This is a genomic window from Bradyrhizobium sp. 63_E2_N1_3 (assembly GCF_052076005.1).
Taxonomy (GTDB): Bacteria; Pseudomonadota; Alphaproteobacteria; order Rhizobiales; family Xanthobacteraceae; genus Bradyrhizobium; species Bradyrhizobium barranii.
Genome location: NZ_CP197235.1, coordinates 4078108 through 4188309, shown reverse-complemented (window position 1 = coordinate 4188309; position 110202 = coordinate 4078108). Strand labels below are relative to the sequence as shown.

At 61.6% G+C, this 110202-nt stretch carries 114 protein-coding genes, 1 tRNA gene and 10 pseudogenes (2 of these 125 cut by a window edge); 61 read left to right on the top strand and 64 right to left on the bottom strand.

The annotated features are described in order from the left end of the window. A protein-coding gene (locus AB7531_RS19900) for a COX15/CtaA family protein (RefSeq protein WP_063982940.1) crosses the window boundary here: on the bottom strand, window positions 1–727 show its 5' portion. Its footprint begins 350 nt before the window's first position; 727 of the gene's 1077 nt are visible here — the first part of the coding sequence; it begins with the start codon at window positions 725–727; its stop codon lies off the left edge, out of view. Window positions 728–837: 110 nt separating this feature from the next. Here AB7531_RS19900 and AB7531_RS19895 point away from each other — a divergent pair, with 110 nt between their 5' ends. Beyond that, the gene (locus AB7531_RS19895; protein WP_063982939.1) at window positions 838–1053 is read left to right on the top strand and encodes a DUF2842 domain-containing protein; all 216 of its coding nucleotides are present in this window, start codon (window positions 838–840) and stop codon (window positions 1051–1053) included. On the opposite strand, the gene AB7531_RS19890 is transcribed toward AB7531_RS19895, so the two are convergent. Further along, the gene (locus tag AB7531_RS19890) at window positions 1050–2093 is read right to left on the bottom strand and encodes a polysaccharide deacetylase family protein (RefSeq protein ID WP_063982938.1); all 1044 of its coding nucleotides are present in this window, start codon (window positions 2091–2093) and stop codon (window positions 1050–1052) included. The two genes, AB7531_RS19895 and AB7531_RS19890, sit on opposite strands and share 4 nt — an antisense overlap. A 112-nt stretch (window positions 2094–2205) precedes the next feature. On the opposite strand from AB7531_RS19890, the gene AB7531_RS19885 reads away from it, so the two are divergent. Continuing rightward, a complete protein-coding gene (locus AB7531_RS19885) occupies window positions 2206–3387 on the top strand; it encodes a GNAT family N-acetyltransferase (RefSeq protein WP_063982937.1) in 1182 nt (393 codons plus the stop codon). A 252-nt stretch (window positions 3388–3639) separates the two neighbouring features. Here AB7531_RS19885 and AB7531_RS19880 read toward each other — a convergent pair whose 3' ends face one another. After that, window positions 3640–5937: a GumC family protein gene (locus tag AB7531_RS19880; protein ID WP_231142096.1), complete on the bottom strand. Its 2298-nt coding sequence runs from the start codon at window positions 5935–5937 to the stop codon at window positions 3640–3642. Between the two features lie 201 nt (window positions 5938–6138). Between AB7531_RS19880 and AB7531_RS19875 the strand changes: the two genes are divergently transcribed. From AB7531_RS19875 to AB7531_RS19865, 3 genes are all read left to right on the top strand, one after another. Further along, window positions 6139–7272, top strand: coding sequence for a glycosyltransferase family 4 protein (locus AB7531_RS19875; RefSeq protein WP_063982935.1), 1134 nt, complete (start codon window positions 6139–6141; stop codon window positions 7270–7272). 120 nt (window positions 7273–7392) lie between these two features. Then, window positions 7393–8943, top strand: a complete 1551-nt coding sequence (locus AB7531_RS19870) for an undecaprenyl-phosphate glucose phosphotransferase (RefSeq protein ID WP_063982934.1) — start codon at window positions 7393–7395, stop codon at window positions 8941–8943. A gap of 168 nt (window positions 8944–9111) precedes the next feature. After that, window positions 9112–10374 carry an O-antigen ligase family protein gene (locus AB7531_RS19865; RefSeq protein ID WP_063982933.1) on the top strand — a complete coding sequence of 421 codons (1263 nt, stop codon included), beginning with the start codon at window positions 9112–9114 and terminating at the stop codon, window positions 10372–10374. Between the two features lie 66 nt (window positions 10375–10440). On the opposite strand, the gene AB7531_RS19860 is transcribed toward AB7531_RS19865, so the two are convergent. Beyond that, entirely contained in the window at window positions 10441–10911 is a 471-nt protein-coding gene (locus AB7531_RS19860) for a MarR family transcriptional regulator (RefSeq protein WP_063986329.1), read from the bottom strand. 147 nt (window positions 10912–11058) lie between these two features. Here AB7531_RS19860 and AB7531_RS19855 point away from each other — a divergent pair, with 147 nt between their 5' ends. Then, on the top strand, window positions 11059–12255 hold the full coding sequence (locus tag AB7531_RS19855) for an FAD-dependent monooxygenase (protein ID WP_063982932.1): 1197 nt from the start codon (window positions 11059–11061) through the stop codon (window positions 12253–12255). A gap of 140 nt (window positions 12256–12395) precedes the next feature. Here AB7531_RS19855 and AB7531_RS19850 read toward each other — a convergent pair whose 3' ends face one another. Genes AB7531_RS19850 through AB7531_RS19835 form a run of 4 tightly spaced genes read right to left on the bottom strand, consistent with a single transcriptional unit; the run spans window position 12396 to window position 16347 of the window. After that, window positions 12396–13571, bottom strand: a complete 1176-nt coding sequence (locus AB7531_RS19850; protein WP_063982931.1) for a saccharopine dehydrogenase family protein — start codon at window positions 13569–13571, stop codon at window positions 12396–12398. A gap of 28 nt (window positions 13572–13599) precedes the next feature. Beyond that, window positions 13600–14778, bottom strand: a complete 1179-nt coding sequence (locus tag AB7531_RS19845; protein ID WP_063982930.1) for a saccharopine dehydrogenase family protein — start codon at window positions 14776–14778, stop codon at window positions 13600–13602. Window positions 14779–14787: 9 nt separating this feature from the next. Beyond that, window positions 14788–15570, bottom strand: coding sequence for a DUF169 domain-containing protein (locus AB7531_RS19840; RefSeq protein WP_063982929.1), 783 nt, complete (start codon window positions 15568–15570; stop codon window positions 14788–14790). Window positions 15571–15630: 60 nt separating this feature from the next. Next, window positions 15631–16347 (bottom strand): YdcF family protein, encoded by a 717-nt coding sequence (locus AB7531_RS19835; RefSeq protein WP_231142099.1) that lies wholly within the window; start codon window positions 16345–16347, stop codon window positions 15631–15633. Window positions 16348–16579: 232 nt separating this feature from the next. Between AB7531_RS19835 and AB7531_RS19830 the strand changes: the two genes are divergently transcribed. The 3 genes from AB7531_RS19830 to AB7531_RS19820 all read left to right on the top strand — a co-directional run bounded on the left by AB7531_RS19830 (window position 16580) and on the right by AB7531_RS19820 (window position 18495). Beyond that, complete coding sequence (locus tag AB7531_RS19830; protein ID WP_063982927.1) at window positions 16580–17521, top strand: acetamidase/formamidase family protein; 942 nt, start codon at window positions 16580–16582, stop codon at window positions 17519–17521. A 200-nt stretch (window positions 17522–17721) separates the two neighbouring features. Next, complete coding sequence (locus tag AB7531_RS19825; RefSeq protein ID WP_007603456.1) at window positions 17722–17919, top strand: hypothetical protein; 198 nt, start codon at window positions 17722–17724, stop codon at window positions 17917–17919. Between the two features lie 72 nt (window positions 17920–17991). Beyond that, window positions 17992–18495, top strand: a complete 504-nt coding sequence (locus AB7531_RS19820; protein WP_063982926.1) for a GcrA family cell cycle regulator — start codon at window positions 17992–17994, stop codon at window positions 18493–18495. Window positions 18496–18763: 268 nt separating this feature from the next. Here AB7531_RS19820 and AB7531_RS19815 read toward each other — a convergent pair whose 3' ends face one another. Further along, window positions 18764–20293, bottom strand: coding sequence for a porin (locus tag AB7531_RS19815; protein ID WP_063982925.1), 1530 nt, complete (start codon window positions 20291–20293; stop codon window positions 18764–18766). A 407-nt stretch (window positions 20294–20700) separates the two neighbouring features. Here AB7531_RS19815 and AB7531_RS19810 point away from each other — a divergent pair, with 407 nt between their 5' ends. Further along, window positions 20701–21207 (top strand): MarR family winged helix-turn-helix transcriptional regulator, encoded by a 507-nt coding sequence (locus AB7531_RS19810; protein WP_028152624.1) that lies wholly within the window; start codon window positions 20701–20703, stop codon window positions 21205–21207. 116 nt (window positions 21208–21323) lie between these two features. On the opposite strand, the gene AB7531_RS19805 is transcribed toward AB7531_RS19810, so the two are convergent. The 3 genes from AB7531_RS19805 to AB7531_RS19795 all read right to left on the bottom strand — a co-directional run bounded on the left by AB7531_RS19805 (window position 21324) and on the right by AB7531_RS19795 (window position 24776). Then, entirely contained in the window at window positions 21324–22442 is a 1119-nt protein-coding gene (locus tag AB7531_RS19805; RefSeq protein WP_063982924.1) for an alpha/beta hydrolase family protein, read from the bottom strand. Between the two features lie 309 nt (window positions 22443–22751). Further along, the gene (locus AB7531_RS19800) at window positions 22752–23723 is read right to left on the bottom strand and encodes an SDR family NAD(P)-dependent oxidoreductase (protein WP_063982923.1); all 972 of its coding nucleotides are present in this window, start codon (window positions 23721–23723) and stop codon (window positions 22752–22754) included. A gap of 144 nt (window positions 23724–23867) precedes the next feature. Then, window positions 23868–24776, bottom strand: a complete 909-nt coding sequence (locus AB7531_RS19795) for a dihydrodipicolinate synthase family protein (protein ID WP_028152627.1) — start codon at window positions 24774–24776, stop codon at window positions 23868–23870. Window positions 24777–25118: 342 nt separating this feature from the next. Between AB7531_RS19795 and AB7531_RS19790 the strand changes: the two genes are divergently transcribed. Further along, on the top strand, window positions 25119–25358 hold the full coding sequence (locus AB7531_RS19790) for a hypothetical protein (RefSeq protein WP_028152628.1): 240 nt from the start codon (window positions 25119–25121) through the stop codon (window positions 25356–25358). Between the two features lie 122 nt (window positions 25359–25480). Here the strand turns inward: AB7531_RS19790 and AB7531_RS19785 are convergent, their stop codons facing one another. Continuing rightward, window positions 25481–26455, bottom strand: a complete 975-nt coding sequence (locus AB7531_RS19785) for an alpha/beta fold hydrolase (protein WP_084795115.1) — start codon at window positions 26453–26455, stop codon at window positions 25481–25483. A 163-nt stretch (window positions 26456–26618) separates the two neighbouring features. On the opposite strand from AB7531_RS19785, the gene AB7531_RS19780 reads away from it, so the two are divergent. The 5 genes from AB7531_RS19780 (at window position 26619) to AB7531_RS19760 (ending at window position 29639) form a co-directional block, all read left to right on the top strand. Next, the gene (locus AB7531_RS19780; protein ID WP_231142100.1) at window positions 26619–27203 is read left to right on the top strand and encodes a TetR/AcrR family transcriptional regulator; all 585 of its coding nucleotides are present in this window, start codon (window positions 26619–26621) and stop codon (window positions 27201–27203) included. A 94-nt stretch (window positions 27204–27297) separates the two neighbouring features. After that, window positions 27298–27573 (top strand): hypothetical protein, encoded by a 276-nt coding sequence (locus AB7531_RS19775; RefSeq protein ID WP_223154006.1) that lies wholly within the window; start codon window positions 27298–27300, stop codon window positions 27571–27573. Between the two features lie 977 nt (window positions 27574–28550). After that, on the top strand, window positions 28551–28838 hold the full coding sequence (locus AB7531_RS19770) for a hypothetical protein (protein WP_231142101.1): 288 nt from the start codon (window positions 28551–28553) through the stop codon (window positions 28836–28838). A 148-nt stretch (window positions 28839–28986) separates the two neighbouring features. After that, window positions 28987–29310: a hypothetical protein gene (locus tag AB7531_RS19765; protein ID WP_187387685.1), complete on the top strand. Its 324-nt coding sequence runs from the start codon at window positions 28987–28989 to the stop codon at window positions 29308–29310. Between the two features lie 104 nt (window positions 29311–29414). Next, the gene (locus AB7531_RS19760) at window positions 29415–29639 is read left to right on the top strand and encodes a hypothetical protein (RefSeq protein WP_063982918.1); all 225 of its coding nucleotides are present in this window, start codon (window positions 29415–29417) and stop codon (window positions 29637–29639) included. Here AB7531_RS19760 and AB7531_RS19755 read toward each other — a convergent pair. Continuing rightward, window positions 29609–29935 carry a hypothetical protein gene (locus AB7531_RS19755; protein WP_063982917.1) on the bottom strand — a complete coding sequence of 109 codons (327 nt, stop codon included), beginning with the start codon at window positions 29933–29935 and terminating at the stop codon, window positions 29609–29611. The genes AB7531_RS19760 and AB7531_RS19755 overlap by 31 nt on opposite strands. 572 nt (window positions 29936–30507) lie before the next feature. Here AB7531_RS19755 and AB7531_RS19750 point away from each other — a divergent pair. Both AB7531_RS19750 and AB7531_RS19745 read left to right on the top strand, forming a co-directional pair. Then, window positions 30508–31770: a tyrosine-type recombinase/integrase gene (locus tag AB7531_RS19750; protein ID WP_441280042.1), complete on the top strand. Its 1263-nt coding sequence runs from the start codon at window positions 30508–30510 to the stop codon at window positions 31768–31770. A gap of 511 nt (window positions 31771–32281) precedes the next feature. Continuing rightward, on the top strand, window positions 32282–32527 hold the full coding sequence (locus tag AB7531_RS19745) for a hypothetical protein (RefSeq protein WP_063982916.1): 246 nt from the start codon (window positions 32282–32284) through the stop codon (window positions 32525–32527). Here the strand turns inward: AB7531_RS19745 and AB7531_RS19740 are convergent. Together AB7531_RS19740 and AB7531_RS19735 are read right to left on the bottom strand one after the other, a co-directional pair. Then, on the bottom strand, window positions 32515–32763 hold the full coding sequence (locus AB7531_RS19740; protein ID WP_063982915.1) for a DUF768 domain-containing protein: 249 nt from the start codon (window positions 32761–32763) through the stop codon (window positions 32515–32517). The genes AB7531_RS19745 and AB7531_RS19740 overlap by 13 nt on opposite strands. Window positions 32764–32911: 148 nt before the next feature. Beyond that, window positions 32912–33121, bottom strand: coding sequence for a hypothetical protein (locus tag AB7531_RS19735; RefSeq protein ID WP_038958498.1), 210 nt, complete (start codon window positions 33119–33121; stop codon window positions 32912–32914). Window positions 33122–33333: 212 nt separating this feature from the next. On the opposite strand from AB7531_RS19735, the gene AB7531_RS19730 reads away from it, so the two are divergent. From AB7531_RS19730 to tcmP, 5 genes are all read left to right on the top strand, one after another. Then, window positions 33334–33636 carry a hypothetical protein gene (locus AB7531_RS19730; RefSeq protein WP_187387684.1) on the top strand — a complete coding sequence of 101 codons (303 nt, stop codon included), beginning with the start codon at window positions 33334–33336 and terminating at the stop codon, window positions 33634–33636. Between the two features lie 1093 nt (window positions 33637–34729). Continuing rightward, window positions 34730–34948 (top strand): hypothetical protein, encoded by a 219-nt coding sequence (locus AB7531_RS19725; protein ID WP_187387683.1) that lies wholly within the window; start codon window positions 34730–34732, stop codon window positions 34946–34948. Between the two features lie 32 nt (window positions 34949–34980). Further along, on the top strand, window positions 34981–35772 hold the full coding sequence (locus AB7531_RS19720) for a hypothetical protein (protein WP_063982912.1): 792 nt from the start codon (window positions 34981–34983) through the stop codon (window positions 35770–35772). Window positions 35773–35854: 82 nt separating this feature from the next. Further along, window positions 35855–36163: a hypothetical protein gene (locus AB7531_RS19715; protein WP_187387682.1), complete on the top strand. Its 309-nt coding sequence runs from the start codon at window positions 35855–35857 to the stop codon at window positions 36161–36163. A 31-nt stretch (window positions 36164–36194) separates the two neighbouring features. Further along, a complete protein-coding gene (gene tcmP / locus AB7531_RS19710) occupies window positions 36195–37079 on the top strand; it encodes a three-Cys-motif partner protein TcmP (RefSeq protein ID WP_063982910.1) in 885 nt (294 codons plus the stop codon). On the opposite strand, the gene AB7531_RS19705 is transcribed toward tcmP, so the two are convergent. After that, complete coding sequence (locus tag AB7531_RS19705; RefSeq protein WP_441280295.1) at window positions 37049–37795, bottom strand: DUF5131 family protein; 747 nt, start codon at window positions 37793–37795, stop codon at window positions 37049–37051. The two genes, tcmP and AB7531_RS19705, sit on opposite strands and share 31 nt — an antisense overlap. 111 nt (window positions 37796–37906) lie before the next feature. Then, window positions 37907–38089, bottom strand: a pseudogene (locus tag AB7531_RS19700) (DUF6894 family protein); the annotation flags it as partial. Between the two features lie 467 nt (window positions 38090–38556). Between AB7531_RS19700 and AB7531_RS19695 the strand changes: the two are divergent. The 3 genes from AB7531_RS19695 (at window position 38557) to AB7531_RS19685 (ending at window position 40130) form a co-directional block, all read left to right on the top strand. Beyond that, window positions 38557–38802: a hypothetical protein gene (locus tag AB7531_RS19695; RefSeq protein WP_135217284.1), complete on the top strand. Its 246-nt coding sequence runs from the start codon at window positions 38557–38559 to the stop codon at window positions 38800–38802. A 260-nt stretch (window positions 38803–39062) separates the two neighbouring features. Next, on the top strand, window positions 39063–39242 hold the full coding sequence (locus AB7531_RS19690; protein WP_038960078.1) for a hypothetical protein: 180 nt from the start codon (window positions 39063–39065) through the stop codon (window positions 39240–39242). Between the two features lie 462 nt (window positions 39243–39704). Next, entirely contained in the window at window positions 39705–40130 is a 426-nt protein-coding gene (locus tag AB7531_RS19685; protein ID WP_063982908.1) for a hypothetical protein, read from the top strand. A 611-nt stretch (window positions 40131–40741) separates the two neighbouring features. Here AB7531_RS19685 and AB7531_RS19680 read toward each other — a convergent pair. Next, window positions 40742–41851: pseudogene (locus AB7531_RS19680) on the bottom strand (TAXI family TRAP transporter solute-binding subunit); the annotation flags it as partial. Between the two features lie 443 nt (window positions 41852–42294). On the opposite strand from AB7531_RS19680, the gene AB7531_RS19675 reads away from it, so the two are divergent. From AB7531_RS19675 to AB7531_RS19660, 4 genes and pseudogenes are all read left to right on the top strand, one after another. After that, the gene (locus tag AB7531_RS19675) at window positions 42295–44280 is read left to right on the top strand and encodes an AI-2E family transporter (RefSeq protein WP_441280041.1); all 1986 of its coding nucleotides are present in this window, start codon (window positions 42295–42297) and stop codon (window positions 44278–44280) included. A gap of 117 nt (window positions 44281–44397) precedes the next feature. Further along, entirely contained in the window at window positions 44398–44679 is a 282-nt protein-coding gene (locus AB7531_RS19670; protein WP_063982906.1) for a c-type cytochrome, read from the top strand. A 487-nt stretch (window positions 44680–45166) separates the two neighbouring features. Then, window positions 45167–45447 (top strand): annotated as a pseudogene (locus AB7531_RS19665) (tyrosine-type recombinase/integrase); the annotation flags it as partial. Window positions 45448–46004: 557 nt separating this feature from the next. Further along, complete coding sequence (locus AB7531_RS19660) at window positions 46005–46235, top strand: hypothetical protein (RefSeq protein WP_135217208.1); 231 nt, start codon at window positions 46005–46007, stop codon at window positions 46233–46235. A 139-nt stretch (window positions 46236–46374) separates the two neighbouring features. Here AB7531_RS19660 and AB7531_RS19655 read toward each other — a convergent pair whose 3' ends face one another. Next, entirely contained in the window at window positions 46375–47709 is a 1335-nt protein-coding gene (locus tag AB7531_RS19655) for an IS5 family transposase (RefSeq protein WP_063982113.1), read from the bottom strand. 934 nt (window positions 47710–48643) lie between these two features. Between AB7531_RS19655 and AB7531_RS19650 the strand changes: the two genes are divergently transcribed. Further along, window positions 48644–48931, top strand: coding sequence for a hypothetical protein (locus tag AB7531_RS19650; RefSeq protein WP_135217207.1), 288 nt, complete (start codon window positions 48644–48646; stop codon window positions 48929–48931). A 514-nt stretch (window positions 48932–49445) separates the two neighbouring features. On the opposite strand, the gene AB7531_RS19645 is transcribed toward AB7531_RS19650, so the two are convergent. The 3 genes from AB7531_RS19645 to AB7531_RS19635 form a co-directional block, all read right to left on the bottom strand. Beyond that, the gene (locus AB7531_RS19645) at window positions 49446–49640 is read right to left on the bottom strand and encodes a hypothetical protein (RefSeq protein WP_084795114.1); all 195 of its coding nucleotides are present in this window, start codon (window positions 49638–49640) and stop codon (window positions 49446–49448) included. Between the two features lie 658 nt (window positions 49641–50298). Continuing rightward, on the bottom strand, window positions 50299–51462 hold the full coding sequence (locus AB7531_RS19640) for a sensor histidine kinase (RefSeq protein WP_063982901.1): 1164 nt from the start codon (window positions 51460–51462) through the stop codon (window positions 50299–50301). A gap of 449 nt (window positions 51463–51911) precedes the next feature. Beyond that, window positions 51912–52154 carry a DUF6894 family protein gene (locus AB7531_RS19635; RefSeq protein ID WP_135217204.1) on the bottom strand — a complete coding sequence of 81 codons (243 nt, stop codon included), beginning with the start codon at window positions 52152–52154 and terminating at the stop codon, window positions 51912–51914. A 575-nt stretch (window positions 52155–52729) separates the two neighbouring features. Here AB7531_RS19635 and AB7531_RS19630 point away from each other — a divergent pair. The 5 genes and pseudogenes from AB7531_RS19630 to AB7531_RS19610 all read left to right on the top strand — a co-directional run bounded on the left by AB7531_RS19630 (window position 52730) and on the right by AB7531_RS19610 (window position 57042). After that, window positions 52730–53082, top strand: a pseudogene (locus AB7531_RS19630) (hypothetical protein). Window positions 53083–54255: 1173 nt separating this feature from the next. Continuing rightward, the gene (locus tag AB7531_RS19625) at window positions 54256–55218 is read left to right on the top strand and encodes a DUF3618 domain-containing protein (protein ID WP_441280040.1); all 963 of its coding nucleotides are present in this window, start codon (window positions 54256–54258) and stop codon (window positions 55216–55218) included. A gap of 11 nt (window positions 55219–55229) precedes the next feature. Further along, complete coding sequence (locus AB7531_RS19620) at window positions 55230–55889, top strand: hypothetical protein (RefSeq protein ID WP_441280039.1); 660 nt, start codon at window positions 55230–55232, stop codon at window positions 55887–55889. Beyond that, window positions 55886–56302: a phage holin family protein gene (locus AB7531_RS19615; RefSeq protein WP_441280038.1), complete on the top strand. Its 417-nt coding sequence runs from the start codon at window positions 55886–55888 to the stop codon at window positions 56300–56302. Before AB7531_RS19620 ends, AB7531_RS19615 begins: the two co-directional genes overlap by 4 nt. Continuing rightward, window positions 56299–57042 (top strand): hypothetical protein, encoded by a 744-nt coding sequence (locus tag AB7531_RS19610; RefSeq protein ID WP_354102939.1) that lies wholly within the window; start codon window positions 56299–56301, stop codon window positions 57040–57042. The genes AB7531_RS19615 and AB7531_RS19610 overlap by 4 nt, the downstream gene beginning before the upstream one ends. 52 nt (window positions 57043–57094) lie before the next feature. On the opposite strand, the gene AB7531_RS19605 is transcribed toward AB7531_RS19610, so the two are convergent. The 3 genes from AB7531_RS19605 to AB7531_RS19595 form a co-directional block, all read right to left on the bottom strand. Continuing rightward, on the bottom strand, window positions 57095–57358 hold the full coding sequence (locus AB7531_RS19605) for a GlsB/YeaQ/YmgE family stress response membrane protein (RefSeq protein WP_063982895.1): 264 nt from the start codon (window positions 57356–57358) through the stop codon (window positions 57095–57097). Between the two features lie 40 nt (window positions 57359–57398). After that, window positions 57399–57854 carry a YidB family protein gene (locus AB7531_RS19600; protein ID WP_063982894.1) on the bottom strand — a complete coding sequence of 152 codons (456 nt, stop codon included), beginning with the start codon at window positions 57852–57854 and terminating at the stop codon, window positions 57399–57401. 232 nt (window positions 57855–58086) lie between these two features. Then, the gene (locus AB7531_RS19595; protein ID WP_063982893.1) at window positions 58087–58401 is read right to left on the bottom strand and encodes a low affinity iron permease family protein; all 315 of its coding nucleotides are present in this window, start codon (window positions 58399–58401) and stop codon (window positions 58087–58089) included. Between the two features lie 53 nt (window positions 58402–58454). Between AB7531_RS19595 and AB7531_RS19590 the strand changes: the two genes are divergently transcribed. Next, window positions 58455–58679 (top strand): DUF2934 domain-containing protein, encoded by a 225-nt coding sequence (locus AB7531_RS19590; protein WP_354122454.1) that lies wholly within the window; start codon window positions 58455–58457, stop codon window positions 58677–58679. A gap of 48 nt (window positions 58680–58727) precedes the next feature. Continuing rightward, window positions 58728–59174 carry a formate dehydrogenase accessory sulfurtransferase FdhD gene (locus AB7531_RS19585; RefSeq protein ID WP_256376403.1) on the top strand — a complete coding sequence of 149 codons (447 nt, stop codon included), beginning with the start codon at window positions 58728–58730 and terminating at the stop codon, window positions 59172–59174. A 181-nt stretch (window positions 59175–59355) separates the two neighbouring features. On the opposite strand, the gene AB7531_RS19580 is transcribed toward AB7531_RS19585, so the two are convergent. Continuing rightward, window positions 59356–59658: a hypothetical protein gene (locus AB7531_RS19580; protein WP_063982891.1), complete on the bottom strand. Its 303-nt coding sequence runs from the start codon at window positions 59656–59658 to the stop codon at window positions 59356–59358. 23 nt (window positions 59659–59681) lie between these two features. After that, the gene (locus tag AB7531_RS19575) at window positions 59682–60455 is read right to left on the bottom strand and encodes an SDR family NAD(P)-dependent oxidoreductase (RefSeq protein WP_441280037.1); all 774 of its coding nucleotides are present in this window, start codon (window positions 60453–60455) and stop codon (window positions 59682–59684) included. Between the two features lie 136 nt (window positions 60456–60591). Between AB7531_RS19575 and AB7531_RS19570 the strand changes: the two are divergent. The 6 genes and pseudogenes from AB7531_RS19570 to AB7531_RS19545 all read left to right on the top strand — a co-directional run bounded on the left by AB7531_RS19570 (window position 60592) and on the right by AB7531_RS19545 (window position 65577). After that, window positions 60592–61769 (top strand): annotated as a pseudogene (locus AB7531_RS19570) (zinc-dependent alcohol dehydrogenase). 26 nt (window positions 61770–61795) lie between these two features. Then, entirely contained in the window at window positions 61796–63070 is a 1275-nt protein-coding gene (locus AB7531_RS19565; RefSeq protein WP_354102943.1) for a hypothetical protein, read from the top strand. A 520-nt stretch (window positions 63071–63590) separates the two neighbouring features. Beyond that, on the top strand, window positions 63591–64079 hold the full coding sequence (locus AB7531_RS19560; protein ID WP_038935021.1) for a YciE/YciF ferroxidase family protein: 489 nt from the start codon (window positions 63591–63593) through the stop codon (window positions 64077–64079). A 93-nt stretch (window positions 64080–64172) separates the two neighbouring features. Further along, entirely contained in the window at window positions 64173–64346 is a 174-nt protein-coding gene (locus tag AB7531_RS19555) for a hypothetical protein (protein WP_187387680.1), read from the top strand. Window positions 64347–64380: 34 nt separating this feature from the next. Next, window positions 64381–64617 carry a PQ-loop domain-containing transporter gene (locus AB7531_RS19550; protein ID WP_371494812.1) on the top strand — a complete coding sequence of 79 codons (237 nt, stop codon included), beginning with the start codon at window positions 64381–64383 and terminating at the stop codon, window positions 64615–64617. Window positions 64618–64713: 96 nt separating this feature from the next. Next, window positions 64714–65577, top strand: coding sequence for a transglutaminase family protein (locus AB7531_RS19545; protein WP_063982887.1), 864 nt, complete (start codon window positions 64714–64716; stop codon window positions 65575–65577). Between the two features lie 677 nt (window positions 65578–66254). On the opposite strand, the pseudogene AB7531_RS19540 reads toward AB7531_RS19545, so the two are convergent. From AB7531_RS19540 to AB7531_RS19520, 5 genes and pseudogenes are all read right to left on the bottom strand, one after another. Next, window positions 66255–67285 (bottom strand): annotated as a pseudogene (locus tag AB7531_RS19540) (ATP-dependent DNA ligase). Window positions 67286–67320: 35 nt separating this feature from the next. Next, window positions 67321–68826, bottom strand: a complete 1506-nt coding sequence (locus AB7531_RS19535) for an FAD-dependent oxidoreductase (protein ID WP_231142108.1) — start codon at window positions 68824–68826, stop codon at window positions 67321–67323. Window positions 68827–68883: 57 nt separating this feature from the next. Next, window positions 68884–69777: a DUF72 domain-containing protein gene (locus AB7531_RS19530; RefSeq protein WP_063982885.1), complete on the bottom strand. Its 894-nt coding sequence runs from the start codon at window positions 69775–69777 to the stop codon at window positions 68884–68886. Window positions 69778–70197: 420 nt separating this feature from the next. Next, a complete protein-coding gene (locus AB7531_RS19525; RefSeq protein WP_441280294.1) occupies window positions 70198–70449 on the bottom strand; it encodes a pyridoxamine 5'-phosphate oxidase family protein in 252 nt (83 codons plus the stop codon). A gap of 1 nt (window position 70450) precedes the next feature. Continuing rightward, window positions 70451–70630: a hypothetical protein gene (locus AB7531_RS19520; protein WP_441280036.1), complete on the bottom strand. Its 180-nt coding sequence runs from the start codon at window positions 70628–70630 to the stop codon at window positions 70451–70453. Window positions 70631–70844: 214 nt separating this feature from the next. Between AB7531_RS19520 and AB7531_RS19515 the strand changes: the two genes are divergently transcribed. Continuing rightward, on the top strand, window positions 70845–71063 hold the full coding sequence (locus AB7531_RS19515; protein WP_063982883.1) for a hypothetical protein: 219 nt from the start codon (window positions 70845–70847) through the stop codon (window positions 71061–71063). 1704 nt (window positions 71064–72767) lie between these two features. Further along, window positions 72768–73934: an AI-2E family transporter gene (locus AB7531_RS19510; protein WP_231142110.1), complete on the top strand. Its 1167-nt coding sequence runs from the start codon at window positions 72768–72770 to the stop codon at window positions 73932–73934. Between the two features lie 321 nt (window positions 73935–74255). On the opposite strand, the pseudogene AB7531_RS19505 reads toward AB7531_RS19510, so the two are convergent. Then, window positions 74256–74439, bottom strand: a pseudogene (locus AB7531_RS19505) (hypothetical protein). A gap of 100 nt (window positions 74440–74539) precedes the next feature. Here AB7531_RS19505 and AB7531_RS19500 point away from each other — a divergent pair. Beyond that, window positions 74540–75055, top strand: coding sequence for a YciE/YciF ferroxidase family protein (locus AB7531_RS19500; RefSeq protein ID WP_063982878.1), 516 nt, complete (start codon window positions 74540–74542; stop codon window positions 75053–75055). Between the two features lie 20 nt (window positions 75056–75075). Here the strand turns inward: AB7531_RS19500 and AB7531_RS19495 are convergent, their stop codons facing one another. The 3 genes and pseudogenes from AB7531_RS19495 to AB7531_RS19485 form a co-directional block, all read right to left on the bottom strand. Beyond that, window positions 75076–75546 (bottom strand): hypothetical protein, encoded by a 471-nt coding sequence (locus AB7531_RS19495; RefSeq protein WP_038937345.1) that lies wholly within the window; start codon window positions 75544–75546, stop codon window positions 75076–75078. A gap of 2 nt (window positions 75547–75548) precedes the next feature. Next, window positions 75549–75897 (bottom strand): annotated as a pseudogene (locus AB7531_RS19490) (DUF3147 family protein). Then, complete coding sequence (locus AB7531_RS19485; RefSeq protein WP_063982877.1) at window positions 75894–76457, bottom strand: phosphatase PAP2 family protein; 564 nt, start codon at window positions 76455–76457, stop codon at window positions 75894–75896. The pseudogene AB7531_RS19490 and the gene AB7531_RS19485 overlap by 4 nt, the downstream one beginning before the upstream one ends. A 156-nt stretch (window positions 76458–76613) precedes the next feature. Here AB7531_RS19485 and AB7531_RS19480 point away from each other — a divergent pair. The 8 genes and pseudogenes from AB7531_RS19480 to AB7531_RS19445 all read left to right on the top strand — a co-directional run. Then, a pseudogene (locus AB7531_RS19480) lies at window positions 76614–77180 on the top strand (histidine kinase dimerization/phospho-acceptor domain-containing protein); the annotation flags it as partial. Beyond that, window positions 77169–77672: a sensor histidine kinase gene (locus tag AB7531_RS19475; protein WP_354133443.1), complete on the top strand. Its 504-nt coding sequence runs from the start codon at window positions 77169–77171 to the stop codon at window positions 77670–77672. The pseudogene AB7531_RS19480 and the gene AB7531_RS19475, both read left to right, overlap by 12 nt. Window positions 77673–77749: 77 nt before the next feature. Continuing rightward, window positions 77750–78154: a VOC family protein gene (locus AB7531_RS19470; protein WP_063982876.1), complete on the top strand. Its 405-nt coding sequence runs from the start codon at window positions 77750–77752 to the stop codon at window positions 78152–78154. Between the two features lie 78 nt (window positions 78155–78232). Next, on the top strand, window positions 78233–79381 hold the full coding sequence (locus AB7531_RS19465) for a YihY/virulence factor BrkB family protein (protein ID WP_063982875.1): 1149 nt from the start codon (window positions 78233–78235) through the stop codon (window positions 79379–79381). Beyond that, window positions 79378–79944 (top strand): MOSC domain-containing protein, encoded by a 567-nt coding sequence (locus tag AB7531_RS19460; RefSeq protein ID WP_063982874.1) that lies wholly within the window; start codon window positions 79378–79380, stop codon window positions 79942–79944. Before AB7531_RS19465 ends, AB7531_RS19460 begins: the two co-directional genes overlap by 4 nt. Before the next feature lie 69 nt (window positions 79945–80013). Then, on the top strand, window positions 80014–80652 hold the full coding sequence (locus AB7531_RS19455; RefSeq protein WP_354102915.1) for an isochorismatase family cysteine hydrolase: 639 nt from the start codon (window positions 80014–80016) through the stop codon (window positions 80650–80652). A gap of 363 nt (window positions 80653–81015) precedes the next feature. Continuing rightward, window positions 81016–81519: a YciE/YciF ferroxidase family protein gene (locus AB7531_RS19450; RefSeq protein ID WP_038936050.1), complete on the top strand. Its 504-nt coding sequence runs from the start codon at window positions 81016–81018 to the stop codon at window positions 81517–81519. A gap of 12 nt (window positions 81520–81531) precedes the next feature. Continuing rightward, entirely contained in the window at window positions 81532–81867 is a 336-nt protein-coding gene (locus AB7531_RS19445) for a hypothetical protein (RefSeq protein ID WP_063982872.1), read from the top strand. A 6-nt stretch (window positions 81868–81873) separates the two neighbouring features. Here the strand turns inward: AB7531_RS19445 and AB7531_RS19440 are convergent, their stop codons facing one another. After that, window positions 81874–82098 carry a hypothetical protein gene (locus AB7531_RS19440; RefSeq protein WP_063982871.1) on the bottom strand — a complete coding sequence of 75 codons (225 nt, stop codon included), beginning with the start codon at window positions 82096–82098 and terminating at the stop codon, window positions 81874–81876. 176 nt (window positions 82099–82274) lie between these two features. Between AB7531_RS19440 and AB7531_RS19435 the strand changes: the two genes are divergently transcribed. Continuing rightward, window positions 82275–82517, top strand: coding sequence for a septal ring lytic transglycosylase RlpA family protein (locus AB7531_RS19435; protein ID WP_084795104.1), 243 nt, complete (start codon window positions 82275–82277; stop codon window positions 82515–82517). A gap of 312 nt (window positions 82518–82829) precedes the next feature. Here the strand turns inward: AB7531_RS19435 and AB7531_RS19430 are convergent, their stop codons facing one another. Beyond that, complete coding sequence (locus AB7531_RS19430; RefSeq protein ID WP_245328413.1) at window positions 82830–83963, bottom strand: sensor histidine kinase; 1134 nt, start codon at window positions 83961–83963, stop codon at window positions 82830–82832. A gap of 95 nt (window positions 83964–84058) precedes the next feature. Between AB7531_RS19430 and AB7531_RS19425 the strand changes: the two genes are divergently transcribed. The 3 genes and pseudogenes from AB7531_RS19425 to AB7531_RS19415 all read left to right on the top strand — a co-directional run bounded on the left by AB7531_RS19425 (window position 84059) and on the right by AB7531_RS19415 (window position 85001). Next, a complete protein-coding gene (locus AB7531_RS19425; RefSeq protein ID WP_231142114.1) occupies window positions 84059–84460 on the top strand; it encodes a hypothetical protein in 402 nt (133 codons plus the stop codon). 159 nt (window positions 84461–84619) lie between these two features. Continuing rightward, a pseudogene (locus tag AB7531_RS19420) lies at window positions 84620–84745 on the top strand (transporter substrate-binding protein); the annotation flags it as partial. Further along, the gene (locus tag AB7531_RS19415) at window positions 84687–85001 is read left to right on the top strand and encodes a transporter substrate-binding protein (RefSeq protein WP_084795103.1); all 315 of its coding nucleotides are present in this window, start codon (window positions 84687–84689) and stop codon (window positions 84999–85001) included. The pseudogene AB7531_RS19420 and the gene AB7531_RS19415, both read left to right, overlap by 59 nt. A gap of 497 nt (window positions 85002–85498) precedes the next feature. Here AB7531_RS19415 and AB7531_RS19410 read toward each other — a convergent pair whose 3' ends face one another. The 12 genes from AB7531_RS19410 to AB7531_RS19355 all read right to left on the bottom strand — a co-directional run bounded on the left by AB7531_RS19410 (window position 85499) and on the right by AB7531_RS19355 (window position 96951). Further along, window positions 85499–87862 carry a PAS domain S-box protein gene (locus AB7531_RS19410; protein WP_441280035.1) on the bottom strand — a complete coding sequence of 788 codons (2364 nt, stop codon included), beginning with the start codon at window positions 87860–87862 and terminating at the stop codon, window positions 85499–85501. Window positions 87863–88976: 1114 nt separating this feature from the next. Further along, on the bottom strand, window positions 88977–89207 hold the full coding sequence (locus AB7531_RS19405) for a hypothetical protein (protein ID WP_187387678.1): 231 nt from the start codon (window positions 89205–89207) through the stop codon (window positions 88977–88979). A 677-nt stretch (window positions 89208–89884) separates the two neighbouring features. After that, window positions 89885–91456 carry a hypothetical protein gene (locus AB7531_RS19400; RefSeq protein ID WP_063982868.1) on the bottom strand — a complete coding sequence of 524 codons (1572 nt, stop codon included), beginning with the start codon at window positions 91454–91456 and terminating at the stop codon, window positions 89885–89887. Next, window positions 91437–91691 carry a hypothetical protein gene (locus AB7531_RS19395; protein WP_063982867.1) on the bottom strand — a complete coding sequence of 85 codons (255 nt, stop codon included), beginning with the start codon at window positions 91689–91691 and terminating at the stop codon, window positions 91437–91439. The genes AB7531_RS19400 and AB7531_RS19395 overlap by 20 nt, the downstream gene beginning before the upstream one ends. A 68-nt stretch (window positions 91692–91759) precedes the next feature. Continuing rightward, on the bottom strand, window positions 91760–91957 hold the full coding sequence (locus AB7531_RS19390) for a helix-turn-helix transcriptional regulator (protein ID WP_063982866.1): 198 nt from the start codon (window positions 91955–91957) through the stop codon (window positions 91760–91762). Between the two features lie 240 nt (window positions 91958–92197). Next, a tRNA-Pro gene (locus AB7531_RS19385) sits at window positions 92198–92275 on the bottom strand. A gap of 109 nt (window positions 92276–92384) precedes the next feature. Continuing rightward, window positions 92385–92966 (bottom strand): MerR family transcriptional regulator, encoded by a 582-nt coding sequence (locus AB7531_RS19380; RefSeq protein ID WP_063982865.1) that lies wholly within the window; start codon window positions 92964–92966, stop codon window positions 92385–92387. A 24-nt stretch (window positions 92967–92990) separates the two neighbouring features. Next, window positions 92991–93332: an integration host factor subunit alpha gene (locus tag AB7531_RS19375; RefSeq protein ID WP_028152484.1), complete on the bottom strand. Its 342-nt coding sequence runs from the start codon at window positions 93330–93332 to the stop codon at window positions 92991–92993. A gap of 134 nt (window positions 93333–93466) precedes the next feature. Next, window positions 93467–94447: a beta-ketoacyl-ACP synthase III gene (locus AB7531_RS19370; RefSeq protein WP_063982864.1), complete on the bottom strand. Its 981-nt coding sequence runs from the start codon at window positions 94445–94447 to the stop codon at window positions 93467–93469. Then, on the bottom strand, window positions 94444–95505 hold the full coding sequence (gene plsX / locus AB7531_RS19365) for a phosphate acyltransferase PlsX (RefSeq protein ID WP_063982863.1): 1062 nt from the start codon (window positions 95503–95505) through the stop codon (window positions 94444–94446). The genes AB7531_RS19370 and plsX overlap by 4 nt, the downstream gene beginning before the upstream one ends. A 298-nt stretch (window positions 95506–95803) precedes the next feature. Beyond that, window positions 95804–96373 carry a YceD family protein gene (locus AB7531_RS19360; RefSeq protein ID WP_063982862.1) on the bottom strand — a complete coding sequence of 190 codons (570 nt, stop codon included), beginning with the start codon at window positions 96371–96373 and terminating at the stop codon, window positions 95804–95806. Beyond that, entirely contained in the window at window positions 96370–96951 is a 582-nt protein-coding gene (locus AB7531_RS19355; RefSeq protein ID WP_063982861.1) for a ubiquinol-cytochrome C chaperone family protein, read from the bottom strand. Before AB7531_RS19355 ends, AB7531_RS19360 begins: the two co-directional genes overlap by 4 nt. Before the next feature lie 98 nt (window positions 96952–97049). On the opposite strand from AB7531_RS19355, the gene AB7531_RS19350 reads away from it, so the two are divergent. Next, the gene (locus AB7531_RS19350; protein WP_063982860.1) at window positions 97050–97535 is read left to right on the top strand and encodes an outer membrane protein assembly factor BamE; all 486 of its coding nucleotides are present in this window, start codon (window positions 97050–97052) and stop codon (window positions 97533–97535) included. Window positions 97536–97652: 117 nt separating this feature from the next. Further along, window positions 97653–98654 (top strand): Bug family tripartite tricarboxylate transporter substrate binding protein, encoded by a 1002-nt coding sequence (locus tag AB7531_RS19345; protein ID WP_063982859.1) that lies wholly within the window; start codon window positions 97653–97655, stop codon window positions 98652–98654. Between the two features lie 258 nt (window positions 98655–98912). Here AB7531_RS19345 and AB7531_RS19340 read toward each other — a convergent pair whose 3' ends face one another. The 13 genes from AB7531_RS19340 to AB7531_RS19280 form a co-directional block, all read right to left on the bottom strand. Next, on the bottom strand, window positions 98913–101033 hold the full coding sequence (locus AB7531_RS19340; RefSeq protein ID WP_063982858.1) for a sodium-translocating pyrophosphatase: 2121 nt from the start codon (window positions 101031–101033) through the stop codon (window positions 98913–98915). Window positions 101034–101314: 281 nt separating this feature from the next. Continuing rightward, entirely contained in the window at window positions 101315–101923 is a 609-nt protein-coding gene (locus AB7531_RS19335; protein WP_231142118.1) for a hypothetical protein, read from the bottom strand. Window positions 101924–102044: 121 nt separating this feature from the next. Continuing rightward, window positions 102045–103043, bottom strand: coding sequence for a thiamine-phosphate kinase (thiL, locus tag AB7531_RS19330; RefSeq protein WP_063982856.1), 999 nt, complete (start codon window positions 103041–103043; stop codon window positions 102045–102047). Between the two features lie 138 nt (window positions 103044–103181). Beyond that, the gene (nusB, locus tag AB7531_RS19325; protein ID WP_063982855.1) at window positions 103182–103679 is read right to left on the bottom strand and encodes a transcription antitermination factor NusB; all 498 of its coding nucleotides are present in this window, start codon (window positions 103677–103679) and stop codon (window positions 103182–103184) included. A gap of 2 nt (window positions 103680–103681) precedes the next feature. Further along, a complete protein-coding gene (gene ribH / locus AB7531_RS19320) occupies window positions 103682–104173 on the bottom strand; it encodes a 6,7-dimethyl-8-ribityllumazine synthase (RefSeq protein ID WP_063982854.1) in 492 nt (163 codons plus the stop codon). Window positions 104174–104357: 184 nt separating this feature from the next. Further along, window positions 104358–104966, bottom strand: a complete 609-nt coding sequence (locus AB7531_RS19315; RefSeq protein ID WP_063982853.1) for a riboflavin synthase — start codon at window positions 104964–104966, stop codon at window positions 104358–104360. After that, window positions 104966–106114, bottom strand: a complete 1149-nt coding sequence (gene ribD / locus AB7531_RS19310) for a bifunctional diaminohydroxyphosphoribosylaminopyrimidine deaminase/5-amino-6-(5-phosphoribosylamino)uracil reductase RibD (protein ID WP_063982852.1) — start codon at window positions 106112–106114, stop codon at window positions 104966–104968. The genes AB7531_RS19315 and ribD overlap by 1 nt, the downstream gene beginning before the upstream one ends. After that, window positions 106111–106593 (bottom strand): transcriptional regulator NrdR, encoded by a 483-nt coding sequence (gene nrdR / locus AB7531_RS19305; RefSeq protein ID WP_007603426.1) that lies wholly within the window; start codon window positions 106591–106593, stop codon window positions 106111–106113. The genes ribD and nrdR overlap by 4 nt, the downstream gene beginning before the upstream one ends. A gap of 16 nt (window positions 106594–106609) precedes the next feature. After that, window positions 106610–107908 (bottom strand): serine hydroxymethyltransferase, encoded by a 1299-nt coding sequence (gene glyA / locus AB7531_RS19300; protein WP_028152497.1) that lies wholly within the window; start codon window positions 107906–107908, stop codon window positions 106610–106612. Window positions 107909–108161: 253 nt separating this feature from the next. Next, a complete protein-coding gene (locus AB7531_RS19295; RefSeq protein ID WP_008131709.1) occupies window positions 108162–108383 on the bottom strand; it encodes a hypothetical protein in 222 nt (73 codons plus the stop codon). Window positions 108384–108420: 37 nt separating this feature from the next. Next, entirely contained in the window at window positions 108421–108657 is a 237-nt protein-coding gene (locus tag AB7531_RS19290; protein WP_028152498.1) for a hypothetical protein, read from the bottom strand. 199 nt (window positions 108658–108856) lie between these two features. Further along, window positions 108857–109375 (bottom strand): transcriptional regulator LdtR, encoded by a 519-nt coding sequence (gene ldtR, locus AB7531_RS19285; RefSeq protein WP_011087797.1) that lies wholly within the window; start codon window positions 109373–109375, stop codon window positions 108857–108859. A gap of 528 nt (window positions 109376–109903) precedes the next feature. Further along, a protein-coding gene (locus AB7531_RS19280) for a DUF6163 family protein (RefSeq protein ID WP_028155097.1) crosses the window boundary here: on the bottom strand, window positions 109904–110202 show its 3' portion. Its footprint extends 205 nt past the window's final position; the window shows 299 of its 504 coding nt (coding positions 206–504); its start codon lies beyond the right edge, outside the window — the gene reads right to left on this strand; it ends in the stop codon at window positions 109904–109906.

Below are 110202 nucleotides of genomic sequence, written 5' to 3'. Positions count from 1 at the left end.
AGAGCCGGTCGCCTGCGGGAATGAACGCGCCGTCGATCTGCGGCCAGGTGTTGTAGGCACGCCCGGCGCGCAGACCCGCGACCAGCGCGCCGAAATAGATCTGGACGAAGGTCACGATGAGCAGCAGCACGCTCGTGAATCTCAGCCGCGCGGGCGCAATGATCTGCGGCCGCTCGGCGAGCCGCCGCACCGTCCAGACGATGCCGGCAAAGATCAGGAGCGCGAGCACCAGATGCGTCGCCAGTCGATATTGCGAGACCTCGACACGTTCCGTGAGGCCCGAGGCCACCATCCACCAGCCGACGGCGCCCTGGAGTCCGCCAAGCGCGAACAGCAGCCACAGCCGCCGTTTCAACTCACCCGACAGGCCGCCGCGCCACAGGAAGAACAGGAACGGCAGCAGATAGGCCACGCCGATGAAACGGCCGAGCAGCCGGTGGCTCCATTCCCACCAGAAAATCTCCTTGAACTCGGACAGGCTCATGCCCGCATTGAGCTCGCGATATTGCGGAATTTTCTTGTAGGCCTCGAAGGCCTCGGTCCACTGCGCCTCCGACAGCGGCGGCACGCTGCCCGTAACCGGCTTCCATTCGACGATCGAGAGGCCGGATTCCGTCAGCCGCGTCGCGCCGCCGACCAGCACCATCAGCGCGATGAGGGCGGCCACGGAAATCAGCCACCAGCGCACGGCGCGATGCGGATTGGTCGGAGCGAAAATCGTCGTCATTTCAGGGGCAAAACCAAGCCTTGTTGCAAAGAGACTTGAACCGGACTGCGTGCCCCTTATAGTCCCCCGCTCCCGCAGCGCAAGTTACGCGAAGGCCGCAGCATTCCGCCATGACGATCCGCACCCGCAAGTTCCTCGGCGCCATCCTGCTCCTGGTGCTGGCCACCGTCTGGGCCCTGCTCGGCATGGCGCTGGCGCAGATGCCGTGGATCGCCGAGTCCGGCTGGTGGCAGGCGATCTACTACGTGGTGGTCGGCATGGGCTGGGTGCTGCCGGCGATGCCGATCGTGAGTTGGATGCAGCGGCCGGATCGCGTCAAATCTTAATTCGTAACGCTGCGGGTCGGTTTCACCGGCGCGAAGGCAGCACCGGACACCAGCACACGCAGCATGCGCAGTGATTGTATCCGGCCGTCCCAGGAAATCCGCGGCAATGCGCGCAGATTGGTGCGCCCCTCCGCGTCCACGATGCCGGGGATGGTCGAGACGGCGCTGGCAAAGCCGGCCTCCTCCGCCATGACGACATGGCTGCGCCGGAAAGACGAGCGATCGCCGAACGGAAAGGCCAAGTGCCTGATCTCGCGGTCGAAGGCCGCTTCCGCCACCGCCTTGCCCATCGTCATCTCGCGCAACGCGGCGGCGTCCTTCATGTTGGCGAGAACGGGATAGTTCACCGTCGCGCTGCCGACCGTGACCAGCGGATCCGCCGCAAGCTTTGCCAGATCCTCCCAATCCATCGACGCTTCGCGCGAGAGCGCGGCGAGGTCGACCCGGTAGCGCGTGCAGAGATCGGCGATCGCAGCCGACAAATCCGCCGGCGGCAACGAGCGCAGCCAGCTCTCGACGAACGAAAACAGCGCCTGCTTCTCGGCGTTGCCTGTGACGGTGAAGCGCTGCTCTTTCTCGCCCATCATCAGGTTGATGCGGCTCTCGCGCGCGATCATCCGCTCGAGCCCGAGCCACCAGGCCTCTCCGACTCCATCGGGAAACGCGGTGGGCACATAGATCGTGAACGGCACGGCGTGGCGCGCCAGCACTGGATAGGCGAAGCTGATGAGGTCCTTGTTGGCGCCGTCGAAGGTTAGCGCCACGAAGCGCCGCTTCTCCGGCAGCGTCACCGCGCGGCGGCAGACATCGTCCATGCCGAGGAAGTCATATCCCCACTGCTTCAGCGCACCAATGGCGCGATCGAGAAATTGCGGACTGATCTCGCTTTCACGCAGCGGCTGAAACGCGCCGCGCCGCCGCGGCCGCACGTGCTGAAACCGCAGGATCGCGCCGGCGCCGCGGCTGCGCAGCACAGCCTGACCGGTGAACCAGGCCAGCTCGAGCCGCAACCGCTCCAGCCATCTGTCGTCGGATGCCAATGTCCCACCTTCGCGTTCGCCTGATTGTCATTACCCTTTGTTGACATTTCTTTGCAAAGGTCGGCCACAGGCCGAAATACGCAAATTTTTCGTTTCTCGACAGGTTTCGTGAATGACCATGGCTGCGGCGATGCAAAGCCGGACGGCAGAATCGCCAGCGCGGTCGAAAGCGAGCCGTATCGCGCATGTCGATATCGTCACCGATCTGGCCGAGGCCGAGACGGTCTGGCGCGCGTTCGAGGAGAGCGGTCACCTCTTCACGCCCTACCAGCGCTTCGACCTGCTCAGCCCATGGCAACGGCTGGTCGGCAGCCACGACGGCGCCAGTCCCTTCATCGTCATTGCCCGCGACACCGAGCGCCAGCCGCTCCTGCTGCTGCCGCTCTCGCTGCGGCAAGGCCACGGCGTGCGCACGGCCTGCTTCATGGGCGGCAAGCACACCACCTTCAACATGGGCCTGTGGAACGCCGCGTTCGCCGCCGAGGTCGCCAGCGCCGATCTCGACGCGCTGCTTGCGCCGCTGCGCGAGCATGCCGACGTGCTCGCGCTGACGCAGCAGCCGCTGCGCTGGCACGACCAGCACAACCCGTTCGCGCAGCTGCCGCGGCAGAGTGCGATCAACGGCTGCCCTCTCCTGGCGATGGAGCCGGGCGGGCCGCCCACATCGCGGATCAGCAACTCCTTTCGCCGCCGCCTCAAGAGCAAGGAAAAGAAGCTCCAGGCGCTTGCCGGCTATCGTTATCACCTCGCCACCACGGATGCGGACGTCACCCGCCTGCTCGACTGGTTCTTCCGGGTCAAGCCGGCGCGGATGGCCGAACAGAAACTGCCCAACGTCTTTGCCGAGCCCGGCGTCGAAGCGTTCATCCGCAGCGCATGCCTGTCGCCGCGCGGCGAAGGCCGCGTCATCGACATCCATGCGCTCGAATGCGACGACGAGGTGATCGCGATCTTCGCCGGCGTCGCCGACGGCCAGCGCTTCTCGATGATGTTCAACACCTACACGATGTCCGAGCACGCCCGCTACAGCCCCGGGCTGATCCTGATGCGCTACATCATCGACCGCTACGCCGAACGCGGCTACCGCTCGCTCGATCTCGGCATCGGCTCGGACGATTACAAACGCATGTTCTGCAAGGACGACGACGACATTTTCGACAGCTTCGTGCCCCTGACCGCGCGCGGAAAACTCGCGGCGATGGCGATGTCCTCGCTGAGCCACGGCAAACGGCTGGTGAAGCAGAACCAGATGTTGTTCGATCTGGCGCGGCGGCTGCGGCAGACGTTCGGGTAGGCGTCACAGCCTCTCAATCTCTAGCCACTTGCGAGCTGCCCTTCCCTTCTCCCCTTGCGGGAGAAGGTTGCATAGGCGGCCTTCGGCCGCCGTTCTTAGGAACGCCGAAGCGAAGCTTCGGCTATGGCGCCGGATGAGGGGTATGTCTCCGCAAATTTAAACGGCCATGAGACTCGCGGAGAGATACCCCTCACCCGTCCCGCCGCTACGCGGCGAGCCACCCTCTCCCGCAAGGGGAGAGGGTAAGAGAGATCACGCCGCCACGCCGCGCGGTGCTTCGGCCGCGTCCGACGGCTGCACCGGCCTGCTCAGCATCGTTACCTCGCTGAAGCCGACGGCCCGCAGCTGCTCGCACATCAGCGTGCGGGCATCCGGCGCCATCGAGGCATCGGGCACCACGACGGCGCGGGCATGCGCCGTCAGCAGTTCGGCCGGGAGGTCCGAGGCGCTGCCGGCGTCCACCAGCACGTGGTCGTAGGCGCGGAGCAGCGCATCGATCGCGAGCGTCACCCGCGGCGATTGCAGCAGGCTGCGGTCGAAGCCGGGACGGCCGGCCATGACCAGATGCAGCCGCGAGAGCTTGTCCCGGGTGATGATTTGCGCGAACGAGGCCTCGCCCTGCATCAGCTCGGCGAGGCCGGGAGCCGAAGCATCGACGGACACCGCGGCGATGGTCGGCGAGGATGCGGCGAGATCGACCACAACGACGCGCGCATCGCGCGCCAGGTGCCGGGCCAGTGTCAGCGTCGACAGCGTGATAGCTTCGCCGGCCGCGGTGCCGAGCACCGTGACCTTCTTCGCCGCCGGCCCCGCAGCGCGCAGGCTGTCGGCCAGATGCTCGATCTCGGTGAATTCAGTGACGTCGGCATCGGCCGTCATCTCGGGCTGAAGCGGCGTAAGGTCCTCCACAACCGGATCGAGCATCGGTTCAGCCGCCGGCTGGACGACCGGCTGGACCAGCGGCTGGTGGACTACCGGCTCTTGGCGCACCGGTGCCTGCGTCTGCGCCGGCGTGAACACGGCCGCCGCGCGCGGCGCGGTCTGGCGCAACAGCTCGCCGGTGACGACGACGCCGGACGAGAGCAGCAGCGTCGCGATCGTCGCGATCAGCACGATCGGCAGCTTCTTCGGATAGGCCGGCGTATTCGAGACGATGGCGCGCGAGATGATGCGGCCTTCCGCCGGCGCGGTATCGATGCTTTCGCGGGTGCTGGCCTCGCGATACTTCCCAAGATACGTCTCGAGCAGGTCGCGCTGCGCCTTGGCTTCGCGCTCGAGCGCGCGGAGCTGGACGTCCTGACCGTTGGTCGAGGTCGCCTGCTTCTTGAGCTGATCGAGGCTCGCCGTCAGGCCGTCGACCCGGCCACTGGCGATCCGCGCATCGCTTTCGAACGAGCGCGAGATCTTGGCCGCTTCGTCGCGAATCTGGTTGTCGAGGTCGCCAAGCTGCGCCTTCAGCTCCTTGATCCGCGGGTGATTGCCGAGCAGCGTCGATGACTGTTCGGCAAGCTGCGCCCGCAACGTCACCCGCTGCTCCGACAGCCGCCGCATCAGTTCGGAGTTCACCACCTCGGACGCCTCGATCGGCTTGCCGCTCTGGAGCATCTCTTTGATCAGCCGCGCCCTGGATTCAGCATCCGCCTTCATCGAGCGTGCGTTGTTGAGCTGGGTATTGACCTCGCCCATCTGCTGGTTCGAGAGCGTGGTGTTGTTGGTGCCGACGAACAGCGACGACTTGGAACGGAAGTCCTCGACCTTGGCTTCGGCGTCGGAGACTTTCTTGCGCAGATTTTCGATTTCGCCCGAAAGCCACTGGCTGGCGCTGCGGGCCTGATCCTGGCGCGCATTCTGCTGGAGCACGAGATAGCCGTCGGCGATCGAATTGGCGACGCGCGCGGCAAGGTCGGGATCGGCGGACTGGAATTCGACCACGATCACGCGCGACTTGTCGACGGCGTAGGCCTGGAGCCGCTCGTAATAGGCATCCAGCACCCGCTCTTCCGGCGTCATCGAAAACGGATCGCGGCCGATGCCGATCAGCGCCGCGAGCGACTTCAGCGGCGAAATGCCTTGCAGCACTGGATCGAATTCGGGGCGCTCCGCGAGCTTGTTCTTCCTGATGATCTCACGCGCGAGATCGCGCGACAGCACGAGTTGCACCTGGCTGGTCACCGCCTCGGGATCGAGCGACTGCCGCTCTTCGGTGCTGCGGTCGCTGCTCGGCCGCAAGAACACGTTCTCGCGGCCGTCGATCAGGATGCGGGATTCCGACTTGTAACGCGGAGTGATGAGATTGACGGCGGCGATCGACGCGACGAGCGCGAGCACCGTCGGCACGATGATCCAGCCGCGCTTGCGGGCGAGCACCGCGCCGAGCGCGTGCAAATCGATGTCGCCGGATTCGGCTTGTGCCTGCTTCGCAGCAACGGGCGCAAGCTCTGCTTCAATCTTGGGCGCGGCTTCGGTCGATTTGGCTTCGGCCTTGGGCTTCGAAATAGCCCGCTCGACCACCGCCTTGTCCTTGCCGGCACGCCAGAACGCTAAACGCATCGAACACTCCCGCAGGGCAACGCTGCGACTCTACCTCAACCGGGGCGATTACACTCCATTAAGGTTGCTGCTGGGTTAATCGCGCCCTGCCGCGACCGGCGCGCACCGCGCCGACACCGTTTGTTAACCACGAGGGCTCTTAATCCATCTCGATATTTCGAGAATTGTTCGAGCATTCGCCGTCGAGCGCTGGTTCTGATCATGCCCCCCTCTCCCGACCGGCCGCTCCGCATCCTGCACGCCGTGCGCGCTCCCGTGGGCGGCATCTTCCGCCACATCCTCGATCTCGCCAACGGTCAGGTCGATCGCGGTCATCACGTCGGGATTCTCGCCGACAGCCTCACCGGTGGTGAGCGCGCGGACAAGGCGCTGGCCGAGCTCGCGCCGCGGCTGAAGCTCGGCGTGCACCGGCTGGCGATCCGTCGCGAACCGTCGCCTGACGATTTTCTGGTGTGGCTGCGGATGCGGCGCCTGATCGCCGCGCTCAAACCCGACGTCACGCACGGCCACGGAGCCAAGGCCGGCGCCTTCGTCCGCATGCGGCGGCGATCCAACGACACCATCCGCATCTACACCCCGCATGGCGGCTCGCTGCACTATCCCCTCAACACCTTCAAGGGCGAGTTTTACGCGCGGCTCGAACGCACGCTGATGGACGCGACGGACTTGTTTCTGTTCGAGAGCGCGTTTGCGCGCGACACCTATCAGCGCATCGTCGGCACACCCAAGGGCGTGGTGCATTGCGTCTTCAATGGCGTGACGCCGGAAGAATTCGAGCCTGTTAGCATCGCCGACGATGCCACCGACCTCTCCTATGTCGGCGAGTTCAGGCACATCAAGGGCGCGGATTTGCTGGTCGATGCGGTGGCGCGCCTGCACGAGGGCGGCAAGAAGGTCACGCTCACGCTAGGCGGCGACGGCGAGGAGACGGCGGCGCTGAAGGCGCAGGTCGACAGGCTCGGCCTCTCGAGCGCCATCCGCTTCATCGGTCACGTCAAGGCGCGCTACGGCTTCTCCAAGGGGCGGCTGCTGGTCGTGCCCTCGCGCGGCGATTCCATGCCGTACGTCGTGATCGAGGCTGGAGCTGCCGGCATTCCCATGATCGCGGCCCGCGTCGGCGGCATCCCCGAGATTTTTGGGCCCGAGAGCCCGGCCCTGTTCGCGGCGAGCAATGCCGAAGCGATGGCGGAGGCGATCGCGGCCGCGCTCGACGATCCGCAGGCGACCGCGCAGCGCGCATCCGCCCTGCGCGAGCGCATCTCCGCGCATTTCTCCCAGCAGGCGATGGTTGACGGCGTGCTCGCGGGTTATCGCGACGCATTTGCCAATCATTAACCATCCTTAAGACCGCTTTAGAGAATCTTCCGATTTGTCCGATAATCGACGTGCCAGGGGATGCTCGCCCGGGGCGCAACGCTGCGACCCGCGGGTTTTTTGGAATGGACGTGGACGCCCGTGGAACCGCTCAACGCACGCTCGATGCTCGACGCCGCGACAGGCGCCGCGGCGAAGCCAGCTGACCAACCGTTTGTGGAGCGCCGCCGCCGGCTCTCGCCCGCCGCGCTCGACGTCGTCAACCAGAAGGTCGCCCGCGCCTATTCTCCGATCGTGATCACCGGCTTCGTCCGTTTGGCCGATTTCGCCCTGCTGAGCCTCGTCGGCATCGCGCTCTATGTCGGCTATGTCATGCCGCTCGCCGGCTCCTTCAGCTGGGTTTATCCCGCGCAGATCATCGCCGTCGCGGTCGCCGCCGTGGTCTGCTTCCAGGCCGCCGACATCTATCAGGTGCAGCTGTTCCGCGGTCAGCTCCGGCAGATGACGCGGATGATCTCCTCCTGGTCGTTCGTCTTCCTGCTGTTCATCGGCGTATCCTTCTTCGCCAAGTTCGGCAGCGAAATGTCGCGGCTGTGGCTTGCCGCCTTCTACTTCCTCGGGCTCGCCGCGCTCATCTCCCAACGTCTGGTGCTGCGCTCGCTGGTGCGCGCCTGGGCACGCCAGGGCCGGCTCGACCGCCGCACCATCGTCGTTGGCTCCGACAGCAACGGCGAGCAACTGGTCGAGGCGCTGAATGCCCAGGAGGATTCCGACATCCACGTGCTCGGCGTGTTCGACGACCGCAACGACAGTCGCGCGCTCGACACCTGCGCCGGCGCGCGCAAGCTCGGCAAGGTCGACGACATCGTCGAATTCGCCCGCCGCACCCGCGTCGATCTCGTGCTGTTCGCGCTGCCGATCTCGGCGGAGACCCGCATCCTGGAGATGCTGAAGAAGCTCTGGGTGCTGCCGGTCGACATCCGGCTCTCCGCGCACACCAACAAGCTGCGTTTCCGTCCCCGCTCCTATTCCTATCTCGGCGAGGTGCCGACGCTCGACGTGTTCGAGGCGCCGATCACCGACTGGGACCTGGTGATGAAGTGGCTGTTCGACCGCATCGTCGGCGGCCTCGCGCTGCTCGCAGCCCTGCCGGTGATGGGACTGGTGGCGCTGGCGGTGAAGCTCGACAGCCCCGGCCCGGCGCTGTTCCGCCAGAAGCGCTTCGGCTTCAACAACGAGCGCATCGACGTCTACAAATTCCGCTCGATGTACCACCATCAGGCCGACCCGACCGCCTCCAAGGTCGTGACCAAGAACGATCCGCGCGTCACCCGCGTCGGCCGCTTCATCCGCAAGACCAGCCTCGACGAGCTGCCGCAGCTCTTCAACGTGGTGTTCTCAGGCAATTTGTCCCTGGTCGGCCCGCGTCCGCATGCGGTGCAGGGCAAGCTCCAGAGCCGCCTTTTCGACGAAGCCGTCGACGGCTATTTCGCTCGTCACCGCGTCAAGCCCGGCATCACCGGCTGGGCCCAGATCAACGGCTGGCGCGGCGAGATCGACAATGAAGAGAAGATCCAGAAGCGCGTCGAATTCGACCTCTACTACATCGAGAACTGGTCGGTGCTGTTCGACCTCGTCATTCTCCTGAAGACGCCGGTCTCGCTGCTGACCAAGAACGAGAACGCGTATTGAGTTTGCTACCCCCGAGCCACACTGTCATCGCCCGGCTTGACCGGGCGATCCAGTAATCGCCGGCAGTGGAAACTGCCACGAACGGCTCGGCGTACTGGATACCCCGCCTGCGCGGGGCATGACGGCGGAAGTTGTGGCGTACAAGTTGCGTAAGCGTATGAGCATGTGATGGCGTATGCGGCGACAGCCGGTGGAGTGAAATTAGCCGCACCGGCTGCGCCCGGCGTGCTGGCTATCCAGCGCGCGCTGGTGTGGCTGGCCGGCGCCTCCGGCGCCATCGTCTTCATCGAGCCGAGCCCCTACGAGATCGTGACGCTGCTGGCCGCCGTCACCTTCTTCGCGACCGGTCTGCGCCTGCGGCTCGTGCTGATGCCGCTGATCCTGATGCTGGTCCTGCTCAATGTCGGCTACACGATCAGCGCGGTCCCGCTGTACGAACAGTCCGAGGTGGCGAGCTGGATTGCGACCTCGTGGTACATGGCAGTCACCGTCGTGTTCTTCGCGATGGTCACCTCGGAAGACACCGCGGCCCGGCTGGACATGCTCCGCCGCGGCCTCGTGGTCGGCGCGATGGTCGCCTCGCTGTCTGCGGTCGCCGGCTACTTCCATCTGGTTCCCGGCGGAGACGATCTCCTCACACTCTACGGGCGCGCGCGCGGCACGTTCAAGGACCCGAACGTGCTCGGCGCCTTCCTGATCCTACCGGCGCTGTTCGCGCTCCAGAGCGTGGTCTCCGACAAGTTTGCCAAGGCGTTCCGCAACGTCATCGCCTTCGGCATCATGTCGCTGGCGATCCTGCTCGCGTTCTCCCGCGCCGCCTGGGGCGGACTGGTGCTGACCTCCGCCTTCATGCTGGTGCTGATGGTGCTGACCAGCCGCACCAACGCGCAACGCTCGCGCATCGTCGTCATGGCGATCGTCGCCGCGGTGCTGGGCCTCGCGCTGATCGCGGTGCTGCTGTCATTCGATTCCACCGCCGAGATGTTCAAGCAACGCGCGAGCTTCGACCAGAGCTATGACGAAGGCCGCTTCGGCCGGTTCGGCCGGCACATCCTCGGCGCGGAGATGGCGCTCGACCTGCCGTTCGGCATCGGCCCCCTGCAATTCCACCGCTACTTCCCCGAGGACACCCACAACTCCTACCTCAACGCCTTCATGTCCGGCGGCTGGCTCTCCGGCGTGTGCTACCCCGCGCTGGTCTTCACCACCGTGATCATGGGTATCAGGCACATCTTCGTCCGTGTGCCCTGGCAGCGCGCTTATCTGGCGATCTTCTCCGCCTTCGTCGGCACCGTCGGCGAGAGCTTCGTGATCGACACCGACCACTGGCGGCACTTCTGGATGATGCTGGGCGCGATGTGGGGCATGATCGCGGCTGCGCAGGCTTACAAGATCAAGGACAATACCGTTCCGATGGAATCGGAACGGTAATGTCTGGCTTTCTGTTTTGACGCGTTTTCTTGACGCGAACCGGTATCCACTTCGCTCGAAAACGCTCTAGCGACGAAGCTTCTTCAGCTTGAGATCGGGCCGCTTTTCCGGCGGCGTATCGAGCAGGCCCTTCAGCGCCTCGGTTGCAGCGAGCACGCCCTTGTAGCCCTCGGTCGCGAAGCGCAGCAGCAGGCGCAGCTCCTCGTCGGAATAGGCGCCAAACACCTTCTCCATCGCCTGCTGCATCGGCACGTAGAGCTGGCCGATCTTCATCGCCGTCTCGGGCACGACGGAAATGAAGACCTTGCGGCGGTCTTGCTCGTCCCGCTCGCGGCGCACCAGCCCGGCCTTCTCGAGTCGGTCCACCACGCCGGTGATGGCGCCCGTCGTCAGCCCCGTGACCTCGGCAAGCCGGCCCGCGGTGACGCGTCCTTCGAGATAGAGGATGTCCATGCATTCGAGGTCGGAATTGGCAATTCCGGCAACGTTTGCAACCGTTTGGCCATAGAGCACGCCCTGCGCGGACGACCGCCGCATCGCCTCCTCGAGCTCCTGCAACAGCGCCGCGCGCGCCTTCGTCCTTGACAAGGCCGACCTCATATCTTAGTCGATATATATCTTAGCTACTAAGAGATTTAGCAACCGTAATTTCTCCTAGCACCACGGAAACGTCGGGAGCAAGCCATGTCCAACCGTCCCCGCAAGGCCCTGATCATCGGCGCCGGTATCGCCGGGCCCGTCACCGCGATCCTGCTGCGCCGCGCTGGCATCGAATCCGCGATCTACGAGGCCTGGCCTTATTCGAAAGGTATCGGCGGCGGCCTCCAGATCGCACCGAACGGCATGCATGTGCTGGACGAGATCGGGCTCGCGAACGAGCTGATCAGCCGCGGCTCGATCGCTGAATCCTTCGACTTCTATTCGCAGAGCGGCGAACGGCTCGGCTCGATCAACCGCGACATGGCGCGGCGCTTCGGCCAGCCGGCCGTCAATGTCTGCCGCGCAACGTTGAACGAAATCCTGATCGACAAGGCCTGGTGCGCCTGCGTCTCGCTCTATTTCGAGAAGCGCCTGATCAAGATCGAGGACCGCGGCGACCAGCCGATCATCGCCTACTTCTCCGACGGCACCACGGCCGAAGGCGACTTTCTGATCGGCGCCGATGGCGTGCACTCGGTCGTGCGCCGCCAGGTCGTGCCGGACGGTCCGCAACCGTTCGACACCGGGCTGATCGGGTTCGGCGGCTTCGTACCGCACGCCGTCCTCGATGGCAGGCCGATCGGCCGGCACGTCGAGACCACGTTCGGCAAGAGCGGCTTCTTCGGTTACGGCTATTGCAGCCCGGATCCGAACGACGGCGTGATGTGGTGGAGCACGCAGCCCGCGCACGGCATGGACGCGGCGATGTTCCGCGCGCTCGACCACGCGACGCTGAAGCAGCATCTGCGCGGCTTCCATCACGGCTGGCACGATCCGATCCCCGATATCATCGACGCGGCCGAGAATATCGTGGTCACCGACACGCTCGACGTCGCGACCTTGCCGACCTGGTCGCGCAAGCGCTCCCTGCTGATCGGCGATGCCGCGCATGCGACCAGCCCCCACGCGGGCCAGGGCGCTTCGCTCGCACTCGAGGATGCGATGCGGCTCGCGCGGCTGATGCAGGAGGGCCAGGAGCTCGGCGCCACCTTCCAGGCTTTCGAGGCCGAGCGGCGCCCGCGCACGGAAAAGATCGTCGCGATGGCGCGCCGCAACGGCAACAGCAAGCGCGAGTTCAGCGCCACCGGCGCATGGGTCCGCAATCAGATGATGAAATGGCTGTTGCCGCTGGGCTCGAAGAGCATGGAGTTCATGTACGCGTATGATGCGCGGGCGGCGTAGCGGCAATCTCACTGTCATCGCCCGCGAAGGCGGGCGATCCAGTACGCCGCGGCCTCTCGATTCAACAACACTGTCTCTGGAATACTGGGTCGCCCGGTCAAGCCGGGCGACGACACCGTCATTTAGGCACGCAAAAGCGCCTATCTCTCCACCTCAACCCTCAGCCCGGCGTGATCGACCAGCCGCTTGATCAGCTTGTGCTGCATCGCTGCGCCCGGCGTCCAGAGACCGGCCGGGACATCAGGCGTGTCGCGCAGCAGGCAGATCGCGCATTCGGAAACCATCTTCGCCGTTGAGGCATAGCCGGGATCGAGATCGCCCTTCACCGCCGCGCGCACCTGACGGCCGTCGGGCGCGATCGCGACATAGAGCACGTCGTAATGACCGTTGTCGCGCTCTTCCTTCGATGGCCCGTCGCCGGGCTTGAGCGCTTTGGGGCCGGTCTTTTCGCTATTGGCGGCCATGACGAGCTTCGCGTTGGCCTGCCCTTCGTCCCCCGTCCCCGTCAGCACCATCTCGTCGTAGACGAAATCGCCGCCATACGGGAATCCCATCAGCATGTTGGAGCGATGGACGTTGCGCGTGTTCAGCGTCGCCATAGCAAACGGGGCGGACCAGGATTGCAGGTCTTCCTCGAAAACGGGCTTGTTGCCGCGCGGCTGTTTCGGCCCCTCGAAGCCGGGCGTGAATGCGAAGGGGTCCTTGAGGATCGACACCAGGCTGAGATCCTGCGCGACTGCTTCGAAGGTGACCCTCGCGCTCGCCGAGGTGCCGCCGGAGAACTTCCAGCTGAGGTCGCGGACGCGCCCCTTGACGCGCGGCGCCGGCGCTCCGAACACGCGACGGGCTTCCTCCTGCACGAAGAACGCACCGAGCTCGAACGGGATGGAATCGAAGCCGCAGGAGAACATGATGCGCGCGCCGCTCGCCTTCGCCGCCGCGTCATACCTGTCGATCATCTGCTTCAGCCAGATCGGCTCGCCGCAGAGATCCATATAGTCGGTGCCCGACGCGACGCAGGCGGCAAGCAGATCGGAGCCGTAGAGCTGGTAGGGACCGACAGTGGTTATGACCAGCTTCGCCTGATCGACCATCGCGCGCAACGACGCAGGATCGGCTGCGTCCGCCACGATCAGCGGCGTGTCAGCGGGTGCGCCGATCGCATCGCGAACGGAGGCGAGCTTGTCCCTGCTGCGCCCGGCCATCGCCCATGTCGGCGCGCCGTCACCGGCGTAGCTTGCAGCGAGATATTCGGCGACGAGCTGGCCGGTGTATCCGGTCGCGCCGTAGACGACGATGTCGAACTTCGCGGACACGGATCACGCTTCCCTGAGGCCGTGGGCCTTACGCTTCCACCTCGAACGTCAGCCCGGCATTGTCCCGCAGCCGCTTGATCAGCGTGTGCTGCATCGCCGCGCCCGGCGTCCAGAATCCGGCCGGGACGTCTGTCACATCGCGCAACAGGCACATTGCGCATTCGGAGATCATCTTCGAGGTCGAGCCGTAGCCGGGATCGCGGTCGCCGGTGACGCCGGCGCGAACCATGCGGCCGTCGGGCGCGATCGCGACATAGAGCAGGTCGAAGCGGCCGTTCTCCCGCTCTTCCTTCGACGGCCCCTCGCCCGGCTTCGGCGCGTTCGGACCGGTCTTCTCGGCGTTGGCGGCCACCACGCGCTGCGCGTTGGCTTCGCCCTTCTCGCCGGGACCCGTCAGAACCATCTCGTCGTAGACGAAGTCCTGGCCGTACGGAAAGCCCATCAGCATGTTGGAGCGATGGACGTTGCGCGTGTTGATCAGTGCCATCATGAACGGCGCGGCCCAGGACTGCAGATCCTCCTCGAGCAGCGACCTGTTGCCCTTCGGCTGCTTCGGGCCGGTGAAGCCCGGCGTCAACGCGAACGGATCGTTCAGGATCGCGATCAGGCTGATGTCCTTTGCGACCGCATCGAAGGTCGCCTTCGCGCTCGCCGCGGTGCCGCCCGAGAGCGTGCCGCGCATGTCGCGCACGCGGCCTTTCACACGCGAGGCCGGAGCGCCGAACACGCGCTTGGCCTCTTCCTGCACGACAAACGCGCCGAGCTCGAACGGCACGGAATCGAAACCGCAGGAAAACACGATACGCGCACCGCTCTCTTTCGCTGCCGCCTCGTACTTGTCGATCATCTGCCGCATCCAGATCGGCTCGCCGCAGAGATCGAAATAATCGGTGCCAGTAGCAACGCAGGCAGCTAACAGCTCCTCGCCATAGAGCTGATACGGGCCGACGGTGGTGATCACCGACATCGTCTGCTCCGCCATCGCCTTCAGCGAGGCCGCGTCCGACGCATCCGCGACAATCAGCGGCGTATTCCCGGGCGCGCCGATCGCATCGCGTACCGACTTGAGCTTGCCGAGGCTACGGCCTGCCATCGCCCATTTGAGCGCGTGGTCGCCCTTGTAATGCTGAGTCAGATATTCGGCGACGAGCTGGCCGGTGAAACCGGTCGCACCGTAGACGACGATGTCGAATTTCGCTGAGCTCATGGTCGACCTTTACTTCTTCGCGTAACTCACGCCCATGCCGGCGCGGACGTCGCTTTGAATCCCATAAGGCGGAATCGGATAGCGCAGGCCGTTCTTGGCCAGTGCCTTCATGCCCTCGATTGCCTTGGCGAGATGCGAGGGCTTCAAGGCCATCAGCATCTCCTCGTCCGGCACGCCGCCATAGCGCCGTTCGGCATAGCATGGCAAGGACAGGCTGGGCTCGCCGGTTTTCAGCGCTCGCCCCCAGGAATCCGCGCAGGCGGTCTCGCCGACGACCCCCCATTCGAACTTCTTGTAGCCGGTATATTGCAGCCCGTTGATCAGGATGATCATCTGCCCAGGCGTTGCATAGACCAGGCAGATGTCGGGCGGATCGAGCCGCCCGCTGGCGAGCGGACTGACCGCAAGCGCCTGATACTGCCCGAACGGAACCACGTCCAGCGCCTCCTGGCGCTTGCGCGCGTCCTCGGCAGTGCCGTGCCAGACCCCGACATAGTTTTCGCCGGCGAGCCATTTTTCGTCCTGCGGCGCAAGCCCGATCACGGCGCGACACTGCGCACCGACAAGATCGTCGGCGGTGATGCCGACCGTCCAGCCCAGACGTGCAGCCATGCTGACGATCTGGTCGGTGGTGTGGACCGCGTTCGGCCGCCGGATTTTCGGGATCGCCTCCATGTCGGCGGCACGCGCGAACAGCTTCATGCCGATCACCGTCGTCTTCAGCCGCAGCAGGTTGTTGAGGTCGGCGACGAGCCCGGCAAGATCGATCCTGTCTGCGCTCTGCTGCTGCATGGCGTCCTCCCGACCGGCGATCGCGCGCCGGTACTCTGTTCTTGTTTTGCGGCTCCCGTTTTAGTCCTTGCCCGGTCCCGGAAGCAACTCGCCGGTCCGCCCCATGATGCGATACGCCAAAAGGCCGATCCATTCGCGCACGGCGACGTCGGTCTTGCCGAGACCATCTGCCCCATTGCGGGTGAAGGCGAAGAGCCCGTCGCGCCCACCCATCCGCCAATCCACCGGATAGGCTTCGACATCGAACCCGGCCTTGCGGAAAATGCCCATCGCGCGCGGCATGTGGAAAGCCGACGTGACCAGAAGCCAGCGTTCGCCCAGCTTCGGCGTCACCAGTTGCTTCGTGAAGATGGCGTTCTCCCAGGTGTTGCGGGACTCGCGCTCGAGGATCAGGCGCTCCTTCGGTATGCCCAGGCTTTCCAGGATCGGCGCGGTGTAGTCGGCCTCCCTCGCCTCAGTCGCGACCAGGTTCGCCGAGCCGCCGGTGAAGACGATACGCGCGTTCGGATAGCGCCGCGCGAGGTCGGCCGGCGCCAGCATGCGATCGGCCGCGTGCGCAACCACGGGCGTGCGATGCGCCGCCGACAGATCGGTGTCGATCGAGCCGCCGAGCACGATGATGCCGTCGGGGGCGCCCCGCGACGGGTCCCACGCCGGGAAACGCGACTCCAGCGGATAGAGCAGAAGATTGCCGATCGGCGAGAACGCGACCAGCGCCAGCAGCACCAGCGTGGTCACGGCAAGCTTGCGGCCGACCGCAGCAAACCGCGTCGCCATCAGCAGCAGCGACAGGATTCCGAGCTCGATCAGGAGATTGATCGGCAGCAGCGCGGTGCCGAGGGTCTTGGAAAGAATGAAATACAGGGGAGCCTCGCTGGAATGATCGTGCCGGGCTTGACCGGCCCGTCCATCTTCAGAAATCTTCTTGAAAGAGGATCGATCGCCGGGTCAAGCCCGGGCATAACAGGTTCTCATGACGAGTTCTGATGAAACCGATTGGACGCGGCCAATGACCCATCACCACCTGCATTCAAGCCCCGAGACCTGCCATTGGGGCTTCTTCGAAGCCGCGCTCAAACCCGTCCTCACCGTCAAAAGCGGCGATGAGGTGACGGTCGACACCATCAGCGGTGGGCCCGACATGCTGCCCGACCGCACCAAATTTCACATTCCGCCGGAGATGTTCGAGGTTCACGCCAAAAACGAGCGCATGCTGCCCGGCCACATCCTCACCGGCCCCATCGCAGTCGAGGGCGCCGAGCCCGGCGACGTGCTCGCGGTCGAGATCCTCGACGTCCAGCTCCGGCAGGATTGGGGCTGGAACATGATCAAGCCGCTGTCCGGTACCCTGCCCGACGATTTCCACGAAACGCGCATCCTGAACATCCCGCTCGACCGGTCGCGGATGGTCGGCCGCATGCCCTGGGGCCTCGATCTGCCGCTCAAGCCGTTCTTCGGCGTGATGGGCGTCTCGCCGCCACCGGCCTGGGGCCGCATCTCCTCGCTCGTGCCGCGCGCGATGGGCGGCAATCTCGACAACAAGGAGCTCGGAGCCGGTGCGACGCTCTATTTGCCGGTGTTCGTCCCGGGCGCGATGTTCTCCTGCGGCGACGGCCATGGCGTGCAGGGCGACGGCGAGGTCTGCGTCACCGCGATCGAGACCGCGCTCCAGGGCCGCTTCCGCCTGACGCTGCGCAAGGACCTCAGGTTCGACTATCCGCGCGCTGAGACGGCAACGCATTACATGACCATGGCCATGGACCCCGACCTCGACCAGTGTACGGTGCGCGCGCTGCGCGACATGATCGTGCTGCTCGGCGAGACGCGAAACCTGTCGCGCGAGGACGCCTACACGCTGTGCAGCCTGGCCGCCGACCTGCGGGTGACGCAGACCGTCAACGGCTGCAAGGGCATCCATTGCATGATCGAAAAGGCGATCGTGCACGGCTAGCCACACCCGCCTGCCCGGACCCGTCTCCACTCCGCCTCCGCTCGGCATCCCGCGCGGCGCGCGGCGCTGCGCCTGATTTCCCGAGCGATTCCAATGAGCTGAAACACCGGTCTTGCCCGGATTTGACTCCCACCCCTGAACCTAAATAGAGTCTTAATCGTTACTTTTATGTACCCGAGTAAGAGGCTAGCGTTCGGGCCATGGCCACCGAAAAAGCCGAGACTGACCGCATTCCCGTAACCTTGGCGCTCTCGACCATCACCTATCTGGAAAAACTGGTGAGACAGGGCACCCACGGCACCAGCGTTCCCGGCGTCGCACGCACTCTGATCGAGGAAGGCATCCGTCTCGCCATCAAGGACGGCCTTTTGTCGATTCGCGACAACGGCAGAACGTGAGGGCGCGCCGGACGTGAGGCGGACGGATCTCGAGAGGCGGATGGCCGACATCTGCAACCTGGGACCGTTACAATGCCTGTTCTCTCACCAACTTCTTCACCGACTGCTTCTTCACCGACTTGGACCAACGAACGAATTGAGCTTCTGAAGCAGCACTTCGAGGCCGGCCTCACCTGCAGCGAGATCGCTGCCGACATCGGCGTCAGCCGCAACGCGGTGATCGGCAAGCTGTCCCGGCTCAATCTCACGCGCGGCAGGACGAGCGACGAGCGCAAGCTCGAGCGGAGCCTCGCGCCGCGGCGCGGGACGAGAGCCGTACCGCGGCTGCAATATGAGATGCTCGCCACGATCTACGGCGACACCGACACACCTGTGGTCGCGGGTCCGATCGACGATGCCAACCGCTGCTCGCTGCTGGAGCTCGCCGAGAATCGCTGCCGCTGGCCGATCTCGACGCCGGGCGCAGACGACTTCTGCTTCTGCGGCAATACCGCGCCCGACGGCCAGTCCTACTGCGTCGGCCACAGCCGCCTCGCCTACCGGCCGAACTCGCGCGCCCGTGTGATGCGCGGCTGAAGGAAAATCCCAAAACGAAAAACCTCCGGCGGGGCATCACCGGAGGTTTCTGGAGGCTTAGCATGAAGCTAAGAGCCGTGACTTTCGTAATCGGCTGAAAACAAGATAGCTGATCAACTCAGGTAAGTAAATAAGTTTGAGGGCGATCGATTCGCATAGCTCGTCTTCGTCGTTTGCAACGTGTTGCCGGATTTTCCGAAGGCCGCTTTCATGAAAAAGCCCCGGCGGTTTCCCGCCGGGGCTCTATCAGATCGGAACGGTCTTCAGCTTACCAGTTGCGCTGGGCGCGCAGCAGCAGGCTGTAGGTGTCCTGGTCCTTCAGCTCGTAGGTTGCCGCAGGCTTGGCAACCGACGCCAGCGCCGGGGTGGTGATCACGCCCGAGTACTTCTGGTCGAGGTGGCTGTAGACGAAGTCAGCCGAGAAGGTCAGGTTCTTGACCGGCGTCCAGCGGGTGATGACGCCGATCTGGCCGATGTTGAAGTCCGGGTTGCAGGTGCCGGTCAGCGAGGCGAACGCAGCGCTGCCGCAGATCAGGCCCTTCGCCGTGCCGCTGTAGTTGACCGCAGCCCACGCGCCGTAGAGCGCCGTATTCCAGTACGGGTTCCAGTTGTGGGTGTAGGCACCACGGAAACCGTAGGTCTTGGTCAGCTCGAGCTGGCCGTTGGGACCGAACACCGCGTCAGACACGCCGGCAAAGCCGATGCTCTGATACGCGCTGCCCGAACCGCCGAACATCGAGTAGCTGGTCGCCGCCAGCGACTGGAAGTTGTAGCGGCTCGCGCCGTCGGTATAGACGCCCGAGATGTTGATCACGTCGCCAGCACCGGTCGGGATGTTCTTGATCTGCAGAGCTAGCTGAACGGCCCAGCCCCACTTGTCTTCCGGATGACCGGTGACTTCGGACGCGCCGTAGTAGGCGACGTGGTTGTCGTGCGCAGCCACCGACGCCTGGAACAGGCCCCAGGCCTGGTCGACACGAACCATGCCGACGATGTCGGGCGACCTAGTGCCGCCGATATCGTTCGAGCCGTAAGCACCGCCGAGGACGCCGCTGGTGGACATGCCGGCGGTGTTCCAGATGTTGGTCGTGAAGAACTGGGTCTGGTCCTGCGCCGAAACGGTCGCGGTCACGCCCTGGCCGAAATCGGCCGTGTAGGTGAACTGGGCGACGCCGTTCACGGAGCCGCTGCCACCGACGAGCTGGTCGAAGTTGTTGCCGGGATAGTTGGTCCAGGGCGCGTCGAACTGCGACACGGACTTACCCATGGTGAAGCCGGCGAACTGGATGAACGCATAGTAGACGCCGAGCGTACCACCCGAGATCGTGCCCGAGCTTGCGTTGTTCGGCGCAGACACGCCCGTGCTTCCGAGTTGCGAGTAAACGGTCGCGCCTGTTGCCGAGCCGCTTCCCGTATAGTTATCGGTCGTCCAGGTGAACACCGCGTCAAAGTAAGTGCGAACCACCCCGTACTCAGTCGCGGTACGGGTATCGATGTTGAGGTCCTCGCGAGCGCGCGCCAAATAGTAGTTCGACAGGCGGTTGTTCGCGCCGGAAACACCGTTGTAGGCGGCGCTGTAGTTGCCGCCGGCATTGAGCGCGACTTCAGCACGCAGATAGCCGCCGAGCTTGATGCAGGTGTCGGTGCCCGGGATGTAGTAGAAGCCCGCGCCGTAGAGCGAGCAGATCTTGACGTACTCGACCGCCTTGGCCTTGACCGGAAGATCGGCCGCTTGTGCTCCGCCGACGGCGATCAGACCCGCCGCAGTGCCGAGCAAAAGGCTCTTCACCACTTTCATATAAAACCTCCAAGTTGCTCATTTTACGGAGACCGGACCGTGAGGCCCCCCAGATCCCCGTCTTTTCAAATCCGCTCGGCCGCTTCGCGCTTTTGGACACACCCGCATCGACGCGAGGGACGTGAGCGAACCACCTGCAACGGGACGATTGAGTACCCCCCACCGTCACGGGCCAATATGCCTGCGCCGTTCCGCTAATCAAAATAGTTTATTTAGTCAGCTTTGTTGTTTCACTAAACCTGTGCCCCGCGCGCAACACCGCGAGTGAGGGAATATGCTGAGCTGATCATCTTTGTAGTTTTAGTGACAAAATTACCCTGCTCTGCACTTGCGTCAGGGCAGACTTGCGTGGACTATGGCCGTGCAAGACACCGGCCGGAAAAGAATCAGATCACGGGAGTGACGCTGTGTCAGCGACCAGGAAGGAAGGGGCGCGCCTCCGCTCCATCGGCAATCTCGATATCATCAGGCGTTTCACCTGGGAAATTTCGTCGATCAACATGTATCTGGAGGAGTTGCGTCAGTTCTGGGCGAGAACGCTGGGCATCAGCGGTCCGCAATGGCTGATCCTGATGGCGATCTCCGACCTCGACAAGGACGACGGCGTGCCCGTCAACGTGGTCTCCAAGCTGCTCCACGTCGATCCGTCCTTCGTCACCACCCAGTCCAAGCTGCTGGAGAAGAAGGGCCTGCTGCGGCGGCGGCCCTCGCCGACCGACGCCCGCGTGGTGCGGCTGTCGCTGGTCGAGAAGACGCAGAAGCACATCGCAAGCCTCAACGAGCAGTACAAAACGATCCGCGAATTCGTCTTCCAGGAATTCGACGAGAACGAACTGACCGAATTCACCGGCAAGCTGGCGACGCTGAAGACCCGGCTCGAAAAGGCCTGCGTCAGGATATCCCTCGACTACTAAAACATGATCCGGAAAAGTGCGAAGCGGTTTTCCGAAAAGATCATGCCCAAGCAACAACCTAAATCGCGATGACGATTCATCCCAATCTCATCGCGCTTTAAGACAGCAGGCGGCGTTCAGATCCGCCGCCCCGTGGCGCCCAGTTGCGATTCCAGCCAGTCGAAGATGTATTCGTTGGCAAGGCTGGGATTGTCCGCATGGGCCTGCGCCGCGCCGGTCTCCTGCGCGGTGAACACCTTCAGCACGATGTCGGAGCTGCCGAGTCGCGACTTCTGCACGATCTGGCGCGCCCGGTCGGCCTTGAGCCAGCCGTCCTCGCCGAGCGTGATCAGCACCGGACAGTCGACGCTCGAGGCCATCAACGGCGCCGACGGCACCGGGACGATGCTGAGGTCGCTCATCGCAAAGCGGCTGGCGAAGAAGGATCGTTCGTGCAGGTCCCACAGACCGCCGTCGCAGACGGCCGCGGCGAGCCTCGGCTCCTGCAACACCGCGCGCGCGACGAAGGAAGAGCCCCACCCGTCGGCCACGATGGCGACGCGATCGAAATCGACGTCGCGGCGCGTCTCCAGATAATCCATGACGCTGGCAATCGAGCTCTCGAGGTCGCGGCGCTGCAGGAGCGTGTCGGTATAGTCGTCACGCTGGTCGCCGAGCAGGTCCAGCGCGAGCATCGACAGTCCGCGTTCGCGCGCATGCGGCGCGAGCTTGAACAGGAATTCTTCCTTGCGGTGTCCGGGCTCGCCGATGCAGATCACGGTCGGAGCCCGCTTGCCGGCCGGGGACGCAGGCAGGAAATAGCCTTGCAAAACGTGTCCGTCATCGGCCCAGGGAATCGTGACGACCTCGCCAGCCGGACCGCGCGCGGTGAGGAAGCGGCGCGCGCATTCCTGCATGGCGAGCACCGCGACCCAGCGGCGCTCGTCGGCCTGGTCCAGCGGCATCGCGGCCGCGCCGTAGTAATTCATTGCCCGCAGCCAGTTGCGCTGCGCGGTCGCCATGTGGCCTTCCGCGAATGCCGCCTCGGCACGCTGCCGGTTGGCTTGCGCTAGCCGCTTCCACTCGCGGTGCCAGGACTGCTCGCCGCCCTGCTTGAGCTGCCGCGCGATCATCAGGCATTCTGCGATGGTGGCGCCACCCTCCTGCGCCGCGGTGAGGAGCCGCGTGAATTCAGCGGAAATATCCTCTCTCTCCGGGCAGAGGATCCAGTCGTCGGAGAGGCATGCGGGTATCATCGGAGCTACGCTTTATGATGGCGTTACCCCTGATGGACTAAACTATTTTGGTTCACCAACCAAGCTGCCGTGCGCCGAATGAGACCCGTTTCACATCACCATCGCTTGAACATTGCTTGAACGACGGAGCATGTCGCATGCGTGACATTCCAAATCGTCATAAGGCGTCGGAAAGTGGCAAGAGGTGGCACGTAAAGTTACCTGCGTAACATGTAAATTACCTGTGTAATAATACGTCCGCACCTCTTGCCATGATGGTCGTCATACCCAGATACGCGGACGTTCGTTGATAGTCTCAGCCAAACCGAATCAACCGAGCCGCCAGCCAACTTCCTGCGTAAAGCTTTCATAGAAGGCGCGGTCGTAGGCCTGCTCCGGCGTTGCGCGCACGCGTTCGTCAAGGCGCTTTGCGTCTTCGCCCACAAGAATGCGCCACCGGTCCGCCTTGACCCCGTCGAGGATGATCTTCGCGGCCTGCGCAGCCGTCGTCGGCGCGTCCTCGAGGAAGCTGCGGGCGCGTTCGGCGAACGCAGCCTGGATGTCCTCGTCCGACATCTTGTCAGCATCCGGCACGCCAGCCGCGACCATGCGCTTGCGGGTCAGCGCGACCTCGTCGGCATTGAGCCGCTCCGACCCGTCGGCGCTCTGCACCTTGCGCGAATTGGAGACGATCGAGGTGCCGATATGGCCGGGCATCACCACCGAGCATTTGACGTGCGGCGCGTGCAGGCGGAGGTCGTTGATCAGCGCTTCGGTAAATCCCTTCACCGCGAACTTGGCCGAGCTGTAGGCGGTGTGCGCCTGTCCCATGCCGATCGAGGCCCAGAAGCCGTTGACGCTCGCGGTGTTGACGATGTGGGCCTCGTCCGCCGCCACCAGCATCGGCAGGAAGGTGCGCACGCCGAGATAGACGCCGCCCCAGCAGATGTTGAAGGTGCGCTCCCACTGCTCGCGCGTATTGGTGAACAGGCTGCCGCCGCCACCGATGCCGGCATTGTTGAACAGGAGATGGATCCGGTCGGTCTTCTGCTGCTCGGCGAGCTCATCGCGAAACCGCTTGAGATGGTCCTCGATCGAGACGTCGGCGACATGGGTCGTGACCCGCAGGCCCTGCGGCAGCTTCTCGACCTCGCAGAGCCGCTTGGTCTCGGCCATCGCGGCTTCGGAGACGTCGCACATCGCGACATTGCAGCCCTCCGCGACGAGCTGCCGTGCGAGCTCGCGTCCCATCCCCGTGCCGCCGCCGGTGATGACGGCGATCTTTCCTGCAAAATCCTTCATGGGACTTCGGTCCCTCCCCTTGTCGGTATGTTTCTTCACAGCTAGCGCCGCGCATCGCGGCGCGCGCAAAATGTAGCAGCGCCGCATCCGCAGGTAAAAGCGGATCGGCGCTGCAATTGGACATCGATAATTTCGGCCGGCGGACTATTCGGCCGCTTCGACACGCACCCCGTTCAACGCGCCGAGTGCCTCCAGCGCCTTGCGGGTGGCGGCCTGCTGCGCCGGCGAGGCCTCCGGCATCGGTGCGCGCGGATAGGTCCTGGGCAAGCCCTGGAGCGTCTGGGCGTAACGCGTGCAGGCCGGCAGATTGTCGGCGATCACGGCGTTCCACAGCGTCAACAGCTTCTTGTGCAGGTCGAGCGCGCGCGGATGGTCGCCCGCCTTCACCGCATCCCACAGCGCGACGGAGGCATGCGGCGCCGCGGTCAGGATCGCGGCGATCGAGCCATGGGCGCCGAGCGTGTAGGACGGATACATGAGGGCATCGACCGCGCTGTAGATCAGCTTGTCCGGCGCCATCATCATGAGATCCGCGAACAGCTTGAGATCGCCCGCGCTCTGCTTGACGCCGACCACCAGCGGCACCTCGGTCATGATCCGCACCAGCAGCGCCGGTGACAGATAGGACCACGGCACCACGTTGTAGATGATGATGGGCATGCCGGTCTCATCAGCCATGGCGCGGAAGTGCGCGACCATCGCCTCGTCATCGGGCTTGAACAGATAATGCACCGGCGTGACCTGGAGCGCTGCGACATTCATGTCGCGCACGAGCTTGCCGCGACGGATCGCATCGCGCGTGGAGTCCACGATGATCCCGGCGATCACGGGAATGCGTCCCTTCACCGCCTCGACCGTCGCGGCCATCAGGTCGCGATATTCCTCGTGATCGAGCGTGTGGCCCTCGCCGGTCGAGCCGCCGGCCGCGACGCCATGCGCGCCGGCGCCGATCATCCAGTCGACCTGGGGCGCCACGAGCCCAAGGTCGATCTCGCCGTCCTTCCGGAACGGCGTCGTCATCGGCGGGATCACGCCGGTCGGTCGTGCCTTCATGGTCTACCCTCGCGTTTCCTTTGGTCCTGCGGCGGTCCCGCTCTCTTGACGAGTATCCGCCCGCTTTCGAGCCTATCGGCTGCGCAGGCCTTGTGAAGGGGCGCTTCGCGCGGCGCTGCCCCCACAATCGCTCATTCCTGCGATCCTTCCTCGCCCTTTTCCTTGGGGATTCCCCGTATTTGCCCGGCTTCGGTTTAGGGGCAATTTTTTTACAATCCGAATCACCAAATGGAGGTGGACGCTGGGTCGAGTCGGCTAGGTCAGCGTGTTGTTTGTGTCACAGGCTCTGGCACTCCGCTTGCATCCTCTTCGTGGTCTGAAACTACCGATGAGGTGACAGGAATGTTCGTGACCGTGGTTGCCGTGCTCTGCCGGCTGAGCGCAGCCAGCTCAGGCAGTTGCATCGAGGAAATCGTGACCGACAGCAACATGACGCCCGAGATGTCGATGATGCAGTGCGCGATCGGCGCACAGGCCCCGCTTGCCAAATGGATGGGCGAGCATCCGATCTATCACGCCAATTGGCGCCTCGAGCGCTACAAATGCGTGCCGGGTCACTACGAGATCAAGGGCCACGCCTAAGGCCCCGCAAGACTACGGATGAGGAAACGCCCCGGAGGTAGCCTGGTCTCTCCGCGCGGGCACCGCTAGCGCCAGACCCCATTGCGGCGGCGCGCCCCTGTGACGACGATCACGCCTTCCCTTTAAGCCACTGCACGCAGAATGATCGCACGCGCCTGTCGCCCTTCCGGCGTCGGCATCAGCGCGAAATTGTGCGGCTGGTCACGGAGCAGATGCAGCTCGACCGGCACGCCCGCCGCCCTCGCGCGCTCCGCGAGATCGACGCTATCGGGATAGAGCAGATCGCGCGTGCCCGAGAAGATTGTCATCGGCGCGAGCGAACGGAAGGCGCCGTTGAGCGGGCTGACGAAGGGATGGCCGACATCGAGCTCGCCGGCATAGAGCCGCCCCGCCTCAATGATCCCCGGAATGTCCTGGATCGGATCGCGGCCTGCGATCTCGACCTGCTCCGGACGGCTGACCGATGCATCGGCCGCCGGCGAGATCAGCATCAGCCGGCCCGGCTGCCGATGCCCGCGGTCGCGCAGCCACTGGCAGGCAGCGAGCGCCAGTCCCGCGCCGGCGGAATTGCCGACCACCGTGACCTTTGCGGGCCCGACATCCTCCAGCAGCATCCGCAACAGTTCGGCCGTCGCCGGCACGAGATCCTTGGCGGTGGCATGCGGCGCAAGCGGATAGATCGGCACCACGCAGACGACGCGCGCCCTGCGCGTCATCTGGCCGACGAAGCGCCAATGTGCCGGCACGATCTCGTTGATGAAGCCACCGCCGTGCAAGAACATGACGTGGTTGCAGCCCTCATGGCCAGATGATGGCGCCGTGTAATAGACCGGCCATCCGCCCATCTTGGTCAACGTCACCTCGACGCCGCGGCCCAAACCCGTCGGCTCGTAGGAGGCCGGCTGCAATGCGAGTTTCTGCACATGCGCCTGCACGGCCTCGGCCGAGGCAAGGTGCTTCTTGAACGGAAGCTGCCGCAACAGCGCGTTGAAGCAACGGCTCTGCAGGCTCGGCGCGGGATCGCCGGGTGGCCGCATCCCCAACAGCCGGCCGCCTGGACAAAACTGGAAGGCCGATGCGATCTTTGCAACGCTCATGTCAGGTCTCCTCCAGACCGGGCTCTTCGTATGGGCACGAAAAGGCTTGTGTCGACCGCCGCCACATGCGGATATAATGCGAGCATTCGCTCGCTTTTCCTACTCGCATTCGGATCACAGGCCCATGGCGCGCAAACCGCCGACAAAACCCCGGAAAAATGCCTTGCAAGCGCGATCGCGCGCCACCGTCGACGCGCTGGTCGAGGCAACCGCTCGCATTCTGGTCCGCGAAGGCTTTGAGAAAGCCAGCACCAACCGGATCGCCGAAATCGCCGGCGTCAGCGTCGGCTCGCTCTACCAGTATTTTCCCAGCAAGGAGGCGCTCGTCGCCGCCGTGATCGACCGTCACAACGAGGAGATCATGGGCATCGTCCGTGCCGCCCTCACCGAGGTCGCCGACCTGCCGATCGACAAAGCCGTGCGCCGCCTCGTCACCGTCGCGATCGAAGCCCACCGCATCGATCCCAAACTACATCGGGTGCTTGCCGAGCAGATCCCGCGCACCGGCCAGCTCAAGGACGTCGAAGCCTTCAACCGCGAGGTCCACACCCTCGTGCGCGCCTATCTCGAAAGCCGCCGCAACGAGATGCGCAAGATCGACCCGGGACTGGCGACCTTCATCTGCGTCAGTGCGATCGAGGCGGTCGCGCACAACACGGTGCTGAACCAGGCCGAGATGCTCTCGGAGAAGATGGTGAGGACGCTGGTGGATGAGACGACACGGATGGTGGTGGGGTATTTGAGGTAGTTTGCGAAAACGTCGCCTCATGCCCGCTCTACGCGGGAGAGCGGGCATCCTGCTAAGCAGTTGATTTATCTGCGGGCTGCATTGAGCCGAGCCCATGGCCATGAGTTTTCCATTTTTGATGGCGATCAATTCAGCTTTCCTATTGAGGACAAAACATATGCCCAAGAAAAATTGCCTGATAGTCCATGCCGCCGGAAGACAGCTCGACCTACTGCGCGGAGAGGCTTCCCGCATTGCGAAGGCGAACAAGGTCGACTGGTGGATCGATCGTGCCGACGTCGGCACACTTTTTTGCTTTGAAGACGCAAATGCTACAGATGCCTTCGCTCGCACCTGCGACAACTTCGGAGTCCGATGCCAAGACGGCTAGCTAAAAACCCCGCCGACTTTGTGAGCCGGCGGGAGTTGAGTGAATACCTACGAAAACCGGCCCATCGCCAAACGCGCGTCAGACGGTGGGGCCGTTCCGGGTGGATGGCGAGACCTTGAGGAGGTCCAGATTCGCCACAGACCGATTTTTCAATCTCTCCCTTGGAGAGTCGTTCCTCAGACGCCGCGATGCCAATATCTTTGTGATCTGGCGCAAAAGGAAGGCCCCAGCCAATGGGGAAGACCGGGGCCTTCACAGGCCTTGCGATGGATCACACGCAAGACCGATCGCTGGATAGCTGCAGGAGCGCTCGTTCCTCCTGCGGAACCAATCTCGACCCAAGTTGGCTGCAACTCCAGATGAGTCGCGAGAGCCAGCATTCCAGCAGCCAAATCGGGGCTAGAGTGTGTCCGAAGTTGAACTAGACGCGGGCGAAACCAACGTGCTGAAGCCGCGATCCAACTCGAGTGTTTCGCAAATCATCGATTCTTCGTAGGCCGAACCCGCGGCGAGCGACTAGGGCGCGTGGGTGAAGATATCCACTCGTCGATTTCGTCTGGCTCTACTCGCCACGAAGGTGAGACGCCATCGGCTGTCCGGGCTGTGACACGGTATCGGCGCTTACGGAGCTTGGCTGCCAAATTCTTCGCGCCATCTTCGTCTCGACATTCAATAGAAAAATTACCGTAACAAACAACCCAGCGCTTTCGACTTACTTTTCGTTTGGATCGCGCTGAACGCTCCATCTAAGGGACCCCGTGAGTCCCCAAGCCCGTCCCAATATCAAGACTCCATTCTTACCAAACCGTTTAAACTGGACCGCGACCTCGCCAAGGGCAGCGGGCTACCACCACCCTAGCAACCCCGATCTCGCGTCCACAGGTGGTCGTCCAGTTGGATCATGCCTGCGAAGCCATTGACGTCGTTAAGCACACCTACCGAGCATGCGACGCGCGCGATGGCTCCGAGAGCGGATTGTGTCCATTGGTCCCAAAGACAATTCACGCCAGCGCCAGGCGTCGTTGAACTTCTGGAATCAATGGCCCAACACGCCGATCGAGACTCTCGCTGGCTCGCCGCCGAGCTGGTGGAGCGGCCCCGACCAGCTCAAAGACGTCGAAGCCTTCAACCGCGAGGTCCACACCCTCGTGCGCGCCTATCTCGAAAGCCGCCGCAACGAGATGCGCAAGATCGACCCGGGACTGGCGACCTTCATCTGCGTCAGTGCGATCGAGGCGGTCGCGCACAACACGGTGCTGAACTAGGCGGAGATGCTCTCGGAGAAGATGGTGAGGACGCTGGTGGATGAGACGACACGGATGGTGGTGGGGTATTTGCGATGACCCGATGGGCAGGATAGGTCAGCGATGGCGCCAACCGCACGTGAAGCCACGCGAATGCCGCGCGGTCGGCATGGGACAAGTTCGCAAGGCGACGAAGGCCCCGGCCGCCAGCGACGATGCAGCTGCGACCATCGAGGATGGCGTCAACCGCTACGGCGTCCATCAGGGCAAGCGAAAGGGCACAGTCGGCTCTGACGCCGAGACCATCTTCCGGAACGCCGACAAGCAGATCAAGGGGCTTCGCGCGCTCGAACAGGCCGCCCGTCAAGATAAGACCCAGGACGCCAAGAGCCGGTCCGAGATCATCGCTGACCTGCGCAAGCAAATGCGGGAGGTGCAGGAGGCGGCCCGCAAAGCGTACCGCGACCTGAAGAACCGAGAGCCGACGTTCTGAATCACATCTGATCAGCCACGCGGCTGAATGTGGTCCGTACAAATACCGATAGACAGCGCCGCCCTACTCTCATTAGTTGCATTCTTTTGATTGAAGAGTTTGGAATGTTGCATGGGATAATCGTCTACGCCATCGTCATTATTGTCGTCGCCGGGGTCGCGTGGGTGGTGGCGCAGCGGCTGGACGCCTTCATCGCCGGCTGGCCTCTCCGAATTCAGGCCCGCTACGTCAAGGCCGGTCAACCGCCCGGCTACCACGACCGCCTGAAGGCGATCCGAGCGCTGTACGCCGCGTGGACTCACGAGGAGGCGACCGTCTGGCAGATGTAGGTTAGGCCCTCCAACCTTCGCCAGCGAATCAGGCGGTAGGCTTTCGCCAGCCTCACCCTTGCGAGCGGATCGACGCCTTGGTTCAAGGCGCGCATGACGCCGATGCGCGCCAGCATTGTTGGGCCTTCCTTGCTCTCCGCGGCCATGATCAGGGCCTCAACGGCGGCCTGCCAGTGAGACTTGGACTGTTCGGCCTTGGGAAGACGCTGGATGAACGTTGCGGCCTCTTCGAAGGTCGTGATGGGCTTCCGGCCGGGCAGAGAAATGGGCTGCTCGAACTCGCGGGACCAAGGCATCTCGTCATCTTGCCTGTGTCGGATCACCGATACCTCGGTGCGTCGCCCAGATATGCCGCTCGATGCCGGCGTTGGTGATGACCTCGCCGCAGAAGCAGTGCGACTGACCGCTGGAGCGCTGCGTCGGCAACGGCAGCCGCTCGGGGAGCATCCGGTCCTTCCAGGCGTGGAAGTCCCGCGACTGGCGCCAGATCTCGAAGTGCGCCTCCGAGCGCGTGGGGAGCAGCTTGTTCCCGGCCGCCTCGAAGTCGGCCCTCGCCTCGTTGAGCGTTTCGGCGGTGCCGCTGCTGGCCTGCCCGGGTTCGCAACCGGGCTGAAACCCGCAGCTCCAGCCCCACTATTGCTTACGGTTTCGGCTAAATATTGGTCGGAGCGAGAGGATTTGAACCTCCGACCCCTAGTCTCCCAGACTGATCTGACTAATTTCCAATTGATGCCGCAGGCTTCCGTCATATATATAACTGCTTGAAATATGTACAAAAAATCTGGATTCTCATTTCCATTGCTTTCCAATCGGTTCCGCTGAATAGATAATCCCGTGGCTACTCGGTGGCTACTCATGGGAGAAAGCGATGCCGATATTGAAGCTGGGCCGCCGATCGGTCTCAAGCCTGCCGGCCGTCAGCAAGCCAACCATTTTTTACGATTCTGACCTTAAAGGGTTTGGCATCAAGGCGATGCCCACGGGCGCCCAGTCCTGGATCGTCGAGTATCGCCCTGGTGAGGGCGGCAGGGGCGTTCAAAAGCGCCGCATGGTCATCGGAACGCCGTCTACCCTATCCCCAGAGAAGGCCCGCGAGGCCGCGGAGAGGCTACTCGCGGAAGTCAAGCTGGGAGGCGATCCGGCGGCCGAGCGCGCCAAGGCCCGCCGCGCGGATACCGTCAACGATATTCTCGATGCGTATATCAGAGAGCACGCCACGCCGCATCTCAAGGCGTCTAGCACCGACCTGCTGAAGATCTATTTCGACAAGCACATCCGGCCGGCAATTGGACACAAAAAGTCGACAACGATTGCCAAGGCCGACGTCGCCAACCTTCACCGAGCGATCGGTAAGACGCAGCCAGTAACGGCAAACCGGGCGATTGTCGCGCTCAAGGCCGCCTATAACCACGCGATCGAGCACGGCAGCATTCCGGAGACGATCAAAAACCCCGCCGCAGGCATCGAGATGTTCGACGAGCAACCGCGAGAACGGTACCTCACGGAGGAAGAACTGCAACGCTTGGGTGATACGCTCCGAGAAGCCGAAACGACTGGCCTCCCCCATGTTGTCGACGAGACCAAGCAGTCGAAGCACGCCCGGAAGACGGAAAACCGTTTCACCAAGATTGATCAGCATGCGGCAGCGGCAATCCGCCTATTGCTCTTCACAGGCTGTCGACTACGGGAAATCCTGCACGTCCGCTGGTCCGAGTATGACGCAGGTCGCGGGCTGCTCTTCTTGCCCACCAGCAAAACCGGGCGAAAGACTGTTGTGCTGTCCGCGCCCGCAATAGCCATATTAGATACCCTGCCTCGGATTGGCGCCTATGTGGTTGCCTCCGAGTCTGCCGGCCAGAAAGACGAGCGTCCACGCCACGATCTCAACCGGCCATGGCGCGCGATCCGCAAGCACGCCGGCATCGAGGACGTCCACATACACGACCTGAGGCATTCATTTGGCGCCATTGGCGCGGGCTCCGGTCTCGGACTACCAATCATCGGCCGCCTGCTGGGACACACTCAGGCCGCCACCACCGCGCGCTATTCGCACGTTGCGATCGATCCTGCCAAGCGGGCAGCGGATCTTATCGCTGGGCAGATCTCCGACGCCATGAACGGCGGGAAGTAGAAAGCCCGTAGGAACAGGCCAGGGCGCCGTGGTGGCGCGGTAATGTTGTGTTTCCAATAAAATGAGTGGTTAGCACAATTGAGTAGTTCTCAAAATAAATCAATGAGTTAACGCAGGATATAGAAACCAACCACGACCCTGGTTAGTTTAGATGCCATCACCGCGCGGCATTCTGGCAGACATCGGTGATGAGAACGCGACAATGCGCTCCCGCCTTCCTCGAAGGGAAAGGTGCAGCGCATGATCAAGCGTCGCAACCGAACCAAGCATACGAAAACATTGAAGAGAGATTGGCTGAGGAGGCTGCGCGCTTCAAGGAGGCCGCAGCACAGTTGCCGCCCGGCCCTCAGCGGGAGATCTACCTCAGGCGCGCTCGGCAGGCCGAAACGGCTCACATCGCAAGGCCTACAACCGCCGATCGCGCTGGAGAATATGCACGTAGGGAAACGGGCAAAACGAGATCAAGGCGCTTCAGATTAGAAACAACGCGCTCGCCGCCGGATTGCCTGTCATGGCAGAGTCGTTCGGCAACTCCTTCACCGTCGTTCAAGTGACAGGCGACGACACGAAAACCCAGATCTGGATTGCGGTAGCAAAGCCGAGCCAGGCGGTGACATTGGTCCTCGCCGCCGCCCCGGAAGGGTCGACAGCGGAAGTATTGAGAGTCGCGTTGACGCCCAACCAGCAGCGAATGTTCGAAGAACTCAATCTAGAGCCCGGCGATGTCCACGGGTTGGACAGAGCCTACATAGGCTGACGTCGCTCGTTTTCAGCCCTATTGGCCGTCCTCAGAAGCTCTTCGATATAGGCGGCGATGTCGCCAATCGCAGCCCGCAAGTCGGCCTCCGGAATGCCCTGCCCCTTGGCAGCCTCGATGAGACGTCGCGAGAGTTCCGGCACATCCTGCGACGCGCCCGCAGTATGGTCCTGTTCGACAGCATGTATGCTGTTCTCTACCCAGAAATCGATAAACTCGCGGGCCCTGTCTGACATGTGACGTCCCCTGCTGGGACACGCTTAGCGCGCCCTTCTCAAAAGGGACAATCGAAATCACGGTTCCCGTGTGACTAAATGAAAGACTCTTGGGAAAGCGGTAGCCCGCCCCCTCGGGGAGGCGGACTCGGTTCGTTGCGCAGGATAGCTACCGGCGGGCGCCGAGCAGGATGATCTCGTCGTCCGCCCGGGCGTGCTCTAGCCGCAGCGTACCCTTCGGGTCGTGGCGCGCGGCCCAGTCGCCCGCACCAATAATGGGATCGCAACCCTCGGCTCGGAGATGGACGTAATAGGTTTGGGCGCAAAAAGGCGTGGAGAGGTCAATTTTGATGGTGGCGGCATCGCTGAGATTAGTCATTGGTATTATTTCCTCACAAAAGCGTCCTAGCGTGACCGGGGACCCGGTTATGGTTCGTATCCAGCCCGACATGGCCAAAGAACTATACGACTGGCGCCGCAAGCAAGATGACCTTCCGGGTCGACCAGAGGCGATACGGCGGCTGGTGGAAATCGCGCTACATAAGAAGCGTTGAGCAAACTAAGATCCACACCGCTTCACCAATAAGAGTCATGTCGCGCATCAATCACGAACGACCGATCCTTCAACTGATTGACGATCTCAAGAAGCGGCGGCGCGAGAAGGCGGGGCCGCCGTCCCTGATATTTGACAGATCGCGGGCACACCGCCCGGGCGCGGCCATCCCCTATTGGAAGTTGGCCAAATCCACATCACCACGTAGACCCTTTGACTTTGCTGATGATCTAACGGTGTTTCTCCGACGTTCGAAGAAAAAGATCGAGGCTGGCGCGGCTGAAATGGCGCTATTAATCAAGATCGAAAGACTGCTGGACGAATGGTCCCGCCGATTCTAGCGCGCCCTGGTCTCGCCAACCTAAAACTGGAGTGAAGCGATGCGTTGCGCAGTCTGCGCGAAACCTGCTGAGCCGCTGCCGAAAACTCATGACGGCGATGGTTTTCACTGCGCTGCATGCGGCGATTATGTAGTCTCTGGGACCGTCATCACTTCCAGATGGCTGGAGGGGCGGTCACCCTCCGAGCGGCTGAAAGCGCTAGAGAATGCGAAGCGGCAAGCCCAAACCGGCAAGCTTCCAGTGATTACCACCTACTCGCTTTGACCTTAGGCGATCGCGCGTTTAGCCGTACGCGTTATGCAAGAGCAAGCCGCGTGAGCCGATCAATGATATGCCGCTCTAACCCACGGGCGACTCGGACTGAAGGCCAAGAAATAGATGCCAGCGCGTGCCAGCCATCTGCCGACCAGCTCGGAGCGAGATGCATTGCAAAAACTGCGGGCGGGTCGCGAGCTGACGCTGAGAGCCCTCGAGCCCACCGGCCAGCGCACCATCGTAAATATGCTGTCCAAGGTCTGGATTGAGCGTGGGAGCACGGCAGGGACGTACCGAATCACGCCAGCGGGCCTCGCTGCCTTGCGCGTCAAGATACCCTAACGCCGAGAGCTGATTCGCATTTCGCCGTCAAAGGCACAGGAACCATCCTGCGGGCCAGAGATTTCTCTCTAGCTTCAGGTTTCCCCGGCCTGAGGCGCCTCAACAGCGGCCTCCGCGTTGCCCCCGCGGGGGCCGTCCTGTATGCGAGGTACCATGGACGAGAGCTTGAGGGTGATGCTTGCGATCGGCGCGACAGCGACCGTCGCCGCTGGGGCGTTCTTTGCCATCCGCTTTATCGTGGGATTTTACGGATAGGCGGCGTGGGGTGTCGTCGGTCCAGTCAATCGAATCGGGCATGAACCGAATTCGGCGCGGCAAAGATGGCGGCTGGATGGAGCCGTCCACTCCAAAGACTAGTTGCCCTCCGCGATTGGCTCGCCTTATGGTGGCGGCGGGTCTGGGGGGCTCGCTTGATGCTGTGGTTCAGAAAAAGCAATCGTGGGAACGCACATTCCGACTCAGGGGCCACCACGGCGTGTCAAAGGGACTTCTTGCCGTGCTGTTTTGGCTCTGGGGCTGCATTGGACTGCTGTTCAACGCCGGCACGCTGTTCGGGCTCACCGGCAATATCGGCGTCGGAACGTCGGCATATTTGACGGCAACCTGTCTCATTTGGATTGGCGGCATGGTGCTGTTTGGTATCGGCGCCCTACTCGCTCAGACAGATTTTGATGGCGAGCGGCCGATCGAGGGGAGTGCGGAGATATTCGGGTGACGAAGTAGAAGCTGACATTGGCAAATTTCTTAATGAGCGATTCTGTGTGGTTACCTCGTAGATTACTCCGGCTTCCCGTTGAGCTTCGCGTCGCGCTCGCGGCGACACTGGGAATCTTCGCCATAAATATCGTTTGGGCCTACACGCAAGCGAACTGGAAACTTGACCCCGGCACCGCGACGCTATGCGGCGCAATCATTGGTCTGACGATCGTTGGACAACAGGCGCGCCGGGGATTCAGTAATCTAATTAAATCGCAGCGCAACCAATCCGAGCTTGACCGCGAGGCGCGGCTTCATCAGGTCGAACTCGACCGGATCAGACAATTAGAAGAGGCGGAAAAGAAGCTAAACTATCTTGCGAATGCCTTATGGGCTGAGGTGTACGCTGTCCACTATCAGATACACGAACTATGGCTTTCAAATACAATGTTTGCGATGGTTTCAAAGGAGATGGCCAAGAGAGGCTCCCCTCCCGTCGCAAAGTCGATTGCATTCTCGACCTTCGATGCCCCGGTTTACAAAGCAAACATCGAGAATCTAGGTCTCCTGCCAGCGGGTATCGCAGCTGATGTCGTGCTGGTTATGACTAGAGCAAAGGGTGGCGATAACCGCACCATGGAGGTGGACAAACCCATCTCGCATGACCTCGCCGAAACCTTACACAGCGGCTTTGCCGAAACACTCAAGGATTGGCGCGACGACCTGTTCCACGTGTCTATGCGTCTCTCCAGCGTCATCAATCCGATGAACCAAGATCCTGGCCCACTCGTTGATGCTCAGAAGGCCAGAACGGCCGCCAGAAAAGCCAAAGGAAAAGTCTAGCGAGGCGGCGACCAGAATTGTCCGGTTTTATAGGGGCGCAAGACCGAGAACGCGCTCGTAAGCCTGTCGCAAAGGAGGTAATTTGGCATTGACGATCGGCGCCATGTTTGACGAGATCGCATCCGCGATGATCATCGCGGCAAATCAGTGCAATGTCAGTGCTGTCGAAGCCGTCCTCAAGCATCATGGTTTTATCCAACTCGGTGACGGCAAGCCTTCTCAGATAACCGACTGGGAAAAGACCGTTGACGGGAAGACGCTATGGTTTCGCTGGCGCTGGTATGATCAATCAAAGGTTTTTTCAATCCAGCCAGACATGAACATTCTGAGCTTAGAGTTGAGGAGCGGGGCTAGCGTACTCCGCCGCACTGAACAGCGCTACGAGGACTGAACGCGATACCTTGGTTTACGTCGGGGGGACGATGACAGATCACGAATTCGGCGACCAACACACAGAGCTAAAGCTGTCGATAGTCGAAAAATATCTTCACTTCTTTACGACTGCTCTACGCAACAAGTTCCCTCAGCTCTGGTATATCGACGCCTTCGCAGGTACCGGCTATCGAACAATCCGCCATGAGGCTATTCCAGCCAACCTGATTGACGCTGGCGAACCTGAGCGGATAGAGCGACGCCGCGGCTCCGCTAAAATCGCAATCGATGTGGCGCCTCGCTTCGATTTTCTGGTGTTCATCGAGAACAAGCCTTCTTATGCTCAAGCACTCGAAGACTTGCGAGCACGACACCCCGACAGACGCATCGCGGTCGTAAAAAATGATGCTAACGAAGGACTGAAGTCTCTGCTCGCGTCAAACAGCTGGAGATCTACGCGTGCAGTTCTGTTTCTTGATCCTTATGGGATGGAGGTTGACTGGTCGACCTTGGTTGCTATTGCGAGGACCCAGGCGATAGATGTGTGGTACTTGTTTTCGCTAGCAGGCTTCTACCGTCAGGCGACGCGCGACCACGCCGACTTGGATGATGACAAGAGAGCTGCTCTAACACGTATGCTCGGAACGGACGAATGGGAGCGCGAGCTTTACTCTGCAAACACAACGTCCGACCTTTTTGGCGGCGATGACGGAGTATCCCGAAGACGCGACGCCGATCTGGTCGCCCTAGAGGCCTATGCTAAGAAGCGGCTAGAGACCATCTTCGGAGCGGTCCTTGACCCTCTGCCATTACCACTGCACGAGCGGCCACAGCGTTTTTCTCTGTTCTTCTGTATCTCCAGTCAGAACCCCGCAGCCATCAAATTGGCGAAGAACGTGGGCAATCACATACTTAGGGCTGGCATTTCGTCGTAGGTGCGGCCGTTCAGCATGCGTCCAGTGGCCTTCTTGTTCTTGCCGCCCCACTGTTTGAAGAAAAATGCGGTGCCGTAGCGGCGACAGGCGGACTCGATTTCGCGAACCCACTCAGCGTCCATCGGCCGAGCCTTCGGACCACTCTCGCCGCCTACAATTGCCCAGTGAATTTTCTTGAGGTTGGCGGCGGCGACAGACCCGAGCAGGGGCTCAAACGAAATGAACCGCACCGCCGCGCGTACCGCACGCAGTTCATCGATTCTGCCGAGATAATCCGCGCTTTCCACGCTAGTGCCGAGCCAAACGTTGCGCAACAACGGCAGACCTGAGGTGATCTTAGCCATGTGATCCGGCCGTTTTGTGAGGATCTGGTATGTATGCTGTGGTGTCGCCGCCATCGTCGACCACACTTCGGTAACGAAATCCGCCGGCACGTCTTCGTGGAATAGGTCGGACATTGAATTCACGAAAATCTGGAGTGGCTTACTCCAGCGCTTCGGGGCGTCTAGCGCCTTCCGATCGAGATAAAGCTTACCGGTCCACTTCGCTCGACCGCCGCTTTTTCGCGTCAGCCCTTTATACTTCGCAACGCCCATGGCGTCGAGGCGCGCAGCCATCCGCATGGCGTAGCAGTTAGTGCAGCCGGGCGAGAGGATTGCGCAACCGGCGACAGGATTCCACGTCGCGTCAGTCCATTCGATCGAGGTTTCAGCCATGGAATTCCCCTTCAGAGTCCAGAGGATCACAAGAAAGTGGTGAGATTTCGTTAACCACCTCCACTTCCATCGCTTCCGCCCGCCCCTCAACTCCCGCCGCCCGATCTCGGTGCCGGAGTCGTCAAACACGATTACGACCGTGCCCGCACCACGGTCGCAATTGGGATCGCTGGCGATATCCCGGGCGACACGTGCGCCGTATTGGACAGCTAGTTCAGCAGAGCGAAATAGCTCCCCCACATCGTCCGCCTGTGTCTCTCCGTTGTGGAAAATCGGGAAGTAGTAACATCGCATAGCCGCGGTCCTCCGTCCTTTAGCCGCGATCATGCGCCCACATCGGGACGGGCCGCACCTGTCCAAAACGACAGGGTCCGTGCGGCCGCGGCGCTAGCAAACGGGCTCGCGTCATCCACCTCACGCCGCCCTCCTCCGCGCCTCTCCTTGCGGCCTCACCGGCTTCCCCGCCCGATCCTCCCGCCAACGATGCACCGCGCGCCGCGTCACGCCATCCGCGGTCACCGTCGTCAGCACCGATGGCCGCCTATGTAATGCCGGCCATCGCTGGCTGGGCGGCGCCGCTGGACTTCCATCATGTGCAGTAGATCCACCTCCGCGTTGCGCGCATCGCGATCCGCGCCAATTTGCCATCCCGCGGCCAGTAGATCTTCAACCGGCGGCGTCGGCATAGCCGCGATTGCTAGCGGACTCTGCTGGCTGGAACCTGCAGCGAGCGAAAAAATTGACTCGTCAGGGAGGTTCCGATGACACAGAAAAATCGGACGCCACGTGGGTCGAGCACAATGGATCCCGTTACTGGTTCCGGCGCCAGCCAAGTTCCGACGAAACCGCACGACTCCGGCAGTCAGGCGAATGAAACTGTCGATGGCCTGGACGCTCAAACCGAAGCGTTGCGGCACGCGGCAGAAGATACGCCATCTGCTGCAGCACCTGACGACGAAGAAAAAGTGCCGGTCTTTGACCGGGCTGGTGCTGCGCCGAAAATCTGAGCGAGAAGACTGCCATGCACTGGCGCAAAGTGCCGAGCAGAACGAGCGGCAAGGTCTTCGATGTCGTGGTCTTGGCGTCTACCGCCTCAGTCGCCGTTTCGATTGTCTTGCTGGTTCTGCATTTTCCCGCGTGTCAGCCGAAATAGATAGAACTAGCTGTTCGTTGTCGGCCATTAAATCTCCGTAAGTGCGCAGAGCGTTTGTTGCGTATATTGCGCCATGTTGTTAGACCGCGCCTTCAACATGGAAGGAGCGCCGTTTTGGCCAAGAAGAAAAAGCTGGTTCGCCGCGAGTGGACGAAGGAAAATATCAAAGAATTGAAGGCGCACTCCAAGGCTCGCACGCCGGTCGTCAAAATCGCCAAGATGACCAAGCGAACCGAGGGCGCGCTACGTCAGAAGGCGATCGTGTTGGGTATCGGCCTGGGGCATCAGCGGTAAATTGACGCTGGCTTCGTTGAGGGAGCCGCCAAATTTCGATATTGTTTTAACGCTCGCATCTGCGCCGATCAGGTGCAGACTACTGCGTCCGTCAAGGCAGCCGGAGCTTTTAGCTTTCGCGGCCTTGGGGTTGAGGGCTCGCCTTCGCCAGCCCCGGCGAGTCCCACCTCAGTCAGCGAAGCTGACGCATTTAATTGTCCCACAGTGTAACATCGACGACATTGCGCCCCGCCCCGCGCTGTAGGCTTCATCTCGCCGGGGCTGGACCCATATTTCACTTATAAATTTTAACCCGGCAGCAGGCCGCAGTGGTTCGCCGCTGCGGCCTTTCTGTTGAACAACACAATGGGCGCGTCACCCGATGTCGTTTTGCGTCGTGTGAACCTCTTCACATGGGTATGACATCAGGACGGTTAATCTCCAGTCGCTGGCGAGAGGTTTCAGTTACAGCGGGAGGCGGCCGTGGCAGCAGACACAAAGGCGGACGACTGGTTTATTGCTGCGCACGTGCTGAGGGTACGCACGTCGTCGGGCACCGCATCGATATCGTTTAAGATTGGCAGCAGGGTAGCTAACATCGCAGCACTGTTGGGTTGCTCCGGACCAATCTCGGGAAGTGGTGTTGCGGACACGGACTTCCAATTAGACACGCAACTTATGCGCACCTTCAGCGGCCCATTTTCGTTGAAGGACATTAAGGGGCATCGCGGTGACGTCACGCAAAACGTGTCCTTTTCACCAGATGACTTGTCCGGCGTGGCATTCAATAAGAGTGGAAGCGTCTTTTTTAATTTCGATTTACCCAACACGAACCCGATGACCTTTACGATCAGGGGCCAGTGGATGGTAAAGATGGTCCTTAATCTTGGTACGACGTTCGCAATCTAGTCCGTGTACTCACATGTGATGCCGGGTTAGGCCCCGAAATCGGACACCAGGCGCGGACAAAGGCATGTCCACTTAGGGCTAGCAGCGGACCTCCGGCAACGTCACGACGCTCCTGGGTTTGACGCGGGTTTCTTGTCGACCACGTGGCAAGCCTGTAATCAAGAGTTACCGACAGTTCGATCAAGCTCAGTTGGGCGGCCTCGCTCGCGGTGCGGCATGTCTTGAAGGAGGCGCGCAATACGGCGCCCGCTGACGAACATCAGCGCGTGGTCGAAGGGCTTCCGTTATCTGAGAACAGGCTGTGTCGGAGCGAAGCCCCGAAACGGATCATCGGAAGTTGAGAGTCCTTGTTTGGCGCCGTCGGGCGGAGTGGCGCCGAGGAATGGGTTCCGCCAGGCTTCCTCGCTCGTGCGATTGCAGAAATCCGGATAGCTGCATTCGCTCACCGAGCCTTGCCCCGTCAAGCTACCGAGTGCTCGTCTTGGGTGCGATCGGCGGGGCGGGTGGCGTGGAGGTGCAGCTTGCAGTGCCGAGTGGAAGGTGTGGTCCCGCTCTCGAACCTTCTTGGAGTCCACTTGGGAGTCCATCCGTGCCTGCGCATTTCTCCCCTGTTCCCAGGTCTTAAATTGCCGGAATAGTGCTTCCTTATCGGCCTCCGACTGAATATTGGCGACGGCCGGGTTCTCTTGCAGGAATGCCTCAAAGTGTTGTCGCTTTACCGGTTCGACGCCGTGTTGGTCGAGCCATTGCTGCGCGAGCGGCAGGCGATTCCAGCCCGCGAGTGGTGCCGTCAGGGAGACCTCCTTCCACTTGGGATGAAAGGGCGGGTTCTGCAAATCGGCGAATTTCGAGAAGAAGGCGTCAACGAACAAGGCGAGCTTGCGACGGCGTTCAGTGTTGGGGGCCCAATTGTATGCTGCGAGCACCGCCGGCACCGCGATCGTTTCCACCGTTTCTCCCTCGGGAATCAGGTTCGGATAGTCTTTCGAGGTCAACGTCGCCGGCAGATAATCGCTCTGCAGGGGTTTCGAATAGTCGACCGCAGCAAGATGAAAGGAGCCGTCATTCTTGAAGGCAGTGACAGACACGTATGGCTTGCCGCCCACCACGATGACGGCGTCGAGCTCGCCCTTCTTCAACTTTTCCATTGCGATCCGCTGCTCGATATAGACGAAGTTCGCTTTGATCCCGAGCCGCTCGAAAATTGTCAGTGCAGTCACAAACGTGCCGCCATTGGGCAGGTCGACGCTCACCGTCTTACCTTCGAGATCGCTTAGAGTCTTGACTGCCTTCGGTGCGATGACCTGCATCTCCTCATTGTAGAGCTTGGTCACATAGGTGAACTGCTTCTTGATGTTGTTGGCGAAGCCCTTCTTCTCGAGATAGTCGAGCGTGTCGGCGCGCACGATGCCGAGATCGACGCCTTTAAGAAAGAGGATGTCGGCGATGCTCTGCACCGAGCCTCGACCGGTGATCGGCAGGACGCGCAGCTTACCGTCGTCGTCGAGCACGGAAGCGAGGTCTGCACCGAACTGCACATAGGTGCCGCCGATCGTACCAGTAAGCAGCGTGACCGTGTTGGCGTTCATTGCCTTCTTGGTCGAGACCGAGCCGAATTGGAAGACTGCCTTCAGGCTGTCACTAACCTTGGCCGGGTCATACTCGGTCTGTCCGGCATGGGCCGCAAATCCAGAAGCCATCAAGATCATCGCGGCAATCATTCCAAGGAGTTGACGCACAACATCCTCCTGGCATGTGGAACCTGCCACACGGACACAACCTCTCGAATCGTTGATCGTTCCCATGTCACTGTCGAACACTTCTGCTCCGGGTCAAAAGGCGAAGAACTCAGCGTGAGCCAATCTCGTCCGCTACGCCCCACTAAGCTGACCTCAGTGAGGCGTGTCGCCACTTCGCTGATGGGCCAATAGGAGACATTTGCTCACCAGCAAAAGTCTTCCCGAGACCGGCCAGTGCCGAGCGCGGCTTTATCTTTCTCGCAGCACGAAACCATTACGCTGCTCATCTATTGGTATGTGTAGCGGCGGAACCGGAAAACGGCAGCCGTCTGAGAAAGCCGCGCGGAGCAATGCCCGAGCGGCTTTTTTATGCGCCGTGTCCTTATCAGCGCATCAGCAGGCTCCGAGGTTTGGGACGAAAGCAGATGAGGCCTTTAGCGAGACAGCCATTTAGGGCACGTACCACCGAAGAACTTTTGGCGCTGCTCAGCGCAGTAGCTACTGCAATTCTTGCGGTCATCATTATCTCGATGCTCTATTTTGGCCGGGATATCTTCGTGCCCGTTGCTTTGGCTATTCTACTCAGCTTCGTGCTGGCGCCGCTGGTCGGAATACTGCAGCGTATCCATGTCCCCCGCGGATTAGCCGTCGTGAGCGTGGTTATACTTGCCTTCACGCTGATTTTCGCGATGGGGAGTCTCCTCGCCACGCAACTGACGCAACTCGCGGGAGACCTCCCGCGTTACCAATCGACGATAAGCGAAAAAATTCAGTCCTTCCGGGACACAAAAGCCGGCAGGGGCACGCTGGAACGCGCCTCCGACATGCTGAAGGATCTCAGCAAAGAACTTGATAAGCCAAAGGATGCACCATCCGCACGTGGCTCAGGCTCTGTCGCTGGTTTCAACACGCCCGCGCCGCTGACGCCGGTTCCGGTAGAAGTACGCCAGCCCGATCCTGGCGCGCTGGAAAGCTTGCGGACTTTGATCTCGCCGCTGGTTCATCCTCTCGCGACAACCGGCATCATCATTATTTTCGTCATCTTCATTCTGCTTCAACGCGAAGATCTTCGTAATCGTCTCATTCGATTGGCGGGGTCATCCGATCTCCAACGTACGACGGCGGCGCTCGACGACGCGGCGAGCCGCCTTAGCCGGCTGTTCCTGACTCAGCTCATCTTGAACGGCGCATTTGGCGTGGTGATCGGGATAGGTCTGTGGCTCATCGGGATTCCAAGCGCGATCCTTTGGGGCATCCTGGCGGCAGCTCTCCGCTTCGTTCCCTACATCGGCGCCGTCATCGCGGGCGCGTTCCCGCTTGCGTTGGCAGTAGCCATCGATCCCGGCTGGTCGATGCTGCTATGGACGCTCGCGCTTTTCCTAGTTGTGGAGCCGGTCGTGGGCCATGTCATCGAGCCGATGGTTTACGGCCACAGCACAGGGCTTTCTCCAGTTGCCGTGGTCGTGTCGGCAACGTTCTGGACTGCACTATGGGGTCCAATCGGGCTCGTCCTCGCGACGCCGCTGACGGTGTGCCTTGTCGTGCTAGGGCGTCATGTGGAACGTCTGGAATTTCTTGATGTCATGTTCGGGGACCGGCCGGCCCTTTCTCCCCCCGAAATATTTTACCAGCGGATGCTGGCTGGTGATCCGACGGAAGCCGCCGAAAAGGCCGAAGAATTTCTGAAAGAACGGTCGCTGGCCTCGTACTATGATGAAGTCGCCTTGAAGGGTTTGCAGCTAGCGCAAGCCGATGCCGAGCGCGGCGCGCTTGACCAGGAACGTCTAACGAAGATTCGAGACGCGGTGAACGAATTTGCCAGCGACCTTTCGGATCAGGAGGACCGGCCGCCGGCGAAAAGCAATTCAACCACCGACGCGGAAGCATCGTCCGCGGTGGAAAGCGTTGCAGAAAATGCGACAAATGAAACGTTGCCCATTCTCAGCAAGGAATCCCTCCCGCCGGGATGGCAGGGTGAACATCCCGTCCTCTGCGTGGCGGGGCGCAGTCGCATCGATGAGGCGGCCGCGATCATGCTGGCTCAGCTCTCGACGACGCACGGCCTGGCGGCGCGAGTGGAAGGGGCGGAAGCGCTCTCCACGACGAATGTCTTCCGCCTTGATACCACCGGCGTTGCGATCGTATGCCTGGTCTATCTCGATGCCAATGGACCAGCGCACATGCGTTACTCCGTTCGACGCCTAAGGCGAAAGTTACCGAAGGCAACCATTATCCTGGGCTGTTGGGTCAAGGAAATCGACCCGGCTGCGCTGGAATTGTTGCGGGAAGGCGCGAAAGCCGACCTCGTTGCCGCGAGCCTCGGTGAGGCGGTCAAGCTGTGCATCGAGGCGACGGGAGTGAAGGACCAGGAAGCCTCCAAGCAGGAAATGTCCGCAACAGTAGCTGCGTGAAGTTTCCATCATGGCCAGATTTCCCGTCGTGAAATCAGGCAGACGTTGTCGGCATATGCCCAACGCTGGAAAGGTTATTTGAGTGTGGAACAATCTAATCGAATTCGCTGCGTCTTGATGGTGTGCGCGACAATCACCACGACTTCGACCTTCGCGGCTAACCCTGATCAAGGCGAAAATCTCGTCAAACGATGGTGCGCAGGCTGCCATCTTGTCGCAGCCGATCAGAAGGGCGCGAGAGCCGACGCTCCAACGTTCGCGTCCATCGCAGCGAGGCCGGATTTCGACCCCGCCAAGCTAGCGTTCTTCTTGCTCGATCCACACCCGAAGATGCCTAATATGCAGCTCAGCAGGGATGAAGCGTCAGATATCGCCGCCTATATCGGGACACTCAAGTAGCAGCAGAAAACACGCCGCCGACGCGGAGCACGCGCGATCCCGAACGTTCCGCGCTTGATGACCAACAAAGTGTGGTCGAGTTCAAGAAGTCCGCAGCGCGCCCATCTGCTGCCGAAGATTGGTCTACTGTACACCCACCATGTGCGGTCAGCGACGCAATTTGATGCCTTGAAAGAGCCAAACGGTCCCTTTGCCTGAACAATCGACGTCTGTTCTGGGTCAATCTTGTCGGTTTTCCCGCGAGCCGCTGACTTCCGCTCTAGCCTGATAAGCGGACTCGTCAGATCGGACCGGCATGTCTCAAACGGGCCATTAGCGGAACAGTCGCGCTCTCGCTATTTGGAAGGCTTCTTGGTCCAAAGGCGGGTATGTTGCCATTTGCAAGGCAGGCCCTGTTCCCGCGGGATGGTTCTATGGACGCGAAGTCAGCCGCACGATTTAAACAGCACGTAGAGCGAGTCATTGAGGAGTTATCCTTGGCGCTCTGAAGCCAGGAGATCGTCTATTCACGGGCCGCAGAGGGCCGGACCGCAGCCTGACGACACGGCAGTATGCACGCCTGCGATCGGACTGGCTGGCCGGTATAGGATTGGACCCTCACCTGTTCGGAACGCATTCACTCCGACGAACCAAGGCGACGCTCATCTATCGTCGCACCGGCAACTTGCGAGCCGTGCAGCTCCTGTTGGGGCATACAAAAATCGAGAGCACCGCTACCTCGGAATAGAGGTCGATGACGCACTCGCAATAGCAGAACAGGTGGACGTCTGGCTGCCCTGGCAGAGCCGACCTGCCCTGCCCCCCGTTACAGGAGGCTGCGGGCCCGAAACGGAAGTCGCGCTGCGTCATTCAATCACTTCATCGCCCGTGGATAGCCGTCGCACCAATTGCGAACACCACTCTCCAAGTCTCGTCCAATCGATGCCTCGCACAAAAAAAATGGCCCCAGCATCGGCCGGGGGGCATGATGATGCTGGGGCCTCCGGACAGGCTCTGACCTTGTGGGACAGAGACCGTCACCGGAAAGACAAGCCGGGCAGCATCCGGACGTTCCCAGCCCAAGTCTTAATCTCCGCTACTTCATATCTCTTGCCCGAGAGCGCGCGGGATCTAAGCCGCGCCGCCCTCGGGTGCAACTGTCCAGTCCCAGCTGGATTCCGTCGCCGTAGGCAGCCTAAGCGATTCCAACGCTAGGCAGACCTAAGCGACACCTTTTCCACACCACGACGGGCAGTAGCTCGAGCTCGTTCCGCGCCGCCAGGTTTTGACGCAGGTTTTAACGAGTGGCTTCGGGAACGTTCGGTGGTGGCGTTGCTTGGAGAGCAATGACGAGCACGACCGTAGTTCTCATTCCCGGCATGCTGAACGCCCTTCGCCTGGTGCGCGTCTACGGCTTTATGGTCGAGCGCAGAGACGGCCTGTATTACCCCGGCAGCAACCAGCCGGCATGCTCGAAGGCTTTGGCAGAGAAGATGGTTGAAGGCGGCTGGCTGGTGAAATACGGAGAGCGTTATCAACCTACAGAGAAGGGTTGGCACGCAGGAGAAGCCGGTTGAGAAGTTTGGCTGCTGTCCGAGTCGCCAAATGATATCAAACCTGAGAAGGTTCCTGCAAAGGCGTGAGCCCTATCGCTCCTCGCCCTCAAGCCGTTGAGCTTCATTTGTCGTTCGTGAAGAACTGGCGGCGGCGCCCGGCTCAAGCGGTGTTTCGAGCCGGGACGGTCTCGAAGAAGGCTCGGATGATGACACGCAAGAGCTCTGCGAGCCATCGCAGCAGCAGACCGAAGTTATAGCCGGCGGCGGCGAGAACAGCGTTGATGCGGTCGCCGAGGCGTCCCTTGAGATAATTTCTGTCCATGCGGTGCTCGGCCTTGACGTGGCCGATGACAGGCTCGACAGCCGCGCGACGCTTCATCTCGCGACGGATGGAAGCTGTGACGCGGCGGACCTGACCCGAGATCCAGACCCTGAACCGATGCGGGTGGTTGTGACCGCGATATCCTTTGTCGACGTGGATACGGCGAGTCTCCACCCCGGTGAGCTTCTCCATGTCGGCGATTACGGGACCGAGCGTGTGCCCATCGAAGGGATTGCCATGCAGGGCCTTGGCATGGAGCACGAACTGGCCGCCCTTCGGAGACGTCACAGGGGTGGCGATGCTGACCTTGCAGCCGAACTCGTAGGGCGCGCGGGCTTTACCTTTGCCGATGCACTCAACCTCCGGAGCATGTAACGCATAGACCTTCGGACCGCGCTGATGCTGATCCTGGCTGCGCACCTGCTGCGCTAAACCGAGCAACGGGCCGAAGCGAGCTTCCAGCACCGTATCGCCATCAATCTTGCGGCGGATGTCGCGGATGATCCGGCCAAGCCGTGTCCGCAGGAACTTGAGCTGCCGCCGGGCGCGTTTGAACTGGTGGGCGTGGGTATAGCGGCCGGTCATGATGGCGGCGCGCTTGGCCAGGCGCAGATAGCTCTGGCGTAGCGGCACACGGTTGCACTTGGCGAGCCCGACCAGCTTGGTGATTGCTCGATGCAGCAGCCGCGCGTCGGTCGGATGTGCAACCGCCTTGGGCTGCACTGTGGTATCGACGACCACCCGTTCCAGGTCCTTGGGACCGATGGCGCCGGTCTTGTGCGCCACTGAAAGACTTTCCTGGATCAGGGCGACGAGCTGTTCCTCGCCGAGCCGCTGCCGCCAGCGTGTCATCGACGATCGATCGAACGGCAGACGGTGGCAGAAGCTCAATTCGCCGCAGAAGTATTGGTAATAGGGGTTCTCGATCCAGCGAGCGCACAGCACCTCATCTGACAGGTTGTGCATGTGCTTCAAAATGAACAGGCCGGCGACTAGCCGCGTCGGCAAGCCCGGCTGGCCCGACCCTGCTTGGCACACTGAACTGAAGCGCTCATTCAGGATGTTCCAGTCGATCAGCGCTGCCAACCGCACCAGCGGATGACCCATGTCGATGATCTGATCAAGCGCCGGAAGCAACAGGTCTTTCTGGCGATCATCCCTCGGCTTGCTCATCGCATTCCCCAATGTCGACGACGCCGTCAGGGAATCACGAATCGCCCAAAAGCAAAATCCTAAAACGCAAGAAAGCGAGGTCCAACACCCCGCTTTCCTGCAAAATCGAATACTACATCAAGACAAATTCTGCTTATTTCTCAGATCAATCCGCATTCTTCACGGACGACTCATTTCGATAGTTTTGTAGCCATCTCTTCGAGAGCTTCCCGGCCCAGACCGGGGAGGCAGAACTTCGCCTTCTCCAAGGTCGAGGCCGTCATATCCCTCAGGCCTTTAGGGGGTCTTTCTGACGGTTCTCGATCGACGCAGCCGCCCGACGGCAATCTTCGGCGACCTTCAAAAGGCCGACGCGCTCAAGCTCCATGGAAGCTATCGCTGCATGTTCACGGCAAATTCGCTCTAGTCTACGGAATTCCCTTAGCTCTCGGTCCACGTGCCCTCCGCGATGTGAGGCAATGATCACGTCAACGATCGACTGATGAGAAGTGACGATCCGTAAGCTTCCCGTAAGTAAGGCTAAGCAAAACGGGAAAATCAAGCAACTCTTTAGCAGCGCTTAGAAATGGAACCCGAACACCACGGCGCCCTTTAGAAGGCGCCGGTGTGAAACGGCGGGCGATGTCCACACCCACGACAGGCAGTATATCGCGAGCGTTGTTACAGGTCGCAAAAAACGGCCCCAGCACAACTAGATGCCGGAGCCGTTGGAAGCCTTGGCGGTAATGTGGGCGCCAAGGTCTACTAAGGTCTAGGAAGATTCGGCAATCGGGTCTGTATGCCCTCCGACATAGGCGGCGCACTGCTCGCGCTCTCTGAGTGATCGACGCTCCTTAGCTTTTCCACACCCACGACCCGCGGTGGCTCATGCTCGTTCCGAGCCGCTAGGAATCGATAATTTGCAAGGTGCATGCGATGCCGGTTTGATCGAGGCATGCCTCGCCCCGCCAGACGCCACATGCCTACGCATGCCGACGGTCGACCGCGCAAGATCACCATCGGCGAGATGCGGGAGATGGGCGTTCGCGGCGTGCTGATCTATTGCCATTGCGGCCATCACATTGCTCTGGACGCCGACCGCTGGCCTGACAGTGTAAGGCTCTCCGATCTCGAGCCGCGGTTCGTCTGCCGGGGTTGCGGTAATCGCGGCGCCGAGGTTCGGCCGGATTTTGAACGTGGCAACCCGCAGCTCGCAATCATGGGGTACCGAAACACGCAATGACCAAGGGCTGGGGGCGGCTTTTCGAGGAGCCGATCGAGGTGGACGGCCGCAAGCTGGTGACCCAACGCCCTCTTTTACGACCAGTGAGGAGCGACGATTGCAGCCATGCTGAACGCCACAACGCAGGCGGCGGCCAGGGACCACAGTGCTATGGCGATCTCTCTAGGCATGCGTATTGAACGACACTCTGTGGAACGGGTTCCTAAGTGGACGAGACCGCCAACTCAGACGGCCCGACACCAGCCGTAAGTCTAGCGCCGGGCCTAACCGGGCGGCGTCGGGGAAGCCAACCCCGCGGGGCTGTTCACTACCCTACGCTCGCTTTATCGCCCGCACCGTAAATTTCGTGAGAGCTTCAACCGTCCGTTGAGGCTGTAGACCCCTAACTAAGCGGAAGCCCGTGGGCCCTCTCGAGACTGGGCCGCGGGAAACTTTAGGGCCTTGTGCTTGGGGTCCAGGGCCCGCCAGCGCGAACTGCGCATACGAAGAGGCCTCCAACTGGGAGGCCTTAACTTCAGGTGGGGACTCTTAGACCGGGGGACCGCAGCCACTCGCTGATGTGCGAGCCGGTTTCAGCCTGCCGTGCTTTCCTTTCGACGGCTTCGCGCAGATTGCCATGCGGAAGCAATTCGGCTTGTTCATGCAGGCGCTTCGCCTCTTCGGCGAGACGTTCTTCAAGGGATTGGGTTTGCGTGAAATGCCGACGCATGGCGCTGCTCCTATCTAGAGGAGGCGGGAGCGCTAATGGCGTTCTCATCACCGATGAAAGCCAGGGCCGCGCGGTGATAAGGTGGAGGGTGGCACATCTTTGTTCCCCGTGATGGTCAATATTGCTCACCTCCGAGGCCCGCCAGCGTGAACCGGCGGCGAGGAGATCGCCAACTGAGGCGGCCTTACTTCTTTTGCTCGGGATGAAGCGCAGCCCTTTGGACTTGCATCTCCTCAATGAGCTTTTTGATCCCGTCATGTGCTAACTGATCGTTTATTCGAGTCGCATGACGACGGTAGCGCTCGATCTTTCCGTCCAGTTCCTTGCACTTGTCGCACATCATCATTCCGCATTCGCGCTGGATGGGCGGTCCCCAATGACCGTCCTCAAAGTTAGACGGCCAAGCTGTCGATTTTGTTCATCTATCGAATTAGGACACCCCCAAAATCAACTTAGGACACCGGAGCTTAACCACGGACAGCTCCCCTTTTTCAGGGGGACCGTTCAGAGGAACCGCAAGGGCGGCGAATGTTTGAGTCGTCGCTGGCTCGCCGCCGAGCTGGCGGAGCGGCCCCGGCCTACCCCCTCGACCCCTGAAGCCGGGGCCGGCTCTCCGCCCAAGGACAGCCTTGAAGTGCGTAGCCCTGCTCCTGCGAGTTCAACTGCGCGGAAGTCGGAGGGAGAATGTCGTTCCCGTTTGTTCGTTAGAGGCGACAGAAATTTCGCCGCCGTGGGCTTCGACGATTAATTTCGCGATATAGAGACCGAGGCCCAGATGTGTACTGTGCTCAGACTCATCGCTGACGTCCTGGCCGCGCATCCAAGAGTGAAATACTAATTTTTGTGTGTCCGTGGGGATTGGTGAACCCATGTTGTGCACGGCTATTGTGACGGTGTCGGGGTCGTTGCCTACGATCCTCACAGTGATGGGCTGCTCTCGGTCGCCATATTGGGTGGCGTTGCCCATCAGGTTCGACAGCACCTGTCCCAGGCGCGCAGCGTCACACGAGCACGTAGGATCTCCGTCGTGCGTGACCTCAAAATCACGATCCGTGTGGATGGCGCGTAGCTCATCTGCAATCTCCTGACAGAGCGCCACCATGTCGATTTTGGTCTTTACAACTGGGATTTCAGTACCGAAGGACGAGCGCGTGAGATCGAGTAAGTCATTTAAAATTTGTGTCGCCCGGCCGGCCGCCGTCCTAATCTCCGAAACCACCTTTGCCTGTTTCGGATTTGTTATTCCGGATCGCTCCATCCACTGAGCACCCATCGAAACCGCGCCTATGGGGTTGCGCAAATCATGACCCAGCACGCCCAAGAACAAATTGCGGGAGTCATTAATCGTCTTAGTGTAGTGAGCTACCGACTCCGTGACAGCCTGATCAATCGCTTCATTGAATCGCGTGAGGTCTTCAACATCGGTTGCAGCCAGCCCTTGATGATGAGCCACCCATTGCTTCACAACACTTGCGCGAAGCGCCCGGTATTCGGAGACCATCTGGTCGATGTCAAAACCATCGGCAAGGCGAAGAGCGGCATGAACCTCAGCCGCGCTCTCGGAAAACGGATTTTCTGGAGGGCCCACGCCGCGCGATTTATCAAACCTCTCTCGCGCAGTCTGCGCAGATTCGAGGTCGTCTGCAATAAACCCGAGAATATCCACGACATGATCTTGCAAAGCTAGCTTCGTCATCTTGTCGCTGGCCGGCGATATAGTTCGCGCGAAATCGATCCATTCCTTGACGATAGCGGCGTGGTTTTGCCGAATGAAGTCCGCCAGCCGGCGTTCATGCCCTCGTGTCTCACTTGGATTGGTCACAGCCGGCCCCTTTGCGCATGTTGAGTATTCTGCCGTGGTTTCTTTTGTTAAGGTGAAAGCCCGGCATGCTTCGAGTGAGTTCAGAAACGCTTGTTAGCGGCGGCGCAGGCTGAAGAGGTCAATGACCGAAGCCGCCAAACTTAGGCGGCCCTACTCTTTCGGGGCGGGGGGGTGATTGGCGGCCTTCGCTTCCGTCGCCTGTGCGATCAGGATTGCAATTTCGTCCAGTGTTTGCCGGTCGTTGATCCCGAGTGACAATCGTCGATATCGGGCGATCTTATCGTCGTACAGAGTGCACTTTTCACACATGCTTCCGCTCGCATATAGGGCGGGAGCATGAAGCACTCTCAGTCACCGATGGACGCCTCGGACTGGGCGGTGATCTCGGGACCATAAACCAGAACTCGGGTTCCCGACAGAAGGAACACAGCCCGCCAACGGAGGCGGCCTCAATGCCTGCGCCGTTCGACCGCGAATGTGAATTTGAGGTGGAGCACCGGACCGATGTCGTCCCGGACTTCAATCGACATCTGTCGGCCACTGGTCCCTAGGGTGCCGACGGCATCTCGGGCCATATCGGCCAGCGAGCGCGCCGCCTCTTCCTGCACCTTCTCTATGGTTGAGAGCTCCAGACCTTCCTCATCCGGGAAAATCTCGTCACCCTCTCTGATGTCAAAGTAATACCGTCTCATCAGACCAGAACGACGCCGACCTCAAATTGTTCTTTTCGTAAAGCAGGCCATCCATCCCCAAATCAAACTAGGCCACTGAGGCCGGAAGCAGGCCATCACCCCTACCTCTGTTCGTTCCTCGTGAGGGACGCCAGTCTATCCAGTTGACCAGCCAACCCCACATAAGTTCGAGCAATGTTTTTCAGGACGTCGGAGCGATCCTTGGAAATGCCGCTCGCGCCAGAAAGTCTCTTGTAGAGGTCAGCATGTTCTCGGCACTCAGCAATGTTGATCACTGGCTCACCCTCCCTTGTGCCGGCGCGAGTGATAGAGCGCCTTTCCCCGCTGGCTTGCATATACCATGCTTAGGGCCCGTCAAAGATCAGCTTCGGACATTGAAGTACGGCCAGCGCCTAAGGTCGGACACAAGCCAGTGCCCATTTTTGGAATGATGGTCCCAAAGGAACGACGAGCGCGGGGGAATTTTGAGTCATCGCTTGCTCGCCGGCAGAGCTGGCGGAGCGGCCCCGGCCTTAAACCCCTAAGCCCCTGCCAGCCGGGGCCGTCTCTCCGCCGTTGTTGTATCGGAGTAGCGTATGCGTTCCTCGCCCTCGATCGTGCCGGCCGACCGTCTCGACCGCGACATCTATCTGGTGCTTGAAGACTTCGGCGCGCGCGCCGGTTGCGCCTGGCGCGAGACGGATGAGGCTGACACTGACCTCGAGACGATCCTGCAAAATCTCCTGTCCGGCCAGTACGCCTATCCGGTCCGAATTGTATCCTTCAATGCGGTCGAGGGGTGGTCGCGGGATGCGACTACCGAGGTCGCCGACGCACTGGCCCAGCGCGCAACCGACACCGACGCTGAGGTCTCGTCTGCACTACAAGCCTTCACGCCACAAGGCGCTTCGACGTACAGCTGGCGCTGCCCTTGCGCGGGGTCGCCTGACGCCCAGCAAGGAAAAGCCCATGGCCGTTGGTGCCACGACCACGACGTGCGTCAACTGTGACGATCTAGGCTGGGTTTGCGAGAACCACCCGAGCCTCCCCTGGGACGGCCCACGCGCCTGCACCTGTGGCGGCGCTGGCGCGCCCTGCCCGGCCTGCAACGTTGCTGGTGAAGGTGAAGTGCCGCGTATGCCGGAAGGCTTTCGGGTCGAGGTCGACAAGGACGGTCGGCGACACTGAGGTGCCTATCTACGGTGTGAGCGGCCCCAAGCGCCTCCGGGCTGGAGTGGAAGGAGACGCCGGGACCGCCACGACGCACCGGCTCAGGGCCGAGCGCCGGCGGATATTCTCCGCCCCGGGGTTGATCGCAGGCTCTAACAAATGTGTGGTGCCCTGGATTAACTTCACGGATGACAAGCCGGGGCCGTGGAGATGTTCGGACCTTCGGGAAGGCCAAGCGGCGTAAGCCTAGGAAAATCGGCAATCAGCACTGTTCGCTTCCGCACATAACCGCTTGCCACTCCGGTACGGCGTATTCTTTCTTTGGCAGCGTGGCGATGTACTCGCCGGCGTCGAGCAGCGTCGCCAATGCGAAGCGGCCGCCAACTAAGGTGGCCTCATAGCTCCAAGATCAACCAAGCGACGAGCGCGGCGTTAAGAATGCCGACCGCGACAATGCCCGCCTGAAAAGGCCCAGTCTCGATCGCGACCTCGCGGCCAGGACGTCGTTCGTTGAACTCGAAACCGGTCCAGAGCCCGCGCTCCTCGCGGTACCGGGCGTATGCCCGGTAACAACCACAAGGCTCCTGGCTTAGGTGGGAAGCGAATTTGCTCGAAGGCATCTCCGCAAGCCGCGGCAGAATGTCTCGATTTGAGCTGCGATAACTTTAATAAGGCAGGCAGTGCCGCCGATCGTATCGGATCGCTTGTGCCCGCCCGCGCAAGCGCGAGTCCTGCGAGATCCTACGATCGGACGCGACATTCCCCGAGCTCTCCTGTCGGCACGCCACCGCTGCTCCGAGGTTGTTTTCTTCACCACCAAAGTCTTGCGCGCAGCGGAGAGTTTGGCCGGCGGCACGTCATCCTTGCTCAGCTAGGAACGATTCAACAAAGCGTGTGTTCGTCCTTAGATCCAAGAAATGAAGCACAAGAAATAAAGCAAGAGGGTGAAGCGATGGCGCGATCAGTGGAGGAGTTGAGGCATGAGTCCGAACGCAGCCGCGCAGAGCTGGCAGCTACGGTAGGGCGACTAAGGGACCAGATATCGGACACCGCCGAGGACATCCGCCACAAGGTCTCGCCGCAGCACATTAAATCCGAAGTCTCCGAATACGTCAGCCACAAGACCCACAGCTGGATTGAAGGGCTCAAACAGCAGATCATGGACAATCCCATGCGCGCAGTGGCCGCGGGCGCTGCAGTAGGAATTCCGCTGCTGCGATTGGCGCGAGGTGTCCCGTTGCCACTTCTGATGATCGGCGCCGGACTTGCCCTGACCTCGAAGACAGTGCGTGATCGCGCTGCGGACGCGTCCGGTCCGGTAATGGATAGAGCGGGGGAAATGCTCGAGGAGTTGGCGGAGGGTGCCCGTGCCATGCAGGGCGACGCGACGGAAAAGCTATCCTCTGCTCGAAGCCGAGCCGCTGGCATGGCTGGAGACGCACGAGATCGGGCCGCCGGCCTTGCGGATGACCTGCGAACAGGCGCAACAAAGGCTGCCAGTTTCGCAGGTGAAGAACTCAAGAGGGGCATCGACGCAGCCAAGGACGCGGCGGCGAACACGCCTGACCAGGCCCGTCAGACCATCGGCGACAACGCTGCTCTCATCGGAGGCCTGGGCATCGCGATCGGCGCCATCATCGCGGCGGCTCTTCCCGAGACCAAGGCTGAAGGCAAGGTGATCGGTCGGGCGAGCGATGGCGTGAAGCAGGCTGCGGCCGCTGCGGCGCAATCCGGATTCGAGGCGGCGAAAGAGGCGACCACGTCTGCAGCCGACGCGGCGGCGCAAAAGGTCGCAGAGGCCGATCTCGGCACCCACGCCAGTCGTATGACGCGGAACGTGGCGGACACTCTGAAAGAGGCTGCGGACGACGTCGTCGAAGCCGCCTTTAGCTCCTCTCAAAACACCAACACCTGAAGGAAACCATCATGAGCGATGTGGACCCGAACAACATCACGCAGTTCGCACCAAACCGGGACCGGGGCCCCTCGAAGGATCTGAAGGAACAGATCGGTGAGGCCGGCGCAGAGATGAAGCAGCGCGCTGGCGATGCCTTGCAAGCAACGGCCGATCTCGCGCGGGACAAGTTCAGTGAAGCGGCGGATGCAGCCAAAGGGGTGACGGAAGGGACTGTGGACCAGATCCAAAGCCAAGCCCGCGAGCAGCAGCGGTCGGGCGCAGATTTCGTTGAACGCCTCGCAGGCAACATGCGAGAAGCCGGCCGAGCATTCGAGAGCGACGTACCGTTCGCTGCACGCGGCATCGGTTCTGCTGCCGACTATGTCGAAGAAGCCGCTCAGAAGATCCGCGACGGGAGCTTCCGGGATCTCGTCGAAGGCGCAACTGATTTCGCCAAGCGTCAGCCCGCGGCCTTTCTCGGAATATCCGTGCTGGCAGGCTTCGCAGCGCTCCGCTTTTTAAAAGCGTCCGGCGAGCAATCCTCATCATCGAAGCGGAGCGGCACAGTGAATAAATCGTCGTCGGAAGCCGTTCAGAAGTCCGGTGCCCCGCCGTTCTCGGCGAGTTCCGCGCCGCCCGGTCCGAGTTCGCAACAGACATCATCCTCACAGGGCAGCGCCGTACCATGAGCATCGAGCACGATATCAAAACCAGCCAGGGCGAGTTTCGGGTCATCTCGACGCTGCTGGGCGATACCATGTCGCAGTTCGCCAAGCTCTTCCAGAACGAAATGGACCTGGCCAAGGCGGAAGTTGGCGACAAGCTTCAGAAACTCGGTGGCGCGCTAGGTTTGATTGCAGGTGGTGCCGTTCTGGTGGTTCCGGCGATCGTCATGGCACTGTTTGCCCTGTCCGCGGCGTTGATCGCCGCAGGATGGTCGCAACCGGTATCGTATCTGACATCGGCGTTCATAGCGGCGGTAATCGCGGCCTTGTTCTTTGCAGTCGGCATCAACCGGCTTGATGTGCGCAATCTGGCACCTCGAGAAACGATCGGCCAGCTTGAAAAGGATAAGGACACCATGAAAGGAATGGTGCAATGAGCAATACAAAGAGCGGTTTTATCGACAATTTGGTGACGGCGGCCCGGGAAAACCCCCTTGCCGCTGCGCTTATCGGAGGTGGAGCGCTTTGGCTGTTGGCTGGCGACCAGAAGCTGAAGACCGCGACCCGCTCGGCTGTGAATGCAGTTTCGCCCGTGGCCGGTGCTGGGACGAGTACTCTCAGGTCGGCAGCGTCGGCTGTTAAGCAGACTGTGGCGCCTCCAACGGCACCTGAGATGGACGACGAGGGATCGCTGGGCGTCGGAGAAACTTTGCCCGGCGCCACCGCTGCGGCTTCCGATGCATTCTCAGGAGCTGTCGACAGCGTTCAGGATCGGTTCGACGAGGGCGTCGCCTTCTTGCAGGAGAACTTTGGCAAGCTCGGCAATGCGCTTTCAGATAAGGAAACGTTCACCAGTGCGCAATCCTCACTAACTGAGTTGCTTGAACGACAACCGCTGGTGCTGGGGGTTGTGGGCATGGCGATCGGTGCAGCAGTCGCAGGCGCGTTTCGCGCTTCCGAAATCGAGAACGAATATATCGGCAAAGTCGCCGACGAAATGAAGGCCGACCTTAATCGTCGTGCCGGCGCGGTATCGCAGGCCTTGCGCGAAGCCTCAGATACAGTGATCGCAGAAGTCGGCGACAAAGGTGCCGAAGCCTTGGATAGGGTAAAGCAAGCCGGCAAGGATGCCGCCGAGGCAGCCACCGCCAAAGTAAGGTCCCCCCAGCCGGGCTAAAGTTGCGGGAGTGAACGGAGTTCGCCAAGATTGGCACCCCTGAGCTGTCCTCTCAGATTGCGCGCCGTTGTCTGCCGACCACCAAGCCATAGACAAATAGCACTATTACCGCGCCGACCACGGCGCCTATCAACCCTGAGCCTTCGCCAGGATGATACCAGCCAAGGGCTTGCCCAAGGTAAGTCGCAACGAAGGCACCAACGATCCCGAGGATGGTCGTTAGGATGAACCCGGCTGGTTCGTTGTCCCCCGGCATGATGAACTTGGCTATCACCCCGGCGATGAAGCCAATAACGATGGTCCAAAGAATGCTCATTCCTCATTCCTCTCAAAAGCGACGTGGCGGCAGTTCAAGACTATGAACTGGGTAGGCGTCCCTCCGGCGTATACTTGTCGACTGCTGAGGGGAGCTCCCGGGATAACCTTGCGAGAATCTCCTCTTGAGAAAGCCCGGTCTCCAGTTCAAGCTTCTCCAACACGTCTGGGCCTATTGCTTCCCTCAGCTGCGGAGGCGAAATGTCCTTATTGGGCCCTGTGCTGATCCAGGACTGAGCTACGTCACCGCGGCCATTCTGATTGAATTTCTCCAGCAGCTCGCCCATCCCTCCTTGAAGCAGTCCGCTGACTCCGGCCCCGCTGAGCATGCCCGTAAGATTGCGGAGCAGCCCACCAAGCGGCTGTTGAGAACTAGGGGGTTCTAACGACCCCGCTCCCGGGCCCTTTAGCAACTCCGCCAGCTTGTCTCGATTCTGATATCCGGCAATGGCGAGCAGTCCTAAAAGCGCAGTCATGGACGGCATTCCGCGGGTCATTTTGCAACTCCGTGATAAGGGTTAGACAGCTCGAACTCTGACGCATCGGTTCTGTTCCTAGGCACGCGAACGCAGCCTACCGCCGGAAGTCGAGGCCGAAGCCGCCTACTCCTCCCAAGTCGGTGCGGCTCAAGCGCTAGCGGCGCACTGCAGCCTGACAGAATCGATTTGCTTAACAGTGTTGATTTCCGCACCGTTGGAGCTTGTGCGTTCGGCCTCTCGACGCGAAACCTCAAGAAGCCTTGACGTGAGCGCGTTCTTCCTCGGCGTCCTTCTTGTCGACATCCATTAGATCGGCATCGGCATCCCCGACAGCCTTCAGGAGCTCGTCGAGTTTGGCATGAATGGCCTGAGTATCGCGATGCTCGGCGCGCTGGATGAGAAGGGTCATTCCCCAGGTTGCGAGCGTGGCGATCGAATGCCATTCCAGTCCGCTTCCCAGCACGAGCCAGCAAGCCCCGTAGGCCAGGAATACAACGAATGCCGCAGGCCGCGACGTCGCCACGCCGATTTTGATTAGCCAGCCTCTGATATCGGCAAGTGACATGTCAGCCAACGTGAGCGTGTCGGACCCGTTCCACGACCGTTAACTGCGAGACGATGTTCTCGGCCGGCAGCCTTGGAACCTGTCGTCCGCTGCAGCCGTGCCAACGACAACGAACGGTGCGTGCAATGGCGGGATTGAGTGCGGAAGACATTTGCAACAGGGCCTATCATCTTTGGCAGGCTGGCGAACCCGCAGGGGAGATGGACACCTTCTGGTACAAGGCGGAAGCCGAGTTGCTGGCCGAGTGTGTCGAACAGAGTGGGTCCCCCCGGGGATGACGGACAATCTGCGGGCTTGATGACCGGCTCTCGAACCGGTCGCCGACGGTGTCTCGCGCGACAAGTCCCACATACCTGCATGGCGTCCGCCCAGGAACCATCGCGCCATTGCGACGTCGATTCTTCGTTGAGGGAGGATCGTCGCAGGGCTCGCAGTCGAGGTGCCAGACGAATGCACGCGGTGGTCGGCGCCGATTGTCGCGACCAGGGTGGCGACGTACTGCCCGCACACTTGCTGAAGAGACCCCCGTAACCGTAGCGTACAACGGAACGACGCTTGCCGTCGTGATGGCGACACCTGCCGATCACATCGATCTCGCCCTTGGGTTCAGCCTGACGGAGGGAATTCTTGCCGCGCCGTCCGAGATCGAGGACTTGGACATCGTCCGACACGAGGACAGTGTGGAGCTGCGGGTGTTGCTCACGTCGGACCGGGGCGACCGCCTTTCGGCGCGGCGCCGGCGGCTGGTTGGCCCGACGGGTTGCGGCCTCTGAAGGATCGAAAGCTTGGCCGTCGGATAAAGGCTCGGGCCGCCCTCGACGTCGAGATCCAGTCCTTCGTAGCGGGTCGTGCGCCGATACGCCGAAGGTGGAATACTATGACTCCTCGGCCTAGACAGAGTGCGAGAAGCCGGTGACACCGACCTCTCGCGCTCGACCTAGGAGTTTTTCCCGCCTAGCAATCGTTGTCGCGGGTGCCGGTAGTCGCCTTCGACTGTTCAGCTGCCGTCGGCTGGCTTTGCATCTGGCGCTGGGCGTCCTGCGACGAGGTCGCGGTGTTCTCGCTCGCCTTGTTCATGGCTGAAGTTGGCGAATGCTCCTTGGCGCTTGGCGAGGCGGTTCCCGTGGTCGTACTCGCTTGGCCCGTCGTGACCGGCCCAGAGCCGGCATCGCGGTTGGCTGTATTGCAGGGGCCGCCGAAGGCGATAGTTGAGCTGACGGCCAAGACGGCGCCAACCAGCATTGATTTCGTGAGCATGACAATTTCCTCCTGTTTGCCGGCTAGTGCTTGGCGGAGCCGGGTTCCGCCATTTTGCGATGCTGTTTCGCGAGCGTCTCCGCAGGCGTCACGTTTGCCACTGCAGACTGGATCTTGTTCTTGACGCCGGTGACAACATCGCCCTCTCCTTTCATCATGGCGACGAAGCCCTGGCGCGCGACCATGGCGGGATCGTCTTTCTCCCCTGAGCCCACCTTGGTGTCGAGCATGTCGGCGCGCTTCAAAAACTCGGTCTCGGTCGCGCTCGGCATGAGGCAGGTCACGCTGATTTCAGTATCGCGAAGCTCCTCGCGAAGCGCAAACGACAGCGAATTCAGATAGGCCTTCGACGCGTTGTACACGGCCTGGAAGCTGCCGGGCGTAAAGCCGGCAATCGAGCCCATGATCAAAATGCGACCCTGATTGCGCTGGCGCATGTCGTTTCCGAGCTGATGCAGCAGACAAGTCGTCCAGGTCACATTCGTGCCGATGACATCGCGAATGCGGGCGAGGTCCTGATCGAGAAACGGATGCCCAAGTCCACGCCCGGCATTCGCCGTGAGCACGGCGATCGGACGGCCCCTGACGGCCGCGTGGAGCTTGTCGACGCCTTCCTGCTTGGCGGGGTCGAGGTGGAGCGCCTCGACGACCTCCGCGCCAGGCTCACGACGCAGGTCGGCGGCCGCCTTTTCAATATCCACCTCGTCTGCGGCAATCAGAAGGTCATACCCTTCGGGCGGGCATATGCGCGCAAACTCGTAACCGATCCCCGTCGATGCGCCGGTCACGATTGCCAATTGCCTGTCCACCTCGGCTCTCCGCTATCTCCCAAGTTGCCTTTCCAATCGCGCTAGGCGGCCGCCGTTCCTAACCCGATAGGAACTTCGAGACGCAATCAAGCTTAGCCGTCATCATTCGCTCGGAGTTCCCTACATGAAAGCTCTCACCTGGCACGGCAAAGGCGACATCCGGTGCGAGACCGTGCCGGATCCCAAGATCGAGCATGGACGCGACGCCATCATCAAGGTGACTGCCTGCGCGATCTGCGGTTCGGACCTGCATCTGCTCGACGGCGTCATGCCGAGCATGGAAGAAGGGGACGTGGTGGGCCACGAGACGATGGGCGAGGTCGTCGACGTCGGCAAAGGCAATACCAAGCTCAAGGTCGGCGACCGCGTCGTGGTGCCCTTCACGATCTCCTGTGGTGAATGCTTCTTCTGCAAGAACGGCTTCTACTCCGGATGCGAGCGGTCCAACCCCAACGCCAAGATGGCCGAGAAGATGTGGGGGCATTCTCCGGCCGGCTTGTTCGGCTATTCGCACATGCTCGGCGGTTTTGCCGGCGGTCAGGCGGAGTACCTGCGCGTGCCCTACTCCGATGTCGGACCTTACAAGGTCCCGGAAGGTCTCACCGATGAACAGGTGCTGTTCCTGTCGGACATCTTTCCGACCGGCTACATGGCCGCCGAGTTCTGCAACATAAAGGGCGGCGAAACAGTGGCTGTCTGGGGATGCGGTCCTGTCGGGCAGTTCGCTATCAAGAGCGCGTTTTTGTTGGGGGCGGAACGCGTGCTAGCGATCGATACCGTTCCTGAACGGTTGGCACTCGCCAGACAATCGGGTGCAATCACACTCGATTTCCAGAGCGACGACATCTACGATCGCATCCAGGAGTTGACCGGCGGGCGCGGCGCGGATGCCTGCATCGACGCCGTCGGCACCGAGCCTGAAACCACTGCCAGCATTGGCTCTGTGATCGACCGGATCAAGGTCGCGACCTTCATGGGAACGGACAGGCCGCATGTTCTTCGACAGGCGATCGAGTGCTGCCGAAATTTCGGCACGGTTTCGATCGTCGGCGTCTATGGCGGGTATCTGGACAAGATTCCTATGGGCAGCGCCATCAATCGCGGCCTCACCTTCCGGATGGCCCAGACCCCCGTCCAGCATTACATGCCGAAGCTTATGGAGCGCATCCAGAAAGGCGAAATCGATCCATCCTTCGTCATCACCCATCGGGCAACACTCGAGGAGGGCCGGAACTCTACAAGACCTTCCGGGACAAGAAGGACGGTTGCATCAAAGTTGTGATGAAGCCTTTCGGAGCCTGACGACTGTCGGCTATCCGAGCAGGATTATGATGGAGAGCACAGACGCGTATTTCGATCGCAAGCTGGAAGAACTGAAGCTTTTGAACAGCTGCCTGGCTGCACCGCTATCACTGGATCGTCCTGGTTCGGTCGACGACGTCATTCGTCGCAAATTTCAGCTAACCGCAGCTCTCAGAGCCGCGCATGAGATGCAGGAGTGGGACGCCACCGAGACCGCATGGGCCGGCAGCGCGCGTCCATTCAGCGGGCCCTTTAAGTTTCGATACGACTATCAACGCGCTGACCTGGCCGTAGAAGGACCGTCATTCTATGCGCTCGATAAGCGCCACGTTCGACAAACGATCTACACGGCTTCGGGAATGGGGGCGATTTCTTCGCTACTCCTCGCACTCTCCAAGTCGATGAAAGGTGGGGAGGTCGTTGCGCTGCCAGGCTCTTACGGGGAAACATTAGAACTGATCGACGGCTATGCGCAGCAATTGCACTTGGTAATCGGGTCGATCGAGAGTTTCTCGACGGACAATGTCTCTCGCAGAGTCCTGCTGCTGGATTCATGCATCGCGTCACGCGATTTCGGCGATGTCGTCAATTGCGGAAAGCTGCATTTCGACCTCATCATCTTCGACACAACATGTTTCACCGGAAGTTCGGGACGTATTGAGCAGGTGGTCAGGTGGTCGAGGCGCCGGGGCGTTCCGCTGATCCTGGTCCGGAGTCACAATAAGTTGGATTCGTTGGGTGCGGAGTACGGGCGGCTAGGTTCCATTACGTTGATCCGCAGCGATTTCGCGACTCAGCGGATACCTCCATCATGCCTCGAAGAGCTTATGGCGGAAACGCGCAACGCCATAAGGCTCCTAGGCAACGCAGCCTTACCCGCGCACTTTCCGCCATTCGTAGGCACATCCTCTTACCGTCACCTGACGAGAAGGCGTATGGCCTCGATCCTTCGTAACGGTCGTTTCTCCTCCCGGCATTTCGCCTTGAGGCTGCGAGGCGTGCCGTCGCAGTTGCAGCCCGTTCACGGACTATACGTCACTTTGGGATCTCGCGAACCTCTCGACGAAGCGGCAGCCCGGCAGGCGGCCGCAGCCATGAGCGAGGAGCTAAGCGAAATCGGCTTTCCGATCCGTCACGCTGGAAGTTTCGGCTTTGATTTTGCCGCGACCGAATGGTTTCACGACCTGACGACCGACCGTTACAGCGTCCGCATCGCCGTGCCTGATCTCCCCTCGAGCCTTTGGATCGCTCTGACGCGAGCGATCGGCGACTGGTGGCTTGCTTCAGTTTCCCGATCCTGAGCGTTAGAGACAATGCTCAGTCAAGGTCAGGCTCGGTATATTGGCTTTTCAATCCTGGACTGGCCTGCACGGGAAGGCCGTTGGGACATAATACAGCATGACCTGGAATGCCCATCACGACCATGACTGACGAACAGTGAGACGAAGCTCTGCCGTGAGGCCGATATCCCGGACAAGTCGGGCGAGCTTCTCGCACGTCAGGGCGCACATGATCTCATCGACGATTTGCGTCAGAAGGCGCAACAACAAGAATTCGTCGTGCGCCTGACCCTAGTTTTCTCTGAGTTGCGCAACGATCCGTTTGCCGAGCATGGGCGAGAGATGCGTAGCGCCTTCGACAACCCGCCAACCTGCATCCCGCTTGCGCATCAGAGGGCAAGCGGCCCCATCGTCAACATCTTTGCAGTTCTTGCGACGTAGGGCGGCTCGCTGAAGCCAGAATCGGCCGGGCTGCTTTTGGCTAGGAACAATCGTCTCAACCTCATGTTGCCGTGCATCAATCCTTTTATGGAGCGTTCCAATGGCCGACAAAGATCTAAATGCGCTTTTCCTCGATACGCTCAAGGATATCTACTACGCCGAAAAACAGATCTATAAGGCTCTGCCGAAGATGGCGAAGGCCGCCAATTCCGATCAACTTCGGGCGGCATTTGAAAAACATCACGATGAGACCGAAGGTCAAATCGTTCGCCTCGAACAGATCTTCGAGCTTCTCGAAAAGCCGGCGCGCGGAAAGAAGTGTGACGCAATCGAAGGCATTCTCGATGAGGGCACCGAGATCATGGACGAGTACAAGGGTGAGCCGGCACTTGATGCCGGGCTCTTGGCTGCCGCTCAAGCGGTCGAGCATTATGAGATATCCAGGTACGGGACGCTTAAGAGCTGGGCCACGAAGCTTGGTATGAAGGATGCGGTCAAGTTGTTGGATCAGACGTTGGCCGAAGAGAAGAAGACCGACGATGCGCTGACAAAGCTTGCTGAGACGGCAGTCAACGCGGAAGCAGCCTGAACCACCCTGTAAGGATCGGGAAGCGCCCGCCCTTCGGACGGCCCTTCCCGGCTCTCCATGCAGCGCTGCGTTTCGATTTAGAAAGACAATCACATGAGTGAAAAGTTCAATCCGGCGCCGACTGACAAACACGCCGCCGATCCCAAGCAGGAAATGCGCCGTGATAAGAAGCAAGACGATGAACTTGAGAGAGGCTTGAAAGACAGCTTTCCGGCTTCTGACCCGGTGAGTAGCACGCAGCCCACAAAGGCCGCGCCTAACGCCTAGTTGGCCTGGTTGGCCGTATGACTTAATCGGATGCATGGCACTTGGCACGTGGGTCGCCCGAACGTCCTCGATGGCCGGGTTTGATTGCTATCTAGTCGGCATACCCGTACTCGCGTCGCTTTCCTATGTGCCGCAGGTCCGCGAGGCGTGGCCAAGCGGGTCCACGGAAGATCTCTCGCTCTTCATGCTCTGGGCGCTGACCCTCGGTCTCGGGTTTTGGATCGTCTACGGTGTTATTCGATTGGATGATCGTCGGCGCGAACGTGATTAGCGCCACGCTCGCGGCCATCGTTTTCTGCTGCAAGATACGGGGTCTCAGGTCGCGAGGCCGCTGTAGAATCCATGGGCCTGACAAACGGAGGCCGAGATGACGGCGATACGAATCCGCCATACGACCACCTATCGTTTTAGAGAGCCAGTACAACTCTCTCCACACCGCCTAATGCTACGCCCTCGCGAAAGCCGCGAATTGCGGCTGATGTCACACATCTTGACGATCACGCCGGACGCTGTGACCAAGTGGGCCCAGGATGTGTTTGGCAACACTGTCGCCCTGATCAACTTTCCAGACACAGCCCCGACGCTCGTTATTGGCAGTGAAGCCGATATTCTTCTCGATGCAGTCGATTGGCCGGTATTCGATATCGCTGCCTCGGCCATTTCATACCCGTTCCGCTACTCCGACGAAGAATGGACCGACCTCGGCGCATTAACTATTGCCCAATACCCTGATCCGGGCGGGCAACTGCAAAACTGGACGAGAGGGTTTATACGTAGCAACCCAACCGATACGCTTTCACTGCTCAAAGACCTGAACGCCGGAGTCGCCCAGCACGTTCGGTACCAAAGCCGTGAAATCGAGGGCACGCAATCTCCCCAGGAGTCACTCGACCGTGGGTGGGGATCGTGCCGCGACTTTGCAGTCTTGTTCGCCGAATCCGCGCGAAAGCTCGGCTTCGGCACGCGGCTCGTCTCCGGCTACCTCCACGACCCGAGCCATCAGCTCCTAGGTTCGGGCGATGCTGGCTCGACCCATGCTTGGGCCGAGGTGTTCCTACCAGGCGCGGGCTGGGTCACCTTCGACCCGACGAATCGCAGCGTCGGTGGTCGAAATCTGATCCCCGTCGCAGTTGCCCGCGATATCAGCCAGTGCATGCCCGTATCAGGAAGCTTCTTTGGCCCAAGCGATGGCTTCTTGAGCATGGGCGTGACTGTCTCGGTCACCGCCTAACGCATCTCCGGATTATTCCACCGATCGATACGTCGAGTGCACGGCATGAGTCGTCCGCGAGTCCAGTATCGGCAGAGTAAATGACAGCGCCTTACTCTTTGGCTTTGAGATCGCAAATTCTGCGTTTCAGGTGGCATGTCATAGTCGTCCACTAGCCTTTCGGTCTGCTCCTTGGCCTCTTCAAGGGATCGACAAGCCGCTAACTATGGCCATCCGGGCCTAGGATGTAGGCGCGACATCCAATCATTCCGGTGGTGCCAGACCGGGCGACCTCAACCACTAGCTCATATGCGCGCCGGTCTCGGCTTGCCTGGCCTTGCGGATTGTGCGCTCCCGTTCGATACGGGTGGGAGCGACTGAGCCTTCTCACGAAGACGCCTTGCCTCTTCTGCAAGGCGTTCCTCAAGGGACATAATTTGCTTGAAACGGCAACGGTGCTGCATAGCGCTGCTCCATTCCTGAGGAAGGCGGGAGCGCTAATGGCGTTCTCATCACCGATAAGAGCCAGGACAAGGCGAGATCGCCCTGATGAACTGCGCCAAGGGGAGGACCGCCGTAGTGCTCGCAATCCAAAAATGTCCGGCGACAACGTCAACAAGCCGGATCGCGCGTTGCTCGCGAGCGCATTATGCCAACGGTAGCGCCCGCTCATTCCGGAGTAACGGTGCGCAACCTCTTTACCGAGACAAACGTCCACCAATCCCGAGCCTGGATAAGAGGGCGCGATCGGCTCTTTGCCTCGCCTGTTCGAACGCGCATTGAGAAGGCTTTTTGTCCGGTCGCCACCTGATGATCGAAGTCCCGTGACGGAAGCGACCGCAGGTGAAATGATCGTAGGACACTTCGACCACATATTTCGGCTTGACCGGCTGCCATTCTGGCGATCGCTTCGTCGACCAGCGACTGGGACCGCCAGGGGCATTTCCTGTAAAGCTCTGAGCTTGCTTGACGGCTTCGAGCTTGTCGGTCAAAGCCGGCTTGTCCTTTGCTTTAATCCCCGACGAGAATCCAACGTGGTGCAGCAACCCGTCGTCATCGTAGAGCCCGAGAAGAATCGACCCGACGACCTGCCGGCCCGCCAGACGGTTTTCGCCGTAGCGAAAGCCGCCGATGACACAGTCCGCACTACGATAACGCTTAATCTTTTGCATACCCTCTCGATTGCCGGCCTGGTATGGAAGGTCGAGGCGCTTCGCGATGACGCCATCGCTTCCACCGCCCGCCGACGGGAGCCAACGTTGGGCATCCCTCAGCTTCGAGCTGGCCGGCGAAAGGCGAAACAGGTTTGCCTTCGAGAAGAAACGAGCGGCGAAATTCTCCAGAAGTGATCGCCGCTTGGCGAGAGGCTCACCCGCCAGATCGCTTCCGCCTTTCAGCAAGAGGTCGAACGCGAGGAACAGGCCGGGCTCTCTGCCACCAATTTCTTCACGCGGCTTGCAGCAGGGTGAATGCGCTGCAACAAATCATCGAATGAGAGTCGACCGCCGGTCGGAACGACGATCTCGCCATCGAGGACAAAGCTTTTTTCGCGGACCGCAAGCGCGCCGGCCATGACTTCGGGAAAGTACCGGTTGAGGTTCTGCCCGGACTACGAATGGATGTCGACTTGCTCGCCCTCCCGCACCAGAAGGCAACGGAAGCCATCCCATTTCGGTTCGTACAGCCATAGCTCGCCGATCGGAATGGCGTCGACCGAACGGGCCTCCATGGCCTCGATTGCGATGCGGCGCTTTTTCACGCCGCTCAGTCTTCCACACGAGCGAGAGGCCCGATGGCAGGAGCGTTGATTGGCTGTCCGTCGACATCGAACATCGATCCATGACAGGGGCAGTCCCAACACGTCTCAAAGCTGTTCCAATGCAGGTGACAACCCACATGCGTGCAACTCGCCGACCTCAGGTGCAGCGCACCTGCCTCGTCTCTAAAGGCTGCAAGTTTTTTCAGTCCACGCCGCACGACCGCGCCTTTGCCAAGCTTGAGATCGTCCAGTGAGTTAATCTCGCCAGGCGCCGCATACTCAGCAAAGCTTTTAAATGCGGTAATGTTCTCAGTCACAAAGTTCTTCGCGGCCTTAAGAGGAACCCGGCCCGGCTCGTAGATGTCTTTCCAGGGGTGATCCTCACCAAAAACGAGGCTCGTATTCAGCATCGCGCCGGCGACACCGTGCGTCAGGCCTTGCCCGGAATCGCCCATCGCGACGTAGATATTCTTGCCGCCGGAATCCCGTCCGATGAAGCCGGCATAATCGATTGTATCGAGCACCTGCCCGGACCAGCGATGCGTCTCTTTGCCGAGGCCGGAAACCAGGCTGCGGGCCCAGGCTTCCAGTCTGTCAAAACGCTCATCAGCGTCGTCTGCCTCTCCGCTTTTGTGATCTTCGCCTCCCACCAGCACATAGTCGGTATTGGCGGGACCGGGCTGCAGGCGGACATAATGGTAGGGATCTTCAGTGTCCCAGTAGAGCGCGTCAGGTATCGCACCGCGCTTGATCTCGAAGGTGATAACATAGGTCCGATAGGGAGCCGTCTTCGTGTGGATGGCAAAGCGGTCGGAGATGGAAGAGTTGGTTGCGACAACGGCATGTTTGGCGCGAATGGCGCCGCGCGCGGCTTTAACCGTCACGACACCATTGTCTTCAGTCACTTCGACGACCGGACTGTCTCGGAAAAAGGTCACGCCATTCTCACTGCAGGCCTTTGCCACCCCGGCCAGGTATTTGAGGGGATGAAAAGTCGCTTGCCGGGGATAGCGCAGAACGTGGCGGCCCTCGCACCCTTTGAGGGACACGCCCATCAGCCGGTGGACGGGAGCTCCGACCTCGCGGACCGCATCCATTTCCTGGTCGATGATATCGGACGGCATGTCCCGCCCCTGAAAGAGATAGCCGTCAAGCCTGCGAAAGTCGCAGTCGATCTTCTCTATCTTCTGGATTTCCTCGATGCGGTCGATGGCAGCCGCCTGGCTGTCGCAAAAGAGCTTTGTCGCCTCGTGCCCCCTGATCTTCGTCATTTCGCTGACGAGATCGTCGCACAAAGGAGCAAGGTGAGCCGACGTCCTCGACGTCATGCCACCGCAAATGCGGCCGCGGTCGATGACAATGACGGACTTGCCGCGCTGGCAAAGCTCATACGCCGTTGATATCCCGGCGATCCCGGAGCCAATCACGGCGACGTCGCACTCCTGCGCGCCATCGAGCACGCGCGCATCAGGTGCGACGTCAATATCCATCCAGAGCGATTTGCTGGTCATATGTTCTCCAAACACGTGAGAACGTTCCCATGTCAGGCAGAGTTCCAATTCTACGTGTCAGACCTTGAGCACAACGGCCAGTATGCGCCTGAAGGTTGTCGCGTTCTTGGGAGCGTGCGCGTCGTTGTCATTGTTGAAATAGACCCAGGCCCGCTTCGCACCGCTCGCCTTGATCCTTTTGGCCCAGATCTCCAGCTCGCTCTTGGAATAATCGTGACGATACCATCGCTTTGGGCCGTGCAGGCGGATGTAGAGTTCATCGCTCGTCCGAACGAGTTCGTCCGGCAAGCGTGGCCCGCTGCAGGAGCAGAAGATAATCCCCGCGATACGAAAAGCCTCATAGACCTCTTCATTCCACCAACTCGCGTGCCGAAACTCCACGACGTTGCGACGCTCGGGATCCAGCTGGCTGACAATGTCATTAAGCCGGGTCTTGGTGTAACGATAGCTCGGCGGCATTTGAAACAGAAAGCAGCCCATCCGGTCACCCAGAATGTCGGCGATCATTCCAAAATCCCGGATGAGCGTCTTTGTCGCTTTGAATCGTTTCACGTGGGTGATGAGTTCGGAGACTTTGACGGTGTAGATGAACTTCTTCCTCCCGGGCTGCCGCCGCCAGGATTGAACACCGGCGACTGTCGGCCACGAGTAAAAGGATGCATTGATTTCGACAGTGTCGAAACGCGTTAAATAATGATTAAACCACTCGGTTTGCGGCACGTCTGCATAGAATGAGTCCCGCCATTTCCAATAACGCCAGCCGGAGCATCCGACGTGCACAAACTGTCTGTGCCGCGGCGGATCCTTTGGACGGTCAGTTTTTGTCTTGAGGCGAGCAGCGTGCATCTTTGCGGCACGCTTGATATTGTCCTCGCGCTGCTTTTCGCGTCGCAGACGTCTGCGTTCTCGGAGCTCCTCGGGCGTCAATTCGATCCGCGTCGGTGGTGCCATCTGCGAACGACCCTCGATTGCCTACCGCTACCGCGTCGGGAGCCCTGCTGGCGCCGTTACAATGCAAGCCCGCGGCGACATCTGGGCTCCCACTCCCGCGTGCGGAATCTTTACCGTCGTTTAAAAGGGTCGTGAATTCGTAGAGAAGAACGACTGCACCGAGAGAGCGCCGCCAAGGATTGACGCCACGGACGATTTCATCCACCGTCCAGAGAACGAGGCCACCGTTGACCGCGATCGTCAGATCCAAGTTTGCTTTGCCTGCTGATGGCCATACCCAGAGCAAAAGGCCGGCCACGATCACAATCCACAGAATGAGATTGGGTGACTGTACAATCGTGATAGCGCCGGTCTCGCGATTGCGGAAAAATCATCGAAAGAGCTGGCCCCACTAGGGTTTCGCCCCGGTTGAATCTTCAGTCAGATTCCAACCTCACCTTCTTCGCGACCTTTCCAATAGGTCGCGCGGTTGGCTCTGACCTTGATCAGGACAATGCCTGGCGTATCCACGCCATTTTCGAACCATTTGTCGAGATCACTTGTCCAGTGCTGATGAAAGACGGCCTTGTCGCGGATCAGTTCGGCAGTCCCTTCGACGGCCACATAGATCCCTTCGGCGAATAGACCGGCCACGGATGAGAATCCGAGCGCGACATTAGGATTCCGTTGGATGTCAGAAAACTGTCCGCGTCTTTTCGTAAGTGAAGTAATAAGACGTGCCGTCGTAAGCCACGTCGCCGTTGTTACTCATGGGTCGATTTGCGATCTCACCGTTTTCTGTGTGGGTCGAAAGAATGGCGATGTCGATGCCGGCCATTTCCTTCGCGATTCCAGCGAGCGATTTCTTGGACATCTTTCCTTCTCCATTGGCCGGGGAGCAACTGCGGGGTTCAACCCATGTTCCCTTGAGGTCCGCAACTGGTTAGCCGTGGGAGCGACGACAAGCGACGCCGCTCATTGCTCTCGGACGCCGGCCGATGGCAAATGGGATGCATCTACCTCGACCACGCATTGCGTCCTTCGAGGTGGCCTAGGAACCCTGGGAAGGAGCAAGCGTTCGGCTCACTATGGCCGACACCCCACTTTCTCATCTTGTTGAACATTCCGTCCAGATCGCTTGGGAATTCATCGAGCGCTCGGGCGACCTCGGCGACGCTGCCGAAGCCAGCCAATTTCTCTCCCATAAGATCGAGCAAATGGTCCGGAACGGTGAACGTAGCAGGTTGCTGCTCTCGAACCGGGCGATCGATGCTTACCGGCGGCAATTCGGCGTCCTCGACGCCTAGCACGCATAACTCTAGGAACGAAACCTCGAGAGCCCGCTTGGTCGTTAAAGGTGTCGCGACATGAAGCTCTCTCGTTGTGCCTTGGCCTTGGCGATTATCCTTCCCTGCGCCGCTTTCGCGCAAGGTGGCGGTGGTGGAGGCAGTGGCGGTGGGTCCGCGGGCGGAGGAGCCGGCGGCGCAGCCTCGTCCGGGGCGGGCGGTACAGGGACATCCTCACCTTCAGCTACAAACGCTGCTGGCACTGCAGGGTCTGGCCCAGCAAATCCCGCCGGAACCGTTGGCGCTCCCGGCAACTCCACCGTCGGCAATGCCCCCGCAACGGCGCAGCCCAGCGTCAATCACGAACCGGGGCAACGGATCGACACCGAAAGCGAAGCCCGGACGCGCGGCACCAATGCGGCCGGCACCGCTGCTTCCTCGGGCTCTTCGGCCGCGGCTGCGCAGACCGCGCCTGCCGGAGGGATCGGAAGGCCTGCGACCACCAACCAGCAGGATAGCGACGCCAAGATCGATCAAGAGAACAGCAACACGGACAGGATGGTGGGGTCGATCTGCAAAAACTGCAAATGAGCATCGTGTTGATCCTCATGTTGGGGCCTTTTTTGATGGAGTCGATTTCCGCTAGTGGAAAACGGCCCGGATCGCATAGGCAATACCCGCGGGCGGCGGAGCAAATCGGTACGATTGGCGAGAAGGATCTGTGGGACCCGACCGACCGCGCCCTCGAGAAGATCAGAAGCATCTGCCGGGACTGTTAGCCGCTCGAGTGTGATGCGCCTGGAGAACCCGCCGGATGAAAGCAATCGTGTATCAACATGAGCTCGCCGCCGAACTCGAGAAGCGGTCTGGCGTAACCGGCCTCAAGCTGATCCGCGTAAAGGGTTACAGCCCCAGTTGGCAACTTGGCGGTATCTATCCGGCAGAAGCCTGGAGGAATCCGCCGAAGCGGCTTTGGCTGAGGAAGTGCGGAAGTTGCAGACAGACTTTGACGTGGTCTAGGCTGGCGCTCGCGGATCAAGGCTTCGCTTTTCGGAAACCTCTAAAGGAAGCGGCCCCGGCGGACGGATTGATTTCTCCGACAGGCGTAAGTGACTTTAGACTTATTCCGGCGCCCCACCCGATCCGTAGATTTTGCGCTGACACTTGCCGGAGCGTCCAGCCTTCAGCTCGTAGCCGATGCACGCCCATTCCACGAAAAGGAGTGACCGGACTTTATCAAGCATCAACCGGCGGATCGCATCTCTCAAAGCGTCAAGCGGTTGGACAAAGGCTCGCCGAGTTGAGGCCATGGTGCTGGCGAGTAGGATCCGATGCAGGTGAGCGCTCACAAGGCCTCCCTTTTTCAACGTTACGCTGAAGGCGGTGCCGATCCGAAACAAGGATGGGGCGAACAAAACCTTGCCTCCTCTGCAGCATCACCTTGGCATGGCGCAGGAACTCGATAGAAACCGAAAGTAATCGGCTTACCTGGATGCCAGGCATACGGGCCAGCCCACGTGGGCAGCCCCGCCTTGTTAAAGCGGCGCCCGCCTGTTGCGTGAACAGTTGTCTTTTACTGCCGTAAGAGCGATGAGAGGGCCCGTACGTTGGATGGAACCTCGATCAAACTTCGGGTGTTTTCTGGCGAGCGGGGCCTACTTCACGGCATCAGATTAGCGACCCCGGTAGGATCGAAGAGCGCCGGACCGCCAAGCGAGGTAGCAAGTGGGTCGCCCGAACACGGTTAGCAAGCGGATAGCGAAGCCCGGCACATCGACAGCATCGGATCGCGACGCATCTCGCAACCCGGTGCAGCAAAAGCCGCTCCCACTTGGTTCGGGCGCGCGCATGAACGCCCGGGTGGTCTTTGCCGTAGCGGTGGTAGCGCTCTCCCTATGGACAGCCGGGGGATTCCTGCCACCTTTGATCTGGGCGACCATTCTCGCCGTGACCTTGTGGCCTCTCTACATCAAGTTCGCTGCACGGCTCACCTCGGGCCCAACAAGGCTGGCAGCCGTCGCCTTTACGGCGATCGTCGCGCTCATCCTGTTTACGCCCATGGCGCTTGCCATCTACCAGGTGGCCGAGCAAAGCGGTGACATCGCGAACTGGCTGAAGAAGGCCACGGAGAGCGGAATCGAAGTGCCCGACTGGATCGCTCGCCTGCCGGTCGTAGCAGAAATCGTGCAGCAATGGTGGCGCGATAATCTGTCGGATCCGAAAGCCGCGACTGCTTGGCTCAAAACCATCAATGCGGATGATGCGTCTGGTCTATTCAACACTTTCGGCGGTCAGCTGTTGCGTCGCCTGTTCATGCTCTTCTTCTCTTTATTTACCTTGTTCGTGCTGCTCAGCAACGGCCGCTCGGTCGCTAATCGTACCATCGAGACGTGCGATCGTATCCTGGGGCACCCCGGCGAGGGCGTGGTGCAGAAGATCGTGGATTCGATCCGAGGGACGGTGAACGGTACCGTGATCGTCGCTATCGGCGAAGGCTTGTTGATCGGCGTCGGATACCTTGCTGCAGGCGTACCAAATGCCGTGATGTTTACCATCATAACCACGGCTTTTGCGATGCTCCCATTCGGTGCCTGGGCAGTGTTCACGGCCGCCGCCGCGACGCTTTTGTCCGGCGGAGGCAGCGGGATCGCGGCCGCAGGCGTCTTTTTCTGGGGCGCGACCGTGATGCTTACAGGGGATCACTTTGTGTGGCCAACTCTGGTCGGGGGCGCGGCGCGGCTCCCTTTCCTCTTTGCGTTCGTCGGAATTTTCGGGGGGCTGGCAGCCTTCGGCCTACTCGGTTTGTTTCTAGGACCAGTCATCATGGCCGTACTATTGACGGTTTGGCGAGAGTGGATTTTTCGGCCTGAAGAGCGAAGCAGGTCTGACTGATTGCGCCGGCGTGCGGGCTGCCCATTACCTCGGCGCGTACTCGTCGTGGAAGATGATCCTCTCATCCGTGAATTCGTTGTCGACGCGCTGCGCGAGGAGGCCTTTACGTGTTCCAGCCGATGGCGACGAGGCGCTTGTCTGTTGCAAGCGGCGGGTCGCGGAGGTGCTCATCACCGACATCAGGTTACCCGGGAAGATCGACGGATGGCAGATCGCCAAACGCTGCCGCGAGCATCACCCGGAACTGCGATACCGGTGGTCGTGATCGTGTTTCCAGCCATCTTCGCCCCCATGTACGCTATCCGCAGCGACATCATAAATCTACCGCGCGCCGGCGTGTTCCTGGGAAGGGTTGACCGGATGCAACGTGCGGGATGACGATCGTGCAGCAGGTGCGCGAGTTCTTCGCGCTTGGATTCCCTATCCTTCATCGCGGTTTCGAACAGGGCTTTCTGAATATCCCGGGCATGTCGCCCCATACGTCTATGGCCGCCCGTCCCAGCAGGACGGCGAAGCTTCCGGTCTTGTCTTCATCGGCGTCTTAGTGGAACAGCGGAAGACCTCCCGCGTTCCATTGCCATCATTGCGAGAGGAGAGATCGAATTATGGGCTTCTTCACTAAGGACATCAAAACGATGGACGACCTGCTGGTCCACGGTCTGCAGGACATCTACTACGCCGAGCAACAGATCACGAAGGCGCTGCCGAAGATGATCGACAAGGCCACTAACCGCGATTTGGTCACGGGCCTCAAGAACCATCTCGAAGAGACCAACAAGCAGATCGAGCGGCTTCAGAAGGTCTTCGAGAAGCTAGGCAAGGAACCCAGTGGTGCGCAGTGCCCGGCCATCGACGGCATCATCAAGGAAGCCGACGAGACCGCCGGCGAGATCGAGGACAAGGCCGTGTTGGACGCCGCCATCGTCGCCAACGCCCAAGCCGTCGAGCACTACGAAATGTGCCGCTACGGCACGCTGATCGCCTGGGCCGAAGAACTTGGCCACGACGAGATCGTGCGCTTCCTGACCACGAACCTCAACGAGGAGAAAGCGGCGAACACCAAGCTCAACACGGTGGCGCTCCGCAAGGGCGTGAATGCCAAGGCCTCTGACGCCGCGTAACCGGAAATCCTCTGTCACACTCAGCGGCTCCGCGACATCGCGGAGCCGCTTTTCCGTCGAGCCGAGCGCACGAGGCGGAATCGGCGCCGCACGAACCAGGCCGCCACAGCGACAGCCAGCCATGACAGCGATGCGCCGATAAAAGTGCCCGCAACGCTCCATTCGACAAGGACCCAGAACACAGCGGCGAACGCCAGCATGCCGAACGCGCCCAGTGCGGCACCGGCGGCGTCCAGCGCTGCGGCCTCTTGCCCTCGTCGCCTTCCTTCGAGCCCCGCCTCCTTCTTGCGCCGGATTTCGTGCGACTCGATCAGGGTCGCGCTCGCGCAGAAGATCGCCGGCAGCGCGAGGAAAAGCCCGCCGACCGAAGCTCCGCAGCGGCTGCTGACGAGGCCCGTGAACACGGTCGCAGCACCGCCCAGCGCGAATCGGACAAGGTATTCGTACCAGCGGCCTTCGTGCAGCGACGAGAGCGAGACCTTGATCGGGATCGTCACGCATGTCCTCCCGAAAGCGCCCAGAGACCGAAGGCCGCGGTCAACCAGACGACGATCGACACAGTAGGGACGCAGGCAAGGCCCGCATCCGAGTGCGCATCAGAAGCTGGCAGACGAAGACGCTGTAGACCATGAGCGCGGCCGCGCCGGCCATCATGGCCTTGCTTTGCGAGCCGGCGTAGCCGGCCCCGTGCTGGTAGATCGCTATGCCGAGGGTCGCCAGCGCCACGGATGGCGCCGCCCCGAACAGACCGGCGAAGCTCTTGGGCTTCAGCACGTCGCCCAGCATGAGAACGCCGACACGACGGCGCCTCCGATCAGGAAACGGATGACGTACTCGCTCATCTCGGCTCCTTGGCCGGATAGCCGGTCAACGGGCGAAGCATTCGCTCGAGAACCGCACCGAGCGCGAAGCCCGCGACGACGTCACTCGCCCAGTGCGCCAGCACGACGATGCGCGTGACGCAGAGGCCGACCGCCAGCGCGCGGATCGCGCGGCGCAGCCCCGCAGGCAACGGGCCGGCAGCGGAGGCGAGCGCGCCCATATGCAGCGCGTGCCCGGACGGAAAGGCATCCTTGCGTTTGCCGGAGAATGAAACTCCGTTGAGGTGCCCCAGCACGGTCTTCCGGTCCGGACGGGTTTGGTCGAAGACGGACTTCATTAGATGCGGCAGAACCGACGCGGTTGCCGCCACAAGCAGGGCATGGTCGCCGGCGCGACGCACCGACTCCCTTCGCGTGCGCGTAACCACCCAACCCGCCGCGGCCAAGGCCAGCAGGATCTTTTCGTCGGCGCCCCAGGTCAATCCGCGGGAGACCGTCTCCGTAAGATGGTTGGTATGCCGCGCTACCGCCCGCGCGATCCGCACGTCGGCATCTGTCGGTTTCACGTTGACAAAGGCCATTTGTCCGCTCGGTTTGGATTCGGGATTCCACAACTCCCAAGCGGTCCTTGGTTCTAATTTAAAAATGGAACCGGCGGCGCAACCCGTTGTTGTCAAGGGGATTGGAGGCTCCGTGAAACGCAGTGCGCGGAAGTCCACGTTGACACTAAGCCCGGCGGGCGGATCGAATACGTGAATGGGACCTTCCGTGGCTGGAGCGGCCACACCGCCGACGAGATGGTCGGAAAGCGCTTCAGCGACTTCCCCACGATGGCAGGGCGCATCTACTACGAGACGCACATCGCGCCGCTTCTGCGGATGCAAGGCTCGTTCGAGGAGTTTGCTATCGACGTGATCAAGGCCAACGGGCAACCGCTGCAGATGATCGCCAACGCGAAGGAACGGCGAGACGCGCAAGACAAACCCCTCTCCATCAGCCTGGCGCTCATCAGAGCGACCGACCGCCGCCGCTACGAACAGGAGCTCCTCGGAACGCGCGAACTTGCGAAGGCCGCAGGCCAAATTGCAGAGGAGAGGCTGCAGCGTGAGCACGAAGCACATGAGCTGCGCGAGCAGTTCATCGCGGTGCTCGGCCACGATCTGCGCAACCCGCGCGCATCCATCAGCGCCGGCGCCCGCATTCTCGACAGAACGGCCCAGACCGAGAAAGAACATCAGGTCATCGCGATGATGCAGACCACGGTCATGCGGATGGCGGGGCTGATCGACGATGTGCTCGATCTCGCCCGCGGCCGGCTGGGCGGCGGCATCGGTCTGAATCGCGACCAGGGGAAACCGCTTGAGCCGGTGCTCGTAGGGGTCGTTGACGAACTGAGACTGGCCTCGCCCGGCCGCGTCATCCATGCCGATTTCAAAATCGACCGCCCGGTGAATTGCGACCGTTCGCGCTTGGGACAGCTGCTCTCGAACCTTGTCGGAAACGCACTGACACACGGAGCTTCGAGCAAACCGGTGTTCGTTCACGGAGAGACGCGAGGCGAGTCCTTCGAACTATGGGTATCCAATGCCGGCCAGCCCATCCCCGAGGCGGCGATGGAGAAGCTGTTCGAGCCCTTTTTTCGGGGCAAAGCCCATGCGAGCCGTCAGGGCCTTGGGCTTGGCCTCTACATCGCCTCACAGATCGCCAAGGCCCATGGCGGCGCGCTAACCGTGAGTTCGACGACGGACGAGACCCGATTTACGTTCACAATGCCCCTCCTTCCCGCGGAGAGCTGACCTTCTAACGACTATCGCAGCCGAAGCTTACGCGCCACACGCTCGCGATCGACAACTACTCAAAAAGGGCCGGCTCAATGATCCATCATGTATCCCTTGGGAGTAACGACATCCAGCGAGCGAGAGCGTTTTACGATCCGCTGATGTCGCTGGTCGGCTTTCGGCTGATCAAGATCTCCGCCACGTCACTGCATTACGGTGCATCCGACATCGTGTTCAGCATCGTAGCTCCAGTCGACGGCCGCCCGGCGGCGCCGGGCAACGGCGTCCATGTCGCCTTTCAGGCCCCCGACCGGGAGACCGTGCGGCGCTTTCATCAGACCGCGATGGCTCAAGGGGGTACCGACGAAGGCGCCCCGGACATCCGCGAGAAATACAACGCAAATTATTACGGCGCGTTCGTGCGTGATCCGGACGGTAACAAGATCGAAGCGGTGACCTATACGGCCAGGGAGAGCTTCGGCCTCCCGCCGCGCGAATAACCTGAGCTAGGCGGCGCTCGCGGACACCGGACAGGAACGCTCTTTCCCGGCCATGATTGGAAGTGCGGGAGAACGTTCATGGCCGAAATCGAAAAGACAGCTGCACGCACGGATGGAACCAGCTTGAGTCTCGCAGCGGCGCTCGGCCTCATGGCCGTCGCGTTCCTGTGGGACCGTATGATCCCACCCGACCAAGCCAGCCCGCCTGAGGGCGATGACGCGCTCCCCGAACATCGCGGGGCAGAGCGGGACACCTCGCCTTCGCGCCTTGCGACCGAGAACGGAGACCACGGACGCCAAGCCACCTCTCCGGCCGAGATCCCGGCCAGGGGGTGGAAGGACATCCTCTGGCGCGTCTACGGCAACATCGGCGACCACCGCATCCTCGCCCTCGCCGCTGGTATGACCTACTACAGCCTGCTCGCGATCTTCCCCGCGATCGCGGCGCTCGTCGCCATCTACGGCCTTTTTGCCGACCCCAACGTTATCGCCAAACACCTCGACGACGTCGCCGGCTTCATACCCGGCGGGGCCATCGACGTGGCGCGTGAGCAACTGACGCGCGTTGCGACAAAAGGCGACCGGACCCTCGGATTCACGTTCGCGATCGGCCTGGTGATCTCGCTCTGGAGCGCGAATGCCGCCATGAAGTCGCTGTTCGACACCTTGAACATCGTTTACGGCGAGCAGGAAAAGCGCGGCTTCTTCAGGCTGAACGCGATGTCGCTAGGATTCACGATTGGTGCGATCGTCTTCGTCCTCGCTGCCCTCGGCGGAGTCGTCGTCGTTCCGGTCGTGCTGCAGTACGTCGGTCTATCGAACGCCACCGATCTCCTGATCCGGATCGGCCGCTGGCCGGTACTCTTCGTGGCGCTCGCGCTCGCCATCTCCTGCATCTACCGGTTCGGACCCAGCCGGAAGGCCCCGCGATGGACCTGGATCACTTGGGGCAGTGCGGCCGCCACGCTGCTCTGGCTCGCCGCGTCCGGGCTTTTCTCCTTCTACGCCGCGAGTTTCGGCAGCTTCAACCAGACTTACGGATCCTTGGGCGCGGTCATCGGCTTCATGACCTGGCTCTGGATTTCGGCCATCGTGATCCTGCTCGGAGCAGAACTTAACGCCGAGATGGAGCACCAGACCGCCCGCGACACCACCACCGGTCGACCCAAGCCGCTCGGCGTCAGAGGCGCCAAGATGGCGGACACCGTGGGAGCGGCGCGATCTTGAGTAAGGTCGTATCGCGTGCTTCCGTCGAAGGCATAGTCGCCGCAGTCGCTGCCGATCGCGGGCACCGTTTCAGCAAGCCGCTGCGAGACCACATTCTGCTCGTAGATGGCGTGGGGATCGAAGGCGACGCCCACGCCGGCGAGTTTGTACGGCACAGATATCTTGCTCGCCGCCACCCTCGCCTGCCCAACCTACGTCAAGTGCACCTCATCCCCAGCGAGCTCTTTGCGACCGTCCGGGAAGCAGGTTACGACATAGGACCCGGACAACTCGGCGAAAACATCACCACGGTGGGCCTGGACCTGGAAAACTTGCCGCTCGGGACGCGCATCGAACTCGGACCTACGGCTATCGTTGAGCTGACCGGCCTGCGGACGCCCTGCGTGCTAATCGACCGCTTCAGGACCGGGCTGAAAAAGCAAGTCGTGTCGTCGGCAAAAACTGGTCCAGCATTCAAATGCGGCGTCCTGGGCGTCGTGCGGGCTGGCGGACAGGTAGCCGCCGGCGATCATGCGCGGGTCATGCTGCCCGATGGACATCAAAAACGGCTTCCCGCGTTGTAGCGTAGTCGCAAGCCGGAGGAACCAAGTTCTCTCAACCTGGGTTGGAGCTTGCTTTTTAAGGGATGGTCAATGTCTAAGGGAAATCAGCTGCGCCACGGCGCACCGCGGAACGCGGTTCCTATCTGCGTCGATATGCAGAGGATGTTCGCGCAAGGCACGGATTGGACGATGCCGTGGCTCCCGCGGGTTCTGCCGAACGTCGTCGCGATCACCTCAGCCCATCCCGAGCGGACCATCTTCACCCGCTTCATTCCGGCGCAGAGTCCCGGCCATGGTGCGGGAATGTGGCGCCACTACTACGAGCGCTGGAGTTCGATGACCATCGACGAGCTTGGCCCGGAGATGATCGGTCTGGTCCAGGATCTCGCGCAGTTCGTTCCGCCCGCACGCATCTTCGACAAGCACGTTTACTCGCCCTGGACAGGGAGCGATTTCCACGAGCAGCTTCGCGCGGCTCATGTCGATACGATCATCATCACCGGCGGCGAGACCGATGTCTGCGTGCTGGCGACCGTGCTCGGCGCCGTCGACTGGGGTTACCGCGTCATTCTTGTCACCGACGCCCTGTGCAGCTCGGCTGACGAAACGCACGACTCCATGATGAATATCTACTTGAACCGCTTCGGGCAGCAGGTGGAGTGCGTCACGACCGAAACGCTTCTCGGCAGCTGGCCGGGCAGCGCCAGGGCAAGCTCGTATCATGAGTAAAGCCTACCTCGTGCAGGTTCTCCTGCCGAAAGAGCGAGGAGACGGAGAGCCGGTTTCGCAAAGCTGGTTCGAGGAATTCCTGGAAGAAATGACCGGCAAATTCGGCGGCGCCACCAGCTTTGTCCGGGTGCCCGGCCAGGGCCTATGGCGCAGCGGCCACGAGACCGAGCGGGACAATATCGCGGTCATCGAAGTCTCGTGGCAAAGCTCGCTCCCGAGTTCTGGCGCACCCTGCCAGAGCGGCTGGAACGCGAGCTTTCGCAGGAAGAGATCGTCATTCGCGCCCAGGAAATCATCCCGCTGTAAGATTAGGAACGCTCTCCCTTACCGGCTGTTTGCAGAGCAGAAAAACAGGAGGACGTCATGGGCTTTTTTACCAAGGACATAAAGACGCTGAACGACCTCTTCGTGCATACGCTGCAAGATATCTATTACGCCGAGCAGCAGATCGCGAAGAACCTTCCGGACATGATCGAGAAAGCGAGCGATCCCAGCCTCAAGAACGGCTTTCAGACGCATCTCTCCGAAACCAAGGGCCAGATCACCCGGCTTGAGAAGGTTTTCGAAATGCACGGCGCCCAGGCGAAGGGCGTGGATTGCCCTGCGATCGATGGCATCCTCAAGGAAGCCAGCGAGGTCGCGGGCGATATCGATGACAAGCAGGTGCTGGATGCGGCGCTGATCGCGGCGGCCCAGGCCGTCGAGCACTATGAAATCACGAGGTACGGCACCCTGATTGCATGGGCCAAGATGCTTGGCCGCGATGACTGCGCCTCAGTCCTGCAGCAGAACCTCGATGAGGAGAAGGCGACGGACGAGAAGCTCAATACGATGGCGCTGCGCAGCGTGAACCGGAAAGCCGCTTAACCCGTTAGCAACATGAAACGTAAGAGGGCCGCCCCGGAAGGCGGCCCTCTTTTTGAGCAGCAAAGCATGAGCCTTGAAGTATTGAGGACGGTGGCAGCCGCCATAACCATTATCGCCGCCGCCATGGTGGCGGCGAACTGGAATGCGCGCATTACCGTCTGCGGGTTCGCTCTCTTTATTGCCTCATCGATCGCCTGGATCGCCGACGGGATAATTGAGCCGAAGAGCTCGCTCATCATCCAGAACGCTGCGCTTCTCTTGATCAACGTGCTGGGCCTATGGCGCTGGCTACCTCGCGCCGGTAAGGAAGCCGCCGCGTCCCAGGCTGAGGACCGCGCGATCCGCTAGCTTGGCTCAAGCCTGTTTCCTGTCCGAGATTGCCCAGCGTGCCAGCGCGGCTTCTCCTGCTTCGGTCAAGGCGCCGAGCGTTGTCTGCCCCTTCCTTGCGCACTGGACAAGGCTGTCCGCGATGAAAGATCTCAGTTCATGATTGACGCCGTCCGGCCTGCCTTGGCAGAGCTGTTCGAGAACGGCTTCCATGCTCGCAAGTGTGCGGCGATCGAAGCTTTCGAGGATCATGGCGCTTCTCCTATCCCGGCTAAACGAACTCCAGACCCGGACGTTCCAATTTCGGAACTGACCTTCCAAGATCGGGAACCAAGCTGCATCGCGGATTATTGGACCTGAATGCCTGGCAAACTTAAGGTTTTTCAGACGTCACAGGGCTTTTCGACCTCGCGATTGCGGCGTCGTCGATGAAAGCTGCAGCGAGCGGCACAACGTTCGATCGGGATTCGCTAACTGCAGCTCATCGCAATCTGCCGCTCGGCACGCATGTTCGCGTTACTGACCCTAAGAGCAGCAAATCGGTGGTCGTTCGTATCACTGATCGCGGACCATGGATTCGCAGTCGCGTCATCGACCTCTCGCTCGCCGCCGCGCGTAGCTTGGGGTTTACCAACCGTGGCGTCGCCCAGGTTCGTGCTGAGGTGTTGTAACAGACGTCCATTGCCCAGCGAAAACACGCAGGCACGGGGCCTGTGATTTCAGGCCGGGCCTTGCTTTTACCGCTTCACCCGCGTCGGCACTGTGGTCCGCTTCGGTTCAAGATGCGAAGAACTCAACCTGAGCAAATCTAGTCCGCCGTGCCTCACTGAGCGGACCTCAACGAGGTGCGACGCTACTTCGCTGACGGGTCACAACCCGACTACCCCACCTCAGCGACGATGTGGGCTTGTGGTCCGCAGGTGTACCCTCGGCCGACTAGCCGAGGCGCCGCCTATCCCGTGCCTGCCTCAGCAGGTCCCACTTTACGATATCAAAGGGAATGTAAGCGTTGTTGTTGTACCCGCGTCGCTGCTGGTCTGGTCGACGGTACCGCCAATTTGTCTCGCCAGAGAGGTAATCAGCTTAAGGCCCGACCCGTTTTCGTTAGGATGTTGAATGCCGCGACCGTTGTCGGTCACTGTCAATCGGGCCTCGCCGTAGCCGACGCCTCCCACCAAACTTACGCTGATCCTGCCTCCCTCTGCACCGAACGCATGCTTGATGCTGTTCATCGCAGTCTCATTCAAAATGAGGCCAACCGGGAGGGCCCGGTCGATCGCCAATTCGAGCTCGTCGCATTCGACGTCGACTTCAACCTCATCCACCTGATTGCGGATCGCGCTGCAAAGTGCCCGGATGTAATGGGAAAGTCTAACGATCTGCCCCTCTTGGCGAGGGGCAAGCTGATCATGTGCGAGCGAGATGGCGTTGATGCGGCTGGCCACGTGGTCCAGAGCGCGGTGTGATTCTGGATCAAGATAGCGGCGCTTCTGGATGGAAATCGAGGACAGGACGAGTTGAAAATTGTTCTTGACCCGATGTTGCATCTCTCGAAGCAAGATCTGCCCCTTTTTAGCTTCCGCGACCGCAGCCATAAGGCTTGCATGTTCGTCCGGTTGCGCACCGCGACGCAGCACAGCACCTATCAGCGCGGCGGCGGCGGTCAGAAACTCGGTCGTATCCTGGGAGAAGTCTCTCGGCTTTGTACTGTCCACCTCCAGCACGCCCCATGCGGCGCCGCCGATGAGGATCGGGACGTTGCTGACAGCCACAATGCCATGCTCCGCCAAGAACTCGGAACGAACAAATTCGTTCTGATCGGCGAAATCTCTGATGCTGACAGGCTCGGCCGTTTGGAAGGCGCGGCCAGGCGGCGAGCGGAGGTCGGCCGACAGCGTGGCGGTGCGGACGGCACCATCCTTCCAGCCGACTCCCACAATCAACAGAAGATCGGACGTGTCTGGACGATATTGAAGCACCTTAACATGGTGGATTTCCACGGCGCGGGCAATTTGCAGCACGGCTTGGTCCAAGAAGCGTTCTGCTCCGGGGTCTTCAACCGAAAGACGACCGATATCGACCAAAATGCGGATGTGGCGCCGGAGTTTGTCCAGCACATCGCCCTCAGTGTGTTCGGTCGGGTGGTCCTCCATTCGTTTCTAACATCGGGCCTCATGAATTGTGCCTAAGCGCCGAGACCGTACAAGCTGGCTTGGTCGCTAAAGGAGCCGCGATCCGCAATTTAGCCCTCAACTGGTCGACCGAAAACGGCTTGCCGATCGCCAACGTACCTTTGGGGGCTGCAAAAAGAGATGGGATTTCGAGTCGGAAGGCTTGCTGCGAGCTCCACAGGAACCTCCGCTCCGATGCGGGTTTGGTTCTTGAGACAAACAGCGAGAGCGAAATGGGAAACAGTGGCGTCGGAATGCTACTCGGCGATACCTCCGTGACGGCGCTCTGGATGATGTTTATTGGCGCCTTCATCTTGGGTGGCACAATTCTGTATGGCGTTATGAAGACGGGAAGGTTGCGCCGCAGCGAGCGTGCGCAGCTCGACCGAAACACAGAGATGGCGCAGCGCCGGGATGACCCGGAGAAAAGAGCCGCTCGTTAGCAATCGGCGTGTCGACCAGTCAAACGTAAGATTTAGGAACTTGGGCCGGAGTGGCGCTAGGGCGTATAATCATAGCCCGCGATGTCCGTAATTCGCTAACGGCCGCAGGGAAGCCAATGCGCGAGGTAGGCTTTAGGCATAGCTGGACCAAAGACCGCAATGATATCGACGGTCGCTGGGGATTCCAACGCTCATATGTACGCCGTATTGATAAAGCAACAGGTAGATGCCCGTCAGATCCAGTTCATGGCCCTCTCCGTCAGCGAACATGAGTTGCGCAGTGTCGACCTCGGCAAACTCGCCGGGCACCTGGCGGCACGGAATACTTCCAGTCTGTCAAGTCGGTCGAAACGACGCGTTCATCAGAATGTGGACGGAGTTCAACGAACAACGGGACACGACCACCAACGATCAAAAGGAGGCGACTTACATCGGTTTCAGGATGCGGGCTCGGGCGGTCAGCCAAGCCGGCACGGTCGATGTCGAGGCGGTCCGGCAAGCCATGTACGGACAACGCGTAAGGGGCGCCAAGTGGTTTTGAGCTGGTGATGAATACCAATCATCATCTCTCGAAGCCGGCGGCGACGGGTACCTTCGAGGTCGTTTGGCAGTCCGCCAGCCCGATCAAGGCATTCGTGTGGAGCCGATATCTTCCGGAGAGCGCGAGACGCACCGCCGATTGGACATTTCTCTGGGTTTGCGGTGGATGTGCTGAGCCTTCATTCAAGGACTGGTGATTCTTACATCGCTAGTTGCGTCAAAATCTCACGCCACAGTTAGTGCGCTGACCAGTGCCACGTTCTTGGTCTTCAGATGAGATGTAGTCCGCCTGGGGTCAAAACTAATCGTCGCGGGCTTTCCCAAAAAGGTCGGCTGTGTGCCAAATCGGACGTTGCGCCGGCCTTTCTGTAATTCGGCGCAGCGTTAACCTCACATTCGGCGTTACCCAGCCAGCATCAGCGTGATTTGAATATCGTATAGCGGTCAATGTTGAAAGCGCATGGGGTTAAGTTGCTTCACCCAGTGAGACCTATCTATTCAGCGACGCTTGTTCATCGCCTGTTCCAAACCCTGACGAAGAGACTTCGGAGTGTAAGGCTTCACGACGAGTATTGCGCCCAATCGCGCGGCTTCAGATTTCAATCCGCTGTCACCTGTCGCGAGAACTAGGCAAAGATCGGGCCGGCGCGCATAGACATTCCTTGCGAGCTCTAGACCGGAAACTCCTAGGAGTCCGACATCAGTAAGTAAGATGTCCACGGGGTGCTCATCCAGGATCTTCAAGGCCTCTTGAGCCGTGCTGGCCTCTTTTACGTTGCATCCAAGATCGTTTAGCATCTCTGTTGTCGTCAGGCGGATGAGGTCGTCATCTTCGACGAGCAACACGGTCGCGTCCTTGAAAGACTTTTCGTTGGCCGAGTGTTGCGATCCCTGAGCGACGCGCCTTTGAGCTTGATTAGCCAGCAAGTGTCTGATTTTCCGCGCGAGCGCCTCGCGCGTGTAAGGTTTGGCCAGGAGTTCCACCCCGGGATCGAGCCGCCCGCCGTGCACGATGGCGTTCTGAGTATAGCCGGATGTGAAAAGTACGGCGACGTTTGGCAAACGCTCCTTGGCTTTTCTTGCGAAGTCCGGGCTACGCAGGCTGCCAGGCATCATGACGTCGGTGAAGATAAGGTCTATTGGAATGCCGCTGTCGACAACGACGAGTGCGCTCGCTGCATCTCGCGCCTTGACCACGCGGTAGCCGAGCTCGGTAAGCATCGAGACCGCGACCTCGCGAACCTCATCGTCATCCTCAACCACGAGGACAGTTTCCTCTCCGCCTTGAACCTCGCCGGTCGGAGCCCCCACCAGAGTATCTTCGGATGCCATCTCTCGCGGGAAGTACAGCTTCACCGTGGTCCCGGCCCCTACCTCGCTGTAGATTTTCACGTGTCCGCCGGACTGCTTGAGAAAGCCGTAAACCATGGCGAGGCCCAGGCCCGTACCCTTGTCCTCCGCCTTGGTTGTGAAGAATGGCTCATAGACCCGTTCCAGGATATCCGGCGGAATTCCGGTGCCTGTATCGGTCACCGCGATCATCACGTATTGTCCCGCAGACAACTCGTCATGCTGGCGGACATATTCGTCGTCGAGGAAGGCATTACTTGCTTCAATCGTCAGCCGGCCTTCGCCGTTCATCGCGTCGCGGGCGTTGATCGCAAGATTCAGGACCGCATTTTCCAGTTGATCCGGGTCGATGAGGCTATTCCACAGCCCACCTGCGACGACCGTCTCGACTTCGATCTCCCCACCGAGGGCGCGACGAAGCATCTCATCCATGTTCTTGATGAGACGGCCCGCGTTCACTACCCTTGGCTCCAGCGGCTGTCGCCGTGCAAAGGCAAGCAGTTGAGAGGCAAGTTTAGAACCTCGGGCCACACCTCCGAGGGCGTTTTGGACCCGCATCTCGGCCCGGGCATTACCAGCGATATCTTTCCTAAGCAGTTGCAGATTTCCGCTGATGACCTGCAGCAAGTTGTTGAAGTCGTGGGCAACGCCGCCAGTAAGTTGGCCGATCGCTTCCAGCTTCTGGGATCGGATCATCGTTCCTTGCGCCGCCTGGAGCGCGGCTTCCGCCTCACGCCGTTCTGTAATGTCCCGGGTCACTTTGGCGAATCCTACGAGCTTCCCGTCGTCGTCTCGAATCGCGTCGATCACGACATGCGCCCAAAAGCGAGTGCCGTCCTTTCGTACCCTTTGACCTTCATGCTCCCACCGTCCGTCACGGGATGCGGTCTGCAGGCCTGTTCGCGGGAGGCCCGCGGCGCGATCCTCTTCCGTATAGAAATTGGAGAAGTGGCGACCGATGATCTCTTCGGGAGCGTACCCCTTGATGCGCTGGGCTCCAGCGTTCCAACTCGCCACGTTGCCTTCCACGTCCAGCATGTAGATGGCGTAGTCCGTCACACTTTGGACCATTAGCCGGAACTGCTGCTCGCTTTCGCGTAATTTGGCCTCGGCAGCCCTTCGCTCGGTCAGATCCCGAGTGATCTTGGCGAAACCTACAAGCTCGCCCTTAGGCGAGCGGATCGCGTCAATGATGACATGGGCCCAGAACTGCGTGCCGTCCTTGCGCACCCGCCAACCCTCTCGCTCGAAGCGTCCGGTTCGCTCCGCCTCCTCCAGCGCCAACGCAGGCACTTTCTGCTCCCGCTCGGTCTCCGTATAGAATGTCGAGAAGTGGTGTCCTATGATCTCCTCGGCCTCAAAGCCCTTAAAGCGCTTCGCCCCCGGGTTCCAGCTGGTGACATGCCCGTCGCGATCCAGCATATAGATCGCGTAGTCGGTGATCGCCTCAACAAGTAGCCGATAACGCCCCTCGCTGGATTGTGCAGCATCGAAGCGGTCTGATTTTTCCATTCGGGTCCTATCCAGCCCGCCGACTGCTGGAGGGTTGAGGTAAAACAATACTAAGACGGTTGAGTTCCATCTGGCCTTCGGTCATCAGCTGACTTCTGGCCTTTGTCCACGGTCACACGGCGTGTAAGGCGTGGCTCATTAGCTCGCAACCAAAGGCGGATTGGTGCGAGTTTGACGAACGCCGGATAGCTGGCTGCGAATTTGAGCATATCGGTGCGCGACATTGGCGGGGCTCAGGCATCACCTTCTCGACCAGCGACAACAGCGACGCAAACACACCGAGCAAACCTATTCACTGACGTGGTGGCAATGATGATAGAGGTCGCCAACTGAGGCGGCCTTACGCCTTGTCCCTCGGGGAATTTGCGGATCTGCGTCGCTGTCGCCAGCAGTCTCGTCCGCGGCCACGTGTCTCATGCAGCCAGCCCCCGAGTCCGCTCGATACCCGCAACCCGACGTTCTGCTCCGAGATTAGTTCGAGGACGAACGTTGGCGCGATCCGCAGCGGCCCATTCCCCTCGGCTCTGATGGGCGACGAGAGCGTCCTCCGTCTCTACGAAAATATCCGGATTCAGGCGGCTGCGGATCGGGCCGCCAGCGGCCGCTAACGTCTCCTCGCGACACCGCCAAGCAACGCGCCGATGTCCTCCGCGGAGATCGATCGGAGACCGCTCCGAGCCGATCGGATCGATTGCTAGCGGCCTCATGAAGGAACTATTATTCGAATACCGAGCGCTGATCTCGGCACATTTGCGCGCAGCTCGCGCGTTAATATGCAGCACAACCTAAGATACCCCATATTCTGAATTGTGGATGCGCGAATTTTCCGGGGCGGCCGGTGGTTAGTGGCGAAGGTTGGAAGGATCTGACCCACCCCTCCCCGGTCCAAGCGCTTTCGACGGCACATGGCCGCCCTTAATCCTGCGGCGCGGCTACATTGTTGGTATTTGCATTAGAGGCGCGAATCAAAAAGTCCGCATGCAGCCGGCACCAAGCCGGAAATGACGACGTCCGCCCAAATCGGCACCAGTTTGACGTCACGTCTGGATCAGCATCCCTGTAACTCAATACAGCCCGAGTTCAGGGTAGGAGCGCGTCGACAAAGAGATTGGCGTCAGTTCAGAAACTTCACGGCCAGACGGCGCCCATCACGCCATACAACCGAGCAATCAATATCCAAACCAGCACTTGGAACGCGCAGGCCGAAGGCTGCGGGCACGAAGGGCGCGTTATCGATCTGGACTATTGCAGAGGAATCTGTGAGGTGGCGGACCTTGCACCGCACAGGACTGCCGTCGACCAAGATCTGCGCAGCATAGACATTGCGTCGCCGCTCGTTCGCCACGTCTCGCTCCCCCCGCTATAGCGGGGGAGACGTTGATCGGCGTTCCAGTCTCAAATGGGGCTAGACCATGGTTTCATTGCTAGGCCGCGAGCTTTTTCTCCATCGCAGTCAACGGTCAAAGCATTGTCCTGAGCGCGCACAGTTTTGCGCTCCCAGGCCTTGCCGTCGCCCCCGCCGTTCGCCGCAGCGATCCGTCGGGCTGTCCGGCTATCAAGGCTGGCCTCCAGTACCGCGAAGTGCTCGCCAAGCCCCGCCCTCACCCGTGGTGCGTCCAAGCTGGCGACCAGCGTGCTGTTTCGGGCTGGCTCTTCGTTTCGCCGGCCTCTGCACGCCGATCGAATGTGTTGGGAGGGGTGGCTTCAAACCCTCGGTCGGTTCGTTACCATACCGGTATGGGCACTTGCGGACGCGACGCCGCAGGTTTCCAAGAAGTGTCACCGGGAAAAAATAACCTCGAAATCTGCGGGATGACGCGCCCGATTGTGGGGCCGGAAGTTAAGGCCCACGGTGGGGGAGATCGAAATGGCCCCCTAGCCGGGGCTGATGCCAACCAGTCCGGCGGGCGGCAAGGTCGGTGAATTCGTCGGCCCGAATGGGGCCGTTGTCGTTTGCTGGTGTCATTTTGGCTCCGTGAAGTGCTGTTGGCCGTCTGCGCGGCTCAAGAGACGTCTCGGTGATCAGGCGCCATCCTCTAACTGGGCCTCAAACCAAGCATCGTATTCGGCTTGCTCCTCATCAACAGTCATCCGGCGCTTTGGTGATGGTGAATCGTCGACCGGTGCATCCTCGAAGAATTCCGGATGCGCCGCGTCCCATTCCCTTCGGCCAGCTTCACGTCGCCGCTCCCATTCGGTTGGCTCGCGTCGCGGCGCAATGGCTTCAATGCGCGCTTTGATTGCTGCCTCCTCGGCTTCAGTCAGCGGCTTGGACTCCGGCGCGGGCAACGGCTCCGGCTCGGGCTTCACCGGCAGCGGCGTCTCGTCGTCCGGCCGGGTTGCTGGCGCTTCAAAGCCGTCGCCGGTGATGACGATAGTCCGGCCGTGCAGCTCACCGGAGTCGGAGATTGTCTCCAGGCCGGCCGCGTGTACCAACTTGGCGAGCTGCTTCTGACCTGCGAACTGCGTTTCTGCGTCTGGATGCTCCAGCGTGATAACGTGCTGGTGCTGAATGCCCGCCTCGTCGGTTGCGGTAAAGTGCAACTCTGAGCCGCTGCCGACCTCGACGAGCGCGCTTGAGGTAACGCGGGCCGTTATCGGCGGAGCTGGCTGGCGGGGCTTGGCTGGCTTGGTAGCATTCGATTTCGCCTTGCTGCGCTCCGCCTTTTGGAAACCGCGTGGCGCGTCCTCGTCGTACCGCTCATCTTTCAACCACCGCGCCAGCGTATATCGCGGCGCATTCGGCTTGCCTTGCGCAGCCCATGACGCCTTCCAAGCCGCTGCGGCCTGGATGACGGCGGGGCGGTCTACCTCGGCCGGGAGCGCATCCCATGCCGCTTTGGCTTCCTTCTTGCCCTTGGCGTGGGCGTAGGCGCGCCAGAGCGCTTCGAAGGTTGGCCTGGTATCGGCTGGGGTTCCGGTGCGCTCATCCACCGCCGTCCCGCCCGCAGCGGTGGCCGCAAGGCCATCCGCAAGCGGCGGCGCCGTAGGCGCGGCGGGGTCAATCTCTCTTTCTGTAGACCCGTCTGTAGCCGGGTCCAGTAAGAGAGTCTTTGTCCCGGTAATCTGGGACGCTATTTCGCTTTGCGTCCCGGTAGAGTGGGACACCACTGTCCCAGTAGAGTGGGACGCTAGGGAAATCTCCGTAGCGTCCCGGTGATCTGGGACGCTAAGCGGTAAAGTACCCTGCGCGGCCAATTCCAGAACATTGAGCACAGGCACGTAGCGGCTGCCGCCACGGCCCTTTCCGGTGTAGGTACGAACGAGCCAGCCGCATTCAATGAGCAGCACAATGGCGCGCTGAACTGCGCTGCGCGACAGATGGCGAGCACCGTCCGGCGCGCGACCGCGCATTGTCTTGACGATATGCCTCACTGAGGCGAGTGCATCGCCGTGCTTAGCGTGCATGTACCAGCCGATCATGAACCGATAGACGGTGCGGGCTGGATCTGTGAGACGCAGGTCGTAATCAACGAGCTGGGCCATGCGGAACTGCGCCACCGGCCCGGCCATGTTCTCGATTTTATAGGTCCAGTAGGCGCGCGTGAGCGACTCGCCGCCTCGGCTAGGGGCCTCAGACGTTGGTGCTGGCATCGGCCGGAAGCTCCAAGAGTTTCGCAAGGGCAAGATCAGAAATCGCGCGGTTGAACTGCTCGCCAAAAGCGGCAGTTCGCTCGCTGAAGGCGTTGGGCGCAACGGTCCAAGACCTGTCGCCAGGGCGCTGCCGCAAAGCCAAGTTGTAGAGACGAAGGTGGTCGTTCAGCTCTAAGTCGAAACGGGCGAGCGTCGTCGATCCCGGAGGGCCGGGCCGGACGGATAGGATTTTCAAAGGAGGGATTCCCCTAAAGGGATTTGGGCGGGTATCTCGCCACGGCCGAGGCCGGTGCGCTCAGGCGGTTACAGCTCGTTTGCTGGCTGCCAGGTCGATGTACGCCGCCGCGAAAGCAGCCACGCATCCACGTCTTGTGCCGCGTATTTGATGGTCCTGCCGAGCTTAAAAAAGGCCGGGCCGGTACCAGCCATGCGCTTCTTGGCAAGTGTCGACTGCGACAGGCCGGTGATGGCCGCCACTTCATCCAATGTGAGGAGGGTCACGAAAGACTCCCGAGCGGGGAGAAGTAATCAGCGCCCCGGCAATCCAGTCAGCGCGCCGGAGTTGCCGCGCGTGGCGCTGCATTCCGATATTATCTAATTATCGGTCGAGCGGCCCGCCTAACAGGGGCGGCCGAAAAAAGAATGAGCAGTAGCGGGCGGCTATTTGGCGTCGGGTGGCTACCCGGTGGCGACTCGCCCAGAATCTCGATTTCAGACTTCCCGCTAAGCCTTTGAGGTTATTGGTCGGAGCGAGAGGATTTGAACCTCCGACCCCTAGTCTCCCAGACTAGTGCGCTAACCGGGCTGCGCCACGCTCCGAACGTCGTTCCATTAGCTAGGATCGCCGCTTTGCGCAAGGCGAGGTCGCAGCATTTTGGCGTCCGTGCCCACAGCCCCGGAACTGCCGGCAAAGCTCGCGAAAAGCGCCCTAGCCGTCCTTCAGCGCCTGATCCAGCATCTCCCGGCACGCGACGAGGTCAGCGAGCACCCGTCCGAGCCGCTCCCGGTCGATGGCGCTGGGCCCGGCAGGTGCGGCGGGAGTGCCGCCCTTGCGGAAGGTGGTGAGGATGTCCTCGTCGTCGACCTCCGTGAAGCGGAAGTCGATGCCTTCCTCCTCGTCGCCCTGGTAGTCGTCTTCGTCGGCATCCGTGACGCCCTTGATGGGCGCCTCGTCGTCGTCGGGCTCCATCAGGCTGGCGCCGATGGCATCCTCAATGGCCCCGAACGAGACCGCGGCCGCGCCGTCGGCGAGGCCCTGCACCGACTTGACGCCGTGCTCCTTGAGGATCCGCTGCACCCCGCGGATGGTGTAGCCCTCCCCGTAGAGCAGGCGGCGGATGCCCTTGAGCAGATCGACGTCGTCGGGGCGGTAGTAGCGGCGGCCGCCGCTGCGCTTCATCGGCTTGATCTGGGAGAATCGGGTCTCCCAGAACCGCAGCACGTGCTGCGGAATGTCGAGTTCCTGCGCTACTTCGCTGATGGTTCGGAACGCATCCGGCGCCTTGTCCAAATGCCTAATCCTTCGCGCAGGCGGTTAAGCCTCGGGTTGAGCCTTGCTGGCGTCGCCATTGCCGCGATGCTGGGTGTTGATCCGCTGCTTCAGGATCGCCGACGGCTTGAACACCATGACGCGGCGCGGCGAGATCGGCACCTCGGTGCCGGTCTTCGGGTTACGGCCGATACGCTGACCCTTCTTGCGGACCATGAAGGAGCCGAAAGAGGACAATTTCACCGTCTCGCCCTTCTCCAGGCAGTCGGTGATCTCCTTCAGGACGAGTTCCACGAACGCAGACGATTCCGTGCGCGACAGGCCCACCTTCTGGTAGACGGCCTCGCAGAGATCAACACGCGTTACGGTTTTGCTTTGGTCGGTCATCGCCCTGCCCCACATCACGGCGAACAATTGTTGTCTGAAATTATGAGGTTACGATACGCCGGTCAACAGCGCTCATCAATGCAGGCGCATCGATAATGGCGGCTAATTCCGGCAAAATTTTATCGAATGTGGCGCTACCAGCGCACCAGCGCGGAGCCCCAGGTGAACCCGCCGCCCATCGCCTCCAGCAAAACCATGTCGCCGCGCTTGATGCGGCCGTCCTTGCGCGCCACCGACAGCGCCAGCGGGATCGAGGCCGCCGAGGTGTTGCCGTGGCGGTCCACCGTCAGCACCACCTTCTCCGGCGCGATGTGGAGCTTGTGGGCGGAGGCGTCGATGATTCGCTTGTTGGCCTGGTGCGGCACGAACCAGTCAATGCTGTCGGCATTGAGCCCGGTGGTCTGGAAGGCGTCGACGATCACGTCGGTAATCATGCCGACCGCGTGCTTGAAGACCTCGCGGCCCTCCATGCGCAGATGGCCGACGGTCTGGGTCGAGGACGGACCGCCGTCGACGAACAGCTTTGCCTTGTGGCGGCCGTCGGAGCGCAAGTGAGTGGTCACGACGCCGCGGTCGGTCGCGGCTTTGCCCGGCTGCTCCTGTGCCTCCAGCACCACCGCGCCGGCACCGTCACCGAACAGCACGCAGGTGCCGCGATCGTTCCAGTCGAGGATGCGCGAGAAGGTCTCGGCGCCGATCACCAGCGCGCGCTTGAAGGCGCCGGTGCGCAGGAAATTGTCGGCGGTGGCGAGCGCGAACACGAAGCCCGAGCACACCGCCTGGAGATCGAACGCCGCGCCATGGTTGATGCCGAGCGCGTGCTGCACCGCGACCGCGGTTGCGGGGAAGGTGTTGTCAGGCGTCGAGGTCGCCAGCACGATCAGCTCGATCGACTGCGCGTCCACGCCGGCGTCGCTGAGCGCAGCCTGCGCCGCCTTGATCGCCAGATGCGAGGTGAACTCGCCCTCGGCCGCGATATGCCGCTCGCGAATGCCGGTGCGCTGCACGATCCATTCGTCGGACGTATCGATGCGCGCCGCCAGCTGGGCGTTGGTCACCACCTGCTCCGGCAAATAAGAGCCGCAGCCCAGCACGACCGAACGAATTTGAGTCACGAAACAGCCTCCTGCGCGGTCTGCACGGAACTAAGTGCACCACCCTCGCGGTTGAGCATCTGATTGATCTTGTTCAGGAGATCGTAGTGAGCCATCTCATAGCCAACATCGATCGCATAGGCAAAGCCTTCGGAGCTGATTCCACCATGGCTCTTGACCACGATCCCGTTCAATCCAAGGAACACGCCGCCGTTGGACTTGTTCGGGTCCATCTTGTCCCGCAGGGCCTTGAAGGCGCTGCGCGCCAAGAGGTAGCCGAGCTTGGACAGCCAGCTCCGCTGCATCTCGTTGCGGAGTAATTCCGCCATCTGCCGTGCGGTTCCCTCGGCGGCCTTGAGCGCGATATTGCCGCTGAAGCCTTCGGTGACGATGACGTCGGCCAGCCCTTTGCCGATACCATCCCCCTCGACGAAGCCGAGATAATCGAGCTCCGGCAGGTTCACCGCACGCAGCCTGTCCCCGGCCTCGCGGATCTCCTCGTGCCCCTTGATCTCCTCGGTCCCGATATTGAGCAGGCCGACCGTGGGCCGGGGCTTGTCGAACAGGACGCTCGCCATCGCGGCGCCCATGACGGCGAGCGACACCAGATGGTGTGCGTCGCCACCGATGGCGGCACCGAGGTCGAGCACGACCGATTCGCCGCGCTTGGTCGGCCATACTCCGGCAATCGCCGGGCGGTCGATGCCCGGCAGCGTGCGCAGGTGGAAGCGCGACATCGCCATCAGCGCGCCGGTATTCCCGGCGGAGATCACGACATCCGCCTCGCCCTTCTTCACCGCGTCGATGGCGAGCCACATCGAGGAGGTCTTGCGGCCGCGCCGCAGCGCCTGGCTCGGCTTATCATGCATGGCGACGGCGACGTCGGTATGGATGATCTTCGAAGCGGCCTTGAGGGCGGGATGCTTCTCGAGCTCGGGCTCGATCTTGGCGCGGTCCCCGACCAGCAGGAATTCGATCTCGCGATGCCTGTGAAGCGAGATGGCGGCGCCTGGAATGACCACGGCGGCGCCGACGTCGCCCCCCATGGCGTCAAGCGCGATGCGAACCTTGCTTGGCATAAAAGTCCTGGAAACCTGGTCTGGTGCGGTCTTGAACGAGCGGTGCCGCAAAATGGGTCCGCCATGGACATGGCGACCGGTCAGGCGCCACGCGGCGCCCGGACCGGGGCGCGACAATAGCGTTTTGTTATCCCGAAACAACCTCTTGCCCCCAGCCTTTTGCATTCGGGGCGACCCGCGGGCGGCGGCGAAAATTCACAATAAGCGCATTGAAATCAAACAGATATAAGCTCCTTTCAAAGCATCCGGACAGGCATCTCACGCACCCCGCAAAGCGATCCCCACCGGGAATGCCCAGCTATTTGCCTTTCTTCTTGTCCTGGAGCGCCTTCAGCGCCGCGAACGGATGGTCCTCGGGGTCCAGCGCGGTGACCTCGGCCTCGAACTTGACGCCCGGCTTGCGCGGATAGGGATCGACCGCCAGAAACAGCGCATCGGTGGCAATCCGGCCGAGATCGATGATGCCGTTCACGATTGCCTCCGGCGGATCAATCACCTCCGGCGGCTCCGCGTCGTCCTGCCCCTCCTCGATCAGGTCGGCCATCTTCCGAACCTCGGCTTCGGGGGCAAACACCAGGTCGACGTCCTCCTCGATCTCGCTCTCGATCGGATCGAGGGTGACGACGCAGATCTGGCCGATCCGGGCACGGACGTGCCCCGTAACCTGGATCCGGCCGCCGCTCTTGGGCACAACGTCGAAAGCAGCCTGGGCGGAGAGCACCTCCCTCAAGCCGCCGACCTCGGCGATGGCCTGCAGCTCGGCGGCCGAAGCCTCGAGCTTGCGGTGCAGGCCGGTGTCGGGGAGCTGCGCGACGATGACGGGGGACCGCCAGGGATCGGGTCTGGATTCGGCGTTCGGTCGGCTCATCGCGTGATGTCCTCAGTGAGCGCTGGGGGATACTTGAAGGATGCGCACAGCAGCGTGGCCTCATCTGTCCGGCCGAGATCGGCCTCGGTGGCCCGGGCGTAGGCCGCGAGCCGCCGCGCCTGGTCCATACCGGTCCCATTCAGGATATTCTTGCAGATGGCGGCTGCCAGCGCCTCGGCGCCGCCATCGATGGCCTGGTCATAGGCCTGGACGCGGCCGTAAAACGCCTCGCCGAAGGCCCGCATCCGCTTCGGCACAGTCTGGTCGCCTATCCCCATCTCGCGCAGATTGTCGTCCATGTCCTCGCAGAAACGGTCGAACAGCGCCTGCGACAGCTCCGTGGCGCCTTGGCCCTGGTTGGCGCCCTGGTTGACGCTCTGGACCGTGCGCAGGCGTCGCAGCAGCAGCCAGAGATGCAGCAGCAACAGGTCGAAACGCCCGTTAACCGTATCGGGCACGCCCAAGTCGCGGTAAAATATGGGTTCTCGCGCCTGCGTCACGATCATGCCATAGATGGCTTCAATGGTGCCGCGCGGGGCTTGCCGGGGTTTCCTGAAGTGATTGAACGGCCAAACCATTGTGGGTTCCGCAAGCAGGCGTGCGCGTGTTGCAATTGCAGTCTCCGCCCGGTACTTCAGCGCCTCGCGCGACGCAAGGGGACGGAATCAGTTCCACGATGACGATAACGAACCAGACCAGCCTGCGCGCCAACAAGCCGCGCGGCCTTCATGCACGCTGGCGCGGTTTGCGCATGCTCGCGGCCGTCGCCCTGGTCGGCGCCGCCCTTGCCGGCTGCACCGGCGAGCAGTTCCAGAAGGGTTACATCCTGCCGCCCGGCGCGCTGGAGCAAATTCCGATCGGCGCGAGCCAGGACCAGGTGCTGATCGTGATGGGCACGCCCTCCACGGTCGCAACCCTCGACGGTGAGGTGTTTTACTACATCTCGCAGCGCTCGGAGCGGATGGTCGCCTTCATGAACCAGAGGGTGGTCGACCAGCGCGTCATCGCGGTCTATTTCGACAAGAATCGGCGCGTGCGCCGGCTGGCGAATTACGGCCTTCAGGACGGCAAGATCTTCGACTTCATCAGCCGGACCACGGCGACGTCGGGTCAGGAGATGAACTACCTCACGCCGCTGTTCAAGCTGCTCAGCTTTAACTGAGTCTTCAGCCTGCGGCGTCGTGCCGCCCTCCGCGCGGCACTTGCCGTCGCGTGCGGCTTGCCGTTGCGCGCCCGGTTCCATACGCTCCCTGCAAAACAAGAAGCAGGGAGTGGATTCGTGCCCAAGACTTTGTTGTCCCGCCGTCGCGTGCTCGCCGGTGCTGCCGGCCTCTCGGCCGCAGCGATCCTGCCGCGATCGAGCCTGGCGGACTGGAAGCCCACCGAAAACGTCCGCATCATCGTGCCGGCTGCGGCCGGCGGCTCGACCGACGTCATGGGCCGGCTGCTGGCCGCGCATCTGCAGACCGCCTGGGGCCAGTCGGCAGTCGTGGAGAACCGCTCCGGCGGCGGCGGCACGATCGGCACGGCCGAGGCCGTCCGCGCCAAGCCTGACGGCCACACCATCCTGATCGGCAACCCCGGGCCGAACGCGATCGCCTACAGCATCTTCAAGAACCTCACCTACAAGCCGGACCAGCTCCAGCCGGTCACCAACATGATCCGGATCCCGAACATCGTCTCGGCGCATCCGAAGACCGGCATCAAGTCGGTCGCCGAGCTGATCGCGTATCTGAAGACCAACCCGGACAAGCTCAGCTACGCCTCGTCCGGCGTCGGCCAGAGCCCTCACCTCACCGGCGCCTGGTTCCTCCAGCTCACCGGACTGAAGATGACGCACATCCCGTTCCGCGGCGCGGGCCCCGCGCTCCAGGCTGCGCTGGCCGGCGACATCCAGATTCTGTTCGACAATCTCTATCCGAGCCTGCCGCAGGTGCAGAACGGCACCCTCACCGGCCTCTGCGTCACCACGACCGACCGCAGCGACCTCGCGCCGAACCTGCCGACCATGCGCGAGAGCGCGCCGGAGCTGGCCAATTTCGACGTGTCGTCGTGGTTCTCGGTGTTCCTGCCGAAGGGTGTGCAGCCCGCCGTGCTGGAAGCGCTCAATCTTCAGGTCAAGGCGATGCTGGAGCGCGACGACATCAAGAAGAACATCGCCGCCATGGGCGCCCGCGCCGACTACGGCACGCCGCAGCAGTTCGCCGACTTCGTGGACGCCGAGACGAAGAAGTTCGCCGGCATCATCCAGAAGGAAGGCCTGCAGATGGACGTGCAGTAGGCGTTCACACGAGCCGTTGGCGCGGGGGATAACGGCCGCACCTACCGCTGTCATTCCCCGCGAAGGCGGAGAATCCAGTACGCCGCGGCTTCTCCGCATTACGCCGCTGTCTCTGGAATACTGGATCGCCCGCCTTCGCGGGCGATGACAGCGAGGGTGAGGCCGCTATCGGAATGACGCGTTGAGAGGCTCCGGCCCACCAAAACAAAAACCCCGCGGCTCGCGCCGCGGGGTTTTGTCGTGTGTCGCTTGCGCCGCTCAGTGCGCGAGGATCGCCAGCAGCAGCAAGGCCACGATGTTCGTGATCTTGATCATCGGGTTCACCGCCGGTCCCGCCGTATCCTTGTAGGGATCGCCGACGGTGTCGCCGGTGACGGCCGACTTGTGGGCATCACTGCCCTTGCCGCCGAAGTGACCGTCCTCGATGTACTTCTTGGCGTTGTCCCAGGCGCCGCCGCCCGAGGTCATGGAGATCGCGACGAACAGGCCCGTCACGATCACGCCGAGCAACATCGCGCCCACCGCGGAGAACGCAGCCGACTTGCCGGCCGGGCCGCCACCCGCGATCGCATAGATCACGAAGTAGACGAAGATCGGCGACAGCACCGGCAGCAGCGAGGGGATGATCATCTCCTTGATCGCCGCTTTGGTCAGCAGGTCGACCGCCCTGCCGTAGTCCGGCTTGTCGGTGCCCTGCATGATGCCCGGCTTCTCGCGGAACTGCCGGCGCACCTCCTCGACGATCGCACTCGCCGCGCGGCCCACAGCCGTCATGCCCATCGCGCCGAACAGATACGGCAACAAGCCGCCGAACAGCAGGCCGACAACCACGTAGGGATTGTTGAGCGAGAAGTCCGGATTGACGCCTGCGAAGTACGGATGGTGCGCGGAGTCCGCAACGAAGAACTTGAGGTCCTGGTTGTAGGCCGCGAACAGCACGAGGGCACCGAGACCGGCGGAACCGATCGCGTAGCCCTTCGTCACCGCCTTGGTGGTGTTGCCGACCGCATCGAGCGCGTCGGTCGACTTGCGCACCTCCTTCGGCAGGCCCGCCATCTCGGCGATGCCGCCGGCGTTGTCGGTGACCGGGCCGAAGGCGTCGAGGGCGACGACCATGCCGGCCAGCGCCAGCATGGTGGCCGTCGCGATCGCGATGCCGAACAGGCCCGCCAGGCTGTAGGTGACCAGGATGCCGGCGATGATGACGATCGCGGGCAGCGCGGTCGCTTCCATCGAGACGGCGAGACCCTGGATCACGTTGGTGCCGTGACCGGTCACCGACGCCTGGGCGATCGACTTCACCGGCCGATAGTCGGTGCCGGTGTAGTATTCGGTGATCCAGATGATCAGCGCGGTGACGACGAGGCCGACGATGCCGCATTGGAACAGCGACATGCCGGTGTAGTCGACGCCGTCGAGCTTGCCGAAGCCGATCAGATAGTAGATCACGCCGGCGATGCCGATCAGCGACAGGATGCCGGTTGCGATCAGGCCCTTGTAGAGCGCGCCCATGATCGACTGGCTCGGCCCGAGCTTCACGAAGAAGGTGCCGATGATCGAGGTGATGATGCAGATGCCGCCGATGGCGAGCGGCAGCGTCATCATGTTCATGAGGATCGGCGTCTTGGCGAAGAAGATCGCCGCGAGCACCATGGTGGCGACCGCAGTCACCGCATAGGTCTCGAACAGGTCGGCAGCCATGCCGGCGCAGTCGCCCACGTTGTCACCGACATTGTCGGCAATGGTGGCCGGGTTGCGCGGATCGTCCTCGGGGATGCCGGCCTCGACCTTGCCGACGAGGTCGCCGCCGACGTCCGCACCCTTGGTGAAGATGCCGCCGCCGAGACGGGCGAAGATCGAGATCAGCGAGGCACCGAAGCCGAGCGCCACCAGGGCGTCGACCACGAGACGGCTATCAGGCGCCAGTTTCAGCGAGTGCACCAGGAAGCCGAAATAGAGGGTCACGCCGAGCAGCGCGAGACCCGCCACCAGCATGCCCGTGATGGCGCCTGCCTTGAAGGCGAGCTCGAGGCCGCCGGCAAGCGACGTGGTCGCTGCCTGGGCGGTGCGCACATTGGCGCGAACCGAGACGTTCATGCCGATGAAGCCGGCCGCCCCCGACAGGACGGCGCCGATCAAGAAGCCGATGCCGACGTAGAGACCAAGGAAATAGACAAGCAGGACGAAGATGACGACGCCGACAATACCGATCGTCGTATACTGGCGCCGCAGATACGCCTGTGCGCCTTCAGCGACTGCGCCTGCGATTTCCTGCATGCGCGGTGACCCCGCATCCGCACTCAACACCGAAGACGTCGCCCAGATCGCGTAGACGATGGAAAGCACTCCGCAGAGCACTATCAACCATAATGCTGTCATGTGATTTTTGCCTCAGATCCTTGATGTACGTACCCCCGGCGCCTTTTGTTTTTCCGTCATGCGGTGGGCGCCCTTATTTGAACAGGGCCGCCCCTTGCACGAAGGTGTGGCCCTGGTCGGTCACAAGCTTGCCAAAATCAAATTGAGGGTGCAACGCCGGATGAGGCCGAAAAAGCCGATCTCGGCAAGTATTTAGACCTAATCCCGAGCGCTTGGCCGCCGGCCTGGCGCAGCACCGGGAGGCGACCTCAGAACCGGGCGAGGCTTGGCCTGGGCCACGCCTAGGCCATCGCCCTCACGGGATGGCGAGAGGCTGACGCCATTTCCAGGGTCTGCCCGTCGGCTGTTGTACGCCGGTTGAAGATCTTGACCTCGTAGACGCCGCCATTCGGGCCGACCTCGTGCGTCACCGAAACGACCTGCTCGCGTGTGAGGCTGCCGAGCTGCACATCCTGGTCGGGCAGGATGAGCGTCGCCAGCTCATTGACGAACACCACCACGAGATGGCCTTTCGGCATGTTGCTCTTCGACAACAAGCGCAACTGGCCGTGATAAGGCTGCCGCGTCCAGGCCGATGGCACGCCGGGATCGACCACGACCTGGATGTTGTTGGTCCCGGGATGCAAGGTGAGCACCATCTTCGACTGATCCGGCTTCCATTGCATGGACATCGACGGCATGGTTTTCCAGAGACAATTGAACGCGGCGCACTCGTCCGGCAGATTGTCGTGGATCGTGCAACCCCGGCCGGGCTTGCAATGCGAGCACCATTTGCCAGCGGCCTTTCCGAGCTCGACCACGTTGTAGACCTTGCAACAGAGCGTGCAGCTTCCGCACTCCCTCCCGGGAACAATCTGCGCCTCGCTCAAACCCGCAACGGCCGCCGTCATCGAATCAAATCCATTGGCTGCATTCGCACCAACGGTTCGGATACATCTACTTGCTTTCGTCGGGGTTGCGGCAAGCGGCGACCGGCAAATCCGGACAGATCGGGCTTGAGGCGAGTCGAATTCAGAAGTGGCTGTAGGACAGGCGCTTCAAGGCCAGTTCCTGGCCCTGACCGTCCAAAAAGCGCGGCCGTTCGCGGCCCGCGACGATCGTGCCGATCGCCGTAACGGCCACGCCCGCCGCCTGCCCTGCGGCAATCAGCGCCTCACTTTGCGCCGGCGGCACCGTGCACAGCACCTCGTAGTCGTCGCCCCCGGCGAGCAGCGTCTCAACGCAAATAGCGTTGCGCGCGATCAGGCCGGCCGCAGCAGCCGAGAGCGGCACGTTCGCGACGTCAACCGTGGCCGAAACGCCCGACGCTGCACAGAGTTTCGCCAGATCGCCGGCGAGCCCGTCGGAGACATCCATCGCGGCCGTCGCGTGGTCGCGCACGGCCTGCGCCAGCACATTGCGCGGCTGCGGCACGCGATAGCGTGAGACCAGCATCTCCTTCGCTTGCTGTTCGGACGCGAGCGCCCCGGCCGCGGCGCCGCCTGTGAGCACGCTGAGGCCGAGCACGGCATCGCCGATCGTTCCCGTCACCAGGATGAGGTCGCCCGGCCGCGCGCCAGTACGGCCGACCATCCGTCCCTTCGGCACGCGGCCGAAGGCGGTGATCGAGATCATCTGCGGCCCCGGCGTCGACACCGTGTCGCCGCCAAGCAGTGGGCACGCAAAGGTCTTGGCGTCCTCGCCGAGCGCGTCCGCGAACGGCCTGAGCCAGCCATCCTCCTTGCTGCGCAGCGCCAGCGTCAGCACGAAGCCGGCGGGCGCCGCGCCCTTGGCTGCGAGATCCGACAGGTTCACCCGCAGCGCCTTGCGCGCGATGGTGTCGGGCGGATCGGTGGCAAGATAATGCACGCCTTCGACGACGGCATCGGTGGTGACCACGATGTCGTCGCCGGACGAGGACAGCACCGCGGCATCATCGACCAGCCCGAACGCGCCGGGGTCAGTCGCCAGCGGCTTGAAATAGCGCGCGATGAGGGAGTCTTCGGCGGAGGTTTCCGGTGCGTTCGTCATCGGCGCTAGCCCCAAACTCCACTGTCATCGCCCGGCTTGACCGGGCGATCCAGTACGCCGAGACGCTCGATGTCAATAACCGCTGGCGCGGCGTACTGGATCACCCGCCTTCGCGGGTGATGACAGCGGAATGGATAACTACCCCCGCCCGAACTCGTCGCCGCGGAACTGGCGGCCGATCTGGTCGAGCACGGCGTTGACCATGCCGGTTTCCTCGCGGTCGACGAAGGCATTCGCAACGTCGACATATTCTGACACGACGACGCGGCCTGGCACGTCCTTGCGATGCTGGAGCTCATAGGCCCCTGCCCGCAGCACCGCGCGCAGGATGGCCTCGATCCGCTTCAGCGGCCAGCCCTTCGACAGCGCCTCGTCGATCAGGGGATCGAGCATCTTCTGGTCGCGCACGACGCCGGAGACCACGTCGCGAAAGAAGGCCGCTTCCGCCGGCAGGTAAGTATCGCCCTCGACCTCGTTGCCGAGCCAGTGGCTCTCGAACTCGGCAAAGATGTCGTTGATGCCCGCGCCGGCGATGTCCATCTGATACAGGGCCTGGACGGCCGCGAGCCGCGCCGCACCGCGCCGGTTCGCTTTCTTCTCGGTGCCGGCTGGCGGCTTTTTGCTGTGATCGGCCATGATCAAGCCCGCGCCAGCCGGCGCTTGATGCGCAGCATCGCAAGCGCGGCGCGCGCGGCATCGCCGCCCTTGTTGAGCTCGCTGGCGCGCGCCCGCGCCCAGGCCTGCGCCTCGGTGTTGACGGTGAGGATGCCGTTGCCCAGCGGCAGCTTTCGCAAAACCGCAAGATCCATCAGCGCGCGCGAGGATTCCTGCGAGACGATCTCGAAATGGATGGTGTCGCCACGGATCACGCAGCCGAGCGCGATCACCGCGTCATAGGGCTTGCCGTTCGCCGCCGCGGCATCGATCGCGATGGCGACCGCCGCCGGGATTTCCAGCGCGCCGGGAACCGTGATGACGTCATGCGTCAGACCAGCCGCCTTCAGCTCGGTCACCGCGCCGTCCAGAAGCGCATCCTGGAGATCGTCATAGAACCGCGCCTCGACAATCAGCGCGCGTGCGCCGGAAATGTCGGTCTGGTCCTTCAGGGGTGCGCGTCGCGCGTCTGCCATCGTCTAAATCCGTTCTACAGAGGTCGGCGCTATGTAGTCGCCGGACGCATGTAAGCCAAGTTCAAAGACACTGTCATTCCGGGGCGATGCGAAGCATCGAGCCCGGAATCTCGAGATTCCCCGGTGCGCAATTGCGCACCTGCGGTCTGGTCTTTCGGACCATCCCGGAATGACGGCTCCGCCGTCACTTCAATTCCGTCAGCCGCGCTGCATAGCGGGCCATCAGGTCGACCTCGATATTGACCTCGGCGCCCGCTTTCCAGCCGCCGATCGTCGTGACCGTCAGGGTATGCGGAATGATCAGCACCGAAAAGGTCACGTCTCTCACCGTATTGACCGTCAGCGACACGCCGTCGAGCGTGATCGAGCCCTTGGTGGCGATGAAGCGCGCGAGCTCCCGCGTGGTCGAGAGCTCGAACCGCGCCATATCAGGCAGATCCTCGCGACTGACGAGGGTGGCGACACCGTCGGCATGGCCGGCGACGATATGGCCGCCGAGCTCGTCGCCGATCTTGAGCGCGCGCTCGAGATTGAGCCTCGTTCCGACCTTCCAGTGCTTTGCAGTTGTCAGCGCCAGCGTCTCGGCGGCGGCATCGACGTCGAACCAGGTTCTGCCGCCTTCGACGCCGGAAGCAACCACCGTCAGGCAGACGCCGTTGCAGGCGATCGAGGCGCCGTCGGCGATGGTGGTCTGATCGTAGCGGCAAGCGATGCGCAGCCTGTGCAACTGGCCCTGCGCTGTTGGCGTGAAGCCGACGATCTCGCCGATATCGGTGACAATGCCAGTGAACATTACGCGCGCTCGTAGATGGTGAGAGTATCCTTGCCGAATGTCTCGCTAGCATGAACCTTATAGGCCTGCGACTGCGTGATTTTCGACAGGGGCAATGCATCGAGCGCATCGACGCCGCCCGGGCCGACCCCTTCCGCTCCGCGGAACAGCCAGATCTCGTCGGCGAGGTCGGCCGCGACGAAGGACGCCGCGACACGGCTGCCGCCCTCGACCATCAGCCGTGTGATGCCTTTCTCCGCCAGCACATGCAGCACGGCCGAAAGATCAAGCCCGGAAGCGTTTCCCGGCGGTACGCGGATGATCTGAGCGCCTGCCGCTCCGAGCCGCGTGGCGGCGGCGGCTTCCGCAAGCTCCGAGCCGATCACCCAGAGCGGCGTCTCCCGCGCGGAACGACCAAGCTGGCTCGCGGCCGAAATGCGCAGATTCCGGTCGAGCACGACGCGTATGGGAGAACGCGCTTCCATGCCCGGCAGGCGACAATTGAGCTGCGGATCATCCGCCAGCACCGTGCCGATGCCGACCAGGATGGCGTCGCTCTGGGCGCGGAGCAGATGCACGCGATTGCGCACGGCCTCGCCCGTGATCGCAAGCGGCTTGCCTCCAGCCGTACCGATCTTGCCGTCAGGCGAGACCGCGAGCTTCAGGATCACATGCGGGCGCTTGTCACGGATGCGGCGAAAATGCCCGGCATGGTCGAACGCGGCCTCCGCCGCGCACAGACCCACATCCACCGTGATGCCGGCGGCACGCAAACGCGCATGACCCTGGCCCGCCACTTCCGGATTGGGATCCTCGATCGCCGCGACCACCCGCGTGATGCCGGCGGCGATCACCGCGTCTGCGCAAGGCGGCGACTTGCCGAAATGCGAGCACGGCTCCAGCGTGACATAGAGCGTGGCGCCTCGCGCGGCCTCGCCGGCCCGGCGCAGCGCTTCGGGCTCGCCATGCGGTCGCCCGCCTGGCTGCGTCCAGCCGCGGCCGATGATGACCCCGTCTTTGACGATGACAGCGCCCACGGCAGGATTGGGCCAGGTGCGCCCCTGCCCGCGCTTGCCCAGCGCCAGCGCAAGCTGCATGAAGCGGCGATCGGCGTCCTTGGACTCGCGGGCCTTCTGCGCGAACTGATCCTCCAGGATCCGGAAGATCATTTGCGGATCGCGGCGAGCCGCGCTTCCTCCTCACCGGAGAGCTCGCCGAGCACGTCGGCGAAATCCTTGGCCTCGCGGAAATTGCGATAGACCGAGGCAAAGCGCACATAGGCGACGTCGTCGAGCGTGCGCAGATGCTCCATCACGGTCTCGCCGATCACCTCGGAGGAGATCTCGGCCTCGCCACCGGTCTCGAGCTCGCGGACGATGGTGGAGACCATCTTCTCGACCCGCTCCGGCTCGACCTGCCGCTTGCGCAAGGAGATCGACACCGAGCGCATCAGCTTGTCGCGGTCGAACGGCACGCGGCGGCCGTTGCGCTTGATCACCGTGAGCTCGCGCAACTGCACGCGCTCGAAAGTGGTGAAGCGGAAATTGCAGGCGACGCACACGCGCCGCCTGCGAATCACGGAAGAATCCTCGGTCGGACGCGAGTCCTTTACCTGCGTATCGAGACTGTTGCAGTTCGGGCAGCGCATCCGTTTACCCTAGGCTTTACTGATAGATCGGGAACCGATCGGTGAGCGCCTTGACCCGCTCCTTGATCGCGGCTTCGACCAGCGGCGCCTTGCCGTCGTCGGACTGCGCGATCGCGTTGAGGACCTCGGCGATCATGCCGCCGACCTGCTGGAACTCGGCGACGCCGAAACCGCGGGTCGTCGCCGCCGGGGTGCCGAGACGCAGGCCCGAGGTAACGAAGGGCTTTTCGGGGTCGAACGGAATGCCGTTCTTGTTGCAGGTGATGGCGGCGCGGACCAGCGCCTTCTCCGAGACGTTGCCCTTCAGGCCCTTCGGCCTGAGGTCGACCAGCATCAGATGGTTATCGGTGCCGCCGGAGACAATATCGAACCCGTGGCTCTTCATCGCCTCGGCCAGCGCCTTGGCGTTCTCGACGACGTTCTTCGCATAGATCTTGAAGTCCGGACGCAGCGCTTCGCCAAAGGCGACCGCCTTCGCCGCGATCACATGCATCAGGGGCCCACCCTGCAGGCCCGGGAAGATCGCCGAGTTGAGCTTCTTGGCGAGCGCCTCGTCGTTCGAGAGGATCAGGCCGCCGCGCGGACCGCGCAGCGACTTGTGCGTGGTGGTGGTGGTGACGTGGGCATACGGCACGGGCGAGGCATGCACGCCGCCGGCGACGAGACCGGCGAAGTGCGCCATGTCGACCAGGAGGTACGCGCCGACGCTGTCCGCGATCTCGCGGAAGCGCTTGAAGTCCCAGGCGCGCGAATAGGCCGAGCCGCCGGCGACGATCAGCTTGGGCTTGACCTCTTCGGCCTGCTTGGCGACCGCGTCCATGTCGATGATCTGGTCCTCGCGGCGCACGGTGTAGTGCGCGGCCTTGAACCACTTGCCGCTCATGTTGACGGGCGAGCCGTGGGTGAGATGGCCGCCGGCCGCGAGGTCGAGGCCCATGAAGGTGTCGCCGGGCTGCAGCAGCGCCAGAAACACGGCCTGGTTCATCTGGCTGCCGGAGTTCGGCTGCACATTGGCGAAGTTGGCGCCGAACAGCTTCTTGGCGCGATCGATCGCGAGGTTCTCGGCGACGTCGACCCACTCACAACCGCCATAGTAGCGCGCGCCCGGATAACCCTCTGCGTACTTGTTGGTCATCACCGAACCCTGCGCTTCCAGCACGGCACGGCTGACGATGTTCTCGGAGGCGATCAGCTCGACCTCATGGCGCTGCCGGCCGAGCTCGCCCTTGATGGCGGCGGCGATTTCCGGGTCGGCTTGGTCGAGCGAGGCGGTGAAAAACGAGTCGGGCGCGGAGGCGGTTCTGGCTGAGGTCATCTTGCGAATATCTCCACCGCCGCAGCCTTTTGGCGGGCTACGGGCGGTCTGGTGTGGCGATCGGAAGCGGCGAGCGCGATCTACCACATCACCCGCCCCCGGCCAAGTATTTGCGGGTCGGGCCTGATATTTATGCAAGATATGGTGGGGATTGAAGGATCCGGGCAAGAGGACGGCTGCTTGAACCGTCCGCCCCGATCAGTCCTGAAGGGTCCGATTTGGACCTTAAAATCCGTGCGGGCCGGACTTGCCCCTACAGCCCGGTATACCCCGCCTTCACGGGATCGACGCTGCCGTCGAGCTGGCGCAGATAGGTCAGTCCGCACACCGTCAACCTGTGGGTGTCCTTCTCGCCGGCTTCCATCAACGTATTGAGATAGTTCGTGACCTTGGCCCGCGCCTCCGCGCTCGCCGCGGACGTGCGGTTCGCAAGCAGGTCATAAGTCTGCATGATCCGGTCGATGGCAGCTTCCATGTCACCCTCTGGTTCTGTCGAATTTTGGGAGTTTTGATCAGGCAACCGCGCGGGCCCCGGACTGGGCCTCGAACCGGCCAATGGCCTTGTTGGCGAGCCTGATCTTGTTCAATTCGCCGTGCTGGAGCAGCTTGATGATGATCTCGAGCAGGCTTTCGTTGGTGACCAGCGTGTCGGGAATCGCGCCGGAACGGCGGAGGTAATTCGCTGCGATGGCATAGGCGTCGCTCACGAGTTCGACGTTCATTGCCTGAAGCCCGCGCTCGACCAGCATCGCATCCTCCGATCCGCAGTAACAACTGCGGTGCGGGGAACTGGTTCCGCCCGGCCGGGTCATTATTTCGCAGTCGCGAAACGACAAAACGCACCGGTCCGGGCAAAGCCGGGCCGGCGCGCTTGGGGAGGTCAGGCACGTTCGGGAGGCTTGCCGGTCTTGTTATGGGCCGGCTTGGCCAAGTCCCGTCGCAAAGAACTCAGAGACGATACAGGATCTGGTCGGTCCAGAACCGCTCGAGGCGGTGCAGCGACTTGTTGAGGGTCGAGAACTCCTCGCCCGAGATGCCGCCGACCTGCTCCACCGTCTTGACGTGCTTCTGGTAGAGGGAGTCGACGATGCGGCGGACTTCCTGGCCCTGCGGGGTCAGGCGGATGCGCACCGAGCGGCGATCAACGCGCGAGCGCTGATGATCGAGGAAGCCGAGCTCGACGAGCTTCTTCAGATTGTAGGAGACGTTGGAGCCGAGATAGTAACCGCGCGTGCGCAGCTCGCCCGCGGTCAGCTCCTTGTCGCCGATGTTGTAGAGCAGGAGCGCCTGGACCGAGTTGATGTCCGCACGGCCGCGGCGATCGAATTCATCCTTGATGACGTCGAGGAGCCGGCGATGCAGCCGCTCCACCAGAGTCAAAGCTTCCAGATAGAGCGACTGCACCGAACCCTGCTGGCCGGAGACGCGCTCTGCGGTATCTGCCGCAGTTGCGACGGCTTTCATCATGACACTTCCCCTGTTGTCGTTTTTATCGACACTCATTCGACGAAACTTGTGCTCCGTCTGATAGGTGCAACTTAAGGGGGGGCGTTTGAAGATCGGCTTAAATAAGAGAATAAAGAGATCATGAATTTAAGACAGTGAATTGCGGATTAAGCCTGTGTCACAAGGGCTTTTCGCAACCGTCTGTTGACCCTCGCAAGGTCCTGTTCACCCTCCGTCCGCCACCTCTGTCGCATTCCAGTACAGGGCCGCCCCGTTTCGAAACGGGCGCGTAAGAGCTGTGGCGGAACGCACGGAGTCAATGAAAAGTTACCTCGAATTTTAGGCAACGAACGGTCAACCAAGCCACGACTTCGGAAATGCCGCTCTCGTGTCCCGGACAAGCGCAGCGAAGCGGAGCGCAGAGCCGGGACCCAGAAGCCGCAAACGAGATCGTGGAGAGCTGGGCCCCGGCTCAGCAGCGCATCACTGCGTGCTGCGCTGCGTCCGGGGCACGAGAGAGTGTGAGTGTGCGTTGAAATCGTAAGCGCGCTACGGCGGCCGCTCGCGCGCGGCCATCCAGGCGAGCGCGAGATAGGCGGCGAGCATGAAGGCTTCGACACCGACGACGATCAGGCTGCCGCCGTAGATGCCCGGGAACATCAGTTCGATCACCGCCATCGACACGACGGTCGTCAGCCACACCACCGCGCCCCACGGCGTCGCGAGCCAGAGGCCGACCGCGGCAACGAGCTCGATCACGGCGAAATAGACGGTGGCGGCCTGCCAGGCCATCGACTGGTTCTCGAACGCCTCGTCCTCGCCGCCGACGAAGCCGGTGACCTGGGCCC

Bases quoted from the DNA above. Each gene is read 5' to 3' on its own strand.
- AB7531_RS19895 (WP_063982939.1), top strand. From the start codon at position 838: ATGACGATCCGCACCCGCAAGTTCCTCGGCGCCATCCTGCTCCTGGTG.
- AB7531_RS19885 (WP_063982937.1), top strand. From the start codon at position 2,206: ATGACCATGGCTGCGGCGATGCAAAGCCGGACGGCAGAATCGCCAGCG.
- AB7531_RS19880 (WP_231142096.1), bottom strand. From the start codon at position 5,937: ATGCGTTTAGCGTTCTGGCGTGCCGGCAAGGACAAGGCGGTGGTCGAG.
- AB7531_RS19875 (WP_063982935.1), top strand. From the start codon at position 6,139: ATGCCCCCCTCTCCCGACCGGCCGCTCCGCATCCTGCACGCCGTGCGC.
- AB7531_RS19865 (WP_063982933.1), top strand. From the start codon at position 9,112: ATGGCGTATGCGGCGACAGCCGGTGGAGTGAAATTAGCCGCACCGGCT.
- AB7531_RS19860 (WP_063986329.1), bottom strand. From the start codon at position 10,911: ATGCGGCGGTCGTCCGCGCAGGGCGTGCTCTATGGCCAAACGGTTGCA.
- AB7531_RS19855 (WP_063982932.1), top strand. From the start codon at position 11,059: ATGTCCAACCGTCCCCGCAAGGCCCTGATCATCGGCGCCGGTATCGCC.
- AB7531_RS19845 (WP_063982930.1), bottom strand. From the start codon at position 14,778: ATGAGCTCAGCGAAATTCGACATCGTCGTCTACGGTGCGACCGGTTTC.
- AB7531_RS19840 (WP_063982929.1), bottom strand. From the start codon at position 15,570: ATGCAGCAGCAGAGCGCAGACAGGATCGATCTTGCCGGGCTCGTCGCC.
- AB7531_RS19835 (WP_231142099.1), bottom strand. From the start codon at position 16,347: ATGGCGACGCGGTTTGCTGCGGTCGGCCGCAAGCTTGCCGTGACCACG.
- AB7531_RS19830 (WP_063982927.1), top strand. From the start codon at position 16,580: ATGACCCATCACCACCTGCATTCAAGCCCCGAGACCTGCCATTGGGGC.
- AB7531_RS19825 (WP_007603456.1), top strand. From the start codon at position 17,722: ATGGCCACCGAAAAAGCCGAGACTGACCGCATTCCCGTAACCTTGGCG.
- AB7531_RS19820 (WP_063982926.1), top strand. From the start codon at position 17,992: ATGCCTGTTCTCTCACCAACTTCTTCACCGACTGCTTCTTCACCGACT.
- AB7531_RS19815 (WP_063982925.1), bottom strand. From the start codon at position 20,293: ATGAAAGTGGTGAAGAGCCTTTTGCTCGGCACTGCGGCGGGTCTGATC.
- AB7531_RS19805 (WP_063982924.1), bottom strand. From the start codon at position 22,442: ATGATACCCGCATGCCTCTCCGACGACTGGATCCTCTGCCCGGAGAGA.
- AB7531_RS19800 (WP_063982923.1), bottom strand. From the start codon at position 23,723: ATGAAGGATTTTGCAGGAAAGATCGCCGTCATCACCGGCGGCGGCACG.
- AB7531_RS19795 (WP_028152627.1), bottom strand. From the start codon at position 24,776: ATGAAGGCACGACCGACCGGCGTGATCCCGCCGATGACGACGCCGTTC.
- AB7531_RS19790 (WP_028152628.1), top strand. From the start codon at position 25,119: ATGTTCGTGACCGTGGTTGCCGTGCTCTGCCGGCTGAGCGCAGCCAGC.
- AB7531_RS19785 (WP_084795115.1), bottom strand. From the start codon at position 26,455: ATGAGCGTTGCAAAGATCGCATCGGCCTTCCAGTTTTGTCCAGGCGGC.
- AB7531_RS19775 (WP_223154006.1), top strand. From the start codon at position 27,298: ATGGCCATGAGTTTTCCATTTTTGATGGCGATCAATTCAGCTTTCCTA.
- AB7531_RS19765 (WP_187387685.1), top strand. From the start codon at position 28,987: ATGGGACAAGTTCGCAAGGCGACGAAGGCCCCGGCCGCCAGCGACGAT.
- AB7531_RS19760 (WP_063982918.1), top strand. From the start codon at position 29,415: ATGTTGCATGGGATAATCGTCTACGCCATCGTCATTATTGTCGTCGCC.
- AB7531_RS19755 (WP_063982917.1), bottom strand. From the start codon at position 29,935: ATGCCTTGGTCCCGCGAGTTCGAGCAGCCCATTTCTCTGCCCGGCCGG.
- AB7531_RS19750 (WP_441280042.1), top strand. From the start codon at position 30,508: ATGCCGATATTGAAGCTGGGCCGCCGATCGGTCTCAAGCCTGCCGGCC.
- AB7531_RS19745 (WP_063982916.1), top strand. From the start codon at position 32,282: ATGGCAGAGTCGTTCGGCAACTCCTTCACCGTCGTTCAAGTGACAGGC.
- AB7531_RS19740 (WP_063982915.1), bottom strand. From the start codon at position 32,763: ATGTCAGACAGGGCCCGCGAGTTTATCGATTTCTGGGTAGAGAACAGC.
- AB7531_RS19735 (WP_038958498.1), bottom strand. From the start codon at position 33,121: ATGACTAATCTCAGCGATGCCGCCACCATCAAAATTGACCTCTCCACG.
- AB7531_RS19730 (WP_187387684.1), top strand. From the start codon at position 33,334: ATGTCGCGCATCAATCACGAACGACCGATCCTTCAACTGATTGACGAT.
- AB7531_RS19720 (WP_063982912.1), top strand. From the start codon at position 34,981: ATGAGCGATTCTGTGTGGTTACCTCGTAGATTACTCCGGCTTCCCGTT.
- tcmP (WP_063982910.1), top strand. From the start codon at position 36,195: ATGACAGATCACGAATTCGGCGACCAACACACAGAGCTAAAGCTGTCG.
- AB7531_RS19705 (WP_441280295.1), bottom strand. From the start codon at position 37,795: ATGGCTGAAACCTCGATCGAATGGACTGACGCGACGTGGAATCCTGTC.
- AB7531_RS19695 (WP_135217284.1), top strand. From the start codon at position 38,557: ATGACACAGAAAAATCGGACGCCACGTGGGTCGAGCACAATGGATCCC.
- AB7531_RS19675 (WP_441280041.1), top strand. From the start codon at position 42,295: ATGAGGCCTTTAGCGAGACAGCCATTTAGGGCACGTACCACCGAAGAA.
- AB7531_RS19670 (WP_063982906.1), top strand. From the start codon at position 44,398: ATGGTGTGCGCGACAATCACCACGACTTCGACCTTCGCGGCTAACCCT.
- AB7531_RS19660 (WP_135217208.1), top strand. From the start codon at position 46,005: ATGACGAGCACGACCGTAGTTCTCATTCCCGGCATGCTGAACGCCCTT.
- AB7531_RS19655 (WP_063982113.1), bottom strand. From the start codon at position 47,709: ATGAGCAAGCCGAGGGATGATCGCCAGAAAGACCTGTTGCTTCCGGCG.
- AB7531_RS19650 (WP_135217207.1), top strand. From the start codon at position 48,644: ATGCCTCGCCCCGCCAGACGCCACATGCCTACGCATGCCGACGGTCGA.
- AB7531_RS19645 (WP_084795114.1), bottom strand. From the start codon at position 49,640: ATGCGTCGGCATTTCACGCAAACCCAATCCCTTGAAGAACGTCTCGCC.
- AB7531_RS19635 (WP_135217204.1), bottom strand. From the start codon at position 52,154: ATGAGACGGTATTACTTTGACATCAGAGAGGGTGACGAGATTTTCCCG.
- AB7531_RS19625 (WP_441280040.1), top strand. From the start codon at position 54,256: ATGGCGCGATCAGTGGAGGAGTTGAGGCATGAGTCCGAACGCAGCCGC.
- AB7531_RS19620 (WP_441280039.1), top strand. From the start codon at position 55,230: ATGAGCGATGTGGACCCGAACAACATCACGCAGTTCGCACCAAACCGG.
- AB7531_RS19615 (WP_441280038.1), top strand. From the start codon at position 55,886: ATGAGCATCGAGCACGATATCAAAACCAGCCAGGGCGAGTTTCGGGTC.
- AB7531_RS19610 (WP_354102939.1), top strand. From the start codon at position 56,299: ATGAGCAATACAAAGAGCGGTTTTATCGACAATTTGGTGACGGCGGCC.
- AB7531_RS19605 (WP_063982895.1), bottom strand. From the start codon at position 57,358: ATGAGCATTCTTTGGACCATCGTTATTGGCTTCATCGCCGGGGTGATA.
- AB7531_RS19600 (WP_063982894.1), bottom strand. From the start codon at position 57,854: ATGACCCGCGGAATGCCGTCCATGACTGCGCTTTTAGGACTGCTCGCC.
- AB7531_RS19595 (WP_063982893.1), bottom strand. From the start codon at position 58,401: ATGTCACTTGCCGATATCAGAGGCTGGCTAATCAAAATCGGCGTGGCG.
- AB7531_RS19590 (WP_354122454.1), top strand. From the start codon at position 58,455: ATGTTCTCGGCCGGCAGCCTTGGAACCTGTCGTCCGCTGCAGCCGTGC.
- AB7531_RS19580 (WP_063982891.1), bottom strand. From the start codon at position 59,658: ATGCTCACGAAATCAATGCTGGTTGGCGCCGTCTTGGCCGTCAGCTCA.
- AB7531_RS19565 (WP_354102943.1), top strand. From the start codon at position 61,796: ATGATGGAGAGCACAGACGCGTATTTCGATCGCAAGCTGGAAGAACTG.
- AB7531_RS19560 (WP_038935021.1), top strand. From the start codon at position 63,591: ATGGCCGACAAAGATCTAAATGCGCTTTTCCTCGATACGCTCAAGGAT.
- AB7531_RS19555 (WP_187387680.1), top strand. From the start codon at position 64,173: ATGAGTGAAAAGTTCAATCCGGCGCCGACTGACAAACACGCCGCCGAT.
- AB7531_RS19550 (WP_371494812.1), top strand. From the start codon at position 64,381: ATGGCACTTGGCACGTGGGTCGCCCGAACGTCCTCGATGGCCGGGTTT.
- AB7531_RS19545 (WP_063982887.1), top strand. From the start codon at position 64,714: ATGACGGCGATACGAATCCGCCATACGACCACCTATCGTTTTAGAGAG.
- AB7531_RS19535 (WP_231142108.1), bottom strand. From the start codon at position 68,826: ATGACCAGCAAATCGCTCTGGATGGATATTGACGTCGCACCTGATGCG.
- AB7531_RS19530 (WP_063982885.1), bottom strand. From the start codon at position 69,777: ATGGCACCACCGACGCGGATCGAATTGACGCCCGAGGAGCTCCGAGAA.
- AB7531_RS19520 (WP_441280036.1), bottom strand. From the start codon at position 70,630: ATGTCCAAGAAATCGCTCGCTGGAATCGCGAAGGAAATGGCCGGCATC.
- AB7531_RS19515 (WP_063982883.1), top strand. From the start codon at position 70,845: ATGGCCGACACCCCACTTTCTCATCTTGTTGAACATTCCGTCCAGATC.
- AB7531_RS19500 (WP_063982878.1), top strand. From the start codon at position 74,540: ATGGGCTTCTTCACTAAGGACATCAAAACGATGGACGACCTGCTGGTC.
- AB7531_RS19485 (WP_063982877.1), bottom strand. From the start codon at position 76,457: ATGGCCTTTGTCAACGTGAAACCGACAGATGCCGACGTGCGGATCGCG.
- AB7531_RS19470 (WP_063982876.1), top strand. From the start codon at position 77,750: ATGATCCATCATGTATCCCTTGGGAGTAACGACATCCAGCGAGCGAGA.
- AB7531_RS19465 (WP_063982875.1), top strand. From the start codon at position 78,233: ATGGCCGAAATCGAAAAGACAGCTGCACGCACGGATGGAACCAGCTTG.
- AB7531_RS19455 (WP_354102915.1), top strand. From the start codon at position 80,014: ATGTCTAAGGGAAATCAGCTGCGCCACGGCGCACCGCGGAACGCGGTT.
- AB7531_RS19450 (WP_038936050.1), top strand. From the start codon at position 81,016: ATGGGCTTTTTTACCAAGGACATAAAGACGCTGAACGACCTCTTCGTG.
- AB7531_RS19445 (WP_063982872.1), top strand. From the start codon at position 81,532: ATGAAACGTAAGAGGGCCGCCCCGGAAGGCGGCCCTCTTTTTGAGCAG.
- AB7531_RS19440 (WP_063982871.1), bottom strand. From the start codon at position 82,098: ATGATCCTCGAAAGCTTCGATCGCCGCACACTTGCGAGCATGGAAGCC.
- AB7531_RS19435 (WP_084795104.1), top strand. From the start codon at position 82,275: ATGAAAGCTGCAGCGAGCGGCACAACGTTCGATCGGGATTCGCTAACT.
- AB7531_RS19415 (WP_084795103.1), top strand. From the start codon at position 84,687: ATGCCCGTCAGATCCAGTTCATGGCCCTCTCCGTCAGCGAACATGAGT.
- AB7531_RS19410 (WP_441280035.1), bottom strand. From the start codon at position 87,862: ATGGAAAAATCAGACCGCTTCGATGCTGCACAATCCAGCGAGGGGCGT.
- AB7531_RS19400 (WP_063982868.1), bottom strand. From the start codon at position 91,456: ATGCCAGCACCAACGTCTGAGGCCCCTAGCCGAGGCGGCGAGTCGCTC.
- AB7531_RS19375 (WP_028152484.1), bottom strand. From the start codon at position 93,332: ATGACCGACCAAAGCAAAACCGTAACGCGTGTTGATCTCTGCGAGGCC.
- plsX (WP_063982863.1), bottom strand. From the start codon at position 95,505: ATGCCAAGCAAGGTTCGCATCGCGCTTGACGCCATGGGGGGCGACGTC.
- AB7531_RS19360 (WP_063982862.1), bottom strand. From the start codon at position 96,373: ATGAGCCGACCGAACGCCGAATCCAGACCCGATCCCTGGCGGTCCCCC.
- AB7531_RS19355 (WP_063982861.1), bottom strand. From the start codon at position 96,951: ATGGTTTGGCCGTTCAATCACTTCAGGAAACCCCGGCAAGCCCCGCGC.
- AB7531_RS19350 (WP_063982860.1), top strand. From the start codon at position 97,050: ATGACGATAACGAACCAGACCAGCCTGCGCGCCAACAAGCCGCGCGGC.
- AB7531_RS19340 (WP_063982858.1), bottom strand. From the start codon at position 101,033: ATGACAGCATTATGGTTGATAGTGCTCTGCGGAGTGCTTTCCATCGTC.
- AB7531_RS19335 (WP_231142118.1), bottom strand. From the start codon at position 101,923: ATGACGGCGGCCGTTGCGGGTTTGAGCGAGGCGCAGATTGTTCCCGGG.
- thiL (WP_063982856.1), bottom strand. From the start codon at position 103,043: ATGACGAACGCACCGGAAACCTCCGCCGAAGACTCCCTCATCGCGCGC.
- nusB (WP_063982855.1), bottom strand. From the start codon at position 103,679: ATGGCCGATCACAGCAAAAAGCCGCCAGCCGGCACCGAGAAGAAAGCG.
- ribH (WP_063982854.1), bottom strand. From the start codon at position 104,173: ATGGCAGACGCGCGACGCGCACCCCTGAAGGACCAGACCGACATTTCC.
- AB7531_RS19315 (WP_063982853.1), bottom strand. From the start codon at position 104,966: ATGTTCACTGGCATTGTCACCGATATCGGCGAGATCGTCGGCTTCACG.
- ribD (WP_063982852.1), bottom strand. From the start codon at position 106,114: ATGATCTTCCGGATCCTGGAGGATCAGTTCGCGCAGAAGGCCCGCGAG.
- nrdR (WP_007603426.1), bottom strand. From the start codon at position 106,593: ATGCGCTGCCCGAACTGCAACAGTCTCGATACGCAGGTAAAGGACTCG.
- glyA (WP_028152497.1), bottom strand. From the start codon at position 107,908: ATGACCTCAGCCAGAACCGCCTCCGCGCCCGACTCGTTTTTCACCGCC.
- AB7531_RS19295 (WP_008131709.1), bottom strand. From the start codon at position 108,383: ATGGAAGCTGCCATCGACCGGATCATGCAGACTTATGACCTGCTTGCG.
- AB7531_RS19290 (WP_028152498.1), bottom strand. From the start codon at position 108,657: ATGCTGGTCGAGCGCGGGCTTCAGGCAATGAACGTCGAACTCGTGAGC.
- ldtR (WP_011087797.1), bottom strand. From the start codon at position 109,375: ATGATGAAAGCCGTCGCAACTGCGGCAGATACCGCAGAGCGCGTCTCC.